This window comes from Gluconacetobacter brunescens, assembly GCF_048695475.1.
In the GTDB taxonomy this organism is placed as follows: Bacteria; Pseudomonadota; Alphaproteobacteria; order Acetobacterales; family Acetobacteraceae; genus Gluconacetobacter.
Genome location: NZ_JBLHEN010000003.1, coordinates 224,151 through 339,493 on the forward strand (window position 1 = coordinate 224,151; position 115,343 = coordinate 339,493).

General features: G+C 62.0%; 97 protein-coding genes and 2 pseudogenes (2 of these 99 cut by a window edge). 52 read left to right on the forward strand and 47 right to left on the reverse strand.

Translation table 11 applies throughout. The features are described from left to right. The 3 genes in view from ACMAUO_RS19175 to ACMAUO_RS19185 are tightly spaced (at most 58 nt apart) and all read left to right on the forward strand, a layout consistent with a single transcriptional unit that may run on beyond the window. A protein-coding gene (locus tag ACMAUO_RS19175) for a DUF3363 domain-containing protein (protein ID WP_420358500.1) crosses the window boundary here: on the forward strand, positions 1-821 show its 3' portion. Its footprint begins 907 nt before the window's first position; 821 of the gene's 1,728 nt are visible here — the last part of the coding sequence; its start codon lies off the left edge, out of view; it ends in the stop codon at positions 819-821. A 58-nt stretch (positions 822-879) separates the two neighbouring features. Beyond that, positions 880-1,110 carry a type II toxin-antitoxin system ParD family antitoxin gene (locus ACMAUO_RS19180; RefSeq protein ID WP_172155892.1) on the forward strand — a complete coding sequence of 77 codons (231 nt, stop codon included), beginning with the start codon at positions 880-882 and terminating at the stop codon, positions 1,108-1,110. A 5-nt stretch (positions 1,111-1,115) separates the two neighbouring features. Beyond that, positions 1,116-1,460, forward strand: a complete 345-nt coding sequence (locus ACMAUO_RS19185; RefSeq protein ID WP_420358501.1) for a type II toxin-antitoxin system RelE/ParE family toxin — start codon at positions 1,116-1,118, stop codon at positions 1,458-1,460. A 20-nt stretch (positions 1,461-1,480) separates the two neighbouring features. Here ACMAUO_RS19185 and ACMAUO_RS19190 read toward each other — a convergent pair whose 3' ends face one another. Further along, positions 1,481-1,681: a helix-turn-helix domain-containing protein gene (locus ACMAUO_RS19190; protein ID WP_420358502.1), complete on the reverse strand. Its 201-nt coding sequence runs from the start codon at positions 1,679-1,681 to the stop codon at positions 1,481-1,483. A 143-nt stretch (positions 1,682-1,824) separates the two neighbouring features. Here ACMAUO_RS19190 and ACMAUO_RS19195 point away from each other — a divergent pair, with 143 nt between their 5' ends. The 13 genes from ACMAUO_RS19195 to ACMAUO_RS19255 all read left to right on the forward strand — a co-directional run bounded on the left by ACMAUO_RS19195 (position 1,825) and on the right by ACMAUO_RS19255 (position 14,263). Further along, positions 1,825-2,115 (forward strand): DNA -binding domain-containing protein, encoded by a 291-nt coding sequence (locus tag ACMAUO_RS19195; protein ID WP_420358503.1) that lies wholly within the window; start codon positions 1,825-1,827, stop codon positions 2,113-2,115. 117 nt (positions 2,116-2,232) lie between these two features. Beyond that, on the forward strand, positions 2,233-4,242 hold the full coding sequence (locus ACMAUO_RS19200; RefSeq protein WP_420358504.1) for a conjugal transfer protein TraG: 2,010 nt from the start codon (positions 2,233-2,235) through the stop codon (positions 4,240-4,242). Between the two features lie 2 nt (positions 4,243-4,244). Next, on the forward strand, positions 4,245-4,688 hold the full coding sequence (locus tag ACMAUO_RS19205) for a CopG family transcriptional regulator (RefSeq protein ID WP_207847014.1): 444 nt from the start codon (positions 4,245-4,247) through the stop codon (positions 4,686-4,688). 130 nt (positions 4,689-4,818) lie between these two features. Then, on the forward strand, positions 4,819-5,823 hold the full coding sequence (trbB, locus tag ACMAUO_RS19210) for a P-type conjugative transfer ATPase TrbB (RefSeq protein ID WP_420358505.1): 1,005 nt from the start codon (positions 4,819-4,821) through the stop codon (positions 5,821-5,823). Continuing rightward, on the forward strand, positions 5,820-6,188 hold the full coding sequence (locus ACMAUO_RS19215; RefSeq protein ID WP_420358506.1) for a TrbC/VirB2 family type IV secretion system protein: 369 nt from the start codon (positions 5,820-5,822) through the stop codon (positions 6,186-6,188). Before trbB ends, ACMAUO_RS19215 begins: the two co-directional genes overlap by 4 nt. Then, positions 6,188-6,463: a VirB3 family type IV secretion system protein gene (locus ACMAUO_RS19220; protein ID WP_420358507.1), complete on the forward strand. Its 276-nt coding sequence runs from the start codon at positions 6,188-6,190 to the stop codon at positions 6,461-6,463. The genes ACMAUO_RS19215 and ACMAUO_RS19220 overlap by 1 nt, the downstream gene beginning before the upstream one ends. Positions 6,464-6,476: 13 nt before the next feature. Further along, positions 6,477-8,921 (forward strand): conjugal transfer protein TrbE, encoded by a 2,445-nt coding sequence (trbE, locus tag ACMAUO_RS19225; protein ID WP_420358508.1) that lies wholly within the window; start codon positions 6,477-6,479, stop codon positions 8,919-8,921. After that, entirely contained in the window at positions 8,918-9,721 is an 804-nt protein-coding gene (trbJ, locus tag ACMAUO_RS19230; protein ID WP_420358509.1) for a P-type conjugative transfer protein TrbJ, read from the forward strand. The genes trbE and trbJ overlap by 4 nt, the downstream gene beginning before the upstream one ends. Before the next feature lie 5 nt (positions 9,722-9,726). Then, positions 9,727-11,151, forward strand: coding sequence for a P-type conjugative transfer protein TrbL (trbL, locus tag ACMAUO_RS19235; RefSeq protein WP_420358510.1), 1,425 nt, complete (start codon positions 9,727-9,729; stop codon positions 11,149-11,151). Then, positions 11,151-11,834, forward strand: a complete 684-nt coding sequence (gene trbF / locus ACMAUO_RS19240) for a conjugal transfer protein TrbF (protein ID WP_420358666.1) — start codon at positions 11,151-11,153, stop codon at positions 11,832-11,834. The genes trbL and trbF overlap by 1 nt, the downstream gene beginning before the upstream one ends. Then, positions 11,831-12,832 (forward strand): P-type conjugative transfer protein TrbG, encoded by a 1,002-nt coding sequence (trbG, locus tag ACMAUO_RS19245; RefSeq protein ID WP_420358511.1) that lies wholly within the window; start codon positions 11,831-11,833, stop codon positions 12,830-12,832. Before trbF ends, trbG begins: the two co-directional genes overlap by 4 nt. After that, positions 12,829-14,028 (forward strand): TraB/TrbI/VirB10 family type IV secretion system protein, encoded by a 1,200-nt coding sequence (locus ACMAUO_RS19250; protein ID WP_420358512.1) that lies wholly within the window; start codon positions 12,829-12,831, stop codon positions 14,026-14,028. Before trbG ends, ACMAUO_RS19250 begins: the two co-directional genes overlap by 4 nt. Next, positions 14,021-14,263 carry a DUF2274 domain-containing protein gene (locus ACMAUO_RS19255; protein WP_420358513.1) on the forward strand — a complete coding sequence of 81 codons (243 nt, stop codon included), beginning with the start codon at positions 14,021-14,023 and terminating at the stop codon, positions 14,261-14,263. Before ACMAUO_RS19250 ends, ACMAUO_RS19255 begins: the two co-directional genes overlap by 8 nt. Here the strand turns inward: ACMAUO_RS19255 and ACMAUO_RS19260 are convergent. From ACMAUO_RS19260 to ACMAUO_RS19275, 4 genes are all read right to left on the reverse strand, one after another. Then, on the reverse strand, positions 14,214-15,158 hold the full coding sequence (locus ACMAUO_RS19260; protein WP_420358514.1) for a LysR family transcriptional regulator: 945 nt from the start codon (positions 15,156-15,158) through the stop codon (positions 14,214-14,216). The two genes, ACMAUO_RS19255 and ACMAUO_RS19260, sit on opposite strands and share 50 nt — an antisense overlap. 321 nt (positions 15,159-15,479) lie before the next feature. Beyond that, on the reverse strand, positions 15,480-18,080 hold the full coding sequence (locus ACMAUO_RS19265; protein WP_420358515.1) for a TonB-dependent siderophore receptor: 2,601 nt from the start codon (positions 18,078-18,080) through the stop codon (positions 15,480-15,482). Positions 18,081-18,222: 142 nt separating this feature from the next. Then, entirely contained in the window at positions 18,223-19,239 is a 1,017-nt protein-coding gene (locus ACMAUO_RS19270) for a FecR family protein (RefSeq protein WP_420358516.1), read from the reverse strand. A 99-nt stretch (positions 19,240-19,338) separates the two neighbouring features. Next, positions 19,339-19,857 carry a sigma-70 family RNA polymerase sigma factor gene (locus ACMAUO_RS19275; RefSeq protein ID WP_420358517.1) on the reverse strand — a complete coding sequence of 173 codons (519 nt, stop codon included), beginning with the start codon at positions 19,855-19,857 and terminating at the stop codon, positions 19,339-19,341. 413 nt (positions 19,858-20,270) lie between these two features. Between ACMAUO_RS19275 and ACMAUO_RS19280 the strand changes: the two genes are divergently transcribed. Continuing rightward, positions 20,271-20,528 carry an AbrB/MazE/SpoVT family DNA-binding domain-containing protein gene (locus ACMAUO_RS19280; RefSeq protein ID WP_420358518.1) on the forward strand — a complete coding sequence of 86 codons (258 nt, stop codon included), beginning with the start codon at positions 20,271-20,273 and terminating at the stop codon, positions 20,526-20,528. Continuing rightward, positions 20,528-20,860 carry a type II toxin-antitoxin system PemK/MazF family toxin gene (locus tag ACMAUO_RS19285; RefSeq protein ID WP_420358519.1) on the forward strand — a complete coding sequence of 111 codons (333 nt, stop codon included), beginning with the start codon at positions 20,528-20,530 and terminating at the stop codon, positions 20,858-20,860. The genes ACMAUO_RS19280 and ACMAUO_RS19285 overlap by 1 nt, the downstream gene beginning before the upstream one ends. 476 nt (positions 20,861-21,336) lie before the next feature. On the opposite strand, the gene ACMAUO_RS19290 is transcribed toward ACMAUO_RS19285, so the two are convergent. Continuing rightward, positions 21,337-22,233 carry a 3'-5' exonuclease gene (locus ACMAUO_RS19290; RefSeq protein WP_420358520.1) on the reverse strand — a complete coding sequence of 299 codons (897 nt, stop codon included), beginning with the start codon at positions 22,231-22,233 and terminating at the stop codon, positions 21,337-21,339. A 25-nt stretch (positions 22,234-22,258) separates the two neighbouring features. Beyond that, positions 22,259-29,761 carry a CHC2 zinc finger domain-containing protein gene (locus tag ACMAUO_RS19295; protein WP_420358521.1) on the reverse strand — a complete coding sequence of 2,501 codons (7,503 nt, stop codon included), beginning with the start codon at positions 29,759-29,761 and terminating at the stop codon, positions 22,259-22,261. A 318-nt stretch (positions 29,762-30,079) separates the two neighbouring features. Between ACMAUO_RS19295 and ACMAUO_RS19300 the strand changes: the two genes are divergently transcribed. Next, complete coding sequence (locus ACMAUO_RS19300) at positions 30,080-32,356, forward strand: hypothetical protein (protein ID WP_420358522.1); 2,277 nt, start codon at positions 30,080-30,082, stop codon at positions 32,354-32,356. Between the two features lie 698 nt (positions 32,357-33,054). Here the strand turns inward: ACMAUO_RS19300 and ACMAUO_RS19305 are convergent. Further along, the gene (locus ACMAUO_RS19305) at positions 33,055-33,858 is read right to left on the reverse strand and encodes a DUF6597 domain-containing transcriptional factor (protein ID WP_420358523.1); all 804 of its coding nucleotides are present in this window, start codon (positions 33,856-33,858) and stop codon (positions 33,055-33,057) included. Positions 33,859-33,907: 49 nt separating this feature from the next. Here ACMAUO_RS19305 and ACMAUO_RS19310 point away from each other — a divergent pair, with 49 nt between their 5' ends. Further along, on the forward strand, positions 33,908-34,336 hold the full coding sequence (locus ACMAUO_RS19310) for an SRPBCC domain-containing protein (protein ID WP_420358524.1): 429 nt from the start codon (positions 33,908-33,910) through the stop codon (positions 34,334-34,336). A gap of 272 nt (positions 34,337-34,608) precedes the next feature. Here the strand turns inward: ACMAUO_RS19310 and ACMAUO_RS19315 are convergent. The 3 genes and pseudogenes from ACMAUO_RS19315 to ACMAUO_RS19325 form a co-directional block, all read right to left on the reverse strand. Further along, a pseudogene (locus ACMAUO_RS19315) lies at positions 34,609-34,893 on the reverse strand (IS481 family transposase); the annotation flags it as partial. Positions 34,894-35,180: 287 nt separating this feature from the next. Continuing rightward, a complete protein-coding gene (locus ACMAUO_RS19320; protein ID WP_420358525.1) occupies positions 35,181-35,360 on the reverse strand; it encodes a hypothetical protein in 180 nt (59 codons plus the stop codon). A gap of 144 nt (positions 35,361-35,504) precedes the next feature. Further along, positions 35,505-36,590: an ATP-grasp domain-containing protein gene (locus ACMAUO_RS19325; protein ID WP_420358526.1), complete on the reverse strand. Its 1,086-nt coding sequence runs from the start codon at positions 36,588-36,590 to the stop codon at positions 35,505-35,507. A 115-nt stretch (positions 36,591-36,705) separates the two neighbouring features. Between ACMAUO_RS19325 and ACMAUO_RS19330 the strand changes: the two genes are divergently transcribed. The 3 genes from ACMAUO_RS19330 to ACMAUO_RS19340 all read left to right on the forward strand — a co-directional run bounded on the left by ACMAUO_RS19330 (position 36,706) and on the right by ACMAUO_RS19340 (position 39,776). Then, positions 36,706-37,566, forward strand: coding sequence for a methyltransferase (locus tag ACMAUO_RS19330; protein WP_420358527.1), 861 nt, complete (start codon positions 36,706-36,708; stop codon positions 37,564-37,566). Then, positions 37,559-38,443 carry an iron-containing redox enzyme family protein gene (locus ACMAUO_RS19335; protein WP_420358528.1) on the forward strand — a complete coding sequence of 295 codons (885 nt, stop codon included), beginning with the start codon at positions 37,559-37,561 and terminating at the stop codon, positions 38,441-38,443. Before ACMAUO_RS19330 ends, ACMAUO_RS19335 begins: the two co-directional genes overlap by 8 nt. Positions 38,444-38,579: 136 nt before the next feature. Further along, entirely contained in the window at positions 38,580-39,776 is a 1,197-nt protein-coding gene (locus tag ACMAUO_RS19340) for a pyridoxal phosphate-dependent aminotransferase (RefSeq protein ID WP_420358529.1), read from the forward strand. A 113-nt stretch (positions 39,777-39,889) separates the two neighbouring features. On the opposite strand, the gene ACMAUO_RS19345 is transcribed toward ACMAUO_RS19340, so the two are convergent. From ACMAUO_RS19345 to ACMAUO_RS19445, 21 genes are all read right to left on the reverse strand, one after another. Next, positions 39,890-40,360 carry a c-type cytochrome gene (locus tag ACMAUO_RS19345; protein WP_420358530.1) on the reverse strand — a complete coding sequence of 157 codons (471 nt, stop codon included), beginning with the start codon at positions 40,358-40,360 and terminating at the stop codon, positions 39,890-39,892. Between the two features lie 5 nt (positions 40,361-40,365). Next, complete coding sequence (locus ACMAUO_RS19350) at positions 40,366-41,463, reverse strand: FAD-dependent oxidoreductase (protein ID WP_420358531.1); 1,098 nt, start codon at positions 41,461-41,463, stop codon at positions 40,366-40,368. A 257-nt stretch (positions 41,464-41,720) separates the two neighbouring features. Beyond that, a complete protein-coding gene (locus ACMAUO_RS19355) occupies positions 41,721-44,363 on the reverse strand; it encodes a TonB-dependent receptor plug domain-containing protein (protein WP_420358532.1) in 2,643 nt (880 codons plus the stop codon). Between the two features lie 308 nt (positions 44,364-44,671). Then, positions 44,672-45,130 carry a CBS domain-containing protein gene (locus ACMAUO_RS19360; RefSeq protein ID WP_420358533.1) on the reverse strand — a complete coding sequence of 153 codons (459 nt, stop codon included), beginning with the start codon at positions 45,128-45,130 and terminating at the stop codon, positions 44,672-44,674. Positions 45,131-45,243: 113 nt separating this feature from the next. Next, the gene (locus tag ACMAUO_RS19365; RefSeq protein WP_420358534.1) at positions 45,244-46,704 is read right to left on the reverse strand and encodes an NADH-quinone oxidoreductase subunit N; all 1,461 of its coding nucleotides are present in this window, start codon (positions 46,702-46,704) and stop codon (positions 45,244-45,246) included. After that, the gene (locus tag ACMAUO_RS19370) at positions 46,701-48,200 is read right to left on the reverse strand and encodes a complex I subunit 4 family protein (RefSeq protein WP_420358535.1); all 1,500 of its coding nucleotides are present in this window, start codon (positions 48,198-48,200) and stop codon (positions 46,701-46,703) included. Before ACMAUO_RS19370 ends, ACMAUO_RS19365 begins: the two co-directional genes overlap by 4 nt. After that, positions 48,197-50,047 carry an NADH-quinone oxidoreductase subunit L gene (nuoL, locus tag ACMAUO_RS19375; protein WP_420358536.1) on the reverse strand — a complete coding sequence of 617 codons (1,851 nt, stop codon included), beginning with the start codon at positions 50,045-50,047 and terminating at the stop codon, positions 48,197-48,199. Before nuoL ends, ACMAUO_RS19370 begins: the two co-directional genes overlap by 4 nt. 4 nt (positions 50,048-50,051) lie before the next feature. Further along, positions 50,052-50,363 (reverse strand): NADH-quinone oxidoreductase subunit NuoK, encoded by a 312-nt coding sequence (gene nuoK / locus ACMAUO_RS19380; protein ID WP_420358537.1) that lies wholly within the window; start codon positions 50,361-50,363, stop codon positions 50,052-50,054. Between the two features lies 1 nt (position 50,364). Continuing rightward, positions 50,365-50,886: an NADH-quinone oxidoreductase subunit J gene (gene nuoJ / locus ACMAUO_RS19385; RefSeq protein ID WP_420358538.1), complete on the reverse strand. Its 522-nt coding sequence runs from the start codon at positions 50,884-50,886 to the stop codon at positions 50,365-50,367. A gap of 16 nt (positions 50,887-50,902) precedes the next feature. Further along, complete coding sequence (gene nuoI, locus ACMAUO_RS19390) at positions 50,903-51,415, reverse strand: NADH-quinone oxidoreductase subunit NuoI (RefSeq protein WP_182972844.1); 513 nt, start codon at positions 51,413-51,415, stop codon at positions 50,903-50,905. A gap of 23 nt (positions 51,416-51,438) precedes the next feature. Further along, positions 51,439-52,395, reverse strand: a complete 957-nt coding sequence (nuoH, locus tag ACMAUO_RS19395; protein ID WP_420358539.1) for an NADH-quinone oxidoreductase subunit NuoH — start codon at positions 52,393-52,395, stop codon at positions 51,439-51,441. Then, entirely contained in the window at positions 52,392-55,097 is a 2,706-nt protein-coding gene (gene nuoG, locus ACMAUO_RS19400; RefSeq protein ID WP_420358540.1) for an NADH-quinone oxidoreductase subunit NuoG, read from the reverse strand. Before nuoG ends, nuoH begins: the two co-directional genes overlap by 4 nt. A 13-nt stretch (positions 55,098-55,110) precedes the next feature. Continuing rightward, entirely contained in the window at positions 55,111-56,406 is a 1,296-nt protein-coding gene (gene nuoF / locus ACMAUO_RS19405) for an NADH-quinone oxidoreductase subunit NuoF (protein ID WP_420358541.1), read from the reverse strand. Next, the gene (nuoE, locus tag ACMAUO_RS19410) at positions 56,403-56,897 is read right to left on the reverse strand and encodes an NADH-quinone oxidoreductase subunit NuoE (protein ID WP_420358542.1); all 495 of its coding nucleotides are present in this window, start codon (positions 56,895-56,897) and stop codon (positions 56,403-56,405) included. Before nuoE ends, nuoF begins: the two co-directional genes overlap by 4 nt. Further along, positions 56,884-58,665, reverse strand: coding sequence for an NADH-quinone oxidoreductase subunit C/D (gene nuoC, locus ACMAUO_RS19415; protein WP_420358543.1), 1,782 nt, complete (start codon positions 58,663-58,665; stop codon positions 56,884-56,886). The genes nuoE and nuoC overlap by 14 nt, the downstream gene beginning before the upstream one ends. A gap of 12 nt (positions 58,666-58,677) precedes the next feature. Beyond that, positions 58,678-59,319 carry an NADH-quinone oxidoreductase subunit B gene (locus tag ACMAUO_RS19420; RefSeq protein ID WP_420358544.1) on the reverse strand — a complete coding sequence of 214 codons (642 nt, stop codon included), beginning with the start codon at positions 59,317-59,319 and terminating at the stop codon, positions 58,678-58,680. Between the two features lie 2 nt (positions 59,320-59,321). After that, positions 59,322-59,726 (reverse strand): NADH-quinone oxidoreductase subunit A, encoded by a 405-nt coding sequence (locus ACMAUO_RS19425; RefSeq protein WP_420358545.1) that lies wholly within the window; start codon positions 59,724-59,726, stop codon positions 59,322-59,324. Positions 59,727-59,986: 260 nt separating this feature from the next. Next, the gene (locus ACMAUO_RS19430; protein ID WP_420358546.1) at positions 59,987-61,405 is read right to left on the reverse strand and encodes an efflux transporter outer membrane subunit; all 1,419 of its coding nucleotides are present in this window, start codon (positions 61,403-61,405) and stop codon (positions 59,987-59,989) included. Positions 61,406-61,433: 28 nt separating this feature from the next. Continuing rightward, a complete protein-coding gene (locus tag ACMAUO_RS19435) occupies positions 61,434-62,621 on the reverse strand; it encodes an efflux RND transporter periplasmic adaptor subunit (RefSeq protein WP_420358547.1) in 1,188 nt (395 codons plus the stop codon). Further along, positions 62,614-65,784 carry an efflux RND transporter permease subunit gene (locus tag ACMAUO_RS19440; RefSeq protein ID WP_420358548.1) on the reverse strand — a complete coding sequence of 1,057 codons (3,171 nt, stop codon included), beginning with the start codon at positions 65,782-65,784 and terminating at the stop codon, positions 62,614-62,616. Before ACMAUO_RS19440 ends, ACMAUO_RS19435 begins: the two co-directional genes overlap by 8 nt. A gap of 328 nt (positions 65,785-66,112) precedes the next feature. Beyond that, entirely contained in the window at positions 66,113-66,619 is a 507-nt protein-coding gene (locus ACMAUO_RS19445) for a YciE/YciF ferroxidase family protein (protein ID WP_420358549.1), read from the reverse strand. A 286-nt stretch (positions 66,620-66,905) separates the two neighbouring features. Between ACMAUO_RS19445 and ACMAUO_RS19450 the strand changes: the two genes are divergently transcribed. The 4 genes from ACMAUO_RS19450 (at position 66,906) to ACMAUO_RS19465 (ending at position 68,994) form a co-directional block, all read left to right on the forward strand. Then, positions 66,906-67,067: a hypothetical protein gene (locus tag ACMAUO_RS19450; protein ID WP_420358550.1), complete on the forward strand. Its 162-nt coding sequence runs from the start codon at positions 66,906-66,908 to the stop codon at positions 67,065-67,067. A gap of 12 nt (positions 67,068-67,079) precedes the next feature. Then, complete coding sequence (locus ACMAUO_RS19455) at positions 67,080-67,919, forward strand: hypothetical protein (RefSeq protein WP_420358551.1); 840 nt, start codon at positions 67,080-67,082, stop codon at positions 67,917-67,919. Positions 67,920-68,241: 322 nt separating this feature from the next. Then, positions 68,242-68,532, forward strand: coding sequence for a hypothetical protein (locus ACMAUO_RS19460; protein WP_420358552.1), 291 nt, complete (start codon positions 68,242-68,244; stop codon positions 68,530-68,532). A gap of 57 nt (positions 68,533-68,589) precedes the next feature. Next, positions 68,590-68,994 (forward strand): hypothetical protein, encoded by a 405-nt coding sequence (locus ACMAUO_RS19465; RefSeq protein WP_420358553.1) that lies wholly within the window; start codon positions 68,590-68,592, stop codon positions 68,992-68,994. A gap of 49 nt (positions 68,995-69,043) precedes the next feature. On the opposite strand, the gene ACMAUO_RS19470 is transcribed toward ACMAUO_RS19465, so the two are convergent. Together ACMAUO_RS19470 and ACMAUO_RS19475 are read right to left on the reverse strand one after the other, a co-directional pair. Continuing rightward, entirely contained in the window at positions 69,044-69,538 is a 495-nt protein-coding gene (locus ACMAUO_RS19470; RefSeq protein WP_420358554.1) for a hypothetical protein, read from the reverse strand. A gap of 633 nt (positions 69,539-70,171) precedes the next feature. After that, on the reverse strand, positions 70,172-70,633 hold the full coding sequence (locus tag ACMAUO_RS19475; RefSeq protein ID WP_420358555.1) for a MarR family winged helix-turn-helix transcriptional regulator: 462 nt from the start codon (positions 70,631-70,633) through the stop codon (positions 70,172-70,174). A gap of 133 nt (positions 70,634-70,766) precedes the next feature. Here ACMAUO_RS19475 and ACMAUO_RS19480 point away from each other — a divergent pair, with 133 nt between their 5' ends. The 5 genes from ACMAUO_RS19480 to ACMAUO_RS19500 all read left to right on the forward strand — a co-directional run bounded on the left by ACMAUO_RS19480 (position 70,767) and on the right by ACMAUO_RS19500 (position 74,423). After that, the gene (locus ACMAUO_RS19480) at positions 70,767-71,186 is read left to right on the forward strand and encodes an organic hydroperoxide resistance protein (protein WP_420358556.1); all 420 of its coding nucleotides are present in this window, start codon (positions 70,767-70,769) and stop codon (positions 71,184-71,186) included. A gap of 70 nt (positions 71,187-71,256) precedes the next feature. After that, on the forward strand, positions 71,257-71,781 hold the full coding sequence (locus ACMAUO_RS19485) for a DUF1097 domain-containing protein (protein WP_420358557.1): 525 nt from the start codon (positions 71,257-71,259) through the stop codon (positions 71,779-71,781). An 18-nt stretch (positions 71,782-71,799) separates the two neighbouring features. Next, entirely contained in the window at positions 71,800-72,270 is a 471-nt protein-coding gene (locus ACMAUO_RS19490) for a DUF6130 family protein (RefSeq protein ID WP_420358558.1), read from the forward strand. Between the two features lie 18 nt (positions 72,271-72,288). Next, positions 72,289-73,299, forward strand: coding sequence for an alpha/beta fold hydrolase (locus ACMAUO_RS19495; protein WP_420358559.1), 1,011 nt, complete (start codon positions 72,289-72,291; stop codon positions 73,297-73,299). 41 nt (positions 73,300-73,340) lie between these two features. After that, positions 73,341-74,423 carry a thioredoxin family protein gene (locus ACMAUO_RS19500; protein ID WP_420358560.1) on the forward strand — a complete coding sequence of 361 codons (1,083 nt, stop codon included), beginning with the start codon at positions 73,341-73,343 and terminating at the stop codon, positions 74,421-74,423. 91 nt (positions 74,424-74,514) lie between these two features. Here ACMAUO_RS19500 and ACMAUO_RS19505 read toward each other — a convergent pair whose 3' ends face one another. The 3 genes from ACMAUO_RS19505 to ACMAUO_RS19515 all read right to left on the reverse strand — a co-directional run bounded on the left by ACMAUO_RS19505 (position 74,515) and on the right by ACMAUO_RS19515 (position 77,932). Continuing rightward, positions 74,515-75,105, reverse strand: coding sequence for a polysaccharide biosynthesis/export family protein (locus ACMAUO_RS19505; RefSeq protein ID WP_420358561.1), 591 nt, complete (start codon positions 75,103-75,105; stop codon positions 74,515-74,517). Positions 75,106-75,150: 45 nt separating this feature from the next. Continuing rightward, a complete protein-coding gene (locus ACMAUO_RS19510; protein ID WP_420358562.1) occupies positions 75,151-76,467 on the reverse strand; it encodes an outer membrane beta-barrel protein in 1,317 nt (438 codons plus the stop codon). Positions 76,468-76,531: 64 nt separating this feature from the next. Further along, positions 76,532-77,932 carry an O-antigen ligase family protein gene (locus ACMAUO_RS19515; RefSeq protein ID WP_420358563.1) on the reverse strand — a complete coding sequence of 467 codons (1,401 nt, stop codon included), beginning with the start codon at positions 77,930-77,932 and terminating at the stop codon, positions 76,532-76,534. 313 nt (positions 77,933-78,245) lie between these two features. On the opposite strand from ACMAUO_RS19515, the gene ACMAUO_RS19520 reads away from it, so the two are divergent. Next, on the forward strand, positions 78,246-79,106 hold the full coding sequence (locus ACMAUO_RS19520) for a glycoside hydrolase family 16 protein (RefSeq protein WP_420358564.1): 861 nt from the start codon (positions 78,246-78,248) through the stop codon (positions 79,104-79,106). Beyond that, positions 79,103-79,978 carry a glycosyltransferase family 2 protein gene (locus ACMAUO_RS19525; RefSeq protein ID WP_420358565.1) on the forward strand — a complete coding sequence of 292 codons (876 nt, stop codon included), beginning with the start codon at positions 79,103-79,105 and terminating at the stop codon, positions 79,976-79,978. The genes ACMAUO_RS19520 and ACMAUO_RS19525 overlap by 4 nt, the downstream gene beginning before the upstream one ends. Positions 79,979-80,207: 229 nt before the next feature. Here the strand turns inward: ACMAUO_RS19525 and ACMAUO_RS19530 are convergent, their stop codons facing one another. Next, the gene (locus ACMAUO_RS19530; protein ID WP_420358566.1) at positions 80,208-82,097 is read right to left on the reverse strand and encodes an AfsR/SARP family transcriptional regulator; all 1,890 of its coding nucleotides are present in this window, start codon (positions 82,095-82,097) and stop codon (positions 80,208-80,210) included. Between the two features lie 1,218 nt (positions 82,098-83,315). Here ACMAUO_RS19530 and ACMAUO_RS19535 point away from each other — a divergent pair. From ACMAUO_RS19535 to ACMAUO_RS19585, 11 genes are all read left to right on the forward strand, one after another. Then, the gene (locus ACMAUO_RS19535) at positions 83,316-84,020 is read left to right on the forward strand and encodes a sugar transferase (RefSeq protein ID WP_420358567.1); all 705 of its coding nucleotides are present in this window, start codon (positions 83,316-83,318) and stop codon (positions 84,018-84,020) included. 9 nt (positions 84,021-84,029) lie between these two features. Then, entirely contained in the window at positions 84,030-86,261 is a 2,232-nt protein-coding gene (locus ACMAUO_RS19540) for a GumC family protein (RefSeq protein ID WP_420358568.1), read from the forward strand. Further along, positions 86,248-87,396 carry a glycosyltransferase family 4 protein gene (locus tag ACMAUO_RS19545; RefSeq protein ID WP_420358569.1) on the forward strand — a complete coding sequence of 383 codons (1,149 nt, stop codon included), beginning with the start codon at positions 86,248-86,250 and terminating at the stop codon, positions 87,394-87,396. The genes ACMAUO_RS19540 and ACMAUO_RS19545 overlap by 14 nt, the downstream gene beginning before the upstream one ends. Continuing rightward, complete coding sequence (locus tag ACMAUO_RS19550) at positions 87,393-88,691, forward strand: glycosyltransferase (RefSeq protein ID WP_420358570.1); 1,299 nt, start codon at positions 87,393-87,395, stop codon at positions 88,689-88,691. Before ACMAUO_RS19545 ends, ACMAUO_RS19550 begins: the two co-directional genes overlap by 4 nt. A 68-nt stretch (positions 88,692-88,759) precedes the next feature. Beyond that, a complete protein-coding gene (locus ACMAUO_RS19555) occupies positions 88,760-89,887 on the forward strand; it encodes a glycosyltransferase (protein WP_420358571.1) in 1,128 nt (375 codons plus the stop codon). Beyond that, a complete protein-coding gene (locus tag ACMAUO_RS19560; protein WP_420358572.1) occupies positions 89,875-91,458 on the forward strand; it encodes a lipopolysaccharide biosynthesis protein in 1,584 nt (527 codons plus the stop codon). Before ACMAUO_RS19555 ends, ACMAUO_RS19560 begins: the two co-directional genes overlap by 13 nt. A 56-nt stretch (positions 91,459-91,514) precedes the next feature. Next, complete coding sequence (locus ACMAUO_RS19565; RefSeq protein WP_420358573.1) at positions 91,515-92,291, forward strand: glycosyltransferase family 25 protein; 777 nt, start codon at positions 91,515-91,517, stop codon at positions 92,289-92,291. A 208-nt stretch (positions 92,292-92,499) separates the two neighbouring features. Beyond that, positions 92,500-93,567 carry a glycosyltransferase family 8 protein gene (locus tag ACMAUO_RS19570; RefSeq protein WP_420358574.1) on the forward strand — a complete coding sequence of 356 codons (1,068 nt, stop codon included), beginning with the start codon at positions 92,500-92,502 and terminating at the stop codon, positions 93,565-93,567. Between the two features lie 195 nt (positions 93,568-93,762). Next, complete coding sequence (locus ACMAUO_RS19575) at positions 93,763-95,226, forward strand: mannose-1-phosphate guanylyltransferase/mannose-6-phosphate isomerase (protein WP_420358575.1); 1,464 nt, start codon at positions 93,763-93,765, stop codon at positions 95,224-95,226. Between the two features lie 57 nt (positions 95,227-95,283). After that, positions 95,284-96,294, forward strand: coding sequence for a UDP-glucose 4-epimerase GalE (galE, locus tag ACMAUO_RS19580; RefSeq protein WP_420358576.1), 1,011 nt, complete (start codon positions 95,284-95,286; stop codon positions 96,292-96,294). Between the two features lie 83 nt (positions 96,295-96,377). Further along, the gene (locus ACMAUO_RS19585) at positions 96,378-97,586 is read left to right on the forward strand and encodes an alpha-hydroxy acid oxidase (RefSeq protein ID WP_420358577.1); all 1,209 of its coding nucleotides are present in this window, start codon (positions 96,378-96,380) and stop codon (positions 97,584-97,586) included. A gap of 265 nt (positions 97,587-97,851) precedes the next feature. On the opposite strand, the gene ACMAUO_RS19590 is transcribed toward ACMAUO_RS19585, so the two are convergent. The 5 genes from ACMAUO_RS19590 to ACMAUO_RS19610 all read right to left on the reverse strand — a co-directional run bounded on the left by ACMAUO_RS19590 (position 97,852) and on the right by ACMAUO_RS19610 (position 102,983). After that, complete coding sequence (locus ACMAUO_RS19590; RefSeq protein WP_420358578.1) at positions 97,852-98,889, reverse strand: DUF707 domain-containing protein; 1,038 nt, start codon at positions 98,887-98,889, stop codon at positions 97,852-97,854. A 189-nt stretch (positions 98,890-99,078) separates the two neighbouring features. After that, positions 99,079-99,681 (reverse strand): dTDP-4-dehydrorhamnose 3,5-epimerase, encoded by a 603-nt coding sequence (gene rfbC / locus ACMAUO_RS19595; protein WP_420358579.1) that lies wholly within the window; start codon positions 99,679-99,681, stop codon positions 99,079-99,081. Further along, positions 99,614-100,972 (reverse strand): NAD(P)H-dependent oxidoreductase, encoded by a 1,359-nt coding sequence (locus ACMAUO_RS19600; RefSeq protein WP_420358580.1) that lies wholly within the window; start codon positions 100,970-100,972, stop codon positions 99,614-99,616. Before ACMAUO_RS19600 ends, rfbC begins: the two co-directional genes overlap by 68 nt. A gap of 82 nt (positions 100,973-101,054) precedes the next feature. Next, positions 101,055-101,834 carry a glucose-1-phosphate cytidylyltransferase gene (gene rfbF / locus ACMAUO_RS19605; RefSeq protein ID WP_420358581.1) on the reverse strand — a complete coding sequence of 260 codons (780 nt, stop codon included), beginning with the start codon at positions 101,832-101,834 and terminating at the stop codon, positions 101,055-101,057. Positions 101,835-101,927: 93 nt separating this feature from the next. Beyond that, positions 101,928-102,983, reverse strand: coding sequence for an NAD-dependent epimerase/dehydratase family protein (locus tag ACMAUO_RS19610; protein ID WP_420358582.1), 1,056 nt, complete (start codon positions 102,981-102,983; stop codon positions 101,928-101,930). Between the two features lie 86 nt (positions 102,984-103,069). On the opposite strand from ACMAUO_RS19610, the gene ACMAUO_RS19615 reads away from it, so the two are divergent. From ACMAUO_RS19615 to ACMAUO_RS19630, 4 genes and pseudogenes are all read left to right on the forward strand, one after another. Beyond that, positions 103,070-103,417, forward strand: a complete 348-nt coding sequence (locus tag ACMAUO_RS19615; RefSeq protein WP_420358583.1) for a hypothetical protein — start codon at positions 103,070-103,072, stop codon at positions 103,415-103,417. A gap of 180 nt (positions 103,418-103,597) precedes the next feature. Continuing rightward, positions 103,598-104,948: pseudogene (locus ACMAUO_RS19620) on the forward strand (mannose-1-phosphate guanylyltransferase/mannose-6-phosphate isomerase). Positions 104,949-105,005: 57 nt separating this feature from the next. After that, positions 105,006-106,016 carry a UDP-glucose 4-epimerase GalE gene (gene galE / locus ACMAUO_RS19625; RefSeq protein WP_420358584.1) on the forward strand — a complete coding sequence of 337 codons (1,011 nt, stop codon included), beginning with the start codon at positions 105,006-105,008 and terminating at the stop codon, positions 106,014-106,016. A 101-nt stretch (positions 106,017-106,117) separates the two neighbouring features. Continuing rightward, positions 106,118-106,324 (forward strand): TOBE domain-containing protein, encoded by a 207-nt coding sequence (locus ACMAUO_RS19630; protein ID WP_114728029.1) that lies wholly within the window; start codon positions 106,118-106,120, stop codon positions 106,322-106,324. A gap of 21 nt (positions 106,325-106,345) precedes the next feature. Here ACMAUO_RS19630 and ACMAUO_RS19635 read toward each other — a convergent pair whose 3' ends face one another. After that, positions 106,346-108,418 (reverse strand): ATP-dependent helicase, encoded by a 2,073-nt coding sequence (locus ACMAUO_RS19635; RefSeq protein WP_420358585.1) that lies wholly within the window; start codon positions 108,416-108,418, stop codon positions 106,346-106,348. Between the two features lie 205 nt (positions 108,419-108,623). Between ACMAUO_RS19635 and ACMAUO_RS19640 the strand changes: the two genes are divergently transcribed. From ACMAUO_RS19640 to ACMAUO_RS19650, 3 genes are read left to right on the forward strand one after another with little or no spacing between them, the layout of a single operon-like run. Next, complete coding sequence (locus ACMAUO_RS19640) at positions 108,624-109,415, forward strand: ImuA family protein (protein WP_420358586.1); 792 nt, start codon at positions 108,624-108,626, stop codon at positions 109,413-109,415. Further along, on the forward strand, positions 109,300-110,853 hold the full coding sequence (locus ACMAUO_RS19645; protein ID WP_420358587.1) for a DUF6504 family protein: 1,554 nt from the start codon (positions 109,300-109,302) through the stop codon (positions 110,851-110,853). Before ACMAUO_RS19640 ends, ACMAUO_RS19645 begins: the two co-directional genes overlap by 116 nt. Then, a complete protein-coding gene (locus tag ACMAUO_RS19650) occupies positions 110,850-114,014 on the forward strand; it encodes an error-prone DNA polymerase (RefSeq protein ID WP_420358588.1) in 3,165 nt (1,054 codons plus the stop codon). The genes ACMAUO_RS19645 and ACMAUO_RS19650 overlap by 4 nt, the downstream gene beginning before the upstream one ends. 19 nt (positions 114,015-114,033) lie before the next feature. On the opposite strand, the gene ACMAUO_RS19655 is transcribed toward ACMAUO_RS19650, so the two are convergent. The 3 genes from ACMAUO_RS19655 to ACMAUO_RS19665 all read right to left on the reverse strand — a co-directional run. Then, the gene (locus ACMAUO_RS19655) at positions 114,034-114,213 is read right to left on the reverse strand and encodes a hypothetical protein (RefSeq protein WP_420358589.1); all 180 of its coding nucleotides are present in this window, start codon (positions 114,211-114,213) and stop codon (positions 114,034-114,036) included. Between the two features lie 50 nt (positions 114,214-114,263). Continuing rightward, positions 114,264-114,599, reverse strand: coding sequence for a hypothetical protein (locus ACMAUO_RS19660; RefSeq protein WP_420358590.1), 336 nt, complete (start codon positions 114,597-114,599; stop codon positions 114,264-114,266). A gap of 124 nt (positions 114,600-114,723) precedes the next feature. Continuing rightward, positions 114,724-115,343, reverse strand: partial view of a family 1 encapsulin nanocompartment shell protein gene (locus ACMAUO_RS19665; RefSeq protein WP_420358591.1) — the 3' portion only. The gene runs 196 nt beyond the window's last position; only the last 620 of its 816 coding nucleotides appear in the window; its start codon lies off the right edge, out of view — the gene reads right to left on this strand; it ends in the stop codon at positions 114,724-114,726.

Here is a 115,343-nt window from a genome sequence, read left to right on the forward strand (position 1 = left end):
AAGGGGTGCGAAACGGGAGCATTGTCGCGGTTGGTCCGGAGGTCGCAGGCCTCCGTCCCGCCGACCGGGAAATCGTGTCGGTCGCGGGTCGTGACGGTGTCTATCGCGCGGAGGCGCATCTTGCGCAGGCGCGGTCCATGCCACGTATTCCCGGAGGCGATGCCAACACCTATGTCGCCTCCCATGTGCGCCGCCTGGAAGCCCTGCGGCGCGCCGGCATTGTCGAGCGGATTGAGGATGGGAGGTGGCAGATCCCCGGCGACTATCTGGAGCGGGCTGCGGCGTATGATACGAGCCGCACAAAACAGATGTCCGTGCGCGTCCTGTCCAGTCTCGATCTGGAGGCCCAGATCACGGCGGATGGTGCGACATGGCTGGACCGGGGGCTCGTGTCGCGTGGCAGGTCGAATGTGGTCGATGCCGGGTTTGGTCATGAGGTGACCGAGGCCCGGAAGCAGCGTCAGGACGTGCTGATCGAACGGGGTGATGCCTGGCGCGACAGGGAAGGGAATGTGCGCTTCCGCAAGGGGCTGCTGGCGACGCTGGAACGGCGGGAACTGGACCGTGTCGGTCAGGAACTGGGGCCATCACGTGGGACGTCATACCGCACCATGGCGGACGGCGAGAAAATGCGTGGCACGCTGAAGGAGAAGGTCCGGCTGGCCAGCGGAACCTACGCGCTGGTCGAGAACGCCCAGGAGTTCGTGCTGGTGCCCTGGAAGCCTGTCATCGACAACCGGATCGGCCAGGAGATCACCGGCGTCATGCGCGGGGGCTCCATGGACTGGCAACTCGGACGGCAGCGGGGGCTGGGATTGTGATGCGGGACAGGCGTGAATCATGTTGCCAATTTTTGCCATAAACGATTATCCTGCTCGCATGAGCACCATGAACATCTCTCTGCCAGAAGCCCTGAAAAGCTTCGTTGACCAGCAGGTTGCCGGCCGTGGGTTTGGCACCAGCAGCGAGTATGTGCGCGAACTGATCCGCAAGGATCAGGACAGACAGCGTCTGCGGGGCCTGTTGCTCGAAGGGGGCCAGTCCGCGCCGGGCGCCACGGCGGATGCCCCATATTTCGAGCGCCTGCGATCGCGTGTGCGCGGCGTCTGATCATCATGACGACCAGACGCGCGGTGCTGCGCGAGCAGGCCGAGCGGGATATCGATCGGATCATTGACGATTATGTCGGGAAAGCCGGAGGCGCTGTGGCCGATCGGTTTATCGGGGCGCTCGAAGAGGCGATGAGCCTGATCGGGCAATATCCCGGCATCGGCTCGCCGCGTTGCGGGTATGAACTCGATCTTCCGGGGCTCCGGGCACTCACGCTTCGGAACTGGCCGTTCGTGGTTTTCTACGTTGAGTGCGAGGACCATCTGGATGTCTGGCGTGTCCTGCATGCCCATCAGGATATTCCGGGCTGGCTGCGAGATCCCGATGGGGACGATGGTTCGGAACAGTGACCGAATGAGGCCGAACCGATTCAGTGAACTTCCATGAGACGGGCAAGAATGTCAGCGGCATCGAGTCCGATGGCGGTCGTGATGTCGAGGAACTCGATCACGTCGATCCGGCGCTCGCCGGTCTCGTATTTCGCAACATAGGACTGGGGCTTGCCGAGCCGCTCCGCCAGCGTGGCCTGGGTTAGTCCCTTGCCGCGCCTTGCTGCGATCAGCAGTTCCATGAGACGGTGCTGTCGCGGAGAGCGCAGCGATTTCGGCATAGGGTGCGGTTCCGGTTGAAACTGAGGAACCGTCCCAATAATCCCGTATCGGGATTATCCCATTTCAGGATATGATCTGCGGACCTGAAGGAAAGGGCAGGATCATGACGTCCCAACCCGAGAACGAAGCTGCTCCAGCCGATGAGGCACCAGACTGTCTGCTGCTGACGGCGTATGACCATCTCCATCATGTCACCTATCTTCGCCTCCTTGATGCCGAGGAAGCAGGTGCCGACTGGCGCGAGGTGGCGCGGATCGTGCTTGGCCGCGACCCGGCGATCGACAGGGACGGCGCGCGGCGATGCTGGGACTCGCATATGGCGCGGGCGCGCTGGATGCGTGACACCGGCTATCGCCAGCTCCTGACCATTCCTGGTGGAAAGACGCCGCATTGAACGCTCCATCCGATTTCTTACACAAAGACCGCCGATTGCCGCACGGCTCCTGAATTACCTTGCCCCGCGCGTGGTTATTCCTCCTGACGGACGGATCATCCTGTCACGGAGGTTTTCATGTCCGCGTCCCGTGTGGCCTGGGGCCAGGTGATCCTGGTCTTCACGATCATGTTGCTGTTCTGGTGGGCCGCAACCGAGTGGACCGCCTGGCGTCTTGGGTTCCAGTCCGAGCTTGGGGCACCCTGGTTCATGCTCGGGCATCGCTGGCCTGTGTATGCGCCGCCGCTTTTCTTCTGGTGGTGGTATGAGTTCGACGCCTATGCGCCCGGCATTTTCGTGCATGGCGCGCGGATTGGTGTTGCGGGCGTCGTGCTCGCCGTCGCTGTGGCCTTCGCCCTGTCGATCTGGCGGGCGCGGGCAAGGCGTCGGGTCGAAACCTATGGTTCGGCCCGCTGGGCGACCCCGCGCGATATTCGTGCGGCGGGATTGCTGGGCGAGAGCGGGGTCGTTCTGGGTAAATACCGACGGGCCTATCTCCGGCATGACGGTCCCGAGCATGTGCTGTGCTTTGCGCCCACCCGTTCAGGTAAAGGAGTGGGGCTGGTCATTCCGACCCTGCTGACCTGGTCCGGTTCGGCCATCATCCACGATATCAAGGGTGAGAACTGGCAGCTTACGGCGGGATTTCGCGCGACCTTCGGGCGCGTGCTGCTGTTCGACCCGACCAATCCGGCATCGGCCGCCTACAATCCTCTGCTGGAGGTCCGTCTGGGGGAATATGAAGTCCGCGATGTGCAGAACATCGCCGATATCCTGGTCGATCCGGATGGCGCGCTGGAGCGACGCAACCACTGGGAGAAAACCTCGCATGCGCTGCTGGTCGGCGCGATCCTGCATGTGCTTTATGCCGAAGCCGACAAGACGCTCGCCGGTGTGGCGAAATTCCTCTCCGACCCGAAACGGTCCATCGAGACGACCCTGTCCGCCATGATGCGGACGAATCATCTGGGGGAGAAGGGGCCACATCCCGTCGTGGCGTCCGCCGCACGGGAACTGCTCAACAAATCGGATAACGAACGCTCCGGCGTGCTCTCTACCGCCATGTCGTTTCTTGGGCTCTATCGTGATCCCGTGGTGGCGATGGTGACCAGAAGATGCGACTGGCGGATTGAGGATCTCGTGTCCTCGGCGCGACCGGCCTCACTTTATTTCGTCGTGCCGCCTTCGGATATCAGCCGCACCAAGCCGCTTATCCGGCTGATGCTCAACCAGATCGGGCGCCGTCTGACGGAAGATCTGGAGGCGGCGGCCAGACGGCGCAAGCTGCTTCTCATGCTCGATGAATTTCCGGCATTCGGGCGGCTGGATTTTTTCGAGAGCGCGCTGGCGTTTATGGCGGGCTACCAGATCCGGGCCTTCCTGATCGCCCAGTCGCTGAACCAGATCGAGAAGGCATACGGGCCGAACAATTCGATCCTCGACAATTGCCAGGTCCGCGTCAGCTTCGCGACCAATGACGAACGGACCGCCAGACGGGTGTCGGATGCCCTGGGCACGGCAACGGAGCAGCGGGATTCCACCAATTATGCCGGGCATCGCCTGTCGCCCTGGCTTGGGCACCTCATGGTTTCCCGGCAGGAAACCGCCAGACCGCTCCTGACCGTGGGCGAGGTCCAGCAACTCCCCGACCATGAGGAACTGGTGATGCTGTCGGGCTGCCCGCCGATCCACGCCCTGAAAGTCCGTTACTATCAGGATCGCCGCTTTACCATGCGCATCCTGCCGCCCCCCGATCTGGCAGCGTTCGTGTGGGACGAGGATCGCATGATTGACGTGTGGTCTGCACGAGTGGTCGCAGAGGACATGCCGGGCGTGCCGTCGCCCCCGGATGCTGGATCCAGTGCCGACGATACCGACGACGCCAACAGTGGCGTCCGCCGGGAACCAGAGTTGCCCGAGCATGAGGATATTGCGCCCGAGCGGCCTGACCCGGCCGCCGAGTTCGACATTCCTGACAGCGATCCCGAGGCCGAGGCGCAGCGCGCGGCGGAATTGCGGCGACAGGGCAATATCATCCGCCAGGCCGGCATGGATCGGAATGACGGTCTGGAACTGGGAGGAAACTGACCATGCACAAGCGCAGCCGACGCCTGAACGTCTATTTCGACCCCGATATCCATAAGCAGCTCGAGGCCCGTGCCGTGCGGCGGGATATTTCAAAATCCGCTCTGGTGGAGACGGCGGTGCTGTCATTCCTGACGGACGATGCCACTGAGAGGCAGGAGGCCGCGACCTCGCGCCGCCTCGATCGGTTGTCACGCCAGATGGCCGGACTGGAGGAAGATCTTTCGATCCTGGCGGAGACGGTCAGCCTGTTCGTCCGGTTCTGGCTGACCAGCACGCCACCACTTCCGGAGGACGCGCGGGCATCCGCCCGCGCCATGGGGCTTGAACGGTTTGAAGGCTTCCTGACCGCGCTGGAACGTCGGCTGGCGACGGGGGATCGATTCCTGCGCGACCGTCAGCGCGATGTCGCGGCACGGCAGGATCCGTCGGGCACCGATCCCGCCTGAATGCTCCCAATTACATACGCTTTTACCGCATCCCCCGAGATCCTTGTTGCCAGCAGATAAATCCGCTCCCTTCTAATGATCCCGGTCGTCGTCCGGAGAGGCCGGATGATCCGTAAAAACGGGGATTCCCATGGCGGTTACACCGATTGAAAATGGTGCCCGACAGCGTGGCATGTCCATGCTGCGCACTGCGATGGGGCCGGCGATTGCCCGGCACCTTGCCGACCCGGCTGTGGTCGAGGTCATGCTCAATCCCGATGGGCGGTTGTGGATCGACCGTCTGTCCGAGGGGCTGGGCGATACGGGCGACAGGATTACGCCAGCCGATGCCGAGCGGATCGTGCGACTGGTGGCCCACCATGTCGGGGCTGAGGTGCATGAGGGTATGCCCCGCGTATCCGCCGAACTGCCAACCGGTGAGCGGTTCGAGGGGTTGCTGCCGCCCGTTGTGACCGCCCCGAGCTTCGCCATCCGCAAGCCCGCCGTGGCCGTGTTCACCCTCGATGACTATGTCGCTGCCGGGATCATGACCGACGCCCAGGCGGATTTCCTGCGTCGTGCCGTCGCGGAGCGAAAGAACATCCTGGTCGTGGGTGGGACATCGACCGGCAAGACGACGCTGGTCAATGCCCTGCTGGCCGAGGTCGCGAAAACCGGCGATCGCGTCGTGCTGATCGAGGATACGCGCGAACTGCAATGCACGGCGCCCAATCTCATAGCGCTGCGGACCCGCGAAGGTGTGATCACGCTGTCGGATCTTGTCCGGTCCGGCCTTCGCCTGCGCCCCGACCGTATCCCCATCGGTGAGGTGCGTGGAGCTGAAGCCCTTGATCTGGTCAAGGCATGGGGGACTGGCCATCCGGGTGGCATCGGTACACTACATGCCGGATCGGTGCTGGCGACCCTGTATCGTCTGGAACAGCTGATCCAGGAAGCCGTGGTCACGGTGCCGCGCGCCATGATCGCCGAAACCATCGACGTCATCGCCGTGCTTTCGGGGCGCGGCAATTCCCGCCGCCTATCCGAACTGGCGGAAATCGATGGCCTCGATCCCGCGACGGGCGCCTATCGCATCCGTCCGGTCAGCCTCTCTTCTCCCGAAACATCCTTCTCTGCCAATGGAGAATCATCATGATGCCGCCTTCACGTCTGCGCGCCGTCGTGTGCGCTGTCGCACGTCCCGACCGGCATGTGCCGGATCTGCGTGTGTTCGGAACCGCCATGCTGCTGTCGCTTGCTTTCGCGTCATCGGCATGGGCGTCAGGATCGAGCATGCCCTGGGAAACGCCCCTGAACGAGATTCTGGAATCCGTGCAGGGACCGGTGGCGAAAATCATCTCGGTGATCATCATCACGGTCACGGGTCTGACCCTGGCCTTTGGCGAAACATCCGGCGGATTTCGCCGTCTGATCCAGATTGTCTTTGGCCTGTCCATCGCTTTTGCCGCCAGCTCGTTCTTCCTGTCCTTCTTCTCCTTCTCGGGCGGAGCACTGATCTGATGGCGGGATATGACGATGACGCGGTGCCGGGCTTTCATGTCCCGGTGCATCGCTCGCTGACCGACCCGATCCTGCTGGGTGGGGCGCCACGGGCGGTGGCCATCGCCAACGGCACACTGGCGGCAGCGATCTCGCTGGGCCTGCGCCTGTGGCTGGTCGGGGCGGTGTTCTGGATCGTGGGGCACAGCCTCGCGGTCTGGGGTGCCAAGCGCGATCCTTTCTTCATTGAGGTGGGGCGGCGACATCTGCGCTACCCCGCCTGGCTCCGGGTATAGGGAGGGCAGGGCCATGATGTCCCTTGGCGAATATCGCAGCCGTGCTGCCCTTCTGTCCGATTTCCTGCCCTGGGCGGCGCTTGTGGAGAAAGGCATTGTCCTGAACAAGGATGGTTCCTTCCAGCGCACGGCGAAAATTCGAGGTCCTGATCTGGACAGTGCGACGCCCGCTGAACTGGTCGGCGTGACGGGGCGGCTGAACAATGCACTCCGTCGTCTGGGATCAGGCTGGGCGGTGTTCGTAGAAGCGCAGCGCGTCCCGGCGACAGTGTATCCCGACAGCGATTTTCCCGATGCGGCCAGCCAGATGGTCGATCTGGAACGCCGGGAGCAGTTCGAGGACGAGGGCGCGCATTTCGAGAGCCGGTATTTCCTCACGCTGGTCTGGCTGCCGCCGGCGGAATCATCAGGCCGTGCAGAGCGTTTTCTGTATGAGGGCCGGGAGTGCGAGGGGCCGGACCCGCATGGCATGCTCCATGCATTCGTCGATCGCAGCGACCGGCTGCTGGCGTTGCTGGACGGGTTTATGCCCGAGGCGGCATGGCTCGATGACGGGGAGACGCTGACCTATCTGCATTCGACCATTTCGACGCGGAACCAGAGCGTCCGGGTACCGGAAATTCCGATGCACCTTGATGCCCTGCTGGTGGACCAGCCGCTTTCGGGCGGCCTGGAGCCAAAACTCGGTGATGCCTTCCTCAAGACCCTGACGATCACCGGTTTTCCGTCGCGGACGTTTCCTGGAATTCTGGACGACCTGAACCGGCTGGCGATGCCCTATCGCTGGTCGACGCGCGCCATCCTGCTCGACAAGACCGATGCCACGAAGGTGCTGACGAAGATCCGTCGGCAGTGGTTCGCAAAGCGGAAATCGATCGCGGCCATCGTGCGCGAGGTCATGACCAACGAGGCGTCCGTTCTGATGGATAACGATGCCGCCAACAAGGCGGCCGACGCCGATCTGGCTTTGCAGTCGCTGGGCGCGGATGATGTCGGGCAGGCCTATATCACCGCGACCGTCACGGTCTGGGACGGCAGCGCCAGTATCACAACTGAGAAGCTCCGGCTGGTCGAGAAGATCATCCAGGGTCGGGACTTCACCTGCATGACGGAAAGCCTCAACGCGGTGGAAGCATGGCTGGGATCTCTGCCAGGGCATGTCTACGCCAATGTCCGCCAGCCGCCAGTCTCGACCCTGAATCTGGCGCACATGATCCCGCTCTCCGCCGTATGGGCCGGGCCGGAGCAGGACGGGCATTTCAAGGTGGCCCCGCTGTTCTACGGAAAGACGGCGGGTGCGACACCGTTCCGGTTTTCCCTGCATGTCGGCGATGTGGGGCATACGCTGATCGCGGGACCAACGGGTGCTGGCAAATCTGTCCTGCTGGCGCTGATGGCGCTCCAGTTCCGTCGCTATGCGGGATCGCAGATTTTCGCCTTTGACTTTGGTGGTTCCATGCGGGCAGCGACGCTGGCAATGGGAGGGGACTGGCACGATCTGGGTGAAAACCTGTCGACAAGTGAGGTGAATATTCCCGGGATTGCCCTGCAGCCGCTGGCGCGCATTGATGATCCCGACGAACGCAAATGGGCCAGTGAATGGCTGGGGCAGATTCTTGTCGGTGAGAGTGTAACGCTCACCCCGGAGGTGAAGTCTCACCTCTGGTCGGCCCTGAATTCCCTGGCATCGTCACCCAGCCATGAACGCACGATCTCAGGTCTGGTCGCACTCCTCCAGTCCAACGCCCTGAAGCAGGCAATGGCGCCCTACTGTCTCGGTGGTCCTTATGGTCGCCTGCTGGACGCCGATATCGAGCGGTTAGGTGATGCTGATGTGGTGGTGTTCGAGACCGAGGGGCTGATCGGTTCCGGGGCAGCGTCTTCCGTGCTGTCCTACCTGTTCCATCGGATCGAAGGCCGTCTGGATGGCCGGCCGACACTGCTGGTCATTGATGAGGGCTGGCTGGTTCTGGATGACGGGGACTTCGCCGGTCAACTCCGGGAATGGCTGAAAACCCTACGTAAAAAGAACGCCAGCGTCATCTTCGCCACGCAGTCCCTGTCGGACATCGTCAATTCGCCCATTGCACCAGCGGTGGTCGAAAGCTGTCCGACACGGATATTCCTGCCGAACGAGCGGGCGATAGAACCCCAGATCATGGCGCTCTATCGGGATTTCGGACTGAACGACCGGCAGATCGCCATTATCGCCCGTGCTGCGTCGAAGCGGGAATATTACTGCCAGACGCAACGCGGCAACCGGCTGTTCGAACTGGGGCTCGGGCCTGTCGCACTCGCCCTGTGCGCCGCCTCCGGGAAGGACGATCACCGGCTGATCGATGCGGTGCTAGTGGAACACGGGCTGGACGGTTTTCTCCCTGCGTGGTTTGACGCGCGTGGCGTGTCATGGGCGGCAGATATGTTGCGCGACGATCGTGGACCGGAGGGCGTGCCATGACGGAAAAATCTTTCCGGCTTTGCGCTGAATTTTTCGGTCGTGCGAGCGAAAAATATTTCCGACGAGATGTCCTTCTTACCTCTGCAATGCTGGCGGTTGGCGGGACATTCTCTCCCTTGCATCCGGCCCATGCCCAGTGGGCGGTGTATGACGGGGCGAACCACGTCCAGAACGTGCTGATCGCGGCCCGCACGCTCCAGCAGATCGACAACCAGATCACTTCGCTGGCCAACCAGGCGCAGATGCTGGTCAACCAGGGTCGCAATCTCGCGAGCCTGCCGCTTTCGACATTGTCATCGTTGCAATCAACGATTTCCCAGACCACGGGGCTCCTCGCTCAGGCGCAGAACATCGCCTACAGCGTCCAGTCGGTCGAGCAGCAATACCAGCAGGCGTACACGTCCGTCTCCTCCGGCATGTCCGACATTACCCTGTTCAGTCAGGCGCAGACACGCTGGCAGAATTCCGTCGGTGGGTTTGAGGATGCCCTGAAACTTCAGGCGCGTGTGGTGGGAAATATCCCGAGCGACAGCTCGGCCATGACGCAACTGGTTTCGGCGAGCCAGAGTTCGGCCGGGGCCTTGCAGGCCGCACAGGCGGGAAACCAGCTTCTCGCCCTGCAATCCCGCCAGCTTTCGGACGTGGTTGCGGTTCTGTCCGCTAATGGCCGGGCCGCCGATCTGGAGCGGGCGCGGCAGGCGGCCACTGAGGCAGAAAGTGCGGCACAATACGAGCATTTTTCCCAATATAACGCCTATAGCCCGACTTCGGTCTCCATGTTCGGCAGCAGCGGGAACTGACCGCCATGGCCATGAACGATGTCGGCGTTATCGATAGCTTCCTGAACACCTTTACCACCACCATCGATACGGGGTTCGGTCTGGTGAAGGGGAATGTGATCTCGCTGGCGGGCACTCTGTCGGTGCTGGACATCGCCCTTGCCGGCCTGTTCTGGGCATGGGCGGCGGACGAGGACATCATCCAGCGTCTGGTGAAGAAGACGCTGTATATCGGGTTCTTCGCCTGGGTCATCAACGATTTCGATGCGCTCTCGAAGATCGTCTTCGACAGTTTTGCAGCTCTCGGTCTGAAGGTCGGAGGCGGCAGTCTGGCACTCGGAGACTTCCTGCGGCCCGGCCGTCTGGCCTCCACAGGATTCACGGCGGCGCAGCCCTTACTGGACTCGGTTCATAACCTTCTCGGTCCTGTCGCCTTCTTTACGAATTTCATCCAGATCTTCGTGCTGTGTCTGTCCTGGCTGATCGTGCTGGCAGCCTTTTTCATCCTCGCCGTGCAGCTTTTCGTAGCGCTGATCGAGTTCAAGCTGACCACGCTGGCGGGTTTCATCCTGATCCCGTTTGCCCTGTTCAACCGCACCGCCTTCCTCGCCGAGAAGGTGCTGGGCAATGTCGTCTCCTCGGGTGTGAAGATCATGGTGCTGGCGGTCATTTCCGCTATCGCGTCGGTTTTGTTCGCCCAGTTCACGACGTCCTATGGCAGCGATGTGCCGACCATCGGCCAGGCGGTCTCGGTGGTGCTGGCCTCGCTTGCAATTGTCGGTCTGTCCATTTTTGGCGGCAGCATCGCCAATGGCCTGATCTCTGGTGCCCCGCAGCTTGGAGCGGGTGCCGCTGTTGGCACCGGCATGGCCGTCGGTGCCATGGGCGCTGCTGCGGCCGCCGGTGTCGGGGCTGTTGCATCCGGTGGTGCCGCCGCCCTTGGTGCGACCGCTGCCGCCGCGCGGGGAGGGGCCGCGATTGCCGGGGCAGCCACATCCGCCTATTCGGCCGGAGCCGCCGGCGCGTCTGGCGGCGCGGGCAGCATGGCCGCCGGGATCGGCGGCATGGGACGCGCCGTTGGCGGGAACGTCGCGAATGCCGTCAAAGGAGCGGCCTCGCGTGCCGGTTCATCCCTCAAAGAAAGCTATGCCGCTGGTGGACGCTGGGCCGCGCGCGGGATGGGTGGCGACAGCCCGCCCAGTGCCGGTGGGGACACCGGTCCATCCGGTGCTGGTGGTGATCCCACGGGTAGCGGCCCTACCGGTTCTGGTCCGTCTGGTCCCGATGGTGGTGGCAGTCCCGGTCCGACATCCGACGGCGCGCCGCCGCGCTGGGCGCAAAAAATGAAGCGCCGCAATGCCGCCACCCACGCTGCTGAAGCCGCTCATATTATCCGCTCCGCCGATGGCGGCGGTGGCTCGGCGTCCATTGATCTCTCGGAGAAAGAATGATGTTCCGTCGCTCGACCACACGCTACGGGACCACGCCCGAACCCGTGACCCCGTATCAAAAGGCAGCGCAGGCGTGGGACGAACGGATCGGCTCCGCCCGCATCCAGGCCCGTAACTGGCGGCTCATGGCCTTTGGGAGTCTGTGCCTGTCAGCAGGGCTTGGGGCCGGGCTGGTCTGGCAGTCCGCGCGCGGCACCATCACGCCGTGGGTGGTGCAGGTGGACCGGCTGGGGCAGTCGCAGGTCGTGGCCCCCGCGACAGCGGGCTATACGCCCGCCGATCCGCAGATCGCCTGGTATCTGGCGCAGTTCCTCCACGACGTGCGCGCCCTGTCGTCGGACCCCGTGGTGGTCCGGCAGAACTGGCTGCGGTCCTATGACTTCACCACCACGTCGGGCGCGCAGGCGCTCAATGACTATGCCCGCCTCAACGATCCGTTCTCGCGGATCGGGCATGAGCAGGTCGAGGTGGACATCGCCTCGGTGATCCGGGCCTCGCCCGGCAGCTTCCGTGTGGCCTGGACCGAGCGTCATTACCGCGACGGGGCGTTCACCGGCACCGAGCGCTGGACCGCCATCGTCTCGGTCGTTCTGCGCACACCCCGCGACGCTGATCATCTTCGGAAAAACCCTCTGGGCATCTACGTCTCCGCCATCAACTGGTCGAAGGAGTTGGGTCAATGATTCGTCGCGCTCTTCGTGTCCTGCCGCTGCTGATCCTGCCCCTGGCCGGATGCGCGCAACATTACCATCCGCCGGTCATCCGCTACGATGACGCCGTGCAGGCCACGCGTCTGCCGGATACGCCGAAACCGGTGCAGGTGGTGGAGGTGCCACAGCTACTTCCCCTGCCGGGACAGCTCAAGCCGCTGCCCTCACGACGCGCGGTCCATCCGGCCCCCGAAGTCGCCGACCCGACCGCGCGTGTGACGCAGGCCAATCTGGCCGCACGCGTCCAGCCCACGCGTGCGGGGTTCATCAACGCGGTGCAGGTCTATCCCTATTCTCCGGGTGCCCTCTATCAGGTCTATACCTCGCCGGGTGATATTACCGACATCATGCTCCAGCAGGGGGAGAAGCTGGTCGGCACCGGGCCTGTCGCGGCCGGTGATACGGTGCGCTGGATTATCGGTGACACCGAGAGCGGGGCAGGGGCGACAAAACGCATCCATATCCTGGTCAAGCCGACGCGCCCCGACCTGACCACCAACCTGATCGTCAACACCGATCGGCGGACCTATCTGGCGGAACTGCGCTCTACGCCTGCCACGTATATGGCGTCCGTGTCCTGGGACTATCCCGAGGATGATCTGATCGCCCTGCATCGGCAGGACAATGCGGCCGATGATACAGCGCCGGTGGATACGGGGCTGGATCTGGCCGCGCTGAATTTCCGCTACGCCATAGAGCCGGTCAAAGGCGGGACACCACCCTGGTTGCCCGGCCGGGCGTTCGATGATGGCCACAAGGTCTATATCGCCTTTCCGGCTGGGATCGGGCAGGGGGAACTGCCCCCGCTCTTCGTGCTGGGAGCCGATGGCGGTCCGGAACTGGTCAACTATCGCGTGCGGCAGAACTGGATGATCGTGGACCGCTTGTTCGCTGCAGCCGAACTGAGGCTGGGGGATAAGCACTCCGAGCAGCGTGTGCGCATTGTTCGAACCGATGGACGGCGGACATGAGCGGGCAAGCGCCGAGAGTGGACGAAAATCCTGCGGCTCCCGCCACAGGGGGAAATTCCGTATCACCACCGCCCGATCTGCGCCTGCGGGCGGAACGGCCGCGCGTGGTGCGTCTTAACCGCACCGTTGTCTGGGCGCTCAGTGGGGCAGGGATGCTCGCCATTGGTCTCGCACTTGGCTACGCGCTGGAGAACAGCAGCCACAAAGCGCCACCGGCCGCCAGCCAGGACACGGATGTGCGCCCGTCCGCCGATGGGCTGGCGGGGCTGCCCTCAGACTATGTCGGCAACGGCGTGCCGAAGCTCGGTCCTGCACTGCCAGGCGATCTGGGACACACTATCCTGAAAGCACAGGGGCAGGGGAAAGTCGCATCCGGCGGGGAGGACCGCCGTGCCGCGCAGGAGGTCGAGGCGGCGATTGCCAGCCGGCTGTTCGTGCAGACGGGGGAGCGTGACCGCGCCGGCGAACAGGCGATGCCGCCTGCGCCAGGCGTTCCAGCCTCTCAGGGACCAGCGGCCCCTGCGACCGACGCACAATCTGGCAACCGTGCCTTTCTGGCGGGCCAGCCGGACCGCATGACCGTCAGCCCCGACCGCGTCATGCCCCCGGCCTCACCTTATGTCCTGCAGGCGGGCACGGTGATCGCCGGCGCACTGAACACAAAGATCAGTTCCGACCTGCCGGGTCAGATTACCGGCCATGTCACCCAGAACGTCTATGATAGCCCGACAGGTCGTTATCTCCTGATCCCACAGGGCAGCCTGCTGTTCGGGGCCTATAACAGCAGCGTCTCCTTCGGGCAGCAGCGCACCCAGATCATCTGGACGCGGCTGATCTTCCCCGACGGCAAGAGTCTGGTGCTGGAAAAGCTGCCCGGTGGCGATGCCATCGGCCAGTCCGGTCTGTCTGACGAGGTGAACAACCACTGGGGCCAGCTCTTCAGGGCGGCCCTTGTGACTACCCTTCTCAGTGTTGGATCTGAAGCGGGCACGTCGTGGAATGAAAACAATCTCATGCAGGCCATCCGCAGCGGGGCGAGCAACGGCTTTTCCATGGTCGGCAACCGGCTGATCGATCGCAGCCTGAACGTCCAGCCCACCCTGACCGACAGGCCGGGACTACCCTTCACCGTCATCCTGAATCGGGATCTGGTCGTCCAACCATGGCATAGAAAAGGAGAAACGGATCATGAGTGATCTGAAAATCAGTGCTCTGCCCGATGAAAAACCGGTTCGGCTTACAATTGATCTGCCCGCATCTGTGCATCGGGATCTTCTGGCTTATGCGGAAGCCATGAACGCCCTGCACCAGCAGAGTGTTACGCCACAGAAATTGATAGCCCCAATGATCGAGAAATTCATGCTCTCCGACAGGGCTTTTCTCAGATGGCGTCAGAAGCGTTTGGGTGCCTCACCGTCCTCAGCAGTTTGAGAAGCGTCTGGAGCGCTGGATTGTGGTTCTGGCGTGACCACAGGGCATGAAAGGTCAGGAGGATGGGATCACCTGCAAGAGGAAGCAGGCGCACGCCCGGAACCGACAGGCTTGTTGTGGCGGCCGAGGTCAGGGCCACCGCCTGGCGGCGCACGACATCGGCGAGCAGGGTGTCTCGCCCAACCACCATGTGTTCGATCCGGGGTGGTGCGCCATGTTGTTCGAGATGGGGAAGGGCCTGCGCCATCAGCCACGATCCCATGCCTTCCCGGCGAACAAGAAAGGTATGATCCGCAAGATCGTTCCATGTCACGGCGTCCTGCATCGCCACGGGGTCATGTTCGGAAAGTGCCACCATCATGGTTTCGGTCCACAAGGGCATGACACACAGGATATCATGGGCCAGTGTCCGAGGTGGTGGAACGTCAGGGGTAAAAGCGATATCGATCTCGCGTCGTCGCAGGCCGGAGACCAGCAGATCAGGGGCGAATTCGCCCGAGATCAGCCGGACATAAGGCGAATGTCTTACGAAACGGTCGAGGATATTGCGCAGAAATCCTCCCGCGCTTGAGGACTGGACACCGACCATAAGCCTGCTTTCAGTGGTGACTGGAAGCAGGCCGGAGGGACGGAGTGCCTGGTCAATCAGACTGACGGCTTCATTGATAACGGAGAGAAACTGTTGCCCCTCGTAGGTGACATGCACGCCGTTGCGGCGTTCAAACAGGCGAAAACCGATAATATTCTCTAGGGTGGCGATCCGAGTGCTGACGGAAGATTGTGAAATCCGTAACGTTTCACCAGCTTTTCGAAAATTACGGTGTTCTGCTACAGCGAGAGCCTCAACCAGTGAGGTAAGGGATATCTGGCCGCTGACGATCAGGCGGAAGAGCATGTTCCTGTCGTTCTGCGCATCATTCTGGTGTGATCCCACAGGACGTGTCTCCGAACAGGTTTCTCCAGTTTCACGAAAGTTTTTGGGGCGGGGAGAGCATTCTACGCCTGTTGGCGTGTGACCTCACGGATAGTGCACAGCACCGTCCCACGAGTTTGGCATGGCTAGCCCCATGAATCTTGCCGGGGGTAACCCATAATGGTTGTAGGGGGTGCCCCTTGGAACTTGCAGCGGTGTTGCCCCACGACTTTGGTATCGAGACGAGGGGCAATGCATTGATTTTAAATAAGGAAAGTCGGTGTGGTTTCGGGCGATAAAATTTCACCAGCTATATGAAAGGTTACCGTACACGCGCCGCCCTTCTCCGTAAGCACATGATCCACCAAAGCCATTAGAAACGCATGAGCCTACGTACCGAGTATTGGCGATATTGGACATTGCTAGTCGAGCCTGCAAGCCTTTAAGTGTTGGGAAGACATTTCCAAAGTCCAAATGAGCTCCCGCGTCAAATAGAATGTATTGCGGGACCTTATAAGATTGTGCGTTGTCAGCGTAAGACGAGCCAATGTACCGGGCTCCAAAATTTATCCCGAGACCACGAAATATGTTGCGCGGCAGGGTATAGTCCACAAACATATTCGCCATGTTTCGCGGAATCGCTCCGACATATTTTCCCTGCTCGGATACTTCCCCAAGATCATTCCCAGCCATGTCATAGCGATCAACCATTGTATCGCTTTTGGTTACACGAGTGTCGTTAAACGTGTAAGAAGCGGTAAGGTGAAGGTCACGTGTAATGTTGGCATGAGCAGACAATTCGACCCCTTTTGATGTCACAGTACCTGCATCCATTTCCTTCCCAGGATGTTCAGTATCTGTAATTTCGTAATGACTCTCTTTTATATGATATGCAGCTGCAGTGAGCATTACATCAGTATGAGGAATAAGATACTTTAACCCCACCTCATATTGAGCACCCGTCAACGGTTTGATAGGCTCCCCATTATATTTAAACGCTCCTACTTGAGGAATAAAAGAAGTTGCATAACTAAAGTAGGGCGTCAGACCAAAATCAAAATTGTAAGTAAAACCACCACGCCATGTAAATTTTGCTGCGGACGAACGGGTTCCTCCCTGCGATGTATCCCACGCCGTTTGAGGGCCAGTATCCTTATCCCTACTAAACGATTTACTCGTGTAATTATACCAATCTTGTCTGCCACCCAAAAGTACAGATAGCTTCCCAAATTTAATCTGATCTTGAAAATAGATGCCCTTCTGGAATTGGTTTTCACTAAAATTGTTCCATGAGACAGCATCCGAGCAACTCAAGTCATAGCATGGGTGGACATTATAATATACTGGATCCCACACATTTATGGCAGCTACGCCTTGAGTGTCATAACCCAAATTTTGATCAAAATATACTTTCCTGAAATCAACGCCGGCTACCAAAGTTTGCCTTACTGATCCCGTATCTACATGTCCTACTACTCGACTATCGAGGCCAATGGTTTTTTGTGCCGAATACCCACTCCAACCACCACGAGGATACGTTTCTCCATTCGCCTGAAGGCCCTGCCGAAGATACACGGAATCTAAATTACTCCATGAATCTTCATAACGAAATGTTTGTTGAAATTCCCAATTTTTGTTGAATTTATGTGAGAATTGATATTCGAAATCTGCCTCATTTTGTGTATTTTCATTTACACTTGGATCGTATAGGTAACGACTTCTCGGGATGTATCCATACTTGCCTCGGGTAAGAGTCCCGATGCCAGGGAAACGGCCTTCTAGACCATCCTGAGGCGTATACATATACTCACCTAAAAGTGTTAAGCTCGTTTTATCATCAATATCCCATTTGATGGAAGGTAAAATACCGACACGTTTATAATGGACGTAATCCTGCTGAGTGCCCTGCGTTACACCAATCCCAGCAATTCGATACTTTACATTTCCCGATTTTGTTACTTTATCCCCAACATCGAATGTTGCTTCATAACGGCCCCAGTTCCCGAAGCCGACGGTTACGTTGCGAACTGGCTTATCTGTCGGTTGTTTAAGTCGTGTAGCAATTAGTCCCCCTGGGCCAACCTGCCCATAAAGGACCGAAGCCGGTCCCATTAGGGCCTCAACGCGTTCAACAAAGGCTGTTTCACCTGCAGAACCTGAGCGCGACATGATGCCGTCGACGTATTGAGTAGATTGAAATCCACGCATCATTATGCCCCCGGTACCGTTCGCGAGATTACCATTCGCAGATCCATTCTGGGCCGTTCCGTTTGGAGCCACGATGCCAGGCAGATACTGTAGCGTCTCCATTACATTCTGCGATTGCCGATCTATGATTTCTTGTTTGGTGACTACATAGATCGAGTTCGGAATCTCAGTTATCGGGGCATCAGTTTTAGTGCCTGCTTCTGTATAATGCGCGACATAACCAACGCCAGGGCCCGTGGCGGATTCTTTACCCAATGTGCCACCAACGCGAACCGGACCAAGGGTGATGTTGGCAGCCGCTTTTTGAATAACGATCGTATTGCTGCCAGCATAACGGTAGGAAAGATTCGAACTGGATAAGAGCTTCTGAAGAGCGTCTTGTGGGGCCATTGACCCGGACACGGCAGCAGACGTTTTCCCCGTGAGCAGGGCTGGGTCATATGTTACCTGAACACCAGTCTGCTTGCCGTAAGTTGCCAATGCCTGCCCGAGGGGTAGAGAGGGAATATTATAGGAGCGGGCGAGGGGCGCTGCAGTCTGGCTGACGTTTGAAGATGCAGCGCGGGCATCCATGCTTGCTAGCGCGAAAAGAAGCGCCGAGGGAACAGCCAGCATGACAGGCCGGTTGAGCCATACATGGCGCAGGCCAGGCTTTTTTGTGCGACCGACAAGGCGCGGTGCAATTTCAGGTTCCATATGTGTCGTCCCATCAAAAGTGAGAATGCATCGCATTTGAAATAGGGACGGGTTCGTATGGGCTTTTTATAGGGCAGCGTCTCAAATTATTTTTCAGAGCCGCCAAGCCTCTGAAGGTTAAGATGTTTTTGAGTGTAAGAATTTACTGTTCGTGGGATGCCGGGGCATCAGTCGCAATGAGCATATGACCAGCAACCTCCTGAACCTGTCCGCCTGAAGGGACAACTGCGGCGCTGAGGGCTGCCGGGATATTGTGCAGGTCGTAGATGCCGCCGACCTGTCGTGACCGAAGTTTGGCGCTCCAGTTAACGATAAAGCCAGGATAGTAGCGTTTAAGGGTGTCGGTAACATGCCCTACTGTATCGCTGTCAACGACGAGGGTGCCTGTTTGCCAGGATCCAATGGTGTCGGGAGAGACAGTTTTCCGGGTCACATGGCCGTCTGATCGATCGACGCTGATTTCGTCTCCTGCGTCCAAAACCACTTCCTGCGTCTGTGTCGGGCTGGATACGCCGACACGACCGTCCTGAACACCAACTTGTATCTCGGCCGGATCCAGACGGATATCAAAACGGGTGCCGATATCGCGGGCCTGTATAGATCCTGCAGTCACCCGGAAGGGACGCGTTGCGTCATGCTGGACCTGAAAAAAGGCCTCACCTGCCAGTAGGGTAACGTCGCGCGTACCGGGGCGATAGTGGACTGCAATGGCCGATCGCGCGCCCAGGGTGACGACGCTGCCGTCCGCAAGTGTTACGGTCTGATCCTTGCCTGTCGAGGTCTGGTAGTCGGCCTGCAACGCAATCCGAATGTCAGGTAAAAAGAACAGGCCTAGTCCGCATAGTGCCGTGGCCAGCGAAAGGGCTACAGCATGCCGTCCTGCTATGGCGCTGAGGGATGATGAAGGTTTGGGTGGAACGAACGTCTCTGTCCTCTTTGGTTTATCCGGAAGGGACAACAGAGCCGGTCCAACGGCACCTGTAAGCCTCCAGACACGCAAGGCTCTTGACCAGGCATCTGCATGGGCGGGCGACCGGGCATACCAGGCGGAGAACTCTTTTCGGAGATCACGGTCGTCCGGTTCCTCGGTCAGACGGATGACCCAAAGATTGGCCTCGGCGGTCAGCGGGTCGTCTGAAGCGGAAGAGTTATCTGTCATACGGACCACATGGCGCTCCACGCTCAACGGACGGGCGACATAAGAAAAGCCATCTTATGAGAGAGACGGAGCGAGAGTGCATTTTTAAAGCGTGTCAGTTCAGTTTCTGGGCGCGGCGTTATCAAGAGCCGCCTGACAGGCCGCCATTGCGTCCGTAATCAGTTGTGCCGTTCGACCAATCGAGAGGTCGAGAACAACCGCAATCTCTCGCAATTTGTAATCACCGAACCGTTTCATTTCAAACGCGAGGCGCGTGCGATCTGGTAGAGAAGCCAATACCCCTTCGATAATAGCCAGTTCCTCACGGCTACCGACATACGTCTCCGGGGAACGGGGATCGCATAGCAGGTTCTGCACCGCGATATCGGCCACATCGATTTCATTCCGAATGCGCCCAAACCGAAGGAAGTCAATTGCAAGTCGCCGGACAACCTGAAGCAGATAGGACACAGGCCGCTGGATCTCGGTACCCTTCTTCTGGACAAGGGTGGCCTTGATGAAAGCATCCTGGACAATATCTTCAGCACGGGCACGACACCCGATGATACCCGCTGCCACGTCCACAAGGTGCAGGCGATGGCTGAGATAGACGTTCAGAATCTGCTCTGAGTCCTTCACCGCGCTGTGGTTCCTGTCATGGATAAGGGTTGAGTGTCGTGCCTGCTAGTCTGATCAGATTGGATGTATTGCGACAGGTTCTTAACTGCAACAGCTATTATGCTGAGTCTGACCTGCGTGCCACAGTGTGGAACTTTTCTCGCCTTGAACGGGTGCGCTTGATAAAAAAACGTGGTGGATGGCTATAAAAACAGGTCTTTCATACGTCACTTAAGTAGGAACCTTGCGGGATCCGTCCGCCGATCCTTATTGCCCCCACGAATCGTGCCGTTAATGGGCGCAGGGGACAGTTCGATCGTATCGAATGAAGCCGCGTGAATTCTGGCGAGGAGAGTGGGAACGACGTTCCTGTTTTCTAATTGAAGCGCTGGTGGCTGCCATGTTATATAAAAATATAACTTTTGGAGGTAGCCATGCACACAACCAATCTCCGTAAAGTCGGTGGCTCCGTCATGCTGGCTGTTCCGCCAGCGATCCTGGATGTGCTGCATCTCACAGCAGGTGCAAAAGTCGGTATCTCGGTTGATAATGGTCGGCTTGTGATCGAGCCCGCGGCTCCGCCACGCTATACGCTCGAAGAGCTTCTTTCCCAATGTGATGAAACTGCGGAAATCAGAGCTGAGGATCGGGCGTGGATTGATGCCAAACCGGTCGGGAACGAGATCATCTGATGGAGCGGGGGGATATCTACCTCGTCTCGCTCGATCCCACATCAGGTCATGAGCAGCAGGGAACGCGCCCAGTAATGGTTGTGTCTCCCGCCGCGTTCAATCGGCTGACGAAAACCCCGATTGTGTTGCCGATCACCAGCGGAGGCAATTATGCGCGGACCGCTGGGTTTGCCGTGTCGCTTATGGGGGCAGGGACCAAAATAAGGGGAGTGGTTCGCTGTGATCAGCCTCGTGCTCTTGATATTGGGTCGCGCAGTGGTCGGAAACTGGAGAGCCTTCCGATGCACATCATTGATGAAGTTCTGGCTAAGCTATCCGCTATTTTGGAATAACGGCGGAGAAATCTATCTAATCGTCTGATATTAAATACTAAATTTGCGCGCATAATTTATGTGGAAATCGGATCTTGTGTGCCCTGCAACCATACTCATAAAAAATCATCAATTAAGTCAGTGTGTTGTGGAAGACCTCTTCAAGAGGGTACTTCAGGCTGCTAAAGAAGCTACACGATTTCAATCGGCTGGCATAAACAGGTTCAAATCGGGGTCCAATACCCGCGACTAGATACAAGTAGGTCCTCGGACTGATAGCTGCTGGTGCCCTCGAAGCTGCTGGCGTGATAAGAACATAGAAATTCGCATCCTTTCCGATCCGCTATCATGTTCTGGTGTGGCATAGCGCGCATAGAAGATGGAGGGATCGTAAGGCATTCTCGATGCAGTTTGCTGACGGACACTTCTGGTAATGTCTTGGCTTGCACCAAGGCCACTGTCGCATGCAACGAGTAATTGACCTGAGATTGAGTGTTTCAGAGACGTTTACGCACCCTCGTCGAATAGCGTTGAAAGGCAGTAATTTCGAATATTGGTAGATCGATTGAGCGCTTAAATATTTCTGCTCGAAGATAATTCAGTTCATCTTCGAGATTCGATTTCTGGATATCTATCCACCAAGATTTTGGTCCAATCGATCCGTCGGTATTCCACTTGTACCCTCGTAGCTTGAGAATATCTTTGGCTTCGAATGGTGCTCCTTCAGCAAAAATTCGCCAAGTCGGCCGACGTGCCACGTCGAGTAGTCGTGCCAATACGCGCAAACCACTTCGCGGCAGGGTCTTCGTCAGCAATGCGATGCCAGCTTCGCAGTCGTCGATCGCGCGATGCGCATCAAAAAAATAATGAAATTGGCCCAACAGATCCGCCAATCTGCGGCCCTCGATTCCTTCTTCCTTCCACGGGACGTCGCACATTGTGCAGCCCCATGGTTTGGACGCAAAAACGGGCGATAATCGTTCAGCAAACGGCCTGTCAAAGGCGGCATTGTGGGCCAATATGAGATCGGCCTGCGTAACGAGCAACTCGACGGCGGCGATATCTAAACGATGTCCCGCGACGATGTCGTTGGTCAAGCCAGTGATCACGGTGATTTCTGGAGGGATTGGTTCGGCAGGTTCGTTAAACTGATGCAGCGGTTTGTCGATCGCGGTAATCTGCCCCTGCGTGTTATAGTCAAAAGGAATGATTGCGAGTTCGATGATCTCGCTTGAGACCGGATCGAGGCCGGTGCTCTCAACGTCGAGGAACATTCCCTTACGAAATCGCAGATCATCACTCTTTTCGATGCATTCGGCTAATTTAAGTCGCCTCAACACGCGGTAATCGTCGCTTGCCTCAAGCAGCGCGGCTGCGGCTTCTAGTTCTAGCATTGTCGCGCTTATGCTTGTGTCCATATCAGTGAGCTTTCTTCGTCGGCTCGTTTTGCATTGATCTCGGAACCCCTAACACAGGCCTGTCGCTCTTAAGCGGATCCTCATTGGCATCAGGGCCTCCCACCGCCTTGTCATCGGGCAACCATCGGTCATCGACGTACAGCCAGTCGATGAGCGCCGGTAGCGGTTCCATTGGTGGAAAGTCATAGCGTTCAGCCATAAACGACTCTGTTCGTTTTCGTAACCACATCTTATCGTCTGCGAACTCCTCAAGAATCTTCAGCGCCTCGTTCGTGGTAGCAATGGCGGCCGAATAGTCATTCGAGATAATGCTGGTCCGATCGGCAACATTCATGGCGGAACGCCAGTCAGATTCAATCGAAAGCGCTTTCGCAATCAGTTCTGTCGCGGCGAAGAAGCTTTGGGCACTGCCGTTCACATTACGAATCCGCAATTGCCGTCTTCGGTTGGGATACGCACCCTTACCTAGCTTATCTCCCTTTTCGGTCGCAAAAAAGATTGGAAGATGCGCTACAAGGCGTAGCGAGCGGCGCTGGTAATGGGGCCTCGGGCGCTGATCGGCCGTACGTAGTAAGTCCAGATCGGCAATGATCATCGCGGTTTCAGTCTCCCCTAATGCTCCACTATGAGACCCACCGAGTTGGAAGATACCTGGTGCTTTTGATCCATAAGGTGTGTGTACCCCCTCCGTCTGCTTCCAACCATCAAGCCCGATGAATCCGCTTTGGCCGCAACCAACATGTGGCGCGACGGCGTTGCAGAAAGCTGTTACGAGGCCGGCGGCAAGATACTGGTTCTGACCGAACACATGATAGTCTGCGGATCTGTTGGTCATCGCGGGTAGGACGATCAGTGTCCGTTGCAGAGCCTGTCCACGGTACAGCGCTTTTTTGAGGCTTTCCGAAATTTCGGTGCCATTACGATAAGCAGTCCATTTCGCGAACTCATATACGTCTTTGCTGACATGCTCCAGCATGCTTTCCCCGCCTTTTTTAAGGCCGTAGCGTGCAGCGAGCTCATTATTCTCCTCGACGATGCCGATGAAGTTCGCGCTACTTGCATGCGGGAACATCTCCGAACAGACCAGCTCAAGCGAGAAGGTGCCGAGGGAAAAGGGGTGCTTGTCGTCAAGAAGTGGCGTCCAAGGTTGATCGATCGGCGGACGGATGAGTTCGCCGGCTGCCGCCGAGGGATACCGTTTCTGTCGTACGAAACTTTCAACACGAAGGCCGGAGCGTGGATCAGTCGTTGCCCTCAGACATGTGAGTAACGCCGAGTGATAGTCCCACCGGCTGAAGCCCGGCTGGGGTTGCGCTAATGCCGCAGACGCATAGGGCATGGTAGCGGTGGGAGTGAAGTCGAGGTCGATCTGCGTGCCGCCAGGAACTCTGAATGTTCCGCACCAAACAGTGATAGGCCAAGCGGAGCTTTGGAGCTGTCGCGCAAGCCAATTGATAGTCTCGGGGCGTAGGCTGTATTCTGGAAAAATTAGGCCATCGACCTTGAACTTAACGCAGGCGCTGAGAACTTCCTTAATTAGAGCACGCCGCCGGTTCTCCGACGTTGAGAGGAAAACGCCACCGCCTCGCACACTCGATGCAGGGGCTGCTGCGTCTCCAGCTGCGGTGACCAGTCCCTCATACAGTCCGTCTTTGTGTCCTGGACTGTAATAGCTGTCCGTTACGTCCCACTGGACCAGCGCCACACGATGGGCACCGGCCGTCTTTCCCTCTGCTCGCGATTTCCAGGAGCGATCTCGCTTATTGGCGATCACGGCCAGCGCGTCTTCGACCGCGCTCATCCCCACGTCTATCAACGCGGACGGAGCTGGTGTCAGTGCCGGATCTGTGGCTTCCCGCTGGGTAGATGCGTCTAGTGTAAGCAGGGTCTCGGGCTGTGTCTTTGGCATGGCAGCGGGTTGTGTTTCGGGCAGGGAAATCGTCTGGTCGCTATCCCGGTCGGTGCTTGCAGCATTTTCAGGGTCTCTACCAAATGCAGCTTGGGCAAGTTTTTGCGAAACGAGATGCATACCGATGACTTGGTCGCCGCGCCGGGTGACCGAATAGGGAAAGCGCATGCGACCCCGTAATTGACGGGATTCCATCGCGGTTCCGCGCTCTCCCCGCACATACGCGATATCGATCTGCCATTCGGCGAGGCTGAGGTTGCTACCGTCCGCGAGACGCATGATCGGCCGGTCTGCTTGACTCTCGCCTGTTCGTGGATTTGTCCATGAGACTTCGGTCGACACACGGATACGAGTAGCTGTCGTCAGTTGTCGCAGGAGGGCGGGCAGATCGTCCGGCCGCTGTAGAATCAGTTCATCGAACACGTCCCACGGCCAGTTCGGAGCGTTTCCCGTCGAGTGGGAAGGGCTCGCGTAAAATTTCAGCAGGGTACGCAAGGCCGTCTCGGCCTCAGCCATATTAGCCGCGTCTATCTGCCACAGTTCGGGCCGGAAGATGGTCCATCGTTGAGATATGGGGACGATCTGAACGAGAATCGCCACGAGCACGACCCAGCCCGACGGCATAATCTGATCGCGGAGATGGTTAAGGCCACCTCGTTGATCAAGGATGATTTTACGAAATGTTTGAACCACCCGTTTTGTCTGGGCAGCTAGACTCGGGTCCGTCGTAGGCACACCGGTGTCAAGCATGACGAGATCGAGACCGACGATATCGGATATCCAGCCAAGCTCGAAATCGGCGTCACCTAATAGATCAATCGATTCGTCAGGCAACGCGGCGACCAACTCGAAGGCAAGCGCGCGAAGATCGGTGAGCGCTGCGAGAATTTCGGTCCCAACCTCGAGTGCGTGCAGGGAATCGGCCGCGCTGGACACGACCGATGTCGCCGATTGCCTGATCATTTCCGACAGGGTCTGCCACGCGGCAGCGCTCCGTCGATAGGGTAGTGACGCTGGCTTCAACACGGGCCAATGCTTTGCGGCTTCGGGCAATGCTCTGCTTGCGCGTCTGGCTGAGCGTGCCATGAGGGCTGCGGGCTGGCCCGGTGAGCTGAGATCTTCGAGCGCGTTCACGCGTTCGCTCATAAACATGCCTTCGGAAACGGCAGCTACCAGATAGGATGCTGCGCCAGACACTGTCTTCGTTCGGTCAAAATTTTCAAGCAGGAGCAGAGCGCGCGTAATCCGCGTCGGAATGGGATTTTCTGGCGTTCCCTCGCCTGGCCCCCATCGATCGGCGCCGGACAACCTAGGCAGGACACGCGTGATGATCGCCTCGCGACGATGAAAGTGCTGTTCGAGTACAGTCGTCGCGTGCTGATCGATACCGTTTTCCTCGTCAAGAACGAGTTCGGCACGATTGCAGACGTCCCTTACCGCCCAACCGAAGCGCCATAGATCGGCACCGTCAGAAAAGACGCTGCGTGCCTCTAGGGCCGTACCTACCCTCACAAAGGCGTGGCCGTCGACGCTAGAGCGCGGAGCAAGCCAGCAGATGAGTTTAAGGGTCGATAAATCGATATCGTTGCCCACCCGGCTGGCAAAGAATGAAAAGGCTGTGGGTACTGGCACGCTCTCGATGTTGGCGCGCAATTGATCCATGAAGATGGGATATGCGGCCCTGTACAAGGCAGCAATCTGACTCGGCTCCCTGAATGGCTGTCCCTCGGCCAGTAATGTCGATCCCCGAGGCAACGCAGCTTCGCGTAGCTTTATTCCTGCTATTGGCTGGTCATCCTTGTCTATCCAAAGAATTCCGACGGGCGTATATGCCTCCTCACCAGCTGATGCTAGCAGTAGGCGGTCATCACTGCACTTGAGCAGGATGCCTGAAGCCTTCAAGCCCGGTGGCGAAGGGAGCGCTACAGCGTCGACCGACCCAGCGATCAGATGCATTAGCCGCGGCCGTCGTGCCGCGACGTCGACAAAAGTCTTGTAAGTCACGTTTACAAGCGTCGACGCGGCATCAAGTTCGACGTCAGTTGCAGGTCGATCGACTCCAGAAGCGGTACCGGAGGACCAAATACCTAATATCGTTTCGGATAGGTTGATAACAGTATTAGGTTCCACCACGTCAGCGGCGGCAAAGGGGGCTGGTTCTTCTGCTTCACCAAAAGCTGCGACGCGCTGAAGCTTCACAAGCGTTCGATTCAAGCGAGAGAAGGCAGCTCCAGCCGACTGCCTACGTGAAACCAGCAGGCTTGGCATCGATGTGTCGAACGATCGATCGAATTTCAGCAGGGACATACGCAGCCCATCGGGCAGCAGCGCTACGGCGCCACCAGCGCTCGGCTGGAGGATGGCATCGAGATATGAAAAGCGGAAGTCGGCGTTGGTCCCGCCGAGCTTTTGTGCTGCGAGACAGGCGATGATGCCGATCTGGCATCGAACATCATATCGGTCGAGCACATCTTGCGCGCCCGCAGCGCCACAAAAATCTGTAGCCAATTTCCCGAACACATTATTAAGTGCTCCGGCTGCGAGCTTGGTCGCATTTTTGTTGATACGGTCACAGACATCGTCGTCAAAGACGCTAGGTGGAATCGAAGATCGCAAAGCTCGGTCGAGACCCTCGACGGCGGCTAACCAGATGTCGAGACGCTCTGTGTCATCACCCGAATGACGCATGCGTGGCTCGGACTGTAGGACGAGGTCAAAAAATGCGCTGGCGAGCGTGGTGCCTTTGATATCGTCGAGCATGTCTGCAGCGAGGCACCACAGCCGACGATAGGCACTGGCCCTGTCGTTAAAGCGAATGTCCTCAGCACCCAGCGCAACGCCGATCTTGGCAAGGCAGGTCGAGGCATTCTGCGGGTTATCCAGTTCAGGGTCGAAAATGAGCCCGAGCGCGGTTCTGCGGTCGATTTCACCGGCATCTGCGAGCGGATCCATAGCCTCAGTGTTGGGAAGATCAGCTAATGGGCCAGAGAAGCCGAAACCGGCCCGGTTGTCTGTGATCCATGCCCGCGCCTCTGCGCGTGTCATCGGTGGGGGGATTACATTTTTTCGGTTGAGTGTCAGCCCCTTCAGCGCGATGAACGATTCGACCTTGCGCCGCAGTTGAGAAGCCGTCCCGATATCGCGGCAGATAATGACAACATCATCGACATAACGGGCATAGGCTGCGGCGCATCTCCTCGCTTCGCCCCCCGCGGCTTCGGCTGCATCGATCGTATCAAGGCGGCTTATTTCCGCCTCCATCATTTCATCTAGATCGAATAGAGAAATGTTTGCGAGATATGCCGAAAGATCAGGCCCCTGAGGGATCCCACGACGTGTATCCGAGGCGGTGACTTCGCCCGTAATCGGATGAAAATATTTCTGTCCGAAACTGTGGCTCATCAGAAACCGCGTGAAAATTTCAGCACGATCAGCGGCGTCATGGCGGGCATAGGGTGCCAAGAGCGGGGCGAAAGATCCGATATCGCCATCTGCTGCTGCCAGCGAATGTAGCGCGCGCTCGAGCGGTTTTGCTAAGGCATTCTCAAAGGCGTCATAACGAATATGATCGTAAAATCCAGTTATATCGAGACGAAGTATTTGGATTTCGTCGTGGCGGAACTGTTTGATGCGTTCGTCAAGAAAATCGACGAACGATCGCCAGCACTCGAAATAAGGACGGAAAATACCTTCCCGTTTCGGGGGGGCGAGTCCATTCACGATCGCCATATCAATTTGATAAGCGAAGCTATGGGAAGGGCGTTTCTCGCCGTTGCCGGTACGGTAGATGCTTGGCTCGGAGCCATGATCGCGCGCATATCGCACGGCCGGAATGCTATCTGCGAAAAGCGGGCATTCGTCCCGGTCACGCAGCAACTCGACAAGTCCATATTGCTGGAGTAACGCGTCATGCGAGACTGGCCCCGACTTTAGTCGGTAGCGGCCGTCGCCTTTTGGGATCTGGCGGGTCAGCAAGGGACTTGATGGCCCGTCGGCTACTTCGAGGCGCGCACGATGAACATGAAACAATGGCGACGCGCCGACAGCCAGCCATTCCCAAGCGTCGTCATCTAGGGGATATTCCCGGCGGGACGTGGATGATCGACCAAGCGTAAGCGCTGTCAGAAGGTCAGCCCGGTCATCGCTCAGGTCTCGAAACGGCTGTAGGTTTTGCGCTGCCTCTTTCGAACGCGGTTGTCGTCCACCATAACCGCTCACCAGAGCGGCGAATTGCTGTAACCCAACATCGTTTTCGTCTAGCGTTAGAAGCGCAATAATGTGATCCCAATCCGCATTAGCAAGCGCAAAGGCGATACTTCGTGCGATTGATGCCAGCCGGAGGCGGTTGACAGTGGACCAGTCAAGGTTCGCAGGGTCTTCGCCAAGTCTATATGCCGCTAGAAACGTCAGCGGTCCCCACGAGGATTGGGATAGCGCGCTGTCCGCAGCTTCACGCGAGGCGTTGTTGAGGAATGCGTCTGGGTCAATTTTTGCGTCATTGGTGGTTTTAGGCGTTACGATATCGAGCCTGAATGGTGGCCCATCTTGTAGAAGCCGCAATAGGCGTAACGTGGCATCATATGTGCCGCGCTTGCCTGCTTCATCGCTATCCAGAAAAATATGAATGCGCAGATCGCGGTCACATTCGGAGATTAAGGCGATGATGCGCTCGATACGCTCGATCTGGCCGGGTGTCAGCTGAGCACCGAGAATCCCAAGGGCGTGAAAGCCTAGTTTTTCCAGACGCAACACATCGAAGATGCCCTCGACAAGAAAGATATCGATGGGGTTACGAATGTTCTGTGTGCGCTGCTCACGTACCCAAGCGAGCAGTCTACCTTCGCCATATAGAGATGTTTTGCGAGGAAAATCATAAGAATAGAGGTATTTCGGCTTTAGCTCATCGAGCGAGCGGGCAGCAAAGCCGGCGATTTCTCCATTGGCTCCCTCAATGGGGAAGACCACGCGCTTGCCATGGAAGAAGCCACGCAGTGTCGCCCCGTAAAGATCAGCAGTCTGCTGGCCGCCGTCCTGGCGGCGGACAATACCGGCTTCGACGAGTTGCTCCTCTAAGAGGCGGTTTGACCGGGCCTCCTCAATGAGACCTTGAAGGCTGTACACTGCGGCACCGCGCTCACGGAGAAACGCAGGGTCGAATTCCCTGTTCTGCGCAAAGGTGTTGAAGATATTGTCGTCACGGGATGAATGATTGAGGCGCTGCTGCAACATAGATGAGCCGGTTGCGCGATCGATCGGCGGACGCGTCCTAGTACTAAACTGCACCCCTTCCATATCTGCAAGACGCTTGACTGCGTCCCAGAAGGAAAGCTTCTCGTAATTCTGAATGAGCGAAATGACATCGCCATGCGCGCCGCAGACAAAGCAGTGATAATGGTCACGCTCGGTACGGTTGACGCTACCCCAATACAGGTTTAGCGATGGATCCTTATCGTCATGAAATGGACAGATCGCACGTCTAGGTTGTTGTTTCCGTCCGTCGACCTGTAACCCCAGCTGCGTAGCGACTGAGGCGATATCCGCCCGTTCGACGAGGCGTGCTACTTCGTTCTGATTGCTCTTCGCGGTTAGTGCCACACGGTCCCCCTATGGGGATCTTCACGATGTGTCCCCCTTTATCAAGTGCTATCATGCGATGCATATAGCGTTAAGTCCTGTCTGTAGAGCGCTGATTTACCGTGGAATCTGATTGCGGTGAGATATGTCTTGGCGCGCTTCGATCGTGTTGTGTAAACTTAAATCGATCGATCTCTCCCCAGATGCTCTCGGCTGCGTAGCTAGCGATGGTAATGGGGGACCGGTTCCGCAACGCACTGCTTACCCTGGACGATGACGTGGGAAATGAGTTCAAGGTGATTTTAAAAGGGCCCTTTCTTCATTCGGCAGGCGGCTACGATGGATATTAAGATCGATGAACTCGGCGAAATCCATTTCCGTAGGCCCGGAATGATTGTCCGTGAGGTCAAGGCCGGGGACATCGATCGCGAGGCCTTGCGGGCCACTTCGATCGCCGAGGCGCACGCCGCCACCGAGGCGTTTCCGCGCCACCTCGAGCGGATACGGGATATCCTGCAGGCCTGCTTCCCGCCGCATGTCCTAGCGACGATCTCGAGCTGGAGCGTTACGCACAAGGTCGGTCCTGACGGCGTCGCCGTCGACGGACTCCTTGCAGGCCTGGAGCAACACCATGTAGAGCTGCTCCAGGCGATCCTGTTGCGAATGGATCGGTGGGAGTGGGGCGTCGAGCGCGCCTCGTATCAGCAGATCGGCGAGGTGACGGGCGAGTTGAAGGCACTGGCAATCGCGTTCCAGCGCCGTCGTGCGTTGGAGGTCGACAAGGTCAGCTCCGATCCCCAGAATCTCGCGGTGGCGCTCATTCAGGAACGGCTGCGCGACCAGACGCAGATGATCCGCAACTGGGGCCGTTACGACGAGATGGTCCGCATCGTGCGCGAGTTGCATGCCCCGCTGGACGACGAATTTCGGTCGTACCACGGCTTCGGAGCGACCGAACTCGTCGATGTCGCGAGCGGTCTTGTTAACCTGATCCAGCAACGCCTATCCGATCGGCAGACCCTGCTCGACGGCATCATGCGAGGACGTACCCGCAAGGCAATCGTCCATGCCTACTTCGAGCGATACGACGGGGTCGATGGCGACCCGGAGGAGTTCCTGGCCTCGCTGCCGCCCAAGACGACGCTTCGGCAGCTGCGAATGATGCTGCATGAGTACGCATCAACCGGGCTGATGCTGGAGTTTCTGGTTGATCCCGGTGATCTTGCCGCGCGGATTGGCATATCGACACAGGTGGTCGAGAGCGTGTTCGCCGCGATAGGCTTGGTCCCTGGCGTGCTCCGCGCGAAGGAGCCGGAGCACCTGTTTCTCGACAACCCCGTATGGAAGCGGCCGGCTATAAAGGACGGCGCAGAGTTCCTGCTTTTCATTCCCCAAACTATCGTCGGGTTCCTGCCTGACTTGCTTAGGGAGCTTGCCGCCGAGATGGGACTGGAGAAGCGGCTCGAGCGACGGCGCGGGCGGTATCTGGAGAACGAGACGGCGCGTCTCATCTCCGTCGCGCTGCCTACCGCGCGCATGCTGCCCGGTGTGAAGTGGTCGTGGAAGGGCGTGCCTTACGAGACGGATGTGATCGCTGTCGTCGACAAGGTGGTGGTGATCGCTGAGGCCAAGTCGGCGGTTCTGACCGACGCTGCGCTCCGCGGCGCGGTGAACTCAGCGCGTAGGCATGTGAAGAACCTGCTCGTCGAACCCGCAATCCAGTCGGCGCGTCTCCAAGACATCCTGCGGGCTGCCAGCGAGGGTGACGCCGAGGCGGTGGCGGTGGCGACGTCGCTCGGCTTGGGGATCGACGCCGCCGACATCAAGCAAACCATCCGGTTGTCTGTCACGCTCGACGACTTCGCGACGCTCGCCTCCGCCCAGGCCGAGTTGAAGTATGCCGGCTGGTTTCCGGACGAGCTGGTGCAACCGGCGACAATGACGCTCGCCGATCTGGGCACCTGCACCGACATCCTCGATCGTCCCCTGTTCTTCCTGCACTACCTGATCGGCCGCGAACGCATCCAGCGGGTCGCGTCCGTATTCGGCGACGAGCTCGACTATCTCGGCACATATCTCAACTCGGGGCTCGATCTCGCCGAAGTGGCGGCCGGGACGCACAAGGGTATTTTCAGCCGGATGTCGATGGCGATTGATGCCTATCACCTCGCGCTCGGGATGGAGCGCGACGCTGCGAAGCCGGGGCCGCGGGTTCCACCATACGTCGCCGCAGTGCTGGAGAAACTAGAGGTCGGACAGCAGCCCGGCTGGACGACGACTGGCCTCACCCTGCTGGACGCGGTCCCGCCCGGCACCGGCTGCGGGGTCGGGGACGCGCTGGAGAAGCTCGCGGCCGAGGTGGAGGATGGCGGAAACGGACCTGAGCGGCCCGGCGTCCTGCTCGCGTGCGCCGACAGCCGCCGGGCCGTCGCCGCCTTCCACGTCTTTGCCGCGCGAGACCGGGACGAGGTGCCCGAGCGCCTTCGGTTCCTCGGCCAGTATGCCATGGAGATGACCGAGACCGACCGATGCGTCATATTCGCGAGAATGCTGGAGCGGTGGGACCAGCCTTTCTCGATCACGGGATGGGTGGAAGCCGAGGAATCAGACGCCTGACCCACGCGTCCGGAAAGGTCGGTTCCCTCATCGTCCGCTGCCGATCGTTTCAGGTGAGCGGGTTCGAAGCAGAGCCTCGCGCGTCTAACGAAGCCGATGTGGCCAAACGGTAAATGTCGGTGCCAAGAGGCGTCGATTATTATACCAGTCCACCGAACAGGATCGACTCTTTCATCGATCTGTTCATACTCACAGAATGCGCCAACTTCTTCATCGCCGCTGGATATGAACCAGATTGAGAAGAAAACGCTCGAGTAATAAAGAGGGTTCTAGAGTGCTATGGAGACGTAGTTCTCATCGTTCTCCAAGCAGCCATTCGAGCGCCCGGTCCCTGCCAATAGTATTACCCTATGTTGGACGTTCGAAAGGAAGCGGCTGTTCTCTCGACCGAGCCGTAACCCTTCAGCGAAGGTAAGCCGAGTATCTGCCTTGATTTAAGGTGTTAAACTTATGATACTGCTTAATTATATTGCCGTCTGAAGTGAATGTGGGCATCGGTGCTTGCGTGCCCCCGCAACCATGAATCCCATTTGATATCAAACGATTAGGCCGCCCCCAGGGCGGCCTTTTGCGTTCCAGCCCACCAACTGGAAGCATATAGGAATCAGTTGGCGGAGAAATCCCGCGTAGCACGCGGCCGCATTGAGGCGCTGGCAGGCCAGGAAGGGCGCGAATCGGATTTACCTCCCGTTCCTTCGTCATCGTGTCGCTTGTAACTTGTCCAGAAAATGCCGGGGCGCGAGACCGACAACCGACTTAAAGTCACGTGCAAAATGGGCTTGATCGAAGTAGCCCAATTCTGCCGCCACGGAAGCTATGGTGCCTTGACCCTTTGCCAGACATTCAGAGGCTTCCTGAAGCCGGAATCGCCGTATCACCCATTTGGGTGGGACGCCCAGATAGTCGCGGAAAAGCCGTTGCAAAGAGCGTTCTGTAAGTCCTGATCTCATAATGAGGTCAGAGACGGAGCGCATTTCCGAGTTGTGCCGAATATCTTCGACAAGATCGCGAATATGGATGGCCTGTGGATCGGTCGCTCGTGCCGCGAGCTGGAGAGCCGCTACCGTATGATATGCCTTTTCAGTCATTGATGGGCAGGTAAGTATTTTTCCTGTGACCCCACGATCCCAGACGAAAAGATCCAGGGGAAAAGTTCTATCCGTGATTTTATGAGCCGGAGTGCCGTCAAATTGCCTGAACATGGCAGGGCGAAACTTGATACCGAAAACTTCGCCACGCCCATGCAAGCGTCGGATGAATTTCTTCCGAACGATTCCTACGACTGTCGCTTCCTGCTTCTCGAACACGACGTGAACTGATGGATACGACAGGACTTCAGAGGTTTGTTCCTCTTCGGTATCCCATTGGACCCACCAAAAATGCTCTACCGCCGGCGACAACTCGTCTGACGGTAAAATTCTCCCGGTTTTGATACCCGCAGGAAGAGAGAGAATGGCGCGATCCAAAGAAGGGGGAGCTTTCGTCGGGTTTTTACAAGCCATCGTTCGACTTTGAACCTAATTTTTTCATTCCGTGTCTGAGGATAGCGCGATGCATGAAAGATCTGCCACCATTCTGATTAAAGCGCCCCATATTGCGGTCTGGGATGCCCTGACCTCTCCATCGCAGATCGAGCGCTATTTCTTCGGTACGAAGCTGACCACGGATTGGCTGATCGACTCACCGATGACGTTTCGGGGGGATTATCAGGGTAAGACCTACGAAGATCGAGGCACGGTTCTGACCTTCGATCCGCCGACAGGTCTCTCCTATAGCTACTGGTCGAGTTTTTCAGGCACGGAAGATCTACCGGTCACGCGGCTGATTATTCGGTACGTTCTAAAGGATGAAGACGGGGATGTAAAAGTTACCGTGACGACATCTAATTGTAAAACTGAAGAGCAGGCTCAACATTCTGTCGAGAACTGGGGAATTGTATTGGGTGGATTGAAGGATCTGTTGGAAAATGGATTGGGATGATTTGCCACGCTGTTCAATGTTTTTGATCTGGGGTGGGCCTCTAATCAGTCCAGATCGTCGAGATATCGCGACGGAATCTCACGACTGCTCTTCATGGTTGCGATCCGTTCGTCGATTTTCTGCGGTTCCACATGAAGGAGCACGCGGAGATCATTACAGGGGTGGGGGTTGGGGTTTTCGGCGATGACGCACGGTAGGATCCGATGGACCGGCAGTGGAGCACGTCTGAGCGGTATTGCCCTATGCCGGGCGGGGATCACCGGTATCCCCTGTGGGATCGTCGCCTGTAGCGCATAAAGGCAATCGTCCAGAGGTAGTAAGGTATGACGGCGGAACGCCAAGACGATAGCTTCTTCCTCGGTCGACAGGACGGTCGAAGAAGGCACCTTCGGGCCGGTGCGTCGATCTGACAGACTGCTCCGGCCCTTCCATTTGGCGACCGTCTTCGGGTTGATCCCGTAACGCTTCGCCAGAGCCCTCAGGCTCTCTTGACTATGCTGTATCGCTCGACGGACTGCCGCTGTCGTCGTGGCGCTCCCGTGGTGAACCTGGCCCATGGCGCATCCTTCCACTCAATGTGAAAATAATGCACCACCAAACCCCGGGACTAAATACCTAAGGACTACTCAAAACCGGCAGCAGGCCATCCGGCCAGCCGTATGCAAAGCCTGTCGATGGAAGGGGTTCGCCTTTGGCCGTCTTGATCGGACGTTACGCCTGCCGACGTGCCTTTTGAGGCCCCGAATCCCAACGGTATTCGTCTGGTATGTAAGAAAAACCGTTTAAGAAGAACGGGTTTTTCGTTTGTTGTGCGGAGACGTGGGTATGGATCGGGGAGGGCCGCTCATGGTCCCCCCGTGCCGCGGAAGAGCAGGAACAGGGCGATGATGATCACGATGATCGGCAACAGGCCCAGCCCGTTGAATCCCGAGCCTCGCGGGCCGCCATACCAGCCGGAACGGATACCATAGCCGCCACCGCCGATGGCGAAGATGATCAGGATGATCACGAGAAGGGTCAGCATCGCGGGAACTCCGGGAATGGTTCTCCTGATAACGCTTCATGGCTCGGATTGTTCATCGACCACGTAAATGACTCTTCGGAAGGAATCAGGGTTCGGGCGAAGGCCGATCTGTCCTGCCTGTCTTTTCCCTTGGGACGCAGGGCGTCAATTCGACGGCGGATAGTGTCGCATCAGGCGCAATTGTCGGCGCCATGCGCGGAACAGGGCCGGCGTGCCGATCGGAACGCAACCGGCGGCTCGCATTTCGGCTGCCAGTGCGAACAGGGTCTTCTGCTTGGCGAAGACGCCGCGATAGGCGGATGTCAGGCTCAATGTCGGGTCCCAGAATTCGATGGCTTCCGATCCGGCGCCGTTGACCTCGATGATCTGGAAGTCTCCCCGACACAAGGCGTCTTCACTGCCGAAACGCACGTCCAGGCGGCCGAAATGGAAGCCGTTCATGGATCGGGCGATGGCGTCGACGCGCGCCTCGAGGCTGGGGGTGTTCAGCCGCATCGCGTTTTCATAGCGTCCTCCGACCCGTAGTGAGGCGACCGTGCCGAGGATGACCCTTTCGCCAGCCGCCGGGATGTCGTGCAGGCGGCCGGAGGGAAGGGCTGCCCTGTAGTGCCTAATCATGGGAGCGAGCCGTGGATCCGCGGCCATCAGCATTCCGATGGCGCGCATACCGTCGCCGACGATCTGGGGCGGGTGACGAACGGCAAGCCCGATAATGCGGCCATGGGCCTCGGTGGGCCCGCGCATGTAAAACAGGCCGGCTTCGTATGGACCGGGGATCAGTTCCTGCAAAAGGAAGGCGGCATGGGGTGGAAAGATCGCGATATAATCTTTCAGTTCATCGGCATCGTTGATCCGTCGGACGCCGTGGCCGCACCACCCGATGTCGGGTTTGGCGATCAGCGGAAAGCCCAGCGTGGCAACCGCCGCACTCGTGGCATGGCGGTTGGCGGCGGGAATGAAAGCGGTCCGGGCGACCCATGGTGCATGGTCCGGGCCGATCCGGGCCAGGCAGGCGTATTTTGATTCCCCCGCCAGGCCGCCGGTCTCGATCGCCGGATTGACGACCGATGGCAGGGTCTGGCTGCGGTAGCGAAAACCCAGCCATAGCCACTGGATGACGAGGGGGATGCACAGGATCGGTTTCGGCAGCCGTTCCATGGCGCCGAAGCCGGCCCGACTGGCAGGATGGCGGGAACAGGCGACCCTTGTGCTGCGTTGGGGCGTCATCATGGAACGAATTAACGCCTGTATCTCCGATCCGGATCATGCAATGCGGCAGGTGGGGATCACGCTATTGCGAGCGGGCTATCGGTTTGTGTGCCCGACGCCGGAAACCCAGCGGCGTGTGAATGCACGCCCAACGAACGCATGGGCCGGCAATCTGGTCGATATCTTTGGCTGGAGCCGGCCGTTCCGGCAGGATGTGTTGCCTTTGCCGCTGTTCGAGCGGGCGATGGCGGGGGGCATGCTGGTTGCCGACAATGGGGCGTGGCGCAGCCGTTTTCGGTTCTCGACGCTGGGACGGAACGGGTTCTTTCACTCGTCCTTTCCGACCGAGGCGGCGGACGCCGTATTCTTCGGCCCGGACAGTTACCGGTTTGCCGCCGTGCTGACGGCCTATCTGCGTGATGCTCCGCCCCTTCGGCGGGCGGTCGATATCGGCTGTGGCTCGGGGCTGGGCGCGATCCTGATCGCGCAGCATGACCCGGCCGCCGAAACCGTGATGGTGGATATCAATGCGGCCGCGCTGCGGCTGGCGCGCGTCAATGCCGGCCTCGCCGGGGTCGACTCTATTCAGGCGCGGCAGAGCGATCTGCTGTCCGATGTTTCGGGCGCGTTCGACCTGATCGTCGCCAATCCGCCTTATCTGCCGGATCGGCGATTGCGGCTCTACCGCAATGGCGGCGGCAGGCTGGGGGAGGGGCTGTCGTTGGCCATTGTCAGGACCGCCATGGAGCGTTTGGCGCCTGGGGGAACATTACTGCTTTACACCGGGACTGCGATCGTCGGCGGGGACAATCCGTTCCTGCGGGATGTCGCGTCTCTGCTGGATCGTGGCGATTTCGTCTGGGAGGCCGTCGAACGCGATCCGGATGTCTTTGGTGAAGAGTTGGAGGAGGGGCCGTTGTCCGTCGCGGAGCGTATCGCGGTGATCTGCCTGACGATGACACGGCGAAAACAGGACGGGGATGGCGCCGATGCATGACAGCCTGGCGGAGGATAGCATCGAGCGGACGCAGCGAAGCCTGCATCTGGGTCTTGCGACGCTGAATCGCGTGCGTCTGACGCCGTGCCTGCCCGAGGACGAGGGGAATGCCGGGCTGGATTTCGGCCCGTTGTTGGAGGACGAGGCGCGCTTTCTGCTGGCGATGCGGGCACGGGTCGCGTCTGCCGCGGCGTTGGCGCCCGAGGACCCGGCGGCATTCGTCGTGTGGTTCGAGGCGCTGGAGCAGGTCGGGCCCGGCCAGGGGGACCCGCTTTTCCCCTGGCTGGCCTATGACGCGCCACGTGAGGCCATGTGCTGGTTCCTTGAGCAGGAAGCGGCTGGAGAGGCGGGCTTCGAGGATCTGACGGCGCTGGTGCAGGTGCGGATGCCGACGCGCCCCAAGCTGGAACTGGCGCGGAATTACTGGGACGAGATGGGTCATGGCCGCGAACCGGGCATGCATGGCCCGATGCTGGCGCATCTGGTCCATGCCCTGGCGCTGGAGCCCCGGCCCGAGAGGACGGTGTGGCAGTCGCTGGCGCTCGCCAACACCATGGCCGGGTTGGCTGCCCACCGGCATCTGGCGTTTCATGCCATCGGTGCGCTTGGCGTGATCGAACTGACGGCGCCGGGCAGGGCGGCCAAGGTCGCTGCCGGGCTGAAGCGCCTGGGTGTCGGGGCGGATGACCGGCATTATTTCGATCTGCACGCCGTCCTGGATATCCGCCATTCCGCGACGTGGAACGCGGAGATTATCGGCCCGCTGGTCGCGGAAGACAAGCGGCGCGCGGTGGCGATCGCCGAGGGGGCGTTGATGCGCCTGGAATGTGGGGCCGCATGTTTTCGGCGCTATCGGGAGCATTTCGGCCTGGATTGAAGCGGGCCGCGAGCCCTTCGAGGGGGAAAGCGGGCTCGGTCGCGCTGATCGAAGGTGGACTTCTGTCCGGGCTCCATACAATATCGTGATCGTAATTGATCTACGTGTAGAACGACAGGCAGCGCGGAGTGCTCGAATGACGACGATGATCCCCAAGGAGGGTCGGGAAGATCTGCTGGAGCGCGGCTATTCCCGCCGCCAGTTCGGCCGGATCGCAGCCCTGCTGGGCATGCCGGTTGCCGCCGCGGCGGCGCTGCCGCATCTGATGGGGGAGGCGCGCGCGGCACCCGCGCCCGCGCCGATTCCCGAGATGAATCGGCCCGATAAATCCGGCATGGTGCGGATTGCCTCCAATGAATGCTGGACCGGCCCGTTCCCCAGCGCGGCCGAAGCCGGTGCGGCGGTGATCAAGGAGGGGAACCGGTATGAGCCCTCCAATCTTCGCGGCAATCTGATCGAGACGGCATCCAGGGTCGAGGGGATTCCGGCCACGCATATCCTGCCCTGGCCGGGATCGAGCGACCCGCTTTCCCGCGTTGTCGTGACCTTCTGCTCGCCCACGCGCGGCCTGGTGACGGCTGATCCGACCTTTGAGGCTTCCTGGCGGACGGGCGCGTGGTTGAATATCAAGGTCACTAAAGTGCCCTTGAGCGCGAAGAACAATTACGCCACCGACGTGCGGGCGATGCTCAAGGCCGACCCGAATGCCGGCCTGTATTATATCTGTTCGCCCAATAACCCGACCGGCACATTGACGCCGGTGGAGGATATTGCGTGGCTGGTGGACAACAAGCCGGCCGGGGCGGTGGTTGTCGTGGACGAAGCCTATCTGCACTTCGCGGGCACAAAGAGCGCGGCCTATCTCGTGGCGCAGAACAAGGATGTTGTCGTTCTGCGTACATTCTCGAAGCTGTTCGGGATGGCGGGGCTGCGGCTGGGCTTCAGTTTCGCGCGCCCGGATCTGCATGCGCGCATGATGCGCTATGATGGCCAGAGCCAGAGTGGCACCCTGTCGGTCGTGGCGCTGGCGATCGGGGCGTCGAGCCTGGCGCAGGCCGAGAGTATCGTGGCACGCCGCAATGAAATGATTGCCGCGCGCGAAGAGACGTTCGATTATCTGCGCAAGCGCAAGATCGCGTTTATTCCCAGCAACGCCAACATGTTCATGGTGAACTGGAACCAGCCTGCGCGTCATGTGAAGCAGCAATATGCGGCTCAGGGGATCGATATCGGCCGTAGCTGGCCTGTCTGGCCCAATATGTCTCGTATTACCGTTGGCTCGGCTGACGAGATGAAGAAATTCTGTGCGGCGACCGACAAGGTCTTCGCCTGATCTGTCATCTGGTGGGTGTTTCCGCACCTTTCGGCGCGGAACATCGCATCTGTCCGGGGCTGACAAGTCCATTCAGCCCCGGCAGCGCGAGATGCCGATGGATTCCTTTCCGCCTATTTGGAGGAGGAATTGTCGGGCCCTATCGAGAGGATGGGAAATTTAAGGGATGCCTGCTGCTTTTCCGTGACTGGCAAGGGCGATTTGCCTGGGGGAGCCCCGTTCTCATGCAGGAGAAACGCGACCAGGGCGGTTGCATCTTCCGTCGATAGCGTGCCGGGGGCCATTAACGGCATGGCACGCTGGATATAGCCTGTCAGACGGGAAAGCGGTGTTCCCGCCCAGCTTGCCACCAGCCGCCCTTTCAGGGACGGCGTCTGGAAATTGCCGCCGAGATCGGCGCCATGACACATGGCGCAGGCGGTCCGGTAGAGATCTGCCCCGTGCTGCGCCTGCTCGGCCGTGAAGGACGGAATGGGTGAGGCAGTAGGCTTCGCGGCGTGAAGCGGGGAAGCGGAGGCGATGGTCAGGGCCATCGCATAGACCGTGCTGGAACGCATGCGGCGGACGGGTTGCTTGCGGGACATGGGGCTCACCCTTCCGAAATGGGCGAACGGGCGAACAGGTCTGCCAGAACCTTGATCGCTCTTTCCGATTCCGAACGATCAGGATGTTCGAAGGAATTTCCGACGCTGCCCATCTCGCCCTCGTTATCCAGATCATAGGCCTGGACCATCAGTCCGTCCGTTTTCGAGACGGCCGAGGCACCGTGATAATGCAGGCCGTATGGCAGGTCCGGACGGGGAGGGAGCCATGCCGTCTGTCCTCTGACGGGGATCAGGCTCTTGTCGTTCCACCAGTCGCGCGCCGCGTAGCCGGGGCAGTTGATGATCACCTTCTCCGGCAGGGAGGCGAGTTCGCTGGGGTCGTGGAACTCCCGGATTACGACATGGCCGCCGGCCTGGAAAAATTCCGACATCAGCAGGTGCCCGTAGGAGGCGAAATTATAGAGCATGAGCGAATTGCGCCGGGCATATGGGGCGGCAAAGGGGCTCTCCGCCGGGGTGAGTTCTTCCGCCGCCGGCACGATATCCTTGATGCGATCGGAATAGCGGGCGAATTCCGCGCCATGCTGGGGCACGCCGGTCGAGGCGTAATCGCCGGTTCGGCCATCGGGTTTTTCCTCGTGCGGCGCATTGAACGGCCGGTCGGAGAAGGAAAAATGCTCGATGAATTCCACGGGATTGCCGGGAAGGCCGAGATAGTCGCGATAGGTGGCCCAGGAGATCCGGGCCATCTTTTCCCACAGGTCGGCGAATTCGGGGCCGGCCGGAGCCGTCAGGGAAATACGGGAATCCGGTGTCCAACTGCCGTTGGCACGAACCGATCGTGTCCTGGGCAGCAGGTCTTTGGTGTAGATCGTGACGTCGAAGCCGGCGCGTTGCGCCGTGAGGGCGGTGGTGAGGCCGATGATGCCGCAGCCGATCACCGCGACCTTGCGTTGCAGGGTGGTGGAAACCTTCTCGACAACCACGCTCGCCGAGCCCCAGGAGAGGGACCAGCCGCTGCCGCCATGGCCGTAATTGTGGAAGACCAGCTTGTTGCCGACATGCTCGACATCGAAGCGCGGGCCCATCGCGCGGAAGGGGCGCAGGCAGACCTTGATGTCGGTGATCTGGTCGGCCCGCAAATCGAACGGCTGAAGCCTGATACGCCGCCGTGGGAGTGGGGATGGCTGCGGGACAGGGGGAGCCGGCGGCGGGGCTTGGGCATGGACGAGGCGGCTCCCCGCGAACGCCCCGACGATGCTACAGGCGGAGGCGCCCGCGACGAGATGCCTCCGTCCGATAGTCCTGTTCCGATTGGTCATATGCGCGAAGCCCAGTGCAGAAGTGGCGCCGGGGAGGGGCCGTATGCCCCTCCCTCCATCCAGATGAAGAGCGGATGTTAGAATGTGGCATTCACGCGCCCATAATAATAGCCACCCGAGATGGGGACTTGAGAGGAGCTGGCGTCATAGACCGTGTAGCCGCCGCTGTTGAGGATGTCCGGCAGTCTGCGCGGGCGGACATTGAAGACGTTGTTGGCGCCGACCGCCAGATGCCAGTGGCGGTCGAACCGATAGCCGATTTCGAGATCGGTCAGCCAGCGGGGGGTGTTCTTGAACTGGCCGAAGCAGGAATTGGAATAACGCAGGGCGCCGCCGCTCGCGCAGGTGAGCGAGCCGTTCGTCCAGTCCTGGTAGGTCATCATGTCGGTCGTTTCGCCATATCGGGTTTGGCGAATGTTGAAGTCCCAGTTTGCGATCGTGTAATAGGCGTTCAGGATGATCTTGCTGCGCGGATAGGCGGTGGTGAGATAGCCGATCGTCTGGGCATTGAGCAGGGATGCGCCAGTCCCTGATGTGGCGGAGTGGTGCAGGCGCGTGCGGTTGAGGTCCAGCGCCATCGAGAGCATCAGGTTGCCGTAGCGGTGCAGGTGGAACGTGTAATCGGCCTTGATGTCGAGGCCCTGGGTGCGGGTGCTGCCGATATTGGCGAAGTAATAGGCCGAGACGTTCTGCGGATCGATATCGTTGACCGGCAGGGCGTAGCCCATGGCCTGGATCGCGTCGATCGCCGTCAGCCCTTTGGTCACGCCGCCCTGGCCGATGCGGTTGCGGAGATTGATCTGATAGACATCGGCTTCGACATGGAAGCCATCGACGGGTTCGACGACCAGGCCGCCGCTGGCGTTGACCGAATATTCGGGTTTCAGCGGCCGGGCGCCGAGAAGGGCGGCGGCGGCGGAACTGACGGGAAGCAGGCCGGCGGCGCCCGTCGGGCTGACGCTCATGGTGCTGAAATGCTGTTCCGCCATGGTCGGAGCACGGAAACCCGTGCTGATGGTGCCGCGGATCGCGACCCGTCTCGTGATGTCGTAGCGGGTGGAGACCTTGCCGTTCTGGGTATTGCCGACATCGGTGTAATGTTCGAAACGGCCGGCGAAATCGAGATCCCAGTTCTTCAGCATATGGAAATCGCCGTCGATATAGGCTGCCCAGATATCGCGGCTCCAGTTTCCGGCACTTTGCGGTGCGATGCCGACATAGCCCTGGGTTCCGCCGACTTCGTAGGACGAGGGCTCACCGGCGACGATCTCGTAGGTTTCCAGGCGGTGTTCCCCGCCGAAGGCGAGGGTCATCGGGACCGTATGAAAGATGTCGATATGCCGCCGGAAATCCAGATTGTTGGTCCACTGGGCGTTGCGGTAGCTCTGCGTGTGTACCGTGGTTGGCGTGATGCCGCAGCCGACGGTTGAGATATTGGCGACGTTGCCGTTGTTGCATCGGTCGCTCAGCAGGCCCGGATTGGCTGTGTTCTTGTTGCCGATATTATCTTCATCCGCGCCGTACTGGGTGCTGATGTCCCAGTCGAAGCCGAAGAAATCGTGGCCTTTCATGCCGAGCATCGCGGCGTAGTCGTTTTCTTCGATCGTCTCCAGCGGGGAGAAGCCGTAAGGATAGACCGTGGGCGCGATAGTTGGGACGCGATAATTCTGGATCGCTTCCGCATGGCGGTGGCCATAGGTGATCTGGCCGTAGAAATCAACTTTCTCGCCAATGGGTTTTCCGAAGTCGATGCCGAGATTCTCGCGCGTTTCTTCCGGCGTGCTCATGATCTTGTTCGAGGTGACGGGAACGGGGAGCGGATTCGCCACGATGCCGTTATAATAGCCGCTGGTGCTGGCGCCTTCCGGCCAGTAGCCGAGAAGACGATGGTCTTTGGCGCCTTTCGTGACGAAATGATCGGTGTGATAGACCTGCCCGCTCAGATGCATGTAGCCGTCATTGCCGAGCTTGAAACCGCCATCGGCATTGACCTGGTACTGCCAGCCGTCGCCATTATAGGCGTTCGCGCCGGTCTGTGCCGAGACATTCAGGCCATGGTTGGTTTTCTTTGTGATGATGTTGACGACGCCGGCAATCGCATCGGAACCGTACATGGCGGCGGCGCCGTCTTCCAGAACCTCGATATGGTCGATCATGTTGGCGGGCAGCATGTTCAGGTCGACGCCGGTGGCGCCGAAGCTGGGGCCGGAGTTCTGGATGATGTTGCCCGTGACGTGGCGGCGCTTGCCATCGACCAGAACGAGCACCTGATTGGGGTTGAGGCCGCGCATGCGGATCGACGAGGTGAGGGCGGCGGTGTCGCTGCCTTTGGCCTGTACGTTGATGGAGGCGTATGTGCGTGTGAGCGCATCCGCCAGGTTCAACTGCCCTGAACGGGTCAGGGTTGCCGCCGTGACGACCGAAATCGGCGAACTGCTCTGGCGGGCGTGGCGGTTGCTGTCATGGGTGCCGGTCACGATCACGGCTTCGCCGGCATCGGGCGGGGCCTGATAGACCGCGGGAGCGGCGGTCACGGGTGCCGTTGCGGTGGGCGTTCTGGAGGAATTGGCAGGTGTACCCGATATTTTCCGGCTTTTTGCAGCGGAACGCTGGCCGGTTGGGGGTGTTGCAGACGTCGTTGCGGTCTGGGCGATCGCGCTGGCGACGTCGAACTGGATGGCGAGAATGGTGGCTGCGATCAGGCTTCGCCTTAGGGTCATGGAATTACTGTGCTCCCGCGCCATTTGTTGCGACGTCGAGATAACGTGAAGCGGATCGCGATTTCATTTCAATATAAAAATATGGAGGCCAAAACGAATCTGTTCTGAGTCTTAACATTGTTGCATATATATCGCATATGACATTTATTATTATAATTCTGAAATAAAATGCAAGAAAAGGGTGAGGTGTCTGGCGTTGGGCGGGCGGGCGGATTGTCTTGCTTCGTGCCTATGGATGCGGTATCGTAATAAGTTTTTTGTCGTAACTCCGTCTGTGGTGCTCTCCTCGCCGGGGCGGGACGCGATGATCAGCGGCCGACCGAGGCATGGTCGCTGCGCCACACATAATCCTGCATCGCCGATGCCAGACGTTCGGCTTCATCCACCCGGAATTTCACGATGTCGCCGATGCTTACGATGCCGATAACGGCATCGTTCTCGATGATGGGCAGGTGACGGGCCCGGTAATCGGTCATCTTGCGGCCGACCTTCAGGATCTCTTCGTCGAGCGTTGTCGTCGGCACGTCGCGGGCCATGATCTCGTGGGCCGCAAGATGGGCGACGTCCATGCCGTGCCCGGCCAGTGCCGCGACGAGGTCGCGTTCCGAGATCAGGCCGGCGAGATGGGCGTGTTCGTCGAGCACGGGAACGGCGCCGATGCGGTTCTGCTTCATCAGACGGGCGATTTCGCGGATCGGCGTATTTTCGTGGACGGTGAAGAGGTGGCGGTCCTTGCTTTCCAGGGCCTGGAGAACAGTGGCGGTCATGACGTCTTCTCCCTTTTGCGGGTTATTGATCTGGCGTGTGCGTCGCGGACCTGTCCGTTTCGATCAGATGGGAGTGGGCGCGGCAAAAGACAGGGCTGGAGTGCCGCATTGGCTTATTCCTTGTACAGGATGTCGTGAGGCGCGGCGGGCGGCAGGCTGGCCTCGCGCAGGATGGGCAGGGGTTGCAGAAGTGAGCGGGTCTGCCGGACGAGTGTTTCGGGAAAGAGGCCGGCCAGAAGGGTAACGATGGCCAGGGCGGTGATCAGGACGGCATTTGCCCGGGTGCCGCGCAGCGGGCGGTGATCCTCAGGCAGGGGTTCCATCATCGCGCGCACGACGTTGAGGTAATAATAGAGCCCGATGATGCTGCTTGCGACCAATGCGACCAGCAGCACGACCCGCCGGGCTGAAACACCTGCGATGACGATGTAGGTCTTGGCGAAGAAGCCGATGGCGGGGGGGATGCCCGCCAGCGAGATCAGCATGACGGCCATGGCGAGCGCCAGGGCCGGCCGGTGGCGGAACATGCCGCGCCACCCGGCAATGTCGGACAGGCCGGATGCGCCGCGCATGGCGGCGAAGGCGCCCGATGTCGCGGCTGCGTAGGCCGCCAGGTAGAAGGCGGCGCTGGCCATGCCGAACGGCCCCGGCGACAGCAGGGCGAGCAGCAGGTAGCCGACATGGGCGATGGAGGAGCCGGCCAGCAGGCGCTTGAGGTTGGTCTGCCCGAGCGCCAGCAGGTTGCCGCCGAACATGCTCAGGACGGCGACGATGGCGAGTTCCGTGCCCGCTGCATCGGGCCGGAGCAGATCGGCGCCCGCGAAATAGCGTGCGAGGGCCGCGAACAGGGCGATCTTGGAGGTGACGGCGATGAAGGACGCGACCGGTATCGGCGCGCCTTCCATGACGTCGGGGAGCCAGGTGTGAAAGGGAACGGCGGACAGTTTGAAGAACAGGCCGGTCAGCACGAGTGCCGTTGCCGCCAGGGGGAGTGCCGGCCCTTCCGGGCCGGCCAGGGAGGGGGCGGCAAAGCGCAGGCTGCCGCTGTCGGCGTAGGAAAGGGCGAGGCCGAACAGCAGGATCGCCGAGGAGAGTCCGGCCAGGATCAGGTATTTGATCGCTGCCTCGTCGGCCGTGGGCTGGGTGCGGTGGTAGGCGATCAGGCCGAGCAGCGACAGGCTCAGTGTCTCCAGCCCGAGGAAGAAGATCACCATGTCCGCGCTGCCGGCCATGACCAGCGCACCGAGCGTGCCGAGCAGCAGCAGCAGGTAGAACTCGTCGGCCGGGGTGCCGGCCTCTCGCCATGCCATGATGACGCTTGCGGCCGAGGACAGCAGGATCAGGCCGGCGATATAGGCGAACCACCCATCGGGCACGAGCAGGATGCCGGTCGGGTCGCCGGGCCAGGGGAGGGCGGGCGACCACAGGCTGGCGAAGGCCAGAAGGAGCGTTGCCAGCGCAATGAGGATGGCGCGCGTCTCCGAGCGGCGCCAGGCGATGGACAGCATGAGCAGCGCGATGCCGCCGCCCAGGATCGGCAGCGATGGCGGCAGGCCCGGGAGCGGGGCGGTCATGGGTGGGGGGCCTCCATCTCCGGCATGGCAAGGGGGGAGGCCGGCAGCGACAGGTCCAGGACCGGCTGGGGATAGGTGCCCAGCACCAGCAGAAGGACCATGGTGAGGCCCAGCACCGTCATCTGCCGGGCGCCGAAATCGGCCGGCGGCGCGTGGTCGGTGCTCTGCCCTGCATGGGGCGGGCCGAGGAAGGCGCGGCCGACCATGGTGAGGGAATAGACTGCCGAGAGCACCAGCCCGGCGGCGCCGAGGATCGCGATCGGCGGGCTGATGCGCCAGGTGGCGAGCAGGACCAGGAACTCGCCGACGAAATTGCCCATGCCCGGCAGGCCGAGCGAGGCGATGGCGAAAAACAGGCCGACGGAGGAAAGATGCGGCAGGGCCTGCCAGAGGCCGCCCATGCGCCGCATGTCGCGCGTGTGCAGGCGGTCTTGCAGCGACCCGGCGATGATGAACAGGGCGCCGGTGCTCAGCCCGTGGGCGACCATCTGCACCACCGCGCCGCGCATGCCCATGGGGGAGCCGGAAAAGACGCCCAGCAGCACGAAACCCAGATGGCTGACGCTGCTGTAGGCGATCAGGCGTTTGATGTCGTCCTGCGCCAGCGACAGCCAGGCGCCGTACAGGATACCGGCGGCGCCCAGGGCCAGTGCGACCGGCGTGAACCGGGCCGCCGCGTCGGGAAACAGCAGCACGACGAAGCGGATCAGCCCGTAGCCGCCGGTTTTCAGCAGGATGCCCGCCAGCAGCACGCTGCCGGCGGTGGGGGCCTGGGTATGGGTGTCGGGCAGCCAGACATGCAGTGGCACCACCGGCAGCTTGACCGCGAAGGCGACGAAGAAGCCGAGCATCAGCACCATGGCGGCGGTCGGCATCAGCGGCGTGTCGGCCAGGGCGAAATAATCGAAGGTCACGATGCCGGTGGCGTGCTGGTGCAGGATGACGAGGCCGAGGATCGCCACCAGCATCAGCAGGCCGCTGCCTTGCGTGAACAGGAAGAACTTGATGGCGGCGCGGCGCCGGTCCTCGTGCCCCCATTGCAGGATCAGCACATACATCGGCACCAGCATCAGCTCCCAGAAGAAGAAGAACAGGAACAGGTCGGTGGCCAGGAAGACGCCGTCGATCCCGGCGATCGTCGCCAGAAGGAGCAGGTGGAACAGGCCCGGCCGTTCGCCGACGTCGCGCGCTGACAGGATCACGCAGGGAAAGGAGAGGATGGTCGTCAGCCACAGCAGCACGAGGCTGAGTCCGTCCATGTCCATGCGCGCGGCGATGCCCAGCGCCGGAATCCAGGGCGCGGAAAAATGGGCGAGCCAGGGGCCGTGGCCCCAGTCGGCGGTGCAGGTGACGTAGAGCAGCAGCAGCGTTTGCAGGAGGATGGTGGTAATCGCGACCCACCATGGGCGATGCCGTGCCTGGGGGCCTCGATCGGACAGCCAGGCGGCGAGGCCGCCTGCCGCCGGCAGCAGGACGAGGGCGGGAAGGGCGATCATGGCCGGGCTCCCAGGCACAGGGCGACGACGGTGCCCGCCGCGATCCAGCCGGCATAGCGGCGGACCTGCCCGCTTTGCATGCGGCCGAGCATCCGGCCGCCGGCGCGCGCCGTTGCCGCCGTGGCGTCGGAAAGGCGATCGCAGATGTCGGTCTGGTTCAGGTGGCCGAGTGTGGTGAACGGGCGGACGATCAGGGCGTCGTAAAGCGCATCGAAATCCCAGCCGGCACGGGCCAGGCGGGCGAGGGCATTTTCCGGTGGTGTCCGCGTCTGCTTGCGTGGTTGCCAGAGCAGCCACGCCACGGCGATGCCGGCGAGGGGTACCAGCGATCCAGCCCACAGCAGCCAGTATGGACCTTCCGGCATCGGTGCGCCGAACACGGGGGAGAGCAGGTGTGACAGCAGATGCACCGAGGTGATGGCGTCGGGCATTTCCATCCATCCGCCGGTCAGCGCGAGCACGGCGAGGCAGATGAGTGGAATGGCCATTGTGGCGCCCGTGCGACCGTGTGGCTCCGTATGGCGGGTTCCAAAAAACACGATGAAGAGGCAGCGGAAGATATAGATCGCGGTTGCGAGGGCGCCGAGCAGGGCGCCGGCCCAGAGCAGGGGATTGGCGTGCCAGGCGCCCTGGAGGATCATTTCCTTGCTGTAGAAGCCGGCGGTCAGCAGCGGCAGGCCGGCCAGTGCCGCGCTGCCGGCCAGGAAGGTGGCGAACACGCCCGGCATCGCGCGGGCGAGGCCGCCCATCTGGTAGATATCCTGCCGGTGATGGACGCGCAGGATGATCGCGCCGGCAGCCATGAAGAGCAGGGCCTTGAAGAAGGCGTGGGTGACCAGATGGAAGATCGCCGCCTGCCACGCGCCCGTGCCGAGGGCGAGGAACATGTAGCCGATCTGGCTCATGGTGGAATAGGCGAGGATGCGCTTGATGTCGGTCTGCACCAGCGCGCTGCCGGCGGCCAACAGGAGCGTGACCAGGCCGACCAGGGCGACGGCCGTCATCGCGGCCGGGACTGACGCGAACAGGGGGTGGAGCCGCGCGATCAGATAGACGCCGGCGGTTACCATGGTTGCGGCGTGGATCAGGGCGGAGACCGGGGTGGGGCCGGCCATGGCGTCGGGGAGCCAGGTCTGGAGCGGGACCTGCGCGGATTTGGCGACGGCGCCACCCAGCAGCAGGAAGGCGGCTATTTCCGCTTGCAGGTCGGCCGGGTGGATCGTGGCGATGTGTAGAAGTGCTGCGATATCCAGCGTGCCGGCCCGCGTGGCCAGCAGCAGCAGGCCGCACAGCATGGCGGCATCGCCGATGCGGGTAACGATGAAGGCCTTGCGCGCGGCGACGACGTTGGCGGTGTCGGTATGCCAGAAGCCGATCAGCAGATAGGAGCAGATGCCCACACCTTCCCAGCCGATATAGAGACAAAGCAGGTCCGACGAGAAGACGAGGACCAGCATTGCCGCGACGAAGAGGGCCATGCTGCCGAAGAACCGTGCGATGTCGGGGTCGTCGTGCATGTAGCCGCAGGCGTAAAGCAGGATCAGGAAGCCGACGCCGGTGACGACCAGCATCATGACGAGTGACAGCGGGTCGAGCGTGAAGGCGATCCGGGTGCTGAAGCCTTCGACCTGCATCCAGGACCACAGCGTTGCGTGCAGGGCGCCGGTGGGTGGGGGCGCCCGGAGGAAGCCGGTGGCGAGCACGGCCGCCATCAGGGCCGAGAGCCCGACCGATCCGGCGCCGATCACGCAGGCAGGGAGCGGGGGCATGCGGCCGGCCGACAGGAACAGGATTCCGGCCGCGAGAAGGGGGCTGGCGACGATCAGCGGCAGCATCAGCGCGTCCATGGCCTTATCCCTTCAGTCGGTTGCCGGTATCGGCGTCCAGCGTCGGGCGGCCGGCGGAATGCAGACGCAGGATGATGGCCAGACCGACGGCGGCTTCGGCGGCGGCGAGGGACAGGATCATCAGGAACATCATCTGCCCCTGTGCCGCGTGCCAGCGCGCGCCGGCGGCGATGAAGGCCAGGGCCGCCGCGTTCAGCATGATCTCGATGGACATCAGCATCAGCAGCAGGTTGCGCCGGGCCAGCACGCCCAGCATCCCGATCGTGAACAGGATGGCTGCCAGCAGCAGCGCGTGAGTGGGGGACGTGGCGCTCATGTCATGCGTCCCCCGTGCCGGTGCCGCGGATATTGCGGCCGATGTGAAAGGCGCTGACCAGGCCGGCGAGAAGCAGGAAGGAGGCCAGTTCCACGCTCAGTACGTAGGGGCCGTAGAGCAGGAGTCCGACCGCTTCTGGCCCGATCGGGGTCATGGTGTCGGGAGCCGCCGTGGAGGGGATGGTGCGCAGCGTGATGCAGAGTGCGGTGAGCAGGAGGCCCGACAGGAGGGCCGGCCCGATCCAGACCGCCGGAGCCATCCAGTGTCGTTCGCGGTCGCGGTCGGTCCGGCCCAGATTGAGCATCATGACCGCGAAGACGAACAGCACCATGACGGCGCCGGCATAGATGATGACTTCGAGCATCGCGGCGAACGGCGCGCCCAGCGCGAAGAACACGCCGGCAAGCGACAGCAGGACCACGACCAGATAGAGCAGCGCATGCACCGCGATGTCGCGGGTGACGACCATGATGGCCGACCAGGCGGCGACCAGCGAAAACAGGATGAAGGGGAGTTCCGACATGGTGCCTCTTTCCCCTCTATGGCAGCAGGGTGTGGAGGTCGATCGGGGCCGCTTCACGCTCGGCTTCGCCCTTGTCCTTGCCGGGGATTTTCACGCCCGCGACGCGGAAGAAGCTGTAGTCGGGATATTTTCCCGTTCCGCTGATCAGCAGGTCTTCCTTTTCGTAGACCAGATTCGGCCGCAGATATTCGCTCATCTCGAAATCGGGCGTGAGCTGGATGGCATAGGTGGGGCAGGCTTCCTCGCACATGCCGCAGAAGATGCAGCGGGAGAAATTGATGCGGAAATAATCGGGGTACCATCTGCCGTCCTGCTCGGCCTTTTGCAGGCTGATGCAGTCGACCGGGCAGGCGACGGCGCACAGATTGCAGGCCACGCAGCGTTCCATGCCGTCGGGGTCGCGCGAGAGGATGATGCGGCCGCGATAGCGCGGCGGCAGGGGGGGCTTGTGCTCGGGATAGCCCACCGTCACGCGGCGGTGGCCCGCATGCAGGAAGGTCAGCCAGAGGGTGCGCAGGATTCCGAACATGGCATGTCTTCCTCTGGCTTTTTCTATCCCGGTGCGTGCAGGAGCAGGATCGCGCCGGTGGCGGCGATGTTGAGCAGGGACAGCGGCAGCAGGATCTTCCAGCCCAGGGCCATCAACTGGTCGTAGCGCGGGCGGGGCAGGGCCGCGCGCAGCAGGACGAAGAGGCAGACCAGCGCGCCGGTCTTGAGCGCGAACCACAACGCGGGCGGCAGCAGCGGGCCCTGCCAGCCGCCCAGATACAGCGTGACCAGCAAGGCCGAGATCAGGACCACCCCGGCATATTCGGCCAGGAAGAACATGCCGAATTTCATGCCCGAATATTCGGTGTGAAAGCCGGCGCCGAGTTCGTTTTCGCCTTCCGGCAGGTCAAAGGGCAGGCGGTGCGTCTCCGCGATGCCGGCCAGGGTGAACACCGCGCAGCCGAGCGCCTGCGGCACGACGAACCATAGGCCGGATTGTGCCAGCACGATGTCGCGCATGGTGAACGAGCCTGCCTGCATCACGACGCCCAGCACCGACAGGCCCATGAACACTTCGTAGCTGATCATCTGCGCGGCCGCGCGCATGCCGCCGAGCAGCGCATATTTGCTGTTGGAGGCCCAGCCGGCCAGCACCACGCCGTAGACGCCCATGCCCATCATCGCCAGCACGAACAGCAGGCCGACATTCAGGCTGCCGGCGATGCTCCAGAATGCCGTGACCGGCACGACGCCGAAGGACAGCAGCACCGTCATCATGCCGATCGCCGGTGCCAGCACGAACACGCCCCGGTCGGCAAAGGGGGGAATCCAGTCTTGCTTGAACAGGATCTTGATGCCGTCCGCCACGGCCTGGAGGATGCCGCCCGGCCCGACGCGGTTGGGGCCGTAGCGGTCCTGCCACAGGCCCAGCAGCCGTCGTTCGAACCATGTCAGGAATGTTGCCAGGCCCAGCAGCACCGCGAGGGTTACGCCGATGATGACCGGCATCGGGGCGGTCATGGCGCGTCTTCCCGATGGAGTTGCACGCGGATGGGGGTGTTGAAGGCGCGTGCCGCCAGGTGTGGGGGGCACAGGGCGACGCCGGGGGGGAGAGCGGGATCGTGGCGGACGGGCAGGGTGATCCGCTCGCCGGCCAGCGTGATGCTGGCCATGCTGCCGTCTTCCAGTCCTGCCGGCAGGGTGCCGAGGCGCAGGGAGGCCGGGGCCGCGCGCGCGGCGATGGGGGGGGAGAGGGCGCTGAGTTCCTCGGTGCCGAACAGCCGGTGTTCGGGTAGGAGCAGGAGGTCGTTTGGGCCGATGCTGAAGGGGGCGGGAATGTCGTGATGCCAGTCGGGCGTTAGCTGGGGGGCGTTGTCGTCCAGCAGGCGGGCGCCGGCATCGCCGCCGCGCATCGGGCCGCCGATTTCCTGCTGGAAGCGGTTGAGGGACTGGACGGAGTTCCAGCCGGGAACCTGGTAGAACGGCACCAGCGCCCCCGGCATGTCGGCGGCGTAGGCGCCTTCCATCGAGGGCGAGAGTGGTGTGTCGGGCGATTGCGGCAGGGGGCGGTCGTGGACGCTGATATCGGCCCGTACGGCCGTGCGCCCGCTGATCCTTGCCGGTTCGCTGCGGATCCTGCGGCCGTCGAGACGGTATCCGGCGCCGGGTGCGGCGTTGCCCACCGCCGACAGGGCCGGGATGTCCTGCGCCATGGCGGCGATGATCTGGTCGAGGTCCGTCCAGTGGGGAGCGTCCGCGTCGGTCATTGTGTGGGCGAGGTGTTGGGCCCAGCGCCAGCTTTCCTGAACCGGCATGTCGGGGAGGATGGCCGGCAGGAAGCGCTGGGCGCGGCCCTCGGTGCTGACCAGCGTGCCGCCGCTTTCGGCGAAGCCGGCGGCGGGCAGCTCCAGATCGGCCCGGTGTGCCAGGGGGATGGCGATATAGTCGATGACGACCAGATGGCGGACGGCGGAAAGGAGATCGTGCAGGGTTGTGGCGTCCAGCCGGCGGGTCAGGTCGTTTTCCATCACCACCAGCGTGCCGATGCGGCCGGCGCGGGCCATGGCGCGCACCTCGTCGAGCGGGAGGCCGCCCATGAGTGCCATGCCCATGCTGTTGCAGTCAGGCATGACGAGGGACAGCGCCGGGTCGGTGCCGGCGGTATGCAGGGCGGTGGCGATGTTCGCGGCGGCGTGCAGCAGGGCGGCATTGGCGTATTGCAGGCCGGCAACGATCAGGGGGCGGCGGGCGGCGCACAGGGCGGCGGCGAGCGTGTCCGCCAGTCGGGTTTCCGTTTCCGACAGGTCCGGTACGTCAGGCGCTGTGGCGTCGATCCGGTGGGCGATGGCGAAGCCCAGGCGGGCGAGGGTGTCGGGGGCTGCGCGGTGAGTCGTGGCTGCCACCGGGTCGAGGTCGGTGGGGGCGGGGGTGAGCACCAGCAGCGGCGAGGGGGCATCGGCCCCCAGCATGCGCACGGCGGCATCCATCCAATGCGGTACCCTGGCCGCGTCGGCGGAGGGGTGGGCGGCCTGGCGCAGCGTCTGGCGGAGGGCCAGGCCGAGGCGTGGGGCGGTGACGCAGACATCCTCGCCCAGGACCAGCACGGCGTCGGCGGATTCCATGTCGTGCAGGCTGGGGTTGCGCGCCGATGTTGTACGCAGGAGGGCCGGGACCAGCATGGTCAGGTCGTGGTCGGGCTGTGTCAGCCCGGTTGAGAACCGCGCGGCGCCTGTGAGGGCGCGCAGGGCGAAATTGGATTCCAGGGAGGCGCGTGTCGAGCCGATGCCGACGATCGGGCCGTCGGCGGCCATGGCGGCGAACCGTTCAAGCGCGGTCGCGATCGAGACGGGAACGGGGATGCCGTCCTGGCGCATGGTGGGCGCGCGCGGGCGGGTGGGGGTGGTGGCGAACCCGTGGCCGTAGCGCCCGCGATCGCACAGGAAATAGCGGTTGACCGCGTCGTGATAGCGGTTGATCACCCGGCGCACCGTGCCCTGCCGCGCATTGACGATGGTGTTGCAGCCGACGGCGCAGTGCGCGCAGACGGAGGGGGCGCCGCGCATGTCCCATTTGCGGCTGTAGATCGTCGAGAAGGGTTTGTCGGTGAAGACGCCGGTGGGGCAGATTTCGACCAGATTGCCGCTGAAGGCGTTTTCCAGCGCGCCGTCTTCGTGGCGGCCGAAATAGAGGTCGTTGTGGGCGCCGAACGCTGCGAGGTCCTCGCCGCCGGCATAGTCGCGATAGAAGCGCACGCAGCGATAGCAGCCGATGCAGCGGTTCATTTCGTGATTGATAAACGGCCCCAGATCCTGGTTGCGGTGCGTGCGCTTGGTGAAGCGGTAGCGGCGCCGGGCATGCCCGGTCATCACCGTCATGTCCTGCAGGTGGCATTCGCCGCCTTCGGGACAGACGGGGCAGTCATGCGGGTGGTTGGTCATCAGCCACTCGACGACGCCGGCACGGAATTCCCGTGCCTGGGGATCGTCGATCGACAGGATCGCGCCGTCGGTAACGGGCGTCATGCAGGCCATGACGATGCGGCCGGTCTTGTCGTCGGGGCCGCTGAACTGCTTGACGGCGCACTGGCGGCAGGCGCCGACCGAGCCGAGTTCGGGATGCCAGCAGAAATAGGGGAGGTCGGCGCCGGCTTCGAGGCAGGCTTGCAGCAGGTTCTCGTCCGTGCGGGCGGGGCAGGCGCGGCCGTCGATCAGGATCGTCGCCATCGTCCCGTTCCTTCTATGCGGTTTCGCGCAGCGGGCAGCGCCGCTGGCGGATGTGGGCGTCGAATTCCTCGCGGAACAGTTTCAGGCCGCTGGCCAGCGGGGCCATGGCGCCGGGGGCGTGGGCGCAGAAGGTGCGGCCCATCGGGCCGAGCATGCGGGCATGGTCGTGCAGGCGGTCCAGATCCTCGGGCTCGCCGGTGCCGGACTCGATTGCGTTGAGCAGGCGTTCCACCCAGGGCAGGCCGTCGCGGCAGGGGGTGCACCAGCCGCAGGATTCCTGCGCGAAGAAATGTTCCAGATTATGCAGCATGCCGATGGGGCAGGTGCGGTCGTCCAGCAGGATGGCGAGGCCGGTGCCCAGCCGGCTGCCGGCCTTTTCCACCGCGCCGTACTCCATCGCCACGTCGATCTGCCCGGCGTCGAGGAAGGCGGTGGAGGCGCCGCCGGGCAGGAGCGCGCGCAGTCGGTAGCCGTCGCGCATGCCGCCGGCATGGTGCTCGATGATCTCGCGCAGGGGGGTGCCCATCGGCAGTTCCCAGGCGCCTGGGCGGCGCACGCGACCGCTGACACCGTAGATCTTGGTGCCGCTGTCCGGGCCGATTCCGAGCGAGAGGAACCACGCCGCGCCGTTGGTGACGATATGCGGCAGGTTGCAAAGCGTCTCGACATTGTTGACGACGCTGGGCGCGCCCCACAGGCCGCCGACCTGCGGGAACGGGGGCTTGCTGCGCGGCTGGGCGCGGCGGCCTTCGAGCGCGGTCAGCAGGGCGGTTTCCTCGCCGCAGATATAGCGGCCGCCGCTGGCGTGGACGTGGATCTCGAACCCGAAGCCGGAGCCGAGGATGTTCTCGCCCAGCCATCCGACTTCATGCGCTTCCGCGATGGCGTGGTTCAGGCGCTCCAGCGCCAGGTGGTATTCGCCGCGCAGGAAGATGACGCCGTGGCTGGCCTGGATGGCGTAGCCGGCGACGATCATGCCTTCGACCAGTTGCAGCGGATTGCCTTCCAAGAGCAGGCGGTCCTTGAAGGTGCCGGGCTCCATCTCGTCGGCGTTGGCGATGAGGTATTTGCGGCGGGTGGCGGCGGGGTCCTTGGGCACGAAGCTCCATTTCTGGCCGGTGCCGAAGCCGGCCCCGCCGCGTCCGCGCAGTTTCGAGGCCGTGACCAGGTCGATGACCGCGTCGGGCGTCATGTCGCGCAGGGCGCGGCGCACCGCCTGCCAGCCGCCGGCGCGGCCATAGGCGGCGCAATCGGGCGGGCCGTCGGGGAGGCCGATCATGGCGGTCAGGGGGCGTTCGGACGGGCTCATGGTGCGGCCCCTCGCAGGCCGTCGGCCAGCCGTTCCGCTGTTTCGGCGTCGAGGTCGCCATGCAGGGTGCGGTCCACCAGCATGGCCGGCGCATGGTCGCAATGGCCCAGGCAGACGATGGGCAGCAGCGTGACCGCGCCGTCCGGTGTGGTTTCGCCCGGGCGGATGCCCAGCCGGGCTTGCAGGCGCGCGCAGACCGTGTCGCGGCCCATGATCCAGCAGGAGATGCTGTCGCACAGCATGATGACGTGCCGCCCCACCGGGCGGCGGAAGATCAGGTTGAAATAGGTGGCGATGCCGTCGAGATCGGCAGGGGACATGCCCAGCAGGGTGGCCACTTCGGCCAGATGGGCGTCGCTGACCCAGCCGAAATGCTCCTGCACCATCGTGAGGGCGGAGATCGCGGCCGCGCGGGGCCGATGTTCGGCGCGCGCGAGGTCGGTGATCCGGGCCCGCAGGTCGGGGGGAAGCGGGGCGTCAGCGGTCGACATCGGCCATCACGAAATCGATGCTGCCGATGATGGCGATCAGGTCGGCGATCATGGCGCCGCGGCTGATCAGCGGGATCATCTGCAAATGCGGGAAGGACGGGGTGCGGATGCGGGTGCGGTAGGACATGGTGCCGCCGTCGCTGATCAGGTGATACTGGTTGAGCCCCTTGGTGGCCTCGACGCAGCCGCGTGCCTCGCCGGGCGGAATGACCGGGCCCCAGCTCACGTTCAGGAAATGGTGGATCAGGGTTTCGATGTCGTGCATCGTCCGCGCCCTGGGCGGCGGGGTGGTGAGCGGGTGCTCCGCCTTGATCGGGCCGGGCGGCATGTTGTCCACGCACTGGCGGATGATGCGCAGGCTCTGGCGGATTTCGGCGATATGCACCACCACGCGGTCGTAGCAATCGCCGTTTGTGGCGGTCGGGATATCGAATTCGAGCTGGTCGTAGCAGGCATAGGGCATGCGGCGGCGGTAATCCCATTCCAGGCCGCAGGCGCGCAGGCCGGGGCCGGTGACGCCCCATTCGATCGCCTCGCGCAGCGTGTAGGCACCCACGCCCTTGGTGCGTGCGCGGAAAATGCCGTTGCGCATCACCATTTTCTCGTATTCGTCGAGGCGTTTGGGCAAGTAGTCGAGGAATGTGCGGATCAGGCTGTCCCAGCCCACGGGCAGATCCATCGCCACGCCGCCGATGCGGAAGAAGGCCGGGTGCATGCGAAAGCCGCAGATGGCTTCGATGATCTCGAACACCCGTTCGCGGTCGGTGAACATGTAGAATACGGGCGAAAGCTGGCCCACGTCCTGGCTCATGGTGCCGTAGAACACCAGGTGGCTGGCGATGCGGAACAGTTCGGCCAGCATCACGCGGACCATCTGCGCGCGGGGCGGGACCTGGATGCCGGCCAGGGTTTCCACCGCCATGACATAGGGGAAATTGTTCATCACGCCGCCCAGGTAATCGACGCGATCGGTGTAGGGGATGTAGCTGTGCCACGACTGGCGCTCGCCCATCTTCTCGGCGCCGCGATGGTGGAAGCCGATATCGGGCACGGCGTCGACGATCCGCTCGCCCTCCAGTTGCAGCACGATGCGGAAGACGCCGTGCACGCTGGGATGGTTGGGGCCGAGATTGAGGAACATGAAATCGGTGTTCGCCGAATGCCGGTGCATGCCCCACTGGCCGGGATCGAAGCGCAGGGCTTCCTGCTCGCGCTTTTCCTCGTCCTCGGTCAGGCTGTAGGGCGGCATTTCGGTGGCGCGGGCGTAATGGTCCTTGCGCAGGGGATGGCCGATCCATGTGGGGGGCGTCAGGATGCGGCGGAGGAACGGGTGGCCGTCGAAGACGATGCCGAACAGGTCCCAGGCCTCGCATTCATACCAGTTCGCGTTCGGCCACAGGTCGCTGATGGTAGGGGCGTGCGGGCGGTCTTCCGGCAGGGGAACTTTCACGCGCAATTCGTCACCGGCGTCGGCGAACGAGAGCAGGTGATAGACCAGGGTGAAGGCGGATGCGGGCTGGTTGTCGCGATGGGTGCGTTCGCGCTCGTCGATCACCGTGAGGTCGAGAAGCATGCGGAGTGCCGTGTCCGGCTGTTTCAGGCGGGCGAGCGCTGCATGCACGTCCTGCCTTGCGATCCAGACCGTCGGTACCGCGTCGCGTGTGGGTTCGATGGCCAGGATCACGGGTGTGGGGGCGCGGGCCACCTGTTCGAACATGGTTTCGGGCGCGCGAAGATCGGCCGGCCGGGGTGGGGTGGCCAGGATCATCGTCGTCTCCGTTCAGAGCGTATCGGGGGAGCGGAGGTCGCGTGCCGCGCGGCGCGCGTCGCGTTTGGCGTCGCGCATGCTGGGCGGGGTGACGCGCTCGATGCCTTGGGGGCCGACCATCCAGCTCAGGGGACGTCGCTGGGTGCCGATGGCGTTCTGCAACAGCATCAACCCTTCGAGCAGGGCGTCGGGGCGGGGTGGGCAGCCGGGCACGTAGACATCGACCGGCAGGAAGGAATCCACGCCCTGTACCACGCTGTAGATATCGTACATGCCGCCCGAATTGGCGCAGGAGCCCATCGAGATGACCCAGCGCGGCTCCAGCATCTGATCGTAGAGATATTTGATGATCGGGGCCATTTTCACGAATACGGTGCCGGAAATGACGATCAGGTCGGCCTCGCGCGGGGTGGCGCGCAGCACTTCGGAGCCGAAGCGGGCGATATCGTATTTGCTGGTGAAGGCGGTCGCCATTTCGACATAGCAGCAGGACAGGCCGAAATTGAATGGCCAGATCGAGTTCTTCTGGCCCCAGGACACGAAATCCTGCAAACGGCCCATGACCAGGTTGCGCCGGATGGTCTCGGTCACGCTCGGGTTTTCCGGTCGCGCGGGAGGCGGGGCGGCCGTGGCCGATGTCAGGGACCAGCGCATGCCTAGGTTACCTTTCGGGTCAGTCGTTGCGTCGGGCCCCATTCCAGGCCCCCGCTGCGCCACAGATAGGCCAGTGCGATGGCCAGGAAGCCCAGGAACAGAAGCACCGCGGCGTAGCCCTGCCATCCCGTCTGCCGCACCACCGTGGCCCATGAGAACAGGAAGACCGCCTCGGCATCGAAGATCACGAAAAACACGGCGACCAGGTAATATTGCACCGGCAGGCGCAAATGGGCCGAGCCCACGGGCAGGATGCCGGATTCGAACGGCAGGTTCATCGACGCGCCACGGGCCGGCCCGACCCGGCGGTTGCCGGTGACGGATGCCAGGGCCAGCATCACCGCCAGCAGGGCCGCGATGGCGATGGCATAAAGCATCAGAGGATGCAGCACACAGAAGCTACACATGGACAACACCATCGGGTTGTCGCGGCTGCTGGGAGTGGCGGCGCCGCGTGCGCCGGTGTTCGGATCGTTCAGGGGCTGTCTTGAAAATATGAAGGCTGGGTCGGGATATGCTCGGCGAAGGCTGCGGCCGGTATGTTGTTTTTTTGCAGCGGACTGTTCGAACAGCCTCTCGGTCCCGGCTGAACGTGGGGCGTGGAGACCGGGTTGCGGGGCGGGAGATCTTTAACGGCTATTTAACGAGGCTGGAGGGGTCCTGCGGACTAGCCGCTCGCCTGCCATCCGCCGCCCATGGCGCGCACGAGGTCGATCCCTGCCACCAGGCGGCGGGTGGCGATGGTGATCATGTCTTCACGTGCCTGAAGCTCTGCCGTCTGGGCGATGACGACCTGAAGATAATCCACCGCGCCTTCGCGATACTGGATGCTCGCCAACTGGTTGGTGCGGGCGGCGGCGGCAACGGCTTCCTCCTGTCGCGCGGAGGCGTCGGCCAGGTGGTTCAGCAGGGCGAGCTGGTCTTCGACCTCGCGGAAGGCGGTGAGGGATGTTTGCCGGTAATTCGCGGCCATTTCGGCATAGGCGGCGTGCATGGCCGCCAGGTCGGCGAAGCGCCGGCCGCCGTCGAAGACCGCCAGTGTGGCCAGTGCCGGGCCGAGTGCCCATACGCCCGTTCCGGCGGAGAGCAGCATGCCGGTCGTCGTTGCCGATCCGCCCGAGGCGCCGAGGGTGATGGCGGGGAAGAAAGCTGCCCGCGCGATGCCGATGCGTGCGTTGGCTGCCGCCATGCGTCGTTCGGCGGCGGCGACATCCGGCCGGCGTTGCAGGAGGGAAGACGGGGCGGTGGTGGGAATGACCGGTACCGGGTCCAGGGCGCCGGCCGGCGGGAGCGAGAACAGGGAAGGTTCCTCGCCGATCAGCACCGCGATGGCGTGTTCGGTGAGGGCGCGATCGGCCACCTGCTGGTCCAGCGCGGATTGCGCGGAGGCCAGTTGGGTGCGGGCGCGGCCGACATCGAGTTCGTTGGCGGCACCACCGGTAAAGCGCGTCGTCGTCAGGTTCAGTGCCGCCTGGTAGGCGGTGACGGTTCGCCGCAGCACGTCGATCCGGGCGTCCAATCCGCGTAACTGGAAATAATCCTCGCCCAGTTCGGCTTCCAGGCTGAGGCGCATGCCGGCGAGGTCGTCGGCGCTGGCCTGGGCGTCGGATCGCGCGGCGGCGACGAGGTTGCGGATGCGGCCCCAGATATCGGGCTCCCACGAGACGGTGCCGCCGGCCGCGTATGTGCGATAATCGAAATAATTGCCGGTCTGGGGGAGGACGGCCCGTTCGCGCTCGGCGCTGGAGGTGGCGTCGATCTGGGGGAAGAATTCGGCGCGCGCGCGTCGCACCAGGGCGCGGGCCTGGTCGTATCGCGCGACGGCTGCCGCGAGTTGCGGGCTGCCATGTTCGATCCGGGCTTCCAGGTCGTTCAGCCGGGCGTCGGCCATGATCGTCCACCAGTCTTGGCGCGCGGATGCCTCCGCCGGGTGGGCCGGGGTCCATGGGCCGGTTTCCTTGAAGGTGGTGGGCAGGATGGGAGGCGCGGGCTTGTGATAGTCCGGGGCCAGGTTGCAGCCGGAGAGCAGGGAGAGGGTTAGAAGCAGGGCTCTCCCCTGCACCCGGAAGGGGACAGTCGTTCCCATTACCCTTTTTCGGGAGGGACGTCGGCGCTCAGGCGCCATGCGGGTGCTCCGGTTCCTGCGGTTTGACCTCGTCGCCGTCGCGCAGATCGTCCCTGGGATTGTCGATGACGGCGCTTTGCGGCGGCAGGCCCGTGACCGCGAGTTCGGTGCCGAAATCGGTTACGATGGCGATGGGCTGGATTTTGACATGGTGACTGGAATCCATCAGGGCGACGGTTGTGCCGTCGCGCCGGAACAGCAGGCTGCTGGCAGGCACGCGGACGAGATCGGTGGTTTTGCCCGGATCGGTGCCGGGGAAGGTGAAGGCGATCTGGGCATAGGCGCCCGGTTTCAGCAGGTTTTCGCCATTATTGTAGACAAGCTGTACCAGCATTGCGCCGGACTGGGGATCGACGGCGTCCGAGGAATGGATGAGGTGGGCCTGGAAGGTTCGGCCGGGGTAGTCGGGCACCGTGAACGCGACCACCATGCCGTCCTGCATTCTTGCGGCATAGGCCTGGGGAACGCTGACATAGAGCCGCAGCCGGGCGACATCGGAGACGGTGAACAGAGGCTGCGCCGCCGAGGTGCCGGCGACGATCAGCGCGCCGATGTCGGTGGCGCGGCTGGTGACGACGCCGGTGAACGGCGCCATGATATGTTTGAAGCCCGACAGGGTTTGCAGCCGCTCCACCTCTGCCGCGGCCTCGTGGCGCGTGGCTTCGCTGGCGGCGAAATTGCCCCGTCGCTCGTCGGTTTCCTGCTGCGAGACCGCGTTCTGCGCGTTGAGGCGGTCCCAGCGGCGGGTGGTGATTCCGGCGAGGTCGCGTTGGGCGGTGCGGGTTGCCAGCGCGGCGCGGGCGGCGGCGAGCTGCTGGTCGACGTCCGGTGTGTCGATCTCCGCCAGTAATTGACCCTCCTGTACCTTCTGCCCGATATCGACGTACCAGCGCCGGAGATAGCCGTTGGTCCGTGCGTAGACTGGCGCGCTGTACCAGGCCTGCAACCGGCCGGGCAGGACCAGCCTGTCCGTTGCCATGCCGCCTGGGTGGACAATGCTTACGGTCGGGATTGCGGCGGCCTGTGTTGACGCATGAAGCTGGTGGCGGGCGTGGAGGCGTAAAAGCGTGCCGGCCACCAGGACCAGCGCGAAGGCCGCGCCCGCGATCAGGACGAAGCGGCCGAGCCGGGGGTGGGGCCGGTCGTGCTGTATCGCCGTTGGTGCCGGGTCAGGCATGGGCCGAGGCTCCCTGCGTGGCCGGCCGAGCCCGTCGTTCGTAGATGATCGCGAACAGGGTCGGCACGAAGAACAGCGAGGCACAGGTGGCGAAGACCAGGCCGCCGACGACGGCGCGACCGAGCGGGGCGTTCTGCTCGCCGCCCTCGCCGAAGCCCAGCGCCATGGGCAGCATGCCGATGACCATGGCAAGCGCGGTCATCAGCACGGGCCGCAGGCGGGTCTTGCCGGCTGCCAGAGCGGCTTTCAGCGCATCGCCATGTTCGTCGAGCTGCTCGCGGCAGAAGGCGATGACGAGGATGGAATTGGCGGTGGCCACCCCCATGCACATGATCGCGCCGGTGAGGGCCGGGACCGACAGCGGTGTGCCGGTGGCGAACAGCATCCAGCAGATCCCCGCCAGCGCCGCCGGCAAGGCGAGGATGATGATGCATGGATCGGTCCAGCTCTGGAAATTGACGACGATCAGCAGATAGATCAGCACGATCGCGCCCATCAGCCCGGCGCCGAGGCCGGTGAAGGCGGTGTTCATGGATTGGTACTGCCCGCGCAGCGTGACCGTGACCGTTGCCGGGCGCTGGTGCTCCAGCCGGTCCAGCACGCTTCGTACATCCGACGCGACGGCGCCGAGGTCGCGGCCGTCATTGCCGGCGAAGACGTCGATCAGCGGGCGGATGTTGTATTGCCCTTCGACGGGCGATGTCGTGCCGCGCGTGATCGTGCCCAGTGCGCCCAGCACCTGGGGGCGGGTTGCCTGCGTGCCCGTGCCTGTGACGGGCAGGCCGATCACGTCCGACAGGGCGCCGATGCGATATTCCGGCATCTGGACCGAGATCGGGTAGGTCACATTGTTCTGCGGGTTCAGCCAGTAGAGCGGTGCGGTCTGCGAGGTGCCGGCGATGGAGGTCGCGATGCTGCTGGTGACGTCGCCCTCGGTCAGGCCAAGCTGGTTGATGCGGGTGCGGTCGACCTCGAAACGCAGTTCGGGATAGTTGGCGGGCTGCTGGATCCGGGCGTCTACCAGCCCGTCGATGTGGCGGATTTCGCGTAATATCCGCTCTGCGAACTGGCGGGTTTCATCCGGGTGCGGGCCGCTGACCTGGACGTCGATCGGGGCGGGGGCGCCGAAATTGAGGATCTGGCTGGTGATGTCGGACGGCAGGAAGGCGAAGCTCGCCTGCGGGAACAGGCGGGGGAGTTCGGCGCGCAGGCGGCGGATATAGCGTTCGGTGGCGTGATGGTTTTCTTTCAGGGCGATCAGGATGTCGCCGTCCTCGGGGCCGATGGTGCCGGAGGCGCTGTAGGAGACGTTGATGGCGCTGTTCGGCAGGCCGATCATGTCGGCGATCGACAGGATCTCGTTTGCCGGGATACGCGTGCGGATCGCTTTCTCGACGTCGAGGAACAGGGCGGCGGTTTCCTCGATCCGCATGCCGACCGGGCCGCGCACATGCAGCGTCATCGCGCCCGCATCGACCTGGGGGAAGAAATTGCGGCCGAGGAAGGGGATGAAGGCCAGGCTGAGGACGGCGAAGCCGAGGAAGATGCCGACGAAGCGGCCGCGATGTGCCAGCACGGCTTCCAGCACCGTGCCGTATCGCTCGCGGAAGGTGGCGAAGCGCCGTTCGAACCCTTGCTGGAAGCGGGTGAACACGCCGCCGGCCGGTTTGTCTTCGTGGCCGTGGGGGCGCAGCAGGAACATGGCCATGGTGGGAACCAGCGTGCGTGAGAGGATGAAGGACATCGTCATCGCGAACATCACCGACAGGGCCATCGGCACGAAGAGGAAGCCCGAGACGCCCGGCAGGTAGAACATCGGCACGGAGACGATGCAGATGCACAGCAGCGACAGGAAGGCGGGAACGATGATCTCGCCCGATCCGTCGATGATGGCGGCATGCACGTCCTTGCCCATTTCCAGATGGCGCTCGATATTTTCGATGGTCACCGTCGCTTCGTCGACCAGGATGCCGACGGCCAGGGCCAGGCCGCCCAGCGTCATGACGTTCAGGGTCTGGCTCAGGGCGGAGAGAAGGGCGACGGCGCCCAGGATCGAAAGCGGGATCGACGTGGCGACGATCAGGGTGGAGCGCCACGAGCCGAGAAAGAGCAGGATCATCAGGCTGGTCAGCCCCGCCGCGATCGCGCCCTCGCGCAGCACGCCGCTGACGGCGGCCTTGACGAACAGCGACTGGTCGTTGACCGGCGTAATCTGAAGCTGTTGCGGCAGGCCGCGCCTGGCGTCGGGGATCGTGTCGCGGATGCCCTGTACGATGGCGATGGTGGAAGTCTCGCCTGATTTCAGCACCGTCAGCAGGGCCGAGCGCTGGCCGTCGACATGGACGATGTTCTGCTGCGGCAGCGAGCCGTCGCGCACATGGGCCACGTCGCGGATGCGGACGACGGCGCCGTTCACCGTCTTGATCGGCAGCGTGTTGAGCTGTTCGACGGATAGCGGGGCGTTGTTGAGCCGGAGATTATACTGGTATTCGCCGATTTTGACGAAGCCGGCGGGGGTGATCTGGGTCTGGATGGACAGGGCATTGGCGACGTCGAGGCCGGAGACGCCGCGCGCCTGCAACTGGCTGGGGTTGAGATCCATCTGGATCTGCCGCACCCGTCCGCCATTGGGGAAGGGGATGGCGGCGCCGGGCACCATCACCAGCCGGGTGCGGATGAAATTGAAGCCGAAATCATAGAGCTGCTGTTCGGTCAGCCCCGTGCCCGACAGGCCGAGCTGGAGGATCGGCACGGTGGAGGCGTTGTAGTTGAGGATCAGCGGTGGGGTCGTGCCGAGTGGAAGCTGGCGCAGCAGCGTCTGCGCGATGGCGGTGACCTGCGCGTTGGCGAGGCGGACATCGGCGCCGGGCTGGAAGAAGACCTTGGTGATTCCGATTCCGGTCAGCGCCTGGCCCTCGATATGCTCGATATCGTTGACCGTCGTTGTCAGCGCGCGCTGGAAGGGAAGCTGGATGCGGCCCGACATGTCCTGCGGCGAGAGGTTGGTATAGGTCCACGCGACCGCGACCACCGGGATGCTGATATTGGGGAAGATGTCCTTGGGCGTGCGGATGGCCGACAGCACGCCGGCGATCACGATCAGGATCGCCATGACCACGAACGTGTAGGGCCGTGCGAGCGCCAGCCGGACGATGGCGTTCATGAGCGGGTGGTGCTGGCTTGTGGCCGATCCGGTGGGAATGCCCCGCTGAGCGGCATCTCCGTCGGCGGTCTTCTTCGGGCGCCGTGCCGTCCGTTACGCCTCCGGTGGTGCATCAAGCGGCATCTTTCCATGATCCGGGGTGTGGAGCCTTCGCGTGCGGGCATGGCTGCCCATCAATGGGTGTATAGCCGCCGGCAGGGATCGGAGGTTTGTCACATACGAGCGATCAGGATGAATTTTAGCGTTTTGGTGGCGCATGCGGCGCGCCTTCCATCCCTTTTCCCCTTCATTGGGGGCAAGGAATGGAAGGTTTCGCGGGCAGGTCGCGTTATGTCGGCTGGAGGGCCGCCTCCGGATTGCTCTCGCGCTCGGCGATTTCGGTGAGGAGGGCGTCGGTCCGCTTCTCCTCTTCGAGCGTCTCGGCCAGCAATTCTTCCGCTTCGGTGAGCCCGAGCGTAGCGGCCCATGCCTTGAGCGTGCCGTAGCGGGAGATTTCGTAATGCTCGATGGATTGGGCGCAGCCGATCAGGACCGCGTCCGCCGCCTCGGTGGTGCCGAATGTTTCGAGGTCCTCTTCCATTTCGGCCAGGATACCCTGCGTCGCCTCGCAGGTTTTGCTGCGCGGCGCCTTGCCGATCAGCCCGAACACTTCATTCAGCCGCTCGACATGATGGGCGGTTTCGGTGGCGTGGGTTTCGAACGCCTTCTTGAGATCCGGCGCCTGGGCGGCGCGAACTGATCTCTTGAGGGCCTTCAGGATCTGCTTTTCGGCAAAATAAATGTCCTTCAACGTCTCGTAGAACGCATCGGACAGCGTCTTCTTCTGGGTAGCCATGATCCAGTCCTTTCCGTTTCAAGGGGGTGCGCGGAGCCTCGGTCAATGTCATCCGCTGGAGCGCCGGCCGGCCTGCGTCTCGGGTAAAACGGTGCGGTGTGCGCGAGATGCCGGTCGATCGCTTCCGGAGGCGGAGTCTCATCCGCCGGGACCGCCTCGAGAGCGCCGTCAATCATGGCAGCTCCCCCGTCGGGAGGCATGTCTGACCCTACGCGCCTGTGCCCGGAGGGTTGCGGACCATTCGAAATTTCTGCTGATGCATCCATGCGGAAATGGATGGAAAGCGATGCCGGAATCCATTGACCAGGTGGTCTGGAGAGCAAACTTCGGGGAGCCGGGCACGTTGGGGAGGGAAACCCAACAGGAGGATCTCGTCATGCCGATTCTGCTCTGGCTCCTTGGCATTCCGATTCCGATCATCATTCTCCTTCTTCTGTTCTATCATTGAGGAGCGTCTGCCATGTCCCCTCTCATGACGGATGATGTGGCCGTGATATCACCGGATGCCGGGATATCTTGGCCAGCCGTTCTCGGTGGTGCCATCGTCGCGACGGCGGTGGCGATCATGCTCATGTCGCTCGGGTCCGGCCTTGGCCTGGCCTGGGTTTCGCCGGTTTCCGACAATAACCCGTCGGGGATGACGTTTACCGTGGTGACTGCGATCTGGCTGGTCGTGGTGCAATGGATTTCCTCATTCTTCGGTGGGTATCTTGCGGGCCGGTTGCGCCCGGCTGCGATGGATGTCGACGGTCGGGAAATCATGTTTCGCGATACGGCGGCTGGTTTCGTCGCCTGGGCGATCGCGGCGGTGCTTGTGGTCGGCCTGGTGGGCTCGGCTGCATGGTCGGCGGCCGGGGGTGTGGGGAAAAGCGCCGCGACGATGATGGCGGGCGTGGGGGCGGGGGCTTCCAGCCATGCTTCGGATCCGGGCGATTATATGCTCGATACGCTGTTCCGGACTGCCCAGCCGGACGCTTCGGCCCCCGGTCGTGACGTGAAATCCGAAGCGGGGCGGATCCTGGCCACCGCCGCGACCGGCCAGGTCACGCCGGCGGACCATGATTATCTTGCCCAGTTGGTGGCAGCCCGCACCGGTATTTCACCCGAGGAGGCTGGAAAGCGGGTCGATCTGGCGATCTCTACCGAGACCCAGGCTGTGGCAGAGGCCAAGCATATTGCGGACCTTGCCCGTAAGGCTGCCTCTTCCTTTGCGCTTTATACGTTTTTCTCCATGCTTGTCGGGGCATTCATCGCCTCTGTCGCTGGGGCGATCGGCGGGGGGCAGAGAGATGCGTTCTGAAGGAAGCATTTGAAGCGCAGGGTCTCTCACCGAGTAGAGACAGGCGGGGCTGCCTGCCAATGCATGTCTGCCTTTACTGCCATGTGCCCTCTCTCCGACATGCGGCCGGAACTGCCGAAGCGGCACATCGTTGTTGATTCAACAGCGGCAGTTATCGGACGGTTTTCCTGATCGACCCGTCGGATCCGGCAGGACAAGACATCATTATCGACGGGGGAATCCCGTAAAGAGCGCGGTTGTTCCTTGCCATGTGGATGGCACGGATGGCGGCATAGCTCGTTTGATAGAGATATAAAATCACATTGAATATATGGGGGTTTTCATGAAGAGAATTTTTGCAATCGGGCTTTGCCTTCTTTTTTCCTCGGGCGCCTATGCGCAGACGGTGGCGCCTTCAGGACAGACGCCTCTTGCGAGGATGCAGGAGGATGAAGTGAGTGGGTCCGCCCACCAGACCGTCGAAAATGCCAAAAAACAGTCGAACGGCAAGAACGAGCAGAAAAGCGCCGAAGAAAAAAGCACGAGCGCAGCCCAGAAGCGCCAGGAGGAGGAACGAAAGGATAAGGCAAAGCGAGATGCCCGGATGAAAAACGGAGATTCTCCTCAGCCATAAAGACGTTTTTAGATTGGAAAAACCGCCGATAACCGGGCTGTAGGAAGGAGGATGCAAATGAACGACATTCGAGATCGCTTCCAGCAAGCGCGTACTGTGAGGGGCGGCCCGACAGGATCGCCGCTTCAATCCGGCTTGATCGTGCTGGCCGCCGCATGTCTTGTCCTCGGGAGCGTCGCAATGGGGTCCGCTTCGGCTCAGGAATCATCTGCGGCGCCATCGACGCCCTCTTCGCCTTCGGCGCTGAAGCCACCATCCACCGGTGGATATTTACAGAAGGACAAGAAGGTTCCGCCTTCGGAAAAACTGTCTGACTGGCCGCAGCTCAAGCGGGATCAGGTTTCGCCGACCCCGCGTGCGCCATGCGCCGGCAAGACGGATTGCAAAATGGTGCCGATGTCGCATGAAGAGGCGACGAAGCGCCTGGGTCATGCTCCGCCAACCGGCGATACTCCCCGGTGAAACTCCTCGGTGAAGCCGGGATTCGATGACCCGCCCCGGAAGGGCACCTTCACTTCGGACGGACGATGGCGCGTGATTCCTGGTTTTCGGTATCCACGCTGATACGTTGGTAGACCGCCAGGGACAGCACGACGACCGTTGCCGTCACCAGGAGTCCGATGGGATAGAAGATTTGCTGTATGTGCTCCCGGCTCACCTCGAAAACCGCGACCAGGCCCTCGATGAAAACCGCGATGATGATCGTGGTGATGAATTTTGTGAGGCTCAGGCGCGCTTCGAGAGGCGATACCTTGGCACGACTCTGAATGACTTCTTCTTCCATGAAATATTTTGCCACGTCGAAAACGGCGATGGCGATAACGACGTAGCTTATGGCAAGAAGCAGTGCGTCCCGCCCCTCGTGCCAGGATGTCAGCAGTGTGAAGAACAAGTTGAATACGCCGTAAAAGATGAGCCCTATGGACAGGACCATCAGCATGATGCTCGCGGTGCCGAAGGCGGCGCGCGAAACTTTCTTCAATATACCGTCGTATGTGATCGACATCTTTTAACCCGACCTTGTTGGGGAAATCCGCATCATGGGGTGCGTGATGAATTGCCGGTGGGGACCGTTGGCGGTTTCCGCCCACCATTGCGCTCGGGGCCTGTTCGGAGCGGGCGTGAGACTGCAACGCAGTCGGGGATCGACAGTTCGATCCATCAGGGCCGGTCGCAACCTCCGGAAGGAAGGCTCGTTCCTTCCGGGGGTCATGACGATGGAGGGACTGATGAAGGGATACGAAGCGGAAGAACCGGCCCGGCAAGGTCGTGGGGATGAAAAGCGTAGTCCGGCCCCCGGCGTCAGTTCGCCGCCCGAGGCGCGCCCGGATCCCGATGCGGAGACGCCCCCTTCGCCTGACCCCGTGCCACAGGATCTGCCGGAGCCGCTTACCTTGCCGGAGCATGGCGCAGGAGCTGGCAAGGACCACACATGACGCACGCTTGGGTGATCCGACGGCCGCAATCCAGCCGGAGAGTGTCCTTGATTGCCAGCGTGGTTGGGCAATGGGCCGCGCTGGTTTCCGGTCGGCTTGAAGGACGAAGCCGCCGTCGATCATCAGGCTGGCACCGGTCATGAAGGAGGAGGCGGGGCTGGCGAGATAGGAGGCCCGGGCGGCTATATCCTCCGACCAGCCAGTCAGTCCGCCGGTTCTGTCGCATGCCGGAGCAGGTTCGTGCGGAGTTTGACGATGGCTTTCTGAAGCACGCGGAATTCCTCCGGCTCCAGACCCGTCGCTTTGACCAGCGTTTTCTGGGCCCCCTGGTCGCGCAGGGCGCGGCCGGCTTCGGTCAGGCTGACGATGACCTGCCGTTCGTCCTTCGGATCCCGTTCCCGCCGCAGATAGCCAAGCGTTTCAAGCTTTTTCAGGATGGGGGTCAGGGTGTTGGATTCGAGGAACAGTTTCTCGCCCAAGCTACTGACGGTCTGGTGATCATCCTCCCACAGGGCAACGATGGCGATCCATTGCGTGTAGGTGACGCCCAGTTCCTCCAGGATCGGCTTGTAGGCCCGACCATAGGCGAGGTTGGTGGAATAGACCGCAAAACACATGAAATCAGCGAGTTTCGGGTAATTCGGCTTGGGCGTGCGGGCGTCCATCGGGATGGCTCTCCTCGGGGTGGTTGTCTTCTATATAAATCGTATCCGATTAAATCGGAAGGCTTGACTCTGGCCATGTGAAGAGCTTATATGATCGCATCCGATTTAATCGGATACGATTGGAGTGTCGATCATGAAGACCCTTGACAAGACAGTGCTCTATACCGGCCGCACCCGTACCGTTGGCGGCCGCGATGGCGCAGCGCGCAGTGATGATGGTCATCTGGATGTGCGTCTCTCCCCGCCCGGTTCGGGCGGGGCGGGAACCAATCCGGAGCAGCTTTTCGCGGCCGGATGGTCCGCCTGCTTCATCGGCGCAATGCGCATGGCTGCCCGGGCGCGGAATGTCGCGATGCCCAGCGATGTCGCTGTCGATGCGGAAATCGACCTGATGAAGGACGAAAGCGGCTTTGCCCTGCGGGCGCGGCTGACCGTTCACCTGCCAGGTCTCGACGCGGCCAGTGCGCGCACCATCGCGGATGCCGCTCACCAGACCTGCCCATATTCCCGCGCCACGCGCGGCAATGTCGACGTCGCGATCGAGATCGCCTGACCCAGACAGTGCTTTTTGCGATCCATGCGCGGATCCGTGCCGGTCCGCCGCTCTCACCGGAGTTTTTCCCATGGCTAACTTCTCTTTTGCCTCACCCCGTTTTCATGTTGTGTCCGTCGCCGTCGCGTCCGTTGCGGGCCTGTCCACATTCGGCACGCTCCATGCGATGCTGCCGGCGTCGGCCATGTTTCTCGGCTGGATTGCCTATGCGCTGGGCGGTCCGGCGGTGCGTGGCGGTTGTGCCCATTTCGTCTCGTTCCTCTTCGGGTTGGTGTTCGGCATCGGCACCGCGCTGGTCATCAGGGCCCTGACACCGGGCCTGGGGGGGGCCGCGACGCCGCTGGCCGTCTCGGGTGTCGTCATCCTCGTGCTCAGCCTGCGGACCATGGCGCCGTTCGAGAACCCGCTGGCCTATTTCCTGGGGCTGACGAGTTTCTTCTATTCGGGCTTCGCGCCGTCCGCCGCGACCTTCGCCATCCTTGCCGCCGCCGGTGCGATCGGCGCGGCTTCCTGTGCGGGCGCGACCTGGCTGGAAGCCCGTGTGACACACGCGGCGCACGATCCGCGCCCGACGACGTTCACCGCATTGTCCTGAATGATGGATCGGAGACGTATGATGGTCACGCTTGATTATATCGGGCTGGTGTTGATCGCGGCCCTCCTGTTTCCCGCGCAGGCGGCCGTCGGCCAGACCGCCGCCGACTATCTTGGCCCGGCCGGTGTTGTGCCGTTGACCGCAGCCCAGCCTCCGGCGCGGCTGATCGTCGATCCGCCGCTACCGGCGCCCCTGGCGCGTGGGCAGGTGTTCATTCAGTACCGGGCGGAGAACCTGCGGATCGAGCCCGTATTCGGGCCGAAGGCGACGGAGGTGACGCCGCGGATCGGTCATCTCCATGTCTCGCTCGACGATGCCCCCTGGCATTGGGCGGATGCGAGCGGCGAGCCGCTGATCCTCGTCGGGCTGCCTGCCGGGCCGCACCGGGTTCTCATCACGCTGGCGGATGCGAACCATCATCCGCTGGATCGCAAGATTGTCGATTTCGTCGTTCCGGCGACCGCCGCGAACGTGCCTTCCAGCCATTAGCGTTGGGGAGTCCTTACCATGTCCCATATTCATTTCCGCGATCCGGGCCGACGCCGTTTTCTCGGCCTTGCGGCCCTCTCCGCCGCTGCGCTCGATCTCGGTATGTTCGGTCGCGCCGCACATGCGGCGGCGCCGGCCCTGCCGAAACCCCGGCAGATCGACGCCGGCCCATTGTCCGTCGGCTATGTCGAGATGGGGCCGGCGGACGGTACCGTCGTCCTGCTGCTGCATGGCTGGCCCTATGATATCCACAGCTTTGCCGAGGTCGCGCCGATGCTCGCGGCAGCCGGCTATCGGGTGGTGGTGCCGTATCTGCGCGGATATGGCACGACAATGTTCCGTTCGGCGGCCACGCCGCGCAATGCACAGCAGGCGGCACTGGCGACCGATGCGATTGCGCTGCTGGATGCCCTGGGCATCCGCAAGGCGATCATCGCCGGGTTCGACTGGGGGGCCCGGACGGCGGATTGTGTCGCGGCCCTTTGGCCGGAGCGGTGCATCGGGCTGGTTTCGGTCAGCGGTTACCTGATCGGCAGCCAGCAGGCCAATGCGGCGCCATTGCCGCCGAAAGCCGAGCTTTCATGGTGGTATCAGTTCTATTTCGCGACCGAGCGCGGGCGCCTTGGGTATGCCCGCAACACCAAGGCCTTCAACCGGCTGATCTGGCAGCTTGCATCGCCGCAATGGCATTTCGACGATGCGACCTATGATCGTTCGGCCCAGGCCTTCGATAATCCCGACCATGTAGCTGTCGTGATCCATAACTACCGCTGGCGTCTGGGGCTTGCCGAGGGGGAGCCGCGCCATGATGCGATCGAGGCCCGGCTTGCGGCCTTTCCCGCCATTGCCGTGCCCACCATCACGATGGAAGGGGATGCCAATGGCGCGCCACACCCGGCACCCGAGGCGTATCGGGCGCGCTTTACCGGACGCTACGAACATCGCCTGATCCGGGGCGGGATCGGGCATAATTTGCCGCAGGAGGCACCGGCCGCCTTCGCGGACGCCATTCGTGCGGTCGTGTCATGACGGGCATGTTTTCCCCCAGGGCCCGGCGCCGGGTCGGGCTCATGGCCGCGCTCGTGCTGTTGGGGAGCGAGGCCGGCGCTGGCCGCTGCGCTCTGGCCCATACGGTTGCCGGCAGCCGGGGCAGCGACGCTTCGGCATTATCCTCCCACGGCGATCTGCCGGTCGAGGGCGTCATGCCCTCGCTCGATGGTGCCGTGGACTGGCTCAATTCGCCGCCGCTCGACACGCGGGATCTGCGCGGCAAGGTCGTGCTGGTGGATTTCTGGGCCTATTCCTGCATCAACTGTATCCGCACCGAGCCTTATATCCGGGCCTGGGCCGAAAAATATCGCAACCAGGGGCTTGTCGTCATCGGTGTGCATACGCCGGAATTCCGTTTCGAGACCAATATCGCCAATATCCGGCGGGCGGCGGATCGGTTCGGCATGAGCTATCCCATTGCCGTCGACAGCAATCGTGCGATCTGGAACGCATTCGGCAATCAATATTGGCCCGCGCTGTATTTTGTCGATGCCCAGGGGCGCATCCGCCATCATCAGTTCGGTGAGGGAGAATACGACACCTCCGAACGTGTCATCCAGCGGCTTCTGACCGAAGCGGCAGGCGAGGGAATGGCGGCTGCCGGGTTGGTCGCGCCGCATGCGCAGGGCGCCGAGGCCGCCCCGGATATGGCGGAGATACGCTCGGAAGAGACCTATCTGGGCTATGAAAGAGCCCGCGGATTCGCCTCGCCCCAGAGCATTCGACCGGATGCGTCGAAAAGCTACACGTTCGGGGACCTGGCCCTCAACCGGTGGAGTCTGCAAGGCGCCTGGACTGTCGGGGCCGAGCACGCGACCCTCGACGCGCCGGGTGGGGCGATAACCTACCGGTTCCGGGCGCGCGATCTGCATCTTGTGCTCGGGTGTGTCGCCGGTGGAAAGCCGGTGCGGTTTCAGGTGCTGGTCGATGGCGCGCCGCCGGGTGCCGATCATGGCAGCGATATTGACGGCACCGGCGAAGGGATCGTTACGGACACACGGCTCTACCAACTCGTGCGACAGTCCGGCCCTGTCAGGGAACGGACGTTCGAGATCCGGTTTCCCGATCCCGGCATTGCGGCTTATTCGTTTACGTTCGGGTAGCAGGAAGGGGAGATACAGACTGAGTGCCGGCAACCCGTCATGCGGAATGACGGGTTGCCGGTGTTCCTGATACGGCCCTATGGGCGGGAGATCAGAAATGTCGTTCGTAAATCTTGATGACGTCGTCTGGCTTTACGTAATCCTGCGGCTCTATGCGGCCGACGACCGCGCCGCCGGGCTCCTGGCGCACGACATAGGCGTAGTCCTGGAACGCGCGATAGGAGAAGCCGCCGGCGGCTGCCACCGCCTTCAGCATGGTCATGCCCGGCTGATAGGAGAATTGCCCGCCATGTTCGACCTCGCCGATGACGGAAACGGGGCGGTAATCCAGGACCTGAACGGTCACCCTTGCGTTGCTGAGAATATGCTGGTCCTTGAGGGTGGTGGCGACGCTCTCGCTGAGTTCCCGGGTGGTCAGCCCCTCGGCCTTGACCATGCCGATCAGCGGAAAGGCAATGCTGCCGTCGACCGGTACGCGCGCATCGGTCTGGAACTGGTTTTCGCCGAATGTCGACACATTGATCCGGTCGCCGACACCGATCGTGTAGCTTGCAGGGTCATAGCGCGGTATCGGCGTCAGATCGCTTCCGGGCGCGCAGCCGGCGAGGCATGCTCCTGTGATCACGAACGGGAAGCCGAGTCTTGCAGTACGAGCACCAAGGGTATGACGGAACGGCAACATGTCGGAACTTCCCTGTTGAGGTTGATTGGTGATGATCGTTTCAGGTCACAGATTGACATCCACCCGGATCATGACGGTGTTGACGGTGAATTTTCCGGTTGTGCCCAGGACGTTCTGATTCGAGATGTCATAATCGAGGTTCAGCCTGAGGTGCCGGTTCATGAGCCACTGAGCCGAAAGCCCCCCTCCGAAAATGGTCTGATCGCCGCCGGACTGGGTCAGGATACTGCCGACGAGATGTGTCGGCGTGTTCTGGTATTGTCCTTTCTGGAAGGTAAAGTGCCCGGAGAGGATAACGTCGCGCCGGTACTGATGGCTGAGGCCGAGCTGCAAATTCGTGTAGGTGAAGCCGGCCACGTTTTCGAAGGCGCTGTCTTCGATTCCGTGCTGGACGTCCAGTTGGAGGCGCGTGAGGCGCGACGGTGCCCAGCTTGCCTGGGCTTCCACGATCGGGGTGGCGTAATCGGGATAGGCTGCGTTGCGGTAGAAACGACGCTGATACCCAGCGAGAACGCGCACGTCGATCAGATGGATGGCGCTGTAATCGATGCCCGCCATGAGGGCGAGCCCGTTGGAATCGCGGCCCGGGTAGCCGGCGAGGCCATGCGTGTAGCGGATTTCGGTACCGCGCAGCATGACCAGCGCGCTGGCGGCTTCCGTCCAGTGATAGCGGCCGGTGAGGCTTTCGAGAATCACCGCCCGGTTGCGATAGGTCTGAGGGACGGCAATGCCGATCGCCGAAGGGAGGCGGGCCCCCTGGTCGAATGAAAAATTCGTGATATTTCCCTCCGGTATCAGGGAGAAACGCCCATCGCGCGCCACGGTATAGCTGAGAGCCGCCCGGTCGACCTGGTATTTCACGGGCTGGATCGTGGCAAAGCTGCCGAGCGTGTTGGGCGTCTGGACGAGGTTGAGATGGGAATAGTCGAAGCCCAGCCTGTCATTCGCGATGTCGTGGTATCCGCCGATCGCGGCTGTCCATGTCGTCTGGTTCTGCGAACCCTGGCTGGGATAACGCAGATCGGAGACCGAGGCATTGGTGTAGAGGCGGTCTACCGACCAGTCCGAGGTAAGGCCCAGTTGCGCGACGGTGGAGATGATCGCACTTTGCCCGCCGCCGGGAAGGCGATTGGCGTTGTCGATGTAACCGACGCCTTCGTTCAGATCGCCGTTCAGCTTGAACCCGCCGAGATGCAGGCCCTGCGGCTGGAATTCCCTGCTGATCCGGATCTGTTCCGAATCGACCCAGGTTTCGCCGACACCGCGCCCGATTTCGGGAAAATACTGGCTCAGGACCTGGGCGGAGGCATGGGTTGGGAAGAGCGGCGCGGCACAGGCGACGGCCCCCACGATACGGTACATGCCCGTTCTGCGCGCTGATCTGTAGGGCCCGTTCATGACGGGAAGTCGTATTGTCACGGTGTGATTACCCACGAATGCTGGAGGGGGCGGGTGTGCGTATCCTGCCGGGATTCGGGTCGCGGCGTTCGGCGGGAGGGAAGATGCGGGCGGGCACCGTGCCTGCCTGTGTGGCTTCCGCCCGGGCGATGCCGGAAATCAGCAGGGCGAGAAAGACGTAGAAGGTCGCGGTGGTGATCGTCGGGGCGGAAAGGCACGCCGAAACCAGATAGCCCGCAAGGACCGCGCTGGCCCCGTTGACGACCTGGATGTCTTCCAGCTTTCGGTCCATCCGGCGCAATGACCTGACACGCGAGACGAGGCGCCATGCGAACCAGATGAGGCCGAGTATACCCGGAATGCCGATTGCCGCGAGCAGGCCGGGGATCAGGCTCGACGAACGGTTGTTGCCCCAGCCGACGCCGAAGCCGAACGTGTCGATAGCCGCTTGCAGGCTGTCGAGATCGGTGGAACTGCGTGCATTATAAGAGTCGCTGTCCTGCTTGTTGGTCACGCTGTCGAAGATCGTGCCGAGACTGGTCAGCAGGTCCGGGGTCATGACGGTCACGAGGACCATGATCACGATGCTGAAGAGCAGGAACTGGATGGCCCGCCGCTTTATCATGGGCAGGAACCGTTTCGCGTGGATTGTGAGGCCCATGAACACCACGATCAGCGCGCCGATTCCCAGGGTGACGATCCCCGTCGCCGATGTGGAAAGCAGAACGCCGGCGATGGCTGCAGCCAGGGTGATTCTGACAAGGGTGCCAGGGAAGTCATTGAGGATCAGCCATCCTGCACAAAAGGCGCCAGCCGCCATGTAGCCGCCAAACGCGGATGGCTCTGAAAAAGTTGCATTGATCCGGGGAAGAGAACCGACTGTTTGTTCGGTAAGGATCGACCATCCCGGATTCGAATAGAGCATGTCCGAAGGGAAGGGGACATGCGCGACATGGCTGGCGAATTGCCAGACGCCGAAGCCGAAGGCGAGCAGGACACTCGCGAAATAGGCCCGCAGGATACTGACGGGATGGAATGGCCGCCCTGGAGGGCCCTGTCGGGTCATGTACAGCGCGACCATCACGAAAGTAATAATATTGAGAAGAAGATAAAGGTCCTGGTTTAGGTTCGCCGAGCTAGGGGCGAGAGGGGTTATGACGAAGGGGGGGGTGGATTTCTGGGGCCAGACATAGACGCGCCCTTCGAAAAAACGGGGGCTCAGCCAGGACGTCACGATGGCCCAGCCGGCGACGACAAGCAGGGGGATGGCGAGTGGCCAGACCCGCGAACGGCCAGGATAGCGGGCGCCGAGCAGAAACTGCGCGCCGATATAGCAAACCATTGTTATGGATGGGAGCATGTTGGGGGCGATACCGAAGCCGCCGATCGTGATCGCGGCGCTGGCCTCGAATATGCCCATGATGATCATGAGCTGGATCAGCCGCTCCGGCCGATTGATCCATATGAGGCAGAGAGGTGCCAGGACCAGGAAGAAAAGCGTGATTCCCACGTGACTCCCTTCCACCGCGGCCGGGCGGCATTGCGCATTGGATGTCCAAGCGTGACGAATTGAAAAGATGGACGGAATGCGTTGGATGTATTAATCATCATCTACGTCCGAACGAAGATCAAGTTTCTTTTCAGGTGCGTATCTGTCTTCCGGAATATGGAAGGGGAGGTGACCTCTGACTGGGGGTGGCGCGGCCACTCCGCAAGGAACCGGCTTTGTCCAAGGAGGCCCCATGACCAGGTCCATTTCAGTGATCGTCGAGAGACTGAGGCAGCGTATCATTCCAGCGGCGGCGGGAGGTTTTTCCGTTCTGGCTATCGGATGGGGAGGAAGTGCGCTCGGTGCCGCACCGGGGGATGGGATCGATCTTGAGGGCCGGGCCTTGATCTTTGACGAGGAGTTCGACCATCTCAGCGTCTCGCCGCACGGGCCGGATACGGTCTGGAGCGCGCATACACCCTGGGGCGGTGATTTCGGCGATGCCATCTTCCGTGACAAGGAGCCGGGTTTGCCGTTCAGTGTCCGGGACGGGATTCTTCGTATCGAGATGCGCCACACGGCGGACGGAAAATGGCAGTCCGGCCTGCTGTCGTCCGCGCCTGGTTTCGGCAGCGGTTTCACCGCGCCTTACGGTTATTTCGAGATGCGGGCGCGCCTGCCGGCGGGGGACGGGGTGTGGCCCGCCTTCTGGCTGGAGGAACTGACGCCGACGGGATCGGGGAAGCATGCCCTCGAAGTCGACATCATCGAGCATTACGGCCGTTTCCCTGCCGCATATAACGTAACTGTTACGGAACGGAATCCGGCGAACAGCCGTGAAAACCATTCGGAGATGCATACCCAGGCGGTTCCGAAAGGAAGTCTGTCGCAGGCATTCCACACGTACGGTGCTGACGTGACGCCGCAATGGGTGATCGTCTATTTCGATCGCCGGGAGATCTGGCGTACGCCGACCCCGCCGCGTCCGCTTGCGGGACTCGATGTGCTCGTCGATCTCGGGTTGGGCGGTGGCTGGCCGATCGACAAGGCGCCGAGCCCGTCGATCATGGAAGTTGACTATGTCCGCGTTTATCAGAGCAGGAAGGCGCCATGAAGATTGTCGTCGGGATTGCCACGGCTGGACGGGCGCCCGTCCTTGCCGAAATACTTCGCGACCTCGGGCGCCAGGTCCGCCGGCCCGACGAAATTGTCGTCTGCGCGCCATCCGATGAGGATATGCTGGGTGCGGCGGAGGCGTCTCCCGGTGTACGCCTGATTACCGGGCCGCGTGGATTGACCCGGCAGCGGAATGCGATCCTTGCCGCCGTGCCCGACGCCGATGTCATCATGTTCTTCGACGATGATTTCCTGGCCGAGGCGCATTACCTCCAGGCGGTCGAGACCCACATGGAAACGAACGCTCGTACGGTTGTCGTGACCGGAGCGGTTCTTGCCGACGGGATCAAGGGGCCGGGCCTCGATGTTGCCGAAGGGCGGGCAATCCTGGCTGCGCGCGGGGAAGGAGGTGGCCCATCGGTGCCTGAGCCGGTCTTTACCGGATATGGCTGCAACATGGCGCTTCGCCTGGCGCCCATGCGGGCATTCGGCCTTTCGTTCGACGAGCGCCTGCCGCTCTATGGGTGGCAGGAAGATGTGGATCTTTCACGCCGGCTGGCGGCCCATGGCGATGTGCTGCTGCTTCCGGACGCGCGAGGGGTTCATCTGGGCGTCAAACGCGGCCGCAGTTCCGGAGTCAAATTGGGATACTCGCAGGTTGCGAACCCGCTTTATATTGCGGCAAAAGGGGAGGGGTATCCTCGAACGCGCGCCTGGGAACATATTATCCGCAATCTGCTCTCCAACGTCGCGAAGGCTTTTCGCCCTGAGCCCTATATAGACAGGCGCGGACGCCTCGCGGGCAATATGCTTGCCTTTTTCGATCTTGTGCGCGGGCGGATGACCCCGGAACGGGCGGCGACCTTATGACAGCCGGTTTTCTCCGACATATTTATCCTTGGGACGATCGCGCACAGGCATGATCCAGACAATTCTTGCCGCTATCGGCGCCTATATCGCTCTCAGTTTTCCGATTGCTTTGCTGATCGGCCGTTGGATCAAGACGTCACGGAGGAAATGACGGCCTGGGGAATGGATGTTCCTTTTCGGGCCGTGTGCAGGCATGTACGGGAAGTCGCATTTCCAAAACAGATTGTTCTCATTCCGGAAGGCCCGTCAGGTGCAATGCCGCCGCGAGTTTGGCGCGGGCCCCTGCGGGGAGGGATGGGTGGCTCGCCATCACGCGGCGGATCGTGAGGGTGGGATCGAGCGCTGAGAGGCGGGCAAGGATGTCTGTGCGTTCGGTACTGTTCTCTTCGGTGGTGAGCGCCACGAGATGGTAGACAAGCGCCGATGGGAGCTGCGGATAGAGGGCGGCGACCATCCGCCCTATCCGGATTGCCTCCGTGGGCAGGTCGGCCAGGAAGAGATAAAGGACCGCGCATGGATCCATCGCGACGCTGAGCGGCTGCGCGTTTCCCGATATGCGGTAATGTCTCAGCAGATTCCGTGCGGTTTCCTGTCGGCCCTTCAGCAAGGCAAGAAGGGCCTGGAGCGCCCGGTAGGGGGCGAACCAGGCCTGATCGGTGTCTTCGTCGTTGCTCTTGAATGGAGAAAGCAGCGCGTCGGCCGTATCCGCGTAGCCGGGAATATGGCAATAAACGAAGGCGAGCAGGAAGTTCCGGCTGATATTGTGCTGTGAAAGAACCGCCGCATGCTGCGCGGCTGCCAGAGCACGTGCCACACTTGCCGCATAGTCGCCCTGGAGGAATGCGTTGGCGCGCGTCATCTCCGTTACGGCGCGGGCAATGGCGACGAGCGGCTGGTTCGGGCCGAGCCATTCCGCGAATTTGAGAAGGGTTTCAGCTTCATGCAGGGCATGATGCTGAGCCTGTAGCAGCGTGATCAGCGCTCGGGCTGCCAACTGATCGGGAGCCAGTGCCTGAATACTGCATTTGAGAAGATGGCGGGCATGGCGGAGAACGGCAGCCCATTGCGCCGACAATACTGCCCGGGCAAGCAGAGGCACAGCGAGGCCGGGATTCTGCCTGGTGCCGGATGGCAGGGCGGCGCGTACTGTCCAGATCATCTCGCCGCCATTCTGCACGTCGATCAGTCGCAGCAGCAGAGCGGGGTGTTCCTCCGTGCCTTTCACGCTGGAATGCAGGATGCCCGTGCATAAAAAATCGATCTGTTTGCCACGGAGGGTCTCGATCCAGTCGGCCGTTGCATCCAGTTCGTCGCGGGGCGGATGGGAGATGACCAGCGTGAAGGCGTCGGACCCGACGAACAGCACGTTGAGCTGGCTCGCCAGTTCGTCCGCCACCGTCTTCAGGGACGGATCTCTCGTCTCGATCGGCATGAGGGTGAGACTGAGGGAACGCACTTTCTGCAAGGGAGGTGGGGGCTGGGATTCGCCTTCCCCTTCTCCGTTCTGCGGGTGTGCCCCGGTCTCGGGTGGATCGGACAGGCGGCGCAGGGTTTCGAGCGCCGGAGCGGCATTCTTCCATGGAGAGCGGCCGGGAAAAAGCGGCTCGTTCGGCGGCACATGGAACTGACCGGTCCGTGCAATCGGAGACGGAGTGTCGGGGGCAGCGTCGCCGGGCATGGGGCCTGTGTCCGATGGAGAGAGGGAGCTGAGAATGCGCACCGGGCTGTCGGGGCTTGCCTGTTCTGATGTCATGAGGCGCTGGATGTGGCGGCAGAACCGCGTTCTCTGGCTCTGGAGCCATAGATCGAAGGCTGGATCGATGCCGTTCAGGTCGGTAAACAGCATCTCCTCCGGCTCAACCGTACTGTCCAGCACATCCAGGCCTCCGGCATAGATATCCTCGACATCGACCGACGTCAGGTTCGGCCTGAGCGTTAATGTATGTCGACCGATATCGATGATCTCGGTGCCGAAAGGCTGGAGGACGTCGAGCAGGCGATGGATTTCCTGCCGGAGGGAAGCGCGTGCGAGATCGGTCGGACGTTTGCTCCACAAAAGTTCGGTGAGGCGCTGACGCATGACGGGCTTGCGGTTGGACAGGGCCAGGATGGCCAGCAATCCCCGTGTTCTCCGTGCGCCTGCCGGAAGAATGTTCTTGCCTGTCGGGGTCATGGCGACCATGTGCCCGATCAGTCTGATTTTCAGGATGTTCGCCCCCGTCTTCGGCACGTCATGCTCACTCCACGCTCGCGATGGGCACGGTCTGTCGCCGGGTCGTATCCCGAGGACATGCGGAAAGCGAACGGTCGGCAATCCACCCACCCGTTTCCGTACAATGGCCGGAATGAAGTGGATTCGAATGACCAAGAGATAATAAGGAATTTTGACAGACGAATTCCTCCGCTCTCCGGCATTGTCTCCGGATCGGTTCAGGTTGGTATCGAGGCGGTAGCGTAAACGGTCTTTTAACTGTTTGGTTTCCGCGAAACATGCCGCTGTCTATTTGTTTACCGTCAAATAAGAATGGCGCCACAAGCCGGCGCGTCATTGCGGGCTGTGGGCCCCCCGGCGTCCGGCGGAAAGACGGCGAGGGGGAGGAGGGGACGAACGGCGGGAACATGCAAGGCGGTTCCTCAAACGCGGCGATTGGCGTTCCGGCGTGGATTTCCATTATGCTGTCAGACTTCTCGAGCATGATCGTAACCTCTTTCATTCTCGTGATAGTTTGCGTGCGCATGCCATTTCACAGGCTGTCCTGGATGATGTCATGCTTCACAACCGACATAGAATAATCACGACGGTTTACCGTTGAACGCATCCATCGGTGGATGGTGCGAGGAACAACGTCCGGCATGACAAAAAGACGCCAGAAAAGACGGATGTTTGATAATATAAAAGCTATCGAGATCCATCGTTCCGTAGAGTAACGAAATATTACGTGAAAAAAAGCGAATTTCCCCGTTAATTTTCTATCGGCGGTCATGGCGGCTTTTTCGCGCAATGACTATGGAACTCGCATTTTCGTGAGCGAAGTTCGGCGTGAAGGGGCGGATTTTAAGCCCTTTTTGACGAAGAAATATAATAATTTCAAATTTGAAACCGCATTTTGACAAATAAATAACGATGTATTCTGATACTTAATACTTTTGAAAATGATTAAAAACGCATTACCGCCTGTTTTTATTATTGCGCTCCGCTCGTCCGCGCAGGCAACGTCCCGGTCATACCAGGGAGGTAGCGATCTGATTGGGATCACGCCGCTTCAACTTGCCTGCCAGCTTCATTCTTCGCTGATGACGAGGTGCTAGTATGTCTGGTCTGCAACAGGAAAAATTCATGGGGACCGCCTTTCTCGCGGACGATGCAACGGTTGTTGTCCCTTATGCCGGGCTTATCGGCGTGCAAGTCGGCGGGCCCGAGAATGCCACGCCGATCCGTGATCCGCGCAAGCGCGTGATGGATGTCATGATCGCGGCGACGATGTTGTTCTTCGCCCTGCCTGTCATGCTTGCGATCGTCGTGCTGGTCCGGCGCGATGGCGGGGCGGCGCTGTTCGGCCATAACCGGATCGGCGAGAACGGGCGGATTTTCCGCTGCCTCAAATTCAGGAGCATGGTCGCCAATGCGGATGAAGTCCTGAAGGATCTTCTGGAGCGGGACGACGCCGCGCGCGAAGAATGGGTCAGCACCCAGAAGTTGCGCCATGACCCCCGCATCACGCGGCTGGGCCGCTTCCTGCGCGCGACCAGCCTGGACGAGCTTCCGCAATTGCTGAATGTTCTTCGCGGCGACATGAGCCTGGTCGGGCCGCGGCCGATCGTTCAGGCCGAGGTCGAGCGGTATGGTGACAACATCACCTATTATTATGCGACCCGTCCGGGCCTGACCGGGCTCTGGCAGGTCAGCGGGCGCAGCAATACCAGCTACGCGCGGCGGGTGGCGCTCGACAGCGCCTATGTCAGGCACTGGACGTTCTGGAAAGACGTTCTGATCCTTCTGAAGACCATCCCCGCCGTGCTTCGGCACGACGGCGCGCATTAGGGGCCCGCCATGACTATGCTCTCTGTCCGCGACGAATCATTCGTCGGTCCGCCGCCCCTGCCGCTTGCGGCAGCGCCGGCGGAGCATGTGCCCCTGGGGAATGCGCTGGCCATCGTTCGGCGCAGGAAATGGACCGTCATGCTGATCACGGCCGGGCTGTTCATTCCCCTGGCGGGCGCGATCTTTTCCCTTCCGCGCTATTACGAAACCCAGTCGTCTCTTCTCGTGGATACGGGAAAGACGGAATTTACCGACTTGCAGGCCCACGGCGGCGCCGTGAGCGGCGACACGCTCATGATCCACACCCAGACCGACATTCTCCTTTCGCGGGACATGGCGGGAAAGGTGGTCGACCGCATCGACCTCGTCCATCGGCCCGAGGTCCAGCGGATCATTTACCCGCCGACGCCGATGCCCGGGCCATGGGGCGTGTTTGACACCGTTCGTCATCGCCTGGGTCTTGATCGTGTCCGCTCGCCGCTGCTGACGCGCGCCGAGCAGCGTCAGGTCGCGGTCGACTGGCTGCTTCGGCATGTCACGGTGCGGAATGACGGACGCTCGTACACGCTCGCGATCAGTGCCAAGACGAATGACGCCGCGCTGAGTGCGCGGATCGCGAATGCCTATGCCTCGGCCTATCTGGATTTCATGCGCGATCTCAAGATCACGACTGTGGCCCACGCCCATGAATGGCTGAACGAGCAGATCGGGGCGCTTCAGGCCCGCGTGGCCAAGGCCGAAAGCCGGGTCGAGGAGTTCCGTCGGGCGCATGGCCTGGTGCTGAGCCAGGAGGTCTCGCGCGATGGCGACCAGACGACTCTGACGGGTCGTCGGATGAGCCGTGTCGATATTGCGCTGACGGAGGCTTCCAACAAACTCGCCGAACAGCAGAGCGCCTATGACCAGGTGCAGGCGGCGCGGCGGAGCGGGTCGCTGGGAGCATTGCCCGCCGTGGTGGCGTCTCCGCTCGTCCAGCGTCTGTCCGGGGAACTCGCGGAACTGGAAAAGCAGCGGGCCGGCCTGGGAACGACGGACATGTCGGAAAGCCCGCGCCTGCGCCAGCTCGATTCCTCGATTGCCGGGCTTCGTGCCCAGCTCGGCGCGGAAGAGGGTCATATTGCCGGAAGCCTGCGCGCCCAGGTCGAGGCGACCCGCGCACAGGTCGCCACACTGGAGGCGCGCGTGCGTGACCTCAAGGGAGCGGTCGCGGGTGAAAACGTGGCCGAGGTGCAGCTGCGGCAACTTGTCAGTGAGGCGGAGGCCGCCGAAGTGGTCTATCGCGACTACCTGACCCGGTTCGAGCAGACATCCGCCCAGGCGGCAATGCAGGAGCCGGATGCGGTACTCATTTCATATGCGCAGACGCCCCTTGGCCCGTCGGGGCCGCATCGGGGGCAACTGACGGGTGCGGCAGGGCTCCTTTCGCTCGCGATAGGCTGTTTCGGTGCGATCATGCTCGAAAGGCTGCGGCCGGGCGTGCGCACGCTGGAGCAGCTTGAACAGAAGACGACATTGTTTCCGCTCGGCGTCGTTCCTTTCGCGGGACGGGAGCGCCGGCCGCTGATGGAATACCGGACATCGTCATACACGCTCTCGGTCGATCATATCTGCAACATGCTGCGTCATGGCGACGACCGGTTTCGTGCGCAGGCTGTTCTGGTGACGTCCGCCCTGCCGGGGGAAGGCAAGACGTTCCTCTCTGTCGCCCTCGCCGCGAGTACCGCGCGGAATCATGGGCGCGCGCTCATCATTGACGCGGATATCCGCCGCAACCAGGTCGGCCTGTCGATCCGTCCGACTTTCCGGCCGCCGCAGGGAGATGGTCCGAACGGGTCCGGCCTGCCGGGGCTTACGCGCGACATCATGCAGAATGTCGACCTGATCACGCTGCGCGGTGCGCGTTCCAACGGGAGTGGGCGCTATCTGCTGGATCTGAAGCAGCTTGGGGCGATCATTGCCGAGGCACGGAACCTCTATGACCTGATCCTGGTCGACATGCCGCCGGCGCTGGTCATTCCCGATGCCGCTTCCGCCGGGCGGCTGGTGGATGGCGCGGTCATCGCCGTGCGGTGGCAGCGGACCGAGATGGATGCCGTGCTGACCACCCTGCGGCGGCTCCATGCATGCGGCGTGCGTGTGCTGGGCGGTATCCTGACCCAGGCCGACATGAACGATCTTGGACGGGACAGCGGCATGCATGCTTATCTGGCGCAGGATCTGGACGGCTATGACCGCGCATGAGGCGCGGGCGCTCCCCGTCTATCTGAACGGCCGCTTCCTGAGGCAGACGCTGAGCGGTGTCCAGCGTTTTGCTACCGAAATTTCCGCCGGACTTGTGCGGCGGGGAATGATTTCGGAGATCGTCGTCCCTCCATCCGGCAAGGATGGAAAGGACCTGGAGGCGGCCCGTTCCGGACAGGTCCCGATCAGGACGTTCGGCTCAGGGAGTGGCCATCTGTGGGAGCAGGCCATGCTTCCATGGGCGACGTCGGACGGTCTGCTGGTCAATCTGGGCAATACCGCCCCGCTCCTGGCGCGGCGGCAGATCGTCGTGATCCATGATTGCGGATGGGCGAGCGTGCCGGAAGCCTATTCCGCGCGCTTCCGGGCAATCTATCGCGTGATGCAGGCGGGCCTCATCGCCAGAAGGACCAGGATCGTCACGGTGTCGGAATTCGCCCGGGGCGAGATCATGCGCCATCTCGGTGCACGGCCCGAGCAGGTTTCCGTCATTCCTGAAGGTGGGGAGCATGTCCGGGCCGTTGCGGCCGATGCGACGGTTCTTGCCGCGAATGATCTGGTGCCGGGGCGTTATGTGCTCGTCGTGGGCAATCTCGTCGCGCACAAGAACCTGCGCGTTCTCGCGAAGCTCGGTGAGGCGCTGGAGGCACGCGGCATGGTGCTCGCCATTGCGGGGGCGCGGCGGGAGGGGATCTTCCAGCAGCAGGGCGGCGAGGACATGCCGAGGGCTGCGCGCTATCTCGGCCGGGTATCGGATGGCGCCCTGCGAGTGCTGTATGAGCAGGCGGCCTGCTTTGTGTTTCCCTCGCGCTACGAAGGGTTCGGATTGCCGGCGGTCGAGGCGATGGCCTGCGACTGCCCGGTCGTGGCGAGCGATATTCCGGTCCTGCGCGAAGTCTGCGGTGAGGCTGCCCTGTTCGCCGATCCGTTCTCGCAGAGCGCCTTCGTGCGCCAGGTCATGCGCCTTCTTGACGAGGATGGACTGGCCGGCCGGCTCCGCGATGCCGGGGCCGCGCGTCTGCTGCGCTACAACTGGGCGGAGGCCAGTGCCGCCATGGCCGGCATCATCCATGCCGCCCTGCATGCCGTTCCGACGCATGTTCGCCGTCCCCCCAGCATGGAGCCATCCATATGATGCGCAATTCGCATGCCGTGCCGGCGCAAGAGGTCGCCGCGCGCAAGGAGCCGGGCCCGAGGATTGCCGTGATCCATGAGTGGCTGGAGAAACATGCCGGGTCGGAGCATGTGCTGGAGCAGATCCTGCTGTGCTATCCCTCGGCGGACGTCTTCGTGGTCGCGGACTTCATGGCCGAGAAGCATCGGGGGTTTCTGAAGGGACATAATGTCCGTACCTCCTTTATTCAGAATTTTCCCTTTGCCCGGCGTCATTTCCGTAAATTCCTCGGACTGATGCCGCTGGCTGTCGAGCAGTTCGACCTTACGGGGTATGACCTCGTGATTTCCAGCCATCATGCGGTCGCGAAAGGGGTGATCACCGGGCCGGACCAGCTTCATGTCAGCTATGTCCATAGTCCGATGCGCTATGCCTGGGATCTCCAGGCGCGTTACCTCGAGGAACGCGGGCTGGGGTGGGGGGCTTTGGGTCTTTATACGCGGTGGCTTCTCCATCGGCTTCGGAACTGGGACGCGCGGTCTGCCGCGGGGGTGGATCTGTTCGTCGCCAACTCGCGCTATATTGCCCGGCGCGTGCAGAAGGCGTGGAGGCGGGAGGCTATTGTTCTTAACCCGCCTGTTTCTGTAAATAAATTTCGTCTTTCAGTCGATAGGGAGGATTTCTATCTCGTCGTCTCGCGTTTCGTTCCGTACAAACGGATCGATCTTATCGCTGAAGCGTTCAGCAAGATGCCCGATCGCAGGCTTGTCATCGTGGGAGAAGGCGAGGGCGATGCGGCGATCAGGACGGCCGCCGCGGGTTGCCCGAATATCGAGATCCGCAAACCCCTGCGGATCGACGAACTGGTCTCGCTGATGGGGCAGGCGCGCGCCTTCGTTTTTGCCGCTGCCGAGGATTTCGGGATTGTCATGGCGGAGGCGCAGGCCTGCGGCACGCCGGTCATCGCTTACGGGGTAGGCGGAGCATGCGATATCGTGATTGGAGAGGATGCAACCGACCCTACCGGGCTGCTGTTTCCCGAACAGACGGCGGAGGCGATCGTCGCGGCCGTGCGGAGGTTCGAACAGAATCGACATCGTATCCATGCCGAAGCCTGTCGCGCCAACGCCATGCGCTTTTCGGAGGAAGCGTTCCGTCGCCGTTTCATGGAAATCGTCGATGAGGCCGTGGCCGCGCGTGCCGCCCAGCCATCCGCGCCCGCGGATCGGATCACGATGATGCGGGATACGGAGGCTATCATGGCGGACCACCCGGACGAGCTGCGACGTCACGGATTGAAGGATCATGTGATATGAACGATTTTTCGAGATCACGAAGGACGATTGTTCATCTGTCGAAGCATTGCGGTCGTGGGAACGGCAATGTGCATGTGGCCGTTGACCTGGCCTGCGAGCAGGCGAGGGCCGGGCACGATGTCTATTTCTGTAGTGGCGGGGGCACGTTTGTCCGGCTGCTGGAACGCGAGGGGGTCCATCATCTGACGCTTTTGCAGGACCAGCGGAAGCCTTTTGCCCTGATGCGCAGCATGGTGGTGTTGACGCGGCTCTGCCGCGCCATCGGTGCGGACATCATTCATGCCCATATGATGGGAGGCGTTCTGGTCGGTGCCGTTGCTTCTCGCTTCGCGAGAGTACCCCTGGTGACGACGGTCCATAATTCCTTCGACCGGCATTCGGTTCTGATGCGTCTGGGAGACAGGATTGTTGCCGTCAGCGAGGCCGACCGGAAGTCGCTCATCGATCGCGGCTTTCCGCAGGACCGTACGCGGGTGGTATGGAATGCGCCCGTCGCATCAGCCCGGAACGTAAGCGTCGGTGACAGGGCGCCGAAGAGTGTGCCCCGGCTGTGTCATCCCAATATCACGTTGATCTGCGGCCTTCATGCACGCAAGGGCGTGTTCGACGTGATCGAGGCTACGGCGTCGCTTCTGTCGTCGATGCCGGAATGGACGCTCTACATCGCCGGGGAAGGCCCCGATCAGGCAGAGCTGATGGAACGGGTCGAAGCTTTGGGGTTGGCGGAGCGGATCATCTTCCTGGGCTATGTGGAAGGCCCGGAGGTACTCTACAGTCAGACCGACATCTTCGTGCTGGCTTCCTATGCCGATCCGGGCAGCCTGACGATCGGGGAGGCGCGAGCCGCCGGATGCGCGATCGTTGCGACCTCGGTCGGCGGAACACCGGAGATGCTCGGGTTCGGCGCGGCCGGCCGGCTCGTTCCGCCAGGACGGCCGGATATCATGCGACGGGAACTTGGCGAGATCATGCGCGACCTGCCGCGGCGGGCGGCCATGGGGCGGGCCGCGCGGCGGGGAGCGGAGATCTTCGAGGCACGGCGGTTGGTGCCGGATTACATGCGTGTCTATGAGGAGGTCGTGCGAAACCGCCGGCCCGGCAAGCGACGCCCGGCCGCCGACCGCGTTTCGGAACGTGGCATGTCCGCTGGATCCAGGGTGATGATGAGGCGGCAGGAGGGCGCATGTCCGAGATAGCGCAGCCGGCCAATATCGGCTCGCGCGCCGCGACGGGTGCGGCGCTGATGGTTGGGGCTCGCCTGCTGACGCGATTCATCGACCTTGCCAGCATGCTGGTCCTGACACGGATCCTGCTGCCTGCTGATTTCGGCCTGGTGGCGATTGCCGGCAGCCTGTGCGGGCTGATGGAGGCGATCCTTGAATTGCAGATCAATCAGGCCCTGCTACGCCTGCCGACTGTCGGGCGGCTGCATTACGACACGGCTTTTACGATCGGTCTGATCCGGGGCGTCGTTTTGATGGCCATCCTCGTGGCCAGCGCGTTTCCCGTTGCGCGGTTCTATCACGATGCGCGCCTGTTTCCGCTGGTGTGCTTTCTGGGGCTGAGTCCCTTCATGCGCGGGATTGTGAGCCCGCGCATGATTGCGTTCCAGAAACAGCTGAGCTTCTGGCGTGACTTTGCCATCGAATTGTCCGGCAAGGGTATCAGCTTCGTCTTCGGCACGGTGATAGCGCTTCTTACGCACAGCTATTGGGCCATCGCGCTGAATACGGTGATATATTCCGGCGCCATGATGGCACAGTCCTACTATTTCGCGCCATACCGGCCGCGGCTGAGCCTGCGTGAGATTCATGTCTTTGCGGGCTTCGCCGGATGGATGACGATGGCGCAGATCGTCAGTGCCCTCAACTGGCAGTTCGAACGCCTGCTGTTGGGCAAGGTGATGAACCGATCCACCCTGGGTATGTTCTCAACCGCGATCGATATCACGAACATCCCTTTCCTCGCCCTGTTCACCCCGATGGCGCGGCCATTGCTGGCGGCATTCTCTCATCTCAGTGAAGACAGGGAGCGGCTGGCCGCCAGTTACCAGAAGGCATCGGTGGCGATGGCGACGGTCGGGTTGCCGCTGCTGATCGGCGAGAGCCTGGTGGCGGATAGTACGGTGCGTGTGGTCGTCGGCCCGGCCTGGGCGGGGGCCGTGCCGATGGTCCGCTGGCTGGCCCTGAGCCTGACGCCGGCGGTGTTCACGCTGGCGACCTGGCCGCTGCTGCTGACCTTCGGACGGACGAAGACACTCCTGAAGCGCAATCTTCTCGAATTCGGCGTTAAATTTCCGCTTGCGATCGCGGGGGTACTGTGGGCGGGATTTTCAGGTGTTATCGCCGCACGTTTCGTCTCGGAGTTCGCCTCGGATGTTTTTGGTCTTTTCCTGGTGCGCGGCCTGACCGGCCTTGGCGTCTGGGAGCAGGTGCTGGGGTGGAAGCGCAGCGTCGGTGCGTCCCTGTTCATGGTTCTTGCGGTCGAGGGGCTGAAATGGCTGCTGCCGCCAGTCGACACGCTGGAACATGCGGCGGTCGATCTGTTTGCCTGCACAGCGTGCGGAGCCGTTGCCTACACGTTCGGTCTTTGCATGCTCTGGATTTTTTCGGGACGCCCGGAGGGAATTGAGAAACTTGTTTTCGATCGCGCCCGTCATATCCTATCCTCGATAAAGGGAAAGGAAAGCGGTATTTTTGGCAGATCGGTGCCGTTTTCTGTTAGCCAGCCAGTCGTCGAGCGGGGCTCCCAGGACTCCTTTCAGTGAAAAACCCGGTGTCGATGCGCGGCATCGGGGCAATGTGTTCTTGATCGAGGAAACGGATGACAAAGACGCTCATTCGCGTGATCAGCGTTGCAGGCAGTGCCCGACGCGACACGTTTCATCGCCCTCCCGTTGGGGTGGAGTGGGAATTTTTCGATGCATCCATCGGTTTGGCCGAAGGGTTCGAATATGATATAGACGTGACCTGGGCGCATATAAAGCGCGCCCTCGCGCCGGGCGAGATCGGGTGCTATTGCAGCCATGTCCGGGCATGGCAGGCGCTTCTTGCCGATCCCACGGCAGACCAGATCCTGGTTGTTGAAGATGACGTTTATGTCGACTGGCCTGTCACATTGCATCTTACTGAGGTCGACTGGGCGTCGAAGGGCGTGCATTTCCTGAAGTTCTTTGGACGATTTCCGGCAAAATTCCACGTTGCGGAAAGAAATTATCCGATATGGGACCGGCATGTTGTGCAATATCAGACGCAGCAGTTCGGGACACAAATCTATCTTCTGACCCGCCATGCCGCCGAACGTTTCGTGCGGAATTTCCGGCGTGTCTCGCGGCCGATCGATGTGGAAATGGAGCGCCCGTGGGCAACCGGCATTCCGGTTGCCGGAATCGTGCCGCCGACGGCTCTTGAGTTGTCGGTGCCCAGTTCGGTCGTCGGCCGGTGTGCCGATAGGGAACCTACGCATCTTGAAAGTGCACGCTATTACGGGGGTGTTGTCATCGAACGTATTCGCGGGCGCATGTATCGTACGGCCGGGCCGCGGGTAAAAATAAATGGGAGGGGTTCGTCCCAATCCGTGTTCGACTATCGGAACCAATGAAAGGCCGTGATCTGCGAACCGATGATCGGCGAGACGATCATTGTTGAAACAATACGATAAAAAATACGTGAAATCCAATCGCGATCGAGAATGTTTATGCCCAGGCATGTGTCGAAGCCCTGTGGTCGTGGCAACGGGTGAAAGCAGCATTCATCGACCTGTTCCTGTCTAGCCGTGTGATCGAATGCCATTAGGAGAGCATGATCCGATGCGAACCCGAGAGCCCGCGCGAATCGAACAGAAGCCTCAGGACATGACGAGAATCTGTGTCTGCTACACGCCGGACCAGTCTTATCTCTTTCCGAGCTTTGTGAGCGCGTTGCAGGCGCGTCGGTTCACGCCGTGCAATCTGGCGGATATCGTCATTATCGCGTTCGGCATCGATCCGGTCGCCGAAGTGATCTTCGCCGAGGCGTGCGCACGCGCCGATATCCTGTTCCTGAGCCGAAGCGAGGCGGATATCGGAGGTGCCCCCGCCATGTTGGCGCGGCTGTTCCTGGCGGATCTTCTCCCGAAACACTATGATTATTTTCTTTATGTGGATGGTGATACCCAGATCCGTGGTCCGCTGGATGACCTGTTGCTGAAGCCAGTTCCTTACGGAATGTTTTATGCTGCCGCTGATCCGATGACATTCGTGGGAGACGATCCGGACCGGCTGAGTCGTAGCATCGCAGCTCATTTCGCGTCGCTCGGGCTCTCGTCGGTCGAGGCGCGCCGGTATTTCAATTCCGGCGTGATCTATGCGGAGCGCAACGGGTGGGCGCGTATCGGAGCGGAAGCGTGGAAGATGTTTTCCAGCCAGTCGGGGGCATCGCGGTTTCCCGATCAGGATGTTCTGAACCTCATTGGCCTGCCGCACTGCCTTTCGATGTCGCTGGCATGGAATTTTCCAGTTTATATGAACAGTATTCGGGTGCTTTCTGTGATCCGGCCGCGGATCGTGCATTACATGTCGCGGCCGAAGCCGTGGGAAGGCGCCTTTCCGCCCTGGAACGCTGAAGCCTCTGCGGTATATGCCGAGATCGCGGCCGCTTATCCGGAGACGGCGCGATATTGGCGTCGTATGAAACGCGCCACCTGGATGCGCTATCATCTTCAGCAGCGTTATAAGCGCGTGCATGCGATGGTCACATGGGGGTTCGGCGCGAAGAGGCGGCGTATTCTCGCTTATGAGCGCGGTTTGAAACAGTCGGAGGCATTACAGGGGGCACCCGGTCGGGATATGGGGGCAGTCCAGTCTGTCCTGACGTCTTCCGTCGGGGCATCCTTGTGATGCCGTTGAGGAGACCGTCCGGAGATGGAGGAGATCCCCCTGTGGCGTGGGTTTTGTACATGCGCTTCGGCGTGCTCCTGCTTGCAGGTGGGATTGGATGATCGGATGAATGCATGAGGTCCGATTATGATCGTGCGGCGTGAGTTTTGGTTTCTGAGATGAATTTGTGACTGAATAGAGTAGCGGGAGGATGCAATGTCTGACACCACACTTCCGGTAATGGGCACGCAGGCGGCCATTAAGACGAAGATCGTGCCGGTGATTTTGTCTGGTGGCACAGGCAGCCGGCTGTGGCCGCTGTCGCGTGCGAGCTATCCGAAGCAGCTCTGGTCGCTGGTCGGGACCCGGACGATGCTGCAGGAGACGGCCAGTCGCGGGGTTGGGGCGATGTTCGAGGCGCCGATCGTGATCTGCAACCACGACCATCGCTTCCTGATTGCCGAGCAACTGCGCGAGGCGGGGATCGAGCATGCGCGGATCGTGCTGGAACCGGCCGGTCGGAACTCCGCGCCGGCGATTGCCGCCGCCGCCCTGCTGGCCGCCGAAAGCGATCCGGATGCCGTGCTGTGGATCATGGCGGCCGATGCGGTGATCACCCGGCCGGACACGCTGGAACAGCTTCTGCCGGTTGCCGCCGCTGCGGCGCAGCGCGGCCATATCGTCGTCTTCGGCATGCATCCGACCCGTCCGGAAACCGGCTATGGCTATATCGAGGCCGGCAAGCCGCTGGCCAGGTTGCCCGAGGCGAGCATGGTTGCGGGCTTCATCGAGAAGCCGGACGCGGAGACCGCCGCCGAGCTGGTGGCGTCGGGCAAATATATGTGGAATTCGGGGATGTTCGTCTTTACGGCGCACACCCTGCTCAAGGAAATGGAACTCCATGCCCCGGTGGTGCTGGAACCGGTGCGCCACGCGGTGGAGCGCCGCACCAGTGATTTGGTCTTCCAGCGCCTCGACCCCGCGTCCTTCCTCTCGGCGCCGGATATTTCCTTTGATTACGCGGTGATGGAGCATACCGACCACGCCGCGGTCATTGCGGGGGATTTCGGCTGGACCGACATCGGAAGCTGGAATGCACTGTGGGACATCGGCGAGAAGGATGGGGAGGGCAACGTCACGCAGGGTCATGTCTGCCTGGAAGGGGTGCATAACAGCTACGTTCGGTCGGACGAGATCCTGACCGCCGTTGTCGGGCTTGATGACGTCGTGGTGGTGGCGACCCGCGATGCGGTGCTGGTGACGCAACATAGCCGGGCGCAGGACGTCAAGAAGATCGTGACGCGCCTGCAGGCCCTGGGACGCAAGGAGGCGGAGGCCCATCACCGCTGTTATCGGCCGTGGGGCTTCTATGAGAGCCTGATCCAGGATGCGCGTTTCCAGGTGAAGCGCATCGTCGTGATGCCGGGTGAGAAACTGTCGCTGCAGAAACATTATCATCGGGCCGAGCACTGGGTTGTGGTCAGTGGCGTGGCGCTGGTGACGCGCAATGCCGAGCAGATCACCGTGCATGAGAACGAGAGCATCTACCTGCCGCAGGAATGCACCCATCGGATGGAAAATCCGGGCCGGATCCCGCTGGTGCTGATCGAGGTGCAGACCGGGTCCTATCTGGGGGAGGATGACATCGTCCGTTTCGAGGATACCTATAACCGGACCTGAGGACTGCTGGAACCAGGGACGGATGGCAGGGTGCAAGAGAGAATCGAGGCGGCGAAGATGACAGGACGATCCCGTTTTCTGGTGACCGGTGGCGCGGGCTATGTGGGTAGCCATGTGGTGGCCGCCCTGCGGGACGTGGGGCATGACGTGCTGGTGTTCGACAACCTGCGCACGGGGCACCGGGAGGCGGTGCCCGATGGGGTGACGTTCGTCGAGGGCGACCTGGCGGATCGCGCGATGGTCGATACGATCCTGGCCAGCGGCCCGTGGGATGGGGTGCTGCATTTTGCGGCGCTGTCGCTGGTGGGCGAGAGCATGCAGCACCCGCTGCGCTACATGGAGGCCAATGCGGGGCTGGGCTTTACGCTGATCGACGCCTGTATCCGCCATGGGGTGAAGCGCTTCGTGTTCTCCTCGACGGCGGCGCTGTTCGGGCAGACGGACGATGCGCTGATCACGGAAGCGACGCCGATCATTCCCGGTTCACCCTATGGCGAGAGCAAACATATGGTGGAGCGGGCCCTGCTGTGGGCGGACCGGATCCATGGGCTGCGCAGTGCGTGCCTGCGCTATTTCAATGCCGCCGGCGCCGATCCCGACGGACGGCTCGGAGAGGATCATCGGCCGGAGACCCATCTGATCCCGCTGGTGATCGATGCGGCGCTGGGGCGGAGGGCGGCGCTGCATCTGTTCGGTGACGACTATCCGACGCCCGACGGGACCTGCATCCGTGACTATATCCATGTCACGGACCTGGCCCATGCCCATCTGGCGGCGCTGGGCGCGATCCATGATCGGAGCGTGGTCTATAATGTGGGCACCGGCCGCGGGCATTCGAACATGGAGGTGATCCGCAGCGTGGAGCGGGTGAGCGGGCGTGTGGTGCCGTGGCATCTGGCGCCCCGCCGGCCGGGTGACCCGGCACGGCTGGTCGCGGGGGCCGAGCGTCTGCGGCAGGAGACCGGCTGGACGCCGCGCTTCGTGGAACTCGATGCGATCGTCGAGACGGCCTACCGCTGGCGCCTGGAACATCCCCATGGCTATGGTTCCGGGGACGGGGGGCAATAAGGCGTCTTAGGGAGCACCCACGGTAAGGCGTGCTTTCTCTTCGGGCAACATTGGTGTATGCCCGATCTGTTACAAGGAGTGTCATGAACGCTTCCTTCCCGGTTCCGGTAAAACAACCTGTTGCCCCGGACTTGTCCCGTCGTCTCGACCGCTTTCTGTGTCTCGATGATTTCGAGGCTGTTGCCCGACGTCGCCTGCCACGACAGATCTATGGCTATTACGCGGGGGCTGCGGAAACTAACCGCTCCCTACGGGCCAACCGCGAAAGCTATGCCGCGCTCGCTCTCGTGCCGCGTGTGCTTGTTGATACGCGCGCGCGTTCGACGACGGCATCTCTCTTCGGGAAATCTTTCAGCCTGCCGGTTGGGATCGCGCCAATGGGCTTGTCTGCCCTGTCGTCGTTTCGGGGCGATATTGTGCTGGCTCGGGCCGCCGCCGCCGAGAATGCGCTGATGGTCGCCAGTGCCACGTCGCTCACGCCGTTGGAAACGATGGCTGCCGAGGGTGGAGCGCGCTGGTTTCAGGCCTATCTGCCTGGCGACAGGGAGCGCATTGCGGCGATGCTCAGCCGGGTGGGCGCCGCGGGGTTCGAAACGATTGTCCTTACCGCTGATGTGCAGGTTCCTGCCAATCGCGAAAATAACGTCCGCACCGGCTTTTCCATGCCTCTCCGGCCCACTCCGCGTCTTTTCTGGGACGGGGCGCTTCATCCACGATGGTCGCTCGGGACTTTCCTCCGTACCCTGATGCGCGGCATGCCGCATTTCGAGAACATGGACGCATTTCGCGGGCCGGCGATCCTTTCGCGCTCCGCCGAGCGCAATATCGGTACCCGTGACGGCCTGTGCTGGGAGCATGTCGCGTTCATGCGCGATAACTGGAAAGGCCGTCTTGTCATCAAGGGAATTCTTTCCCCTGAGGATGCGGCTCTTGCCCGCGCGGCGGGTATTGATGGCGTCTGGTTGTCCAATCATGGCGGGCGACAACTCGATTCAGCCATCGCCCCCCTGCTCATGCTGCAGGAGGTCGTGCGCGAAGCTGGCGAGATGGCGGTGTTGATCGATAGCGGTATCCGGCGTGGCACTGATGTGCTCAAGGCTCTGGCACTAGGCGCGGATTTCGTCTTCGTCGGCCGGCCGTTTCTATATGCTTCGGTCGCGGCAGGCACGGCCGGCGTGCGTCATGCGCTGCGTCTGATGCGGGCGGAAATCGCACGCGACATGGCAATGCTTGGCGTGAAGACGATCGGCGAGCTGTCCCCCGCCCATGTACGGCGGTTTGCGGCCCCGTGAGTGTGCGGCTGAGATTGTGGAGGATGCCGGGGAGGAGGCAGGACACCCTCCCGGGAAAAGACTGACTTTGGGCAGGGACAAGGTCGGATTTCGCTCAACGCGCGGGAGGCCCCTGGCTTCGTGTTCCTAATCCATTATAAACAAACGGTTTCCAAAGGCGTGCCTATGGAAACCGTTTGTCTTTGGGCCGATGAGCAGAGAACCTGTATTTACGGGCTACGGCGGGATCGGTCCTGTCCCAAGAAATCGCGCTGGCGCAAAGGATTCACATGCTCATGCCACCGGTGAAATGCTCGTCGGTCGCTCCGGAGATCGAAGCAGGAATGCCTGCGGCCGCCATGCCCACGCCCGGATCGCGTGGCGGCGCGCCCATTCCGAGTGCCGCCATTTTTGTACCTGCGACGGCGCGAAGCTGTTCCGGCCGATAACCCATTGTAGTGAACGCCCGGATCAGCATCGCGCACCCCATGCGGAAAGTGTTCCAGGGCAGCTTCGCGTCTTTCGCGACACTGAATAGTCCGACCGCATTGCGTATGCGTGTCTCGAAGGCGCCGACCTTCCTGCCATTGCCCAGATAGCTGCCGTAGACATGCATTCGGAGAGGATGGTTGTCGAAACAGGCAAGAAGCCCGCGTACTTCCTCTTTCGGATCTATCTTGTCTTTCGCGAATGTATTGTAGATCGGTCCACTATAGAGTGGCCTGGTATGGGTCATCGGCACCTCGTCCACGATCGCGGCGCGGTAGGCGGGGTCCTTCATCAGCATCGCCCAGATCATATCCGTGCCCCAGCCGGTGAAATGCCGCTCGAACATCGGTAGAAGCGTGCGCAAATAGGACGATTTGATGCAGCATGCCATGGATTCAAGAAATGTGCTGTACCGAAGACGAAAGCCGGGCATACGCAGGACGATGGCATGCGACATGTAGCTTTCGATCGTCATGGCCGGCTGCGCCATCGTCAGATCATATTCCACCGCGATATCGAACAACCTGTTGATGTCAGAGGCTTCCATCAAAAGGTCGTCGTCTGGGAGCATGATATACTCATAACGACGCAGCAACTCGGGGTTGGCCTTGAAATGGCGTGCGATGCTGTCCCATTTGGTGCCGTAATCGAATACGGTCGGCAGATCGCCATCCTGGCAATGTGAGCCGTCCTTGGCGTAAGCATTCAGTTGCAGATCCCAGTTCCGCGTGACCATCTTGTCTGCAAGCCAGCTATGATGCAGCGAGTTGTCACCGACACGGGCAAGAACAAGGAAGCGCCTGTTCTCGGACTGAAATTCTTGTTCCGGTTCCATCCGAAATTCTCCCTGGTCTGGACTCTGGCGATCTCATGTGAACTACTGGAGACGGGAATGTGGGTCTCGATGGAAAACATACGCGACCCGCGAGATGATGATTGCATCAAGATGACGTTTTATCTCGGGTGACATGATATCAATGTCTCCTTTGCCGGTTGAGGCGTGCTTGCCGTTGCCGCGAAATATTTAGAAAATCGGTGGTGCTGCTCGTTGCAAGAGCGGCCAGGATGCATCTTTTGGCGACAGATCGCTTACGTCCAGAGGCCAGGAAATCCCGATCAGCGGGTCGTCGTGACGTATGCCGCCTTCCATGTCGGGCGCGTAGGCGGCGCTGACGGGATAGAAGACCTCGACATCGTCGGTCAGGGTCTGGAAGCCATGGGCAAAGCCAGGTGGTACATAAAGCAGCCGATGATTTTCAGCGGTCAGCAGGAACGATTCATGCTGTAGATAGGTCGGCGATGCCCCGCGCAGATCCACGATCACATCGACGATCTCGCCTCTCGTGCAGCGCATCAGCTTGGCTTCGGCATGGGGGGCGCGTTGGAAATGCAGCCCCCGCACAGTGCCCCGGTTGCGCGAAAAGGACATATTATGCTGCACAAAGTCGGTGATCAGCCCGTGTGCCGTGAATTCCTCCCGGCACATCATCCGGGCGAAGAAGCCGCGATCGTCCCCGCGCGGCTCCGGGTCGATCAGCATCGCATCCTGCAATGTGGTTTTATGAAAGATCATAAACGACCTCTTCGATCGCCATGGACGGTGCGAAGGCTTCCTCCTGCTCCGCATAAAGGCGGTCGATCGTTCGCCCTTCTGGCAGGTCGATATCGGCGAACGTGATGGGCTGGTCCCTGGGAATGGGCCTGTTTATCCGTCCGCCGATCGCAAGCCCCAGTGGGATCAGGTTCTCCGCGCGTATCGTTTCGATATTCTCGATCATTCCATAGGTTTCGAACCCGCCGAGCTCGATGATGACATCCCCTGGTGCGAGATCCTTCTTGGCCAGCGCGATGACGCCGACGCTTGGGCCCGCCAGCGGCGTGAGCGTCGCATCTCCGAACAGAACCGCCCGCGCGATCGAGCCGGGAACCTCGAAATGGCACAGATGAAAGGGCGTATAGAAACAGTAATAAGGTCCCGGACCCATCTTGTAATAATTCAGGAAATGCCGCTGGCGCGGGTCCGCTATCGTGCCGATGACGAAGACGCCGGGACCCGGTCGGGCTCCGATCACATAATCGACGATACCGGGACCGCCGGCGGCGAGATGGGCATCGAGATGGGCAGCAAACGCACCGGTCGTTTCTTCAAGTGGTTCCAGCGGTGCATAAGGGTCTCCGCCCGAGAAATCGGGCCCGATCATGCCGCGCCGCGCCACCTTCATGCCGGTGCCGTTGGCGATGACCGTCTGCTCGAACGAGATTTTCGTGCCGTCGGCGAACGACGCCGCCATGGCCGGATCAAGCCCCCATTTCTGCGCAAAGGAAATCTGCGTATCGGGCGTACGATACGGATCGTAAAGCCCCTTGATGCTGCCGCACAGCACGGGACGGACGCCAATGCCCTCCATGAAGCGGACCAGATTCATCATCACGCCCGGCTGGTCGCCGTCGCCTGCGGTATAGACGACGCCGGCCGCGTCCGCTTTCACTTTCAGGATTGGACCGATGGTGCCATCGAGCTCCGCATTCACCTGGATCAGATGCTTGCCGCCCTCGATCGCGGCCAACACCGCGCGGGCGGCATATTCCATGGATCCAGTCGCCTCGATCACCGCGTCGATCCCTGTCGCTCCGGCCAGCAGCAGCGGATTGTCCGTGACCGCTCGTGCCCCCGATGCGATCGTGGCGTCAAGGGCGGCGGCGTCCGCGCACCACACCGGATCGAGCCCAAGTTCTGTAAAGACCGCCTCGCCGTTCGCGCGGGTACGGTTGGCAACCGCGACGACGCGCATGCCGGGCGTCGCGATCTCGATCGTGCGGGCAATGGCGCGCGCCTGGGTGCCTGCCCCGACGATGGCGACGGTTACCGGTCGACCTTCCGCTTCACGCTTTTTCAACGCCGTATCAACGATGATCATGTTCCGGATCCTGCCGATTGTGTTATTTTCGATGCTCTTGCGTCACGTTGTTCCGTCCGCCGCGCGTCCGGATCGGCGCCTGTCAGTCGGACCATACTTTCCAGGGAGCCGCCTGGGTTGCCCATGCCGCCTCCAGAACCTGCTTGTCGCGCAACGTATCCATGCTCTGCCAATAGCCGTCGTGCACGAAGCTCGAAAGCTTGTCGCGCTCGATCAGCCGGTCCATTGGTTCGGCCTCCCATGTCGTCAGATCGTCGTCGATCAGGTCGAAGATTTCCGGCTCGCACACGAAGAAACCGCCATTGATCAGCCCGCCGTCACCAGCCCGCTTCTCACCGAAGCCGCGCACGGCGGCTCCGTTGTCACTCAGGTGCAGTGCGCCGTAGCGTCCGGGTTGGACCACTGCCGTCAACGTGCACCATGTATCGCGGGATTTGTGGAAGGCCACGAGATCGTTGATGTTGACGTCGCTCACGCCGTCGCCATAGGTCAGGCAGAACGTATCGTCTTCCAGATAGCGGCGCGCGCGACGGATGCGTCCGCCGGTGAGGGAATCCTTGCCGGTGTCGAGGACCGTGACGCGCCAGTTTTCGGTTTGTGCCTGCAACCAGTTCACTTCTCCGGTGCCGAGGTCGATGGCAAAATCGCTGCGCGACGCGCGATAGCGCATGAAGTAATCGCGGATGAAATCGACGCGATAGCCGCCAAGGACGACGAAATCCGAAAACCCGTAATGGGCATACATCTTCATGATATGCCAGAGGATCGGCCGCCCGCCGATCTCCGCCATGGGTTTGGGGCGGATCATCGTCTCTTCGCTGAGCCTTGTTCCAAAACCGCCGGCAAGTATTGCGACCTTCATTCACCAATCCTCCCTGTTATATTTATATGTTATGGGACTGTTTTCCGCTGGTGGCGGCTAGGCCGATGCTGGAGGGAACGCGGAGCAGCTCTCTCAGGAGCGCGCGGAGGTTTGCCAGACCAGTGTCGAATCGAGGCGCCCCGCAGCCATGTGCGCCTCCAGAACCTTGAGGCGGATCAAGGACGAGTTGCGGAAATCCGCATCTCCGAAAGCCATGCGTTCCAGCCCCGCCTTCAACTCCCCGATCGAATCACGCAGCGTCACCTGCGGCTGATGATCGGGCGCTAACGATTTGTAGAGGCCGAAATCGACCCGATAGGACCGGCTGTCCACCGGTGCCTCGGTATTGATGCTGACCTCGGTTCCCGGCAGCATTTCAGCCACGGCCTCGGCGATCTGGCGTACCTGATAGTTGCGGTCGTCACTGCCGACATTGACCGCCAGGTAGCGCCCGCCAGCTTCCGCCGGACGGTCGACCGCCCAGTCGATCGCGCGCGCCATATCGGCGGTATCGATCATCGGTCGCCATGGCGTTCCATCCGAAAGCACGCTGAGCTTGCCGCTGACCATCGCGGACGCGACGAAATCATTCAGCACCAGGTCGAGCCTCAGCCTGTCCGACATGCCGCAGGCAGTAGCGAAACGGAGGCTGGTGATCACCATGTCGGTGTCGATCTGTTCCAGTACCTTTTCAGCGCCGATCTTGGATCGGGCGTAGGCCGTCACGGGATTGACCGGATCGGTCTCCTTGCGCGGACCGCCTTCGGCTATGCCGTAGATGCTGCAACTTGATGCGAAAACGAAATGTTTTACACCTGCGTGGGCAGCAGATCGAGCCAGGGCGATCGTGGTATCCTGGTTGATTTCGTAAGTGATCTTCTCGAATTTGTGACCCATCGGATCGTTCGATATGGCGGCGAGCTGGACAACTGCGTCATATCCGGCAAGCTGTTCGGGCGTGAGGGACCGTACGTCGCCGTAGAATTGTGCATTGAGATTCTGCTCCGGCAGGCACATGGCGCCGGTGAGGCAATGGGCGAAATAGGCATTGTCGAAACCGTGCAGCACGGCATCGGGACGCGCGTGCCGGAGATATTTACATACCGTGGATCCAACATAGCCCATATTTCCGGTAATCAGTATTTTCATCGCAGCCTGTTCCTTGCCAGCGGCTGAAGTTTGTCAATCCGCGACCTGTTGAAATATTGGCGCGGCGTTAGAATATCTCCATAAATTTGCGTGAAAACTGCCTGTGCGGGCTGATGCTTTTTTCACGTTTCGATAAGCCGAAAAGCCCAAAAGACACAAAATGCGATCGGTCTTTTCAGCATCGCGGCGAGAAGCTTAAGGTGTTCGGAAGAGAAAGGTTTCGTTGTACGGAAGAAAAAGCTTTCCTGTTTATGAAACAGGTGCAACGGGCTTTGGGACGTGTCCGCAGCGACTGTTTAGGGACGATGCACGGGCCTCGCCAGGAAGGATTTTGGGCTGGTCATGAGTGGAAGAGCAGGGCTGCGGATACCGTGATCGGAAGCGTCGAGATTGATGCCTGGACCTGGGAAAGGGGGATGGGGCGGCCTTTCTGACACCGGAACCCGTTGGTGCCTTTGGCTGACAATTACCGTCGCATGTGATAGCCGTTATCCGCGTGATTTCATTACGGTCTGCCTGGACGGCATTGGCGGACTGCTCTCTGATATAGCGGACGGCGTGAGTTTTGGTTTCCGAGATGAATTTGTGACTGAATAGAGCAGCAGGAGGATGCGATGTCTGACACCATACTTCCGGTAATGGGCACGCAGGCAGCCATTACGACGAAGATCGTGCCGGTGATTTTGTCTGGTGGCACAGGCAGCCGGCTGTGGCCGCTGTCGCGTGCGAGCTATCCGAAGCAGCTCTGGTCGCTGGTCGGGACCCGGACGATGCTGCAGGAGACGGCCAGTCGCGGGGTTGGGGCGATGTTCGAGGCGCCGATCGTGATCTGCAACCACGACCATCGCTTCCTGATTGCCGAGCAACTGCGCGAGGCGGGGATCGAGCATGCGCGGATCGTGCTGGAACCGGCCGGTCGGAACTCCGCGCCGGCGATTGCCGCCGCCGCCCTGCTGGCCGCCGAAAGCGATCCGGATGCCGTGCTGTGGATCATGGCGGCCGATGCGGTGATCACCCGGCCGGACACGCTGGAACAGCTTCTGCCGGTTGCCGCCGCTGCGGCGCAGCGCGGCCATATCGTCGTCTTCGGCATGCATCCGACCCGTCCGGAAACCGGCTATGGCTATATCGAGGCCGGCAAGCCGCTGGCCAGGTTGCCCGAGGCGAGCACGGTTGCGGGCTTCATCGAGAAGCCGGACGCGGAGACCGCCGCCGAGCTGGTGGCGTCGGGCAAATATATGTGGAATTCGGGGATGTTCGTCTTTACGGCGCACGCCCTGCTCAAGGAAATGGAACTCCATGCCCCGGTGGTGCTGGAACCGGTGCGCCACGCGGTGGAGCGCCGCACCAGTGATTTGGTCTTCCAGCGCCTCGACCCCGCGTCCTTCCTCTCGGCGCCGGATATTTCCTTCGATTACGCGGTGATGGAGCATACCGACCACGCCGCGGTCATTGCGGGGGATTTCGGCTGGACCGACATCGGGAGCTGGAATGCGCTGTGGGATATCGGCGGGAAGGACGGCGACCCGCGATGCGGTGCTGGTGACGCAACATAGCCGGGCGCAGGACGTCAAGAAGATCGTGACGCGCCTGCAGGCCCTGGGACGCAAGGAGGCGGAGGCCCATCACCGCTGTTATCGGCCGTGGGGCTTCTATGAGAGCCTGATCCAGGATGCGCGTTTCCAGGTGAAGCGCATCGTCGTGATGCCGGGTGAGAAACTGTCGCTGCAGAAACATTATCATCGGGCCGAGCACTGGGTTGTGGTCAGTGGCGTGGCGCTGGTGACGCGCAATGCCGAGCAGATCACCGTGCATGAGAACGAGAGCATCTACCTGCCGCAGGAATGCACCCATCGGATGGAAAATCCGGGCCGGATCCCGCTGGTGCTGATCGAGGTGCAGACCGGGTCCTATCTGGGGGAGGATGACATCATCCGCTTCGAGGATACCTACAACCGGACCTGAGGACTGCTGGAACCAGGGACGGATGGCAGGGTGCAAGAGAGAATCGAGGCGGCGAAGATGACAGGACGATCCCGTTTTCTGGTGACCGGTGGCGCGGGCTATGTGGGCAGCCATGTGGTGGCCGCCCTGCGGGACGTGGGGCATGACGTGCTGGTGTTCGACAATCTGCGCACGGGGCACCGGGAGGCGGTGCCCGATGGGGTGACGTTCGTCGAGGGCGACCTGGCGGATCGCGCGATGGTCGATACGATCCTGGCCAGCGGCCCGTGGGATGGGGTGCTGCATTTTGCGGCGCTGTCGCTGGTGGGCGAGAGCATGCAGCACCCGCTGCGCTACATGGAGGCCAATGCGGGGCTGGGCTTTACGCTGATCGACGCCTGTATCCGCCATGGGGTGAAGCGCTTCGTGTTCTCCTCGACGGCGGCGCTGTTCGGGCAGACGGACGATGCGCTGATCACGGAAGCGACGCCGATCATTCCCGGTTCACCCTATGGCGAGAGCAAACATATGGTGGAGCGGGCCCTGCTGTGGGCGGACCGGATCCATGGGCTGCGCAGTGCGTGCCTGCGCTATTTCAATGCCGCCGGCGCCGATCCCGACGGACGGCTCGGAGAGGATCATCGGCCGGAGACCCATCTGATCCCGCTGGTGATCGATGCGGCGCTGGGGCGGAGGGCGGCGCTGCATCTGTTCGGTGACGATTATCCGACGCCCGACGGGACCTGCGTCCGTGACTATATCCATGTCACGGACCTGGCCCATGCCCATCTGGCGGCGCTGGGCGCGATCCATGATCGGAGCGTGGTCTATAATGTGGGCACCGGCCGCGGGCATTCGAACATGGAGGTGATCCGCAGCGTGGAGCGGGTGAGCGGGCGTGTGGTGCCGTGGCATCTGGCACCCCGCCGGCCGGGTGACCCGGCACGGCTGGTCGCGGGGGCCGAGCGTCTGCGGCGGGAGACCGGCTGGACGCCGCGCTTCGTGGAACTCGATGCGATCGTCGAGACGGCCTACCGCTGGCGCCTGGAACATCCCCATGGCTATGGTCCCGGGGACAGCATGCGATAAGCGCGGCGATACGCGATCCGGGCATTTGTGCGGGGCAGGCTTGATTTTGTCCCGGGGTGTCGTTCGGCTACGCAGGGGGAAGAGACCTTGGGAGAGGCGGCATGAAGCTGAGCGCGCGTAACCAGATCAAGGGCACGGTCACGGCGGTGACCAAAGGCCAGACCACTGGGCATGTGACGATCGATATCGGTGGGGGCGTCGTGATTACCTCGGCAATCACGAACGAGGCGATCGACGATCTCGCCCTGGCCGTGGGCGACGAAGCCTATGCCGTTATCAAGGCATCGGACGTAATGGTGGGGAAATAGAGCGCGCCATGTTGGCCGGCTCTATCCCCACATGTCGCGTAGCCGTGCGGCCATGTCGATGCGGACCTGTTTTGCCGCGTCCTGGCGCTTTGCATCCTCCGGCGTGACGACCGGCCAGGCGCGCGTTTCGAAGAGGGGCAGCATGGCCCGGTCGATGAAGCGGGTTCGGGCGGCATAGACATGGCGGTCGCCCATGCCGTGCTGTCCGTGGACATGGAAACGCTGCGGCACGATCAGGTCCAGCGAATCCTTCGCCCGGGTCATGGCGACATAGAGCAGGCGGCGTTCCTCGTCGATTTCCTCGGTCTCGCCGGTGCCGAGGTCGGAGGGGATGCAGCCATCGACGGTATTGAGGACGAAGACGCTCCGCCATTCCTGCCCCTTGGCGGAATGGATGGTGGAGAGGATCAGGTAATCCTCATCCAGCAGCGGCACGCCGGCCTGATCCGAGGTTGCATCCGGCGGGTCCAGCGTCAGGTCGGTCAGGAACCGTTCGCGGGACGGGTAGCCGCCCGCGATCTGTTCCAGTTGCAGCAGGTCGGACAGGCGGGTGGTCGCGTCCTCGTGCAGTCGTTCCAGATGGGGTTCATACCAGTGGCGGATCAGGCCGATTTCCGACGGCCAGCCGGCGGAGCGGTTCCGCAGGCCGTGCATCATGCTGACAAATCCGGCCCAGCCTTCGCCTGCACGGGCGGGTGCCCTGGCCTGCATCAGGGCGGCGATGGGGTCTGGCGCATCCTGCATCGCGTCCAGCACCCGGCGGGCCGAAGTGGGGCCTACGGCGGGCAGCAACTGCATCACCCGGAATCCGGCGACCCGGTCGCGTGGGTTTTCCGCGAAGCGCAGCATGGCCAGCACGTCTTTGACATGGGCGCTGTCGAGAAATTTCAGGCCGCCGAATTTCACGAACGGGATGTTGCGCCGGGTCAGTTCGACTTCCAGTGAGCCGCTATGGTGCGACGCGCGGAACAGCACCGCCTGCTGCTTCAGCATCGTGCCCTGCTCGCGGTCTTCCAGCACCCGTTCGACGATATAGCGGGCCTGGTCGGCATCGTCCTTCACGCTGACCAGGCGGGGCAGGGCGTCGGATGCCCGGTCGGTCCACAGATTCTTGGTGAACCGTTCGGAAGCCTGTTCGATCACCGCGTTGGCGGCGGCGAGGATCGGCTGGCTGGAGCGGTAGTTCCGGTCCAGCGTCAGGACGGTGGCCGGGGTGGGGAAGGCGGACGGGAAATCGAGGATGTTGCGCACCGTCGCGGCCCGGAAGGCGTAGATGCTCTGGGCATCGTCGCCGACGACGGTCAGGCCTGTGCCGTCCGGCTTCATGCCCAGCAGGATCGTGGCCTGCAAGCGGTTGGTATCCTGATATTCGTCGACCAGCACATGGTCCCATGTGCCGCCGATTTCGGCGGCCAGGATAGGGTCGCCCATCATCTGCGCCCAGACCAGCAGCAGGTCGTCATAATCCAGCACGTTCTGGGCCTGCTTGGCCGCGACATAGGTGCCGAACAGCGTCTTGAGCTGTTCCTGCCAGCCCGCGCACCATGGGTAATGCTTCAGCAGCACATCGGCCAGTGGTTGTTCGGCGTTTACCACGCGGGAATAGATCGCCAGGCAGGTGCTTTTGGTCGGGAAGCGGCTTTCGGTCCTCGAGAACCCCAGTTCGTGCCGGACCAGGTTCATCAGGTCGGCGGAATCCTCGCGGTCGTGGATCGAAAAGGCCGGGTCCATGCCGATCTGTTCGGCATGGGCGCGGATGATCCGCGCGCCGATGCCGTGGAACGTGCCGGTCCAGGCCAGGGCATCGGCCATCGTGCCGGCCTTGTCGCCCAGCACCTGGGCGCAGATGCGCTCCACCCGCCGTGCCATCTCGGCACTGGCGCGGCGCGAGAAGGTCATCAGCAGGATGCGGCGGGGATCGGCGCCGTTGACGATCAGATGCGCGACACGGTGGGCCAGCGTGTTGGTCTTGCCCGATCCGGCCCCGGCGATGACCAGAAGGGGCGCGGCCGGAGGGGCTGTGCCTTGCGCGACTCCGTGCGTTACGGCGGCGCGTTGCGCGTCATTCAGCCTGTCGAGATATCCGTCGGCCACGATTGCTCCCGTAACGCCCTGAAAGTGGGATTATTCCCTGATGAGGGTCTGTAGTTTCCGCCATGGCGCGGTGCGGATCAAATGGGATGGGCTGTTTCGAAAGTCGTTGACGCCTATCCTCCGAATGGAACAAATGGGGAACATAATCGCCTGCCCGCCGGTTGGGAAGCCCGGTCGGGACGCCATGGATGGATTGTCTTGCCACATGCCCGCATCCGAATCCCGTCCCGCGCTGGAGGTGCTGCGGGAGCAGATCAGCCGCCTGGAAGGCCGTTCGGGGCGCGGGCGGGCGGTTCTGCCGTTCGGCCTGGACGAGATCGACAGCCGGCTGCCCGGCGGGGGGCTGACGCTGGGGGCCCTTCATGAGGTTGCGGGTGGTGGATGCGATGGTCTGCACGCTGCGGCGGCCGGCCAGTTTTCGGCCGGGATCGCGGGGCGCACGCGGGGGAAGGTGCTGTGGATCGTCAGTCGCCAGGATGTGTTCGCACCGGCCCTGATGCAGGTGGGGCTGGCGGGGCGGCGGGTCATCCATGTGGAGGCCCGGTCGGAGGTGGATGTGCTGGCCTGTTTCGAGGAGGGGCTGCGGCATGGGGGCCTCGGGGCCGTGGTGGCCGAAGTGGCACGGCTGTCGATGACGGCATCGCGCCGCCTGCAACTGGCGGCCGAAGCCTCGGGAACGCTGGGCATCGCGATCCGGCGATGGAGGCGGCCGACCGGGGCGGCCGATTTCGGCCAGCCGACGGCCAGCGTCACGCGCTGGCGGGTGTCGGTTCTGCCATCGGTCGCGCTGCCGGTGCCCGGTGTGGGGCGGCCACGCTGGCGGCTGGAACTGATCCGGGCGCGGGCCGCGGATGAAGCCGTTTTTGAAGTGGAGGCCTGCGATGGCCAGGGGAGACTTGCCCAGGGCGGGCTCGTCGAGAATCGTCTCGCTCTACCTGCCGTTCTGGCCGACGGATCGGATCAGGAAGAGGTTGGGCGCCGGCGCGCCCGCGCCTGAGGCGGCGCTGGCGCTGGTAGGCCGTGTGGGGCGGCGCCGGGTTGTGCGTTCGGTCGATCTCGCCGCCCGCAAGGCGGGATTGTGTCCCGGTACGCCGGTGGCCAAGGCGCAGGCGCTTTATCCCGATCTGATCATCATGGAGGCCGATCCGCAGGGGGACCGCGAGGGGCTGGAAAAACTGGCCTTGTGGTTTCAGCAGCGCATTGCCCCTGTCGCGGCCGCCGACCCGTCGGATGGCATTATGCTGGATACGACCGGGGCCGATCACCTGCATGGGGGCGAGCAGGCCATGCTGGCGGCGATGGTCCAGCGGTTGCGGCGCACCGGGGTCACTGCCAGGGCGGTCGTTGCCGATACGTTGGGGGCTGCGCATGCGCTGGCGCGCTATGGGCAGACGCGGATGCTGGTCGTGCCGCCCGGCGGGGTGTCCGCCGCGATGGCGGACTTGCCGATCGCGGCATTGCGCTTGCCCGATGACATTGTGGATGGGCTGCATGCGCTTGGCGTGTCACGCATCGGCCCGCTTGCCGGTATGCCGCGCGCGCCGCTGGCGCTGCGTTTCGGGCCGGATGTCGCGCGCAGGCTGGACCAGGCGTTCGGGCGGGCGGCCGAGGCCATTGTCCCTGTCCGCCCTGTTGAGCCGGTGGCGGTCAGCCGGAATTTTGCCGAGCCGATCGGTGCCGCCGAGACGATCGCGCGCATGATCGGCATACTGGTGCCGCCACTTTGTCAGTTGCTGGAAGAACGCGGGCAGGGGGGGCGGTGTTTCGACCTGCTGCTGCACCGGGTGGATAGCCGCGTCGAGGCGATCCGGATTATCACTGCCCAGCCGGTGCGGGATGTCGGGCGGCTGGTCCGGTTGCTTTGCGAGAAGATCGAGACCATCGACCCTGGTTTCGGGATCGAGCGGATGGTGCTGACGGCCTCGTGGACCGAGCCGGTGGGGATGCGTCCGGCCATGTCGTTGCTGGGCGAGGCGGAGGAACCAGATGTTTCGGGCCTGATCGATATTCTGGCCAACCGTGTGGGTAGGCAAGCGCTGTATCGCTTTGCGCCGGTCGAAAGCGACATTCCCGAACGCTCTTTCTGCCGCGTGCCCGCCCTGGCACCGGACGAGGCGAAAGACTGGCCGGATCACTGGCCACGCCCGACGCGCCTGCTGCCCCGGCCCGAGCCCGTACAGGCCATGGCTGAACTGCCCGATCAGCCGCCGGTCTTCTTTATCTGGCGCGGTGTCCGGCGGAAGGTGCGATGCGCCGACGGGCCGGAGCGGGTGTTTGGCGAATGGTGGAAGGGGGATGCCGAACTGACCACGGCCCGTGACTATTTCCGGGTGGAGGATACATCCGGCGAGCGGTTCTGGATCTATCGGGCCGGTGACGGGGAACATGGCGAGACCGGATCGCAGGGCTGGTTCCTGCATGGGATCTTCGGATGACCCGCTATGCCGAATTGCAGGTGACGAGTTATTTTTCCTTCCTGCGCGGGGCCTCGTCACCGGCCGAACTGTTCCGGCAGGCGAAGGCGCTGGGGATCGAAGCCCTGGGGCTCTGCGACCGGAACACGCTGGCCGGCATGGTGCAGGCCCATGTGGCGGCGAAGGAGGCCGGAATACGGCTGGTCGTCGGCTGCCGGCTTGACCTGGCCGACTTTCCGCCTGTGCTGGTCTACCCGACCGATCGGGCCGCCTATGGCCGCCTGTGCCGCCTGCTGACCATCGGCAAGGCGCGGGCCGGGAAGGGCAGGTGCCATCTGCTGTGGGATGATCTGGCCGCCTGGGGGGAGGGGCTGCTTGTTCTCCTGATTCCGGATGGGGCGGATGAAGATTGTGCGCGGCATCTGCGTATGCTGAAGGCAGCGTTTCATGATCGGGCCTTTATGGCGCTGACGCTGCGGCGACGGCCCAACGATCAGGTGCGTCTGTATGAACTGGCCGGTCTGGCGCATCGGGCACGGGTGCCGGTGGTAGTGACCAATGACGTGCTGTTCCATATGCATGACCGGCGCATCCTGCAGGATGTCGTGACCTGCATTCGGCACAACACCACCATCGATGAGGCCGGGTTTGCGCGGGAGCGGCATGCCGATCGCTATCTCAAGCCGCCTCATGAGATGGCGCGCCTGTTCGGCCGTTATCCCGAGGCGATCGGCCGTACGATCGAGATCATGGAGCGCTGCACATTCAGCCTGGAGGATCTGGCCTATCAATATCCCGACGAGGTCTCGGTGCCGGGCCGGACGCCGCAGCAGGCGCTGGAGGAACTGACCTGGGAAGGGGCTGGAACATTCTATCCCGAAGGGATTCCCGATGCGGTCAGGAAAAGCCTGGAGCATGAACTGGCCCTGATCGGACGCATGCAGTATGCGCCCTATTTCCTGACCGTGAACAGTATCGTCCGTTATGCCCGCTCCCGGGACATTCTGTGTCAGGGGAGGGGATCGGCGGCCAATAGTGCGGTCTGCTACGTGCTGGGCATCACCGCCATCGACCCGGCGCGCAATAATCTGCTGTTTGAACGGTTTGTCTCCGAGGCGCGGCGCGAGCCGCCGGATATCGATGTCGATTTCGAACATGCGAAGCGCGAGGAGGTGATCCAGTGGGTCTACGGCCATTATGGCCGTGATCGGGCGGCCCTGACGGCGGTGGTGATCCGCTATCGCGCCAAGGGGGCGTTGCGCGATGTCGCCAAGGTCATGGGATTGCCTGAAGATTTGATCCGCACGCTGTCTGGCCTGATCTGGGGTTGGTCGAAGGAGGCGGACCCCGCGTTGTTCAGGGATACCGGCATCGATCTGTCCGACCGGCGCATCCGGCTGACGCTGGATCTGGCGTGCGGCCTGATCGGCGTGCCGCGCCATCTCTCCCAGCATCCGGGGGGCTTCGTGCTGACCCATGATCGGCTCGATGAACTGGTACCGGTCGAGCCTGCGGCGATGGATGAGCGCCAGATCATCGAATGGGACAAGGACGATATCGCTGTGCTGAAATTCATGAAGGTCGATTGCCTGGCATTGGGCATGCTGACCTGCATGAAGAGGGGGCTCGATCTGCTGGCCGAGCATAAAGGGGAGCATTTCACGCTTGCCACCATTCCGGCCGAGGATTCAGGGACCTACGACATGATCTGCAAGGCGGATACGATCGGTGTGTTCCAGATCGAATCCCGCGCCCAGATGTCCATGCTGCCGCGTCTGAAACCGCGTCAGTTCTATGATCTGGTGATCGAGGTTGCCATCGTTCGTCCTGGGCCGATCCAGGGCGATATGGTCCATCCTTATCTTCGCCGTCGTGAAAAACTGGAAGAGGAGGATTATCCGACACCGGAACTGAAAAGCGTTCTGAAGAAAACGCTCGGTATTCCGTTATTCCAGGAACAGGCGATGCAGGTGGCAATGGTCTGCGCCGATTTTTCGGCGGGAGAGGCGGACCAGCTTCGACGGGCCATGGCCACGTTCAAGCACACCGGCAATATGTCGCAGTTTCAGACCCGGCTGATCGAGGGGATGAAGAAGAAAAACTATTCCGAAGCATTTGCGCAGCGGATCTACCAGCAGCTTGAAGGGTTCGGGTCCTACGGTTTTCCGGAAAGCCATGCTGCCAGCTTTGCGATCCTTGCCTATTCGTCGTCCTGGATGAAATGCCATCATCCCGATGTGTTTCTGGCGGCACTGCTCAATTCCCAGCCGATGGGGTTCTATGCTCCAGCCCAACTGGTGCGGGATGCGAGGGAGCATGGAGTCACGGTACGGCCGGTCTGCGTCAATGCCTCGCACTGGGACAGCATGCTGGAAGGACCGGCGACGGAAAAGGGGCGTTTCGCCGTCCGGCTGGGTATGCGTCTGGTCAGGGGCCTGACCGAGAAGGATGCGGCCTGCATTGTGGGCGTTCGGGGGGAGCGGCCCTTTACATCGCTCGATGATCTCTGGCGCAGGACGGAGGTGAGAGTGGTGGCGCTGACGCATCTGGCCGAGGCGGATGCATTCCGGCCCAGTCTTGGCCTACCACGGCGTGAGGCGCTGTGGGCGATCAAGGCGTTGCGGAACGAACCTTTGCCGCTGTTCGCGGCGGCCTCTGTCGCGCGGGAGGCGGACGAACCCGTTGTGCTGCTCCAGCCCATGCGGGAGGGGGCCGAGGTGACGCGGGATTACAACCGGATCGGCCTGACCCTGCGCGACCATCCGGTTGCCTTTCTGCGTAAGGACCTGTGCCGGATGGGTATCGTGTCCTGCCGGCAGGCAATCGAAGCCAAGGATGGCAAGCGCCTGATGGCGGCAGGGCTGGTGCTGGTGCGCCAGCGCCCTGGTTCGGCTGAGGGCGTGGTGTTCCTGACGCTGGAAGATGAAACCAGCGCGCTGAATGTCATTATATGGCGCGATCTGTTCGATAAATATCGCAGCCGGGTCATGGCGGGGCAGATGCTCGCCGTGATGGGGAATGTGCAGAAAGAAGGGGATGTCGTGCATCTCGTGGCGCGCGAGATCACGGATCTTTCGGATCTTCTGGCCGATGTTGGAAATCGGGGAACAGGCGGGGCCGATGGGGAGGGTAGAGAGACGCAAGCTGAAAGAGTTCTCGTGAAATCGAGAAATTTTCACTAGAGGGGCAGGGGCCGTAGGTTCAGAAAGGGGCGAGGGCGCCTGCCTCGGGGTCCGGTTCCTGCTCGTCGATCGACAGGATCGCCTCCTCCCTGCTGGAGAAGGGGCCTGCCAGAAGGATGGTGGGGCCATCCATGATGTACCATCCGTTTTCACGGGGGGCGACGGGATCACTCCTGTCGTCGAGATAGACTGCGATCATCCGAAGCCTCCCATGGGTTACCCGTCAGATATCCTTATGGCCTTTATCAGTCAGGTCTCGTCCTTCAGGGCTTTCTCTTCTTCCTGCCGTGTCGCGAACGGGGTTTCCCGCTTGTTGTCCAGTTCGTTCATGTAGCCGCCGGGATTGCCCAGATTCTCTTCCAGCCGGGCATCTTCGATGGGCTGACCGTTGGCATCGAGGGGAACCGGGGATTCCACCGGGATCTGCCCGGCGTCGGCATTGAGTTCCATCCCGATCAGGTCGGATGCGGCTTCCTTGTAGGCATCCGGGCCGGCGCCGGGCTTCCCGTCGGCAATCCACATCTCCTTTGCCTTGGCGAGAATGCGCGCGTCTCTTTCGGGAGAGGATTCCAGGGGGTTTTCCATTCCAATTGTCCTCGTGAAGGCTTGTGGGTCTGTCTGGTTTGATGGGAGCGGCCGTGGCCTGTTGGGAATGAAACGCTCCATGCCCGCATCCGTTGCCCGCGCCCGCTCGGGGTCGGGCGGGCGGTCAGGCCGCGGGTTGTTCAGGCTGCTCGATGGCAACGGTTGCCTCGCTCGTCAGGACGCGGAAGACGAAGCTTTCCTGCAGGTAAAGCTCGACCGAGTCCGCCGAGTGGGACAGGTAGCCAATCGAAAAATCCTGCCCGATATCCAGTGCCAGGTCGCCGCCGCGCATCGATACGACGAACGCGCCCTCGATGGCCGGGGCCCAGATGATTTTTCCGTCGATCATGCTCTCGATATGGTTGAGGACGGGATAGCCGTCATCATCACCGCCGCTGACATTCGCGAAAGCCTGTGCCCCCAGGACCACCGAATACGGGCCGTTCACGCCAGCCATGCGCAACGCGCTCAGGGCTTCGGCGATGGTGTGCGGATAGTCCTTGGCCTGGGCAGGGAGCTTCAGATGGGCATTCGATGTGCCGTTGCGGATGCCGGGGATGCCCGCTGCCGCGTAGCCGTCGAAGATCGCGCGATCCTCGGCGAAGGCAATCTGCCGTGCCGCGTCCTTGACCGGCTGCCAGTCGGCGTCCAGCGAGCCGCGCTCTACGGCATCGATTTCGGTACGCAGGAGCGTAAAGGGAACGCGCAGTTCCACCAGCGGGAGAACCTCGCGCCGCAGGGCTC

Bases quoted from the DNA above. Each gene is read 5' to 3' on its own strand.
- ACMAUO_RS19515 (WP_420358563.1), bottom strand. From the start codon at position 77,932: ATGATCATCATGGGCATATTCGAGGCCAGCGCCGCGATCACGATCGGC.
- ACMAUO_RS19560 (WP_420358572.1), top strand. From the start codon at position 89,875: ATGTCCGAGATAGCGCAGCCGGCCAATATCGGCTCGCGCGCCGCGACG.
- rfbF (WP_420358581.1), bottom strand. From the start codon at position 101,834: ATGAAGGTCGCAATACTTGCCGGCGGTTTTGGAACAAGGCTCAGCGAA.
- ACMAUO_RS19485 (WP_420358557.1), top strand. From the start codon at position 71,257: ATGGCTAACTTCTCTTTTGCCTCACCCCGTTTTCATGTTGTGTCCGTC.
- ACMAUO_RS19640 (WP_420358586.1), top strand. From the start codon at position 108,624: ATGCCCGCATCCGAATCCCGTCCCGCGCTGGAGGTGCTGCGGGAGCAG.
- ACMAUO_RS19475 (WP_420358555.1), bottom strand. From the start codon at position 70,633: ATGGACGCCCGCACGCCCAAGCCGAATTACCCGAAACTCGCTGATTTC.
- ACMAUO_RS19545 (WP_420358569.1), top strand. From the start codon at position 86,248: ATGACCGCGCATGAGGCGCGGGCGCTCCCCGTCTATCTGAACGGCCGC.
- ACMAUO_RS19550 (WP_420358570.1), top strand. From the start codon at position 87,393: ATGATGCGCAATTCGCATGCCGTGCCGGCGCAAGAGGTCGCCGCGCGC.
- trbF (WP_420358666.1), top strand. From the start codon at position 11,151: ATGTTCCGTCGCTCGACCACACGCTACGGGACCACGCCCGAACCCGTG.
- ACMAUO_RS19480 (WP_420358556.1), top strand. From the start codon at position 70,767: ATGAAGACCCTTGACAAGACAGTGCTCTATACCGGCCGCACCCGTACC.
- trbG (WP_420358511.1), top strand. From the start codon at position 11,831: ATGATTCGTCGCGCTCTTCGTGTCCTGCCGCTGCTGATCCTGCCCCTG.
- trbL (WP_420358510.1), top strand. From the start codon at position 9,727: ATGGCCATGAACGATGTCGGCGTTATCGATAGCTTCCTGAACACCTTT.
- ACMAUO_RS19280 (WP_420358518.1), top strand. From the start codon at position 20,271: ATGCACACAACCAATCTCCGTAAAGTCGGTGGCTCCGTCATGCTGGCT.
- ACMAUO_RS19630 (WP_114728029.1), top strand. From the start codon at position 106,118: ATGAAGCTGAGCGCGCGTAACCAGATCAAGGGCACGGTCACGGCGGTG.
- ACMAUO_RS19460 (WP_420358552.1), top strand. From the start codon at position 68,242: ATGAAGAGAATTTTTGCAATCGGGCTTTGCCTTCTTTTTTCCTCGGGC.
- nuoF (WP_420358541.1), bottom strand. From the start codon at position 56,406: ATGAGCCCGTCCGAACGCCCCCTGACCGCCATGATCGGCCTCCCCGAC.
- ACMAUO_RS19205 (WP_207847014.1), top strand. From the start codon at position 4,245: ATGCACAAGCGCAGCCGACGCCTGAACGTCTATTTCGACCCCGATATC.
- ACMAUO_RS19645 (WP_420358587.1), top strand. From the start codon at position 109,300: ATGGCCAGGGGAGACTTGCCCAGGGCGGGCTCGTCGAGAATCGTCTCG.
- ACMAUO_RS19540 (WP_420358568.1), top strand. From the start codon at position 84,030: ATGACTATGCTCTCTGTCCGCGACGAATCATTCGTCGGTCCGCCGCCC.
- ACMAUO_RS19270 (WP_420358516.1), bottom strand. From the start codon at position 19,239: ATGACAGATAACTCTTCCGCTTCAGACGACCCGCTGACCGCCGAGGCC.
- galE (WP_420358584.1), top strand. From the start codon at position 105,006: ATGACAGGACGATCCCGTTTTCTGGTGACCGGTGGCGCGGGCTATGTG.
- ACMAUO_RS19525 (WP_420358565.1), top strand. From the start codon at position 79,103: ATGAAGATTGTCGTCGGGATTGCCACGGCTGGACGGGCGCCCGTCCTT.
- ACMAUO_RS19465 (WP_420358553.1), top strand. From the start codon at position 68,590: ATGAACGACATTCGAGATCGCTTCCAGCAAGCGCGTACTGTGAGGGGC.
- ACMAUO_RS19505 (WP_420358561.1), bottom strand. From the start codon at position 75,105: ATGTTGCCGTTCCGTCATACCCTTGGTGCTCGTACTGCAAGACTCGGC.
- ACMAUO_RS19660 (WP_420358590.1), bottom strand. From the start codon at position 114,599: ATGGAAAACCCCCTGGAATCCTCTCCCGAAAGAGACGCGCGCATTCTC.
- nuoK (WP_420358537.1), bottom strand. From the start codon at position 50,363: ATGAGCGCCACGTCCCCCACTCACGCGCTGCTGCTGGCAGCCATCCTG.
- ACMAUO_RS19260 (WP_420358514.1), bottom strand. From the start codon at position 15,158: ATGCTCTTCCGCCTGATCGTCAGCGGCCAGATATCCCTTACCTCACTG.
- ACMAUO_RS19310 (WP_420358524.1), top strand. From the start codon at position 33,908: ATGCATGAAAGATCTGCCACCATTCTGATTAAAGCGCCCCATATTGCG.
- trbE (WP_420358508.1), top strand. From the start codon at position 6,477: ATGATGTCCCTTGGCGAATATCGCAGCCGTGCTGCCCTTCTGTCCGAT.
- ACMAUO_RS19185 (WP_420358501.1), top strand. From the start codon at position 1,116: ATGACGACCAGACGCGCGGTGCTGCGCGAGCAGGCCGAGCGGGATATC.
- ACMAUO_RS19215 (WP_420358506.1), top strand. From the start codon at position 5,820: ATGATGCCGCCTTCACGTCTGCGCGCCGTCGTGTGCGCTGTCGCACGT.
- ACMAUO_RS19355 (WP_420358532.1), bottom strand. From the start codon at position 44,363: ATGACCCTAAGGCGAAGCCTGATCGCAGCCACCATTCTCGCCATCCAG.
- ACMAUO_RS19370 (WP_420358535.1), bottom strand. From the start codon at position 48,200: ATGATCGCCCTTCCCGCCCTCGTCCTGCTGCCGGCGGCAGGCGGCCTC.
- nuoH (WP_420358539.1), bottom strand. From the start codon at position 52,395: ATGACCGCCCCGATGCCGGTCATCATCGGCGTAACCCTCGCGGTGCTG.
- ACMAUO_RS19520 (WP_420358564.1), top strand. From the start codon at position 78,246: ATGACCAGGTCCATTTCAGTGATCGTCGAGAGACTGAGGCAGCGTATC.
- ACMAUO_RS19220 (WP_420358507.1), top strand. From the start codon at position 6,188: ATGGCGGGATATGACGATGACGCGGTGCCGGGCTTTCATGTCCCGGTG.
- ACMAUO_RS19285 (WP_420358519.1), top strand. From the start codon at position 20,528: ATGGAGCGGGGGGATATCTACCTCGTCTCGCTCGATCCCACATCAGGT.
- ACMAUO_RS19500 (WP_420358560.1), top strand. From the start codon at position 73,341: ATGGCCGCGCTCGTGCTGTTGGGGAGCGAGGCCGGCGCTGGCCGCTGC.
- ACMAUO_RS19450 (WP_420358550.1), top strand. From the start codon at position 66,906: ATGCCGGAATCCATTGACCAGGTGGTCTGGAGAGCAAACTTCGGGGAG.
- ACMAUO_RS19200 (WP_420358504.1), top strand. From the start codon at position 2,233: ATGTCCGCGTCCCGTGTGGCCTGGGGCCAGGTGATCCTGGTCTTCACG.
- trbB (WP_420358505.1), top strand. From the start codon at position 4,819: ATGGCGGTTACACCGATTGAAAATGGTGCCCGACAGCGTGGCATGTCC.
- ACMAUO_RS19360 (WP_420358533.1), bottom strand. From the start codon at position 45,130: ATGACCGCCACTGTTCTCCAGGCCCTGGAAAGCAAGGACCGCCACCTC.
- ACMAUO_RS19435 (WP_420358547.1), bottom strand. From the start codon at position 62,621: ATGCCTGACCCGGCACCAACGGCGATACAGCACGACCGGCCCCACCCC.
- trbJ (WP_420358509.1), top strand. From the start codon at position 8,918: ATGACGGAAAAATCTTTCCGGCTTTGCGCTGAATTTTTCGGTCGTGCG.
- ACMAUO_RS19325 (WP_420358526.1), bottom strand. From the start codon at position 36,590: ATGATGACGCCCCAACGCAGCACAAGGGTCGCCTGTTCCCGCCATCCT.
- ACMAUO_RS19180 (WP_172155892.1), top strand. From the start codon at position 880: ATGAGCACCATGAACATCTCTCTGCCAGAAGCCCTGAAAAGCTTCGTT.
- ACMAUO_RS19255 (WP_420358513.1), top strand. From the start codon at position 14,021: ATGAGTGATCTGAAAATCAGTGCTCTGCCCGATGAAAAACCGGTTCGG.
- ACMAUO_RS19290 (WP_420358520.1), bottom strand. From the start codon at position 22,233: ATGCTAGAACTAGAAGCCGCAGCCGCGCTGCTTGAGGCAAGCGACGAT.
- nuoC (WP_420358543.1), bottom strand. From the start codon at position 58,665: ATGATCCTGGCCACCCCACCCCGGCCGGCCGATCTTCGCGCGCCCGAA.
- galE (WP_420358576.1), top strand. From the start codon at position 95,284: ATGACAGGACGATCCCGTTTTCTGGTGACCGGTGGCGCGGGCTATGTG.
- ACMAUO_RS19510 (WP_420358562.1), bottom strand. From the start codon at position 76,467: ATGTACCGTATCGTGGGGGCCGTCGCCTGTGCCGCGCCGCTCTTCCCA.
- ACMAUO_RS19470 (WP_420358554.1), bottom strand. From the start codon at position 69,538: ATGTCGATCACATACGACGGTATATTGAAGAAAGTTTCGCGCGCCGCC.
- ACMAUO_RS19305 (WP_420358523.1), bottom strand. From the start codon at position 33,858: ATGGCTTGTAAAAACCCGACGAAAGCTCCCCCTTCTTTGGATCGCGCC.
- ACMAUO_RS19650 (WP_420358588.1), top strand. From the start codon at position 110,850: ATGACCCGCTATGCCGAATTGCAGGTGACGAGTTATTTTTCCTTCCTG.
- ACMAUO_RS19600 (WP_420358580.1), bottom strand. From the start codon at position 100,972: ATGATCATCGTTGATACGGCGTTGAAAAAGCGTGAAGCGGAAGGTCGA.
- ACMAUO_RS19610 (WP_420358582.1), bottom strand. From the start codon at position 102,983: ATGAAAATACTGATTACCGGAAATATGGGCTATGTTGGATCCACGGTA.
- ACMAUO_RS19365 (WP_420358534.1), bottom strand. From the start codon at position 46,704: ATGACCGCCCCGCTCCCGGGCCTGCCGCCATCGCTGCCGATCCTGGGC.
- ACMAUO_RS19440 (WP_420358548.1), bottom strand. From the start codon at position 65,784: ATGAACGCCATCGTCCGGCTGGCGCTCGCACGGCCCTACACGTTCGTG.
- ACMAUO_RS19345 (WP_420358530.1), bottom strand. From the start codon at position 40,360: ATGTCCCGCAAGCAACCCGTCCGCCGCATGCGTTCCAGCACGGTCTAT.
- ACMAUO_RS19585 (WP_420358577.1), top strand. From the start codon at position 96,378: ATGAACGCTTCCTTCCCGGTTCCGGTAAAACAACCTGTTGCCCCGGAC.
- ACMAUO_RS19535 (WP_420358567.1), top strand. From the start codon at position 83,316: ATGGGGACCGCCTTTCTCGCGGACGATGCAACGGTTGTTGTCCCTTAT.
- ACMAUO_RS19570 (WP_420358574.1), top strand. From the start codon at position 92,500: ATGCGAACCCGAGAGCCCGCGCGAATCGAACAGAAGCCTCAGGACATG.
- rfbC (WP_420358579.1), bottom strand. From the start codon at position 99,681: ATGCGGAGCAGGAGGAAGCCTTCGCACCGTCCATGGCGATCGAAGAGG.
- ACMAUO_RS19455 (WP_420358551.1), top strand. From the start codon at position 67,080: ATGTCCCCTCTCATGACGGATGATGTGGCCGTGATATCACCGGATGCC.
- ACMAUO_RS19340 (WP_420358529.1), top strand. From the start codon at position 38,580: ATGACGACGATGATCCCCAAGGAGGGTCGGGAAGATCTGCTGGAGCGC.
- ACMAUO_RS19575 (WP_420358575.1), top strand. From the start codon at position 93,763: ATGTCTGACACCACACTTCCGGTAATGGGCACGCAGGCGGCCATTAAG.
- ACMAUO_RS19495 (WP_420358559.1), top strand. From the start codon at position 72,289: ATGTCCCATATTCATTTCCGCGATCCGGGCCGACGCCGTTTTCTCGGC.
- ACMAUO_RS19655 (WP_420358589.1), bottom strand. From the start codon at position 114,213: ATGATCGCAGTCTATCTCGACGACAGGAGTGATCCCGTCGCCCCCCGT.
- ACMAUO_RS19590 (WP_420358578.1), bottom strand. From the start codon at position 98,889: ATGGAACCGGAACAAGAATTTCAGTCCGAGAACAGGCGCTTCCTTGTT.
- ACMAUO_RS19420 (WP_420358544.1), bottom strand. From the start codon at position 59,319: ATGCGCTGGTCCCTGACATCGGCCACGGCCGCCCCGCCTCCCGCGCGA.
- ACMAUO_RS19320 (WP_420358525.1), bottom strand. From the start codon at position 35,360: ATGCTGACCCTTCTCGTGATCATCCTGATCATCTTCGCCATCGGCGGT.
- ACMAUO_RS19300 (WP_420358522.1), top strand. From the start codon at position 30,080: ATGGATATTAAGATCGATGAACTCGGCGAAATCCATTTCCGTAGGCCC.
- nuoG (WP_420358540.1), bottom strand. From the start codon at position 55,097: ATGGCGACGATCCTGATCGACGGCCGCGCCTGCCCCGCCCGCACGGAC.
- ACMAUO_RS19190 (WP_420358502.1), bottom strand. From the start codon at position 1,681: ATGGAACTGCTGATCGCAGCAAGGCGCGGCAAGGGACTAACCCAGGCC.
- ACMAUO_RS19265 (WP_420358515.1), bottom strand. From the start codon at position 18,080: ATGGAACCTGAAATTGCACCGCGCCTTGTCGGTCGCACAAAAAAGCCT.
- ACMAUO_RS19430 (WP_420358546.1), bottom strand. From the start codon at position 61,405: ATGGGAACGACTGTCCCCTTCCGGGTGCAGGGGAGAGCCCTGCTTCTA.
- ACMAUO_RS19425 (WP_420358545.1), bottom strand. From the start codon at position 59,726: ATGTGTAGCTTCTGTGTGCTGCATCCTCTGATGCTTTATGCCATCGCC.
- ACMAUO_RS19490 (WP_420358558.1), top strand. From the start codon at position 71,800: ATGATGGTCACGCTTGATTATATCGGGCTGGTGTTGATCGCGGCCCTC.
- ACMAUO_RS19250 (WP_420358512.1), top strand. From the start codon at position 12,829: ATGAGCGGGCAAGCGCCGAGAGTGGACGAAAATCCTGCGGCTCCCGCC.
- ACMAUO_RS19445 (WP_420358549.1), bottom strand. From the start codon at position 66,619: ATGGCTACCCAGAAGAAGACGCTGTCCGATGCGTTCTACGAGACGTTG.
- nuoI (WP_182972844.1), bottom strand. From the start codon at position 51,415: ATGTTCGGAATCCTGCGCACCCTCTGGCTGACCTTCCTGCATGCGGGC.
- ACMAUO_RS19565 (WP_420358573.1), top strand. From the start codon at position 91,515: ATGACAAAGACGCTCATTCGCGTGATCAGCGTTGCAGGCAGTGCCCGA.
- nuoJ (WP_420358538.1), bottom strand. From the start codon at position 50,886: ATGTCGGAACTCCCCTTCATCCTGTTTTCGCTGGTCGCCGCCTGGTCG.
- nuoE (WP_420358542.1), bottom strand. From the start codon at position 56,897: ATGTCGACCGCTGACGCCCCGCTTCCCCCCGACCTGCGGGCCCGGATC.
- ACMAUO_RS19335 (WP_420358528.1), top strand. From the start codon at position 37,559: ATGCATGACAGCCTGGCGGAGGATAGCATCGAGCGGACGCAGCGAAGC.
- nuoL (WP_420358536.1), bottom strand. From the start codon at position 50,047: ATGGACGCGCTGATGCTGCCGCTGATCGTCGCCAGCCCCCTTCTCGCG.
- ACMAUO_RS19195 (WP_420358503.1), top strand. From the start codon at position 1,825: ATGACGTCCCAACCCGAGAACGAAGCTGCTCCAGCCGATGAGGCACCA.